Source organism: Pseudomonas sivasensis, assembly GCF_013778505.1.
Taxonomy (GTDB): Bacteria; Pseudomonadota; Gammaproteobacteria; order Pseudomonadales; family Pseudomonadaceae; genus Aquipseudomonas; species Aquipseudomonas sivasensis.
On sequence record NZ_JAAOWU010000020.1, the window covers coordinates 1 to 105,450 of the forward strand.

73 protein-coding genes are annotated in these 105,450 nt (G+C 61.2%); 40 read left to right on the plus strand and 33 right to left on the minus strand.

Annotated elements, in window-relative coordinates:
• Window positions 1-155 precede the first annotated feature (155 nt).
• From G9Q84_RS24785 to G9Q84_RS24800, 4 genes are all read left to right on the plus strand, one after another.
• Window positions 156-13,061 carry a non-ribosomal peptide synthetase gene (locus G9Q84_RS24785; protein WP_181644238.1) on the plus strand — a complete coding sequence of 4,302 codons (12,906 nt, stop codon included), beginning with the start codon at window positions 156-158 and terminating at the stop codon, window positions 13,059-13,061.
• On the plus strand, window positions 13,058-24,385 hold the full coding sequence (locus tag G9Q84_RS24790) for a non-ribosomal peptide synthetase (protein WP_181644239.1): 11,328 nt from the start codon (window positions 13,058-13,060) through the stop codon (window positions 24,383-24,385). The genes G9Q84_RS24785 and G9Q84_RS24790 overlap by 4 nt, the downstream gene beginning before the upstream one ends.
• Window positions 24,386-24,859: 474 nt before the next feature.
• Window positions 24,860-26,011, plus strand: a complete 1,152-nt coding sequence (gene macA / locus G9Q84_RS24795; protein WP_122681425.1) for a macrolide transporter subunit MacA — start codon at window positions 24,860-24,862, stop codon at window positions 26,009-26,011.
• Between the two features lie 3 nt (window positions 26,012-26,014).
• Window positions 26,015-27,973 carry a MacB family efflux pump subunit gene (locus tag G9Q84_RS24800; protein ID WP_032885760.1) on the plus strand — a complete coding sequence of 653 codons (1,959 nt, stop codon included), beginning with the start codon at window positions 26,015-26,017 and terminating at the stop codon, window positions 27,971-27,973.
• A 117-nt stretch (window positions 27,974-28,090) separates the two neighbouring features.
• On the opposite strand, the gene G9Q84_RS24805 is transcribed toward G9Q84_RS24800, so the two are convergent.
• Both G9Q84_RS24805 and G9Q84_RS24810 read right to left on the minus strand, forming a co-directional pair.
• Window positions 28,091-28,759 carry a response regulator transcription factor gene (locus G9Q84_RS24805; RefSeq protein ID WP_181644240.1) on the minus strand — a complete coding sequence of 223 codons (669 nt, stop codon included), beginning with the start codon at window positions 28,757-28,759 and terminating at the stop codon, window positions 28,091-28,093.
• A 141-nt stretch (window positions 28,760-28,900) separates the two neighbouring features.
• The gene (locus G9Q84_RS24810; RefSeq protein ID WP_032885763.1) at window positions 28,901-30,145 is read right to left on the minus strand and encodes a methionine gamma-lyase; all 1,245 of its coding nucleotides are present in this window, start codon (window positions 30,143-30,145) and stop codon (window positions 28,901-28,903) included.
• A 123-nt stretch (window positions 30,146-30,268) separates the two neighbouring features.
• Between G9Q84_RS24810 and G9Q84_RS24815 the strand changes: the two genes are divergently transcribed.
• Entirely contained in the window at window positions 30,269-30,739 is a 471-nt protein-coding gene (locus G9Q84_RS24815) for an Lrp/AsnC family transcriptional regulator (RefSeq protein ID WP_032885766.1), read from the plus strand.
• Between the two features lie 96 nt (window positions 30,740-30,835).
• The gene (locus tag G9Q84_RS24820; RefSeq protein ID WP_032885767.1) at window positions 30,836-31,273 is read left to right on the plus strand and encodes a carboxymuconolactone decarboxylase family protein; all 438 of its coding nucleotides are present in this window, start codon (window positions 30,836-30,838) and stop codon (window positions 31,271-31,273) included.
• Between the two features lie 3 nt (window positions 31,274-31,276).
• Here the strand turns inward: G9Q84_RS24820 and G9Q84_RS24825 are convergent, their stop codons facing one another.
• Complete coding sequence (locus G9Q84_RS24825) at window positions 31,277-33,439, minus strand: TonB-dependent siderophore receptor (protein WP_181644241.1); 2,163 nt, start codon at window positions 33,437-33,439, stop codon at window positions 31,277-31,279.
• Window positions 33,440-33,678: 239 nt separating this feature from the next.
• Here G9Q84_RS24825 and G9Q84_RS24830 point away from each other — a divergent pair, with 239 nt between their 5' ends.
• On the plus strand, window positions 33,679-34,089 hold the full coding sequence (locus G9Q84_RS24830; RefSeq protein ID WP_032885770.1) for an SRPBCC family protein: 411 nt from the start codon (window positions 33,679-33,681) through the stop codon (window positions 34,087-34,089).
• Between the two features lie 628 nt (window positions 34,090-34,717).
• Here G9Q84_RS24830 and G9Q84_RS24835 read toward each other — a convergent pair.
• Entirely contained in the window at window positions 34,718-36,109 is a 1,392-nt protein-coding gene (locus G9Q84_RS24835) for a sensor histidine kinase (RefSeq protein ID WP_032885772.1), read from the minus strand.
• Entirely contained in the window at window positions 36,087-36,770 is a 684-nt protein-coding gene (locus tag G9Q84_RS24840) for a response regulator transcription factor (protein ID WP_010564812.1), read from the minus strand. Before G9Q84_RS24840 ends, G9Q84_RS24835 begins: the two co-directional genes overlap by 23 nt.
• Window positions 36,771-37,083: 313 nt before the next feature.
• Here G9Q84_RS24840 and G9Q84_RS24845 point away from each other — a divergent pair, with 313 nt between their 5' ends.
• A complete protein-coding gene (locus G9Q84_RS24845) occupies window positions 37,084-37,989 on the plus strand; it encodes a hypothetical protein (RefSeq protein ID WP_032885773.1) in 906 nt (301 codons plus the stop codon).
• A 223-nt stretch (window positions 37,990-38,212) separates the two neighbouring features.
• Here the strand turns inward: G9Q84_RS24845 and G9Q84_RS24850 are convergent, their stop codons facing one another.
• Window positions 38,213-39,121, minus strand: coding sequence for a MurR/RpiR family transcriptional regulator (locus tag G9Q84_RS24850; RefSeq protein ID WP_032885775.1), 909 nt, complete (start codon window positions 39,119-39,121; stop codon window positions 38,213-38,215).
• Between the two features lie 82 nt (window positions 39,122-39,203).
• Complete coding sequence (locus G9Q84_RS24855; RefSeq protein WP_143499427.1) at window positions 39,204-39,407, minus strand: hypothetical protein; 204 nt, start codon at window positions 39,405-39,407, stop codon at window positions 39,204-39,206.
• Here G9Q84_RS24855 and G9Q84_RS24860 point away from each other — a divergent pair.
• The 13 genes from G9Q84_RS24860 (at window position 39,406) to G9Q84_RS24920 (ending at window position 54,729) form a co-directional block, all read left to right on the plus strand.
• Complete coding sequence (locus tag G9Q84_RS24860) at window positions 39,406-41,343, plus strand: bifunctional 5-dehydro-2-deoxygluconokinase/5-dehydro-2-deoxyphosphogluconate aldolase (protein WP_032885777.1); 1,938 nt, start codon at window positions 39,406-39,408, stop codon at window positions 41,341-41,343. The genes G9Q84_RS24855 and G9Q84_RS24860 overlap by 2 nt on opposite strands.
• A gap of 177 nt (window positions 41,344-41,520) precedes the next feature.
• Window positions 41,521-42,414, plus strand: a complete 894-nt coding sequence (iolE, locus tag G9Q84_RS24865) for a myo-inosose-2 dehydratase (protein ID WP_181644242.1) — start codon at window positions 41,521-41,523, stop codon at window positions 42,412-42,414.
• Entirely contained in the window at window positions 42,411-43,199 is a 789-nt protein-coding gene (gene iolB, locus G9Q84_RS24870; RefSeq protein ID WP_122681417.1) for a 5-deoxy-glucuronate isomerase, read from the plus strand. The genes iolE and iolB overlap by 4 nt, the downstream gene beginning before the upstream one ends.
• Before the next feature lie 24 nt (window positions 43,200-43,223).
• Window positions 43,224-44,039: a TIM barrel protein gene (locus tag G9Q84_RS24875; RefSeq protein WP_122764324.1), complete on the plus strand. Its 816-nt coding sequence runs from the start codon at window positions 43,224-43,226 to the stop codon at window positions 44,037-44,039.
• Window positions 44,040-44,049: 10 nt separating this feature from the next.
• Entirely contained in the window at window positions 44,050-45,981 is a 1,932-nt protein-coding gene (gene iolD, locus G9Q84_RS24880; protein ID WP_181644243.1) for a 3D-(3,5/4)-trihydroxycyclohexane-1,2-dione acylhydrolase (decyclizing), read from the plus strand.
• Between the two features lie 19 nt (window positions 45,982-46,000).
• Window positions 46,001-47,011, plus strand: a complete 1,011-nt coding sequence (gene iolG / locus G9Q84_RS24885) for a bifunctional inositol 2-dehydrogenase/D-chiro-inositol 1-dehydrogenase (protein ID WP_032885784.1) — start codon at window positions 46,001-46,003, stop codon at window positions 47,009-47,011.
• Window positions 47,012-47,146: 135 nt separating this feature from the next.
• Window positions 47,147-48,175 (plus strand): Gfo/Idh/MocA family protein, encoded by a 1,029-nt coding sequence (locus tag G9Q84_RS24890; RefSeq protein WP_095185947.1) that lies wholly within the window; start codon window positions 47,147-47,149, stop codon window positions 48,173-48,175.
• 128 nt (window positions 48,176-48,303) lie between these two features.
• Window positions 48,304-48,480 (plus strand): hypothetical protein, encoded by a 177-nt coding sequence (locus tag G9Q84_RS24895; RefSeq protein ID WP_163033238.1) that lies wholly within the window; start codon window positions 48,304-48,306, stop codon window positions 48,478-48,480.
• 48 nt (window positions 48,481-48,528) lie between these two features.
• The gene (locus G9Q84_RS24900; RefSeq protein ID WP_122754346.1) at window positions 48,529-49,464 is read left to right on the plus strand and encodes a sugar ABC transporter substrate-binding protein; all 936 of its coding nucleotides are present in this window, start codon (window positions 48,529-48,531) and stop codon (window positions 49,462-49,464) included.
• 65 nt (window positions 49,465-49,529) lie between these two features.
• A complete protein-coding gene (locus G9Q84_RS24905; protein ID WP_032885787.1) occupies window positions 49,530-51,083 on the plus strand; it encodes a sugar ABC transporter ATP-binding protein in 1,554 nt (517 codons plus the stop codon).
• A 58-nt stretch (window positions 51,084-51,141) separates the two neighbouring features.
• Complete coding sequence (locus G9Q84_RS24910; RefSeq protein ID WP_032885788.1) at window positions 51,142-52,164, plus strand: ABC transporter permease; 1,023 nt, start codon at window positions 51,142-51,144, stop codon at window positions 52,162-52,164.
• 381 nt (window positions 52,165-52,545) lie between these two features.
• Window positions 52,546-52,950 carry a TraR/DksA family transcriptional regulator gene (locus G9Q84_RS24915; RefSeq protein ID WP_010564800.1) on the plus strand — a complete coding sequence of 135 codons (405 nt, stop codon included), beginning with the start codon at window positions 52,546-52,548 and terminating at the stop codon, window positions 52,948-52,950.
• A 546-nt stretch (window positions 52,951-53,496) separates the two neighbouring features.
• Window positions 53,497-54,729, plus strand: coding sequence for a methyl-accepting chemotaxis protein (locus G9Q84_RS24920; protein ID WP_371260699.1), 1,233 nt, complete (start codon window positions 53,497-53,499; stop codon window positions 54,727-54,729).
• Between the two features lie 57 nt (window positions 54,730-54,786).
• Here the strand turns inward: G9Q84_RS24920 and G9Q84_RS24925 are convergent, their stop codons facing one another.
• The 3 genes from G9Q84_RS24925 to G9Q84_RS24935 all read right to left on the minus strand — a co-directional run bounded on the left by G9Q84_RS24925 (window position 54,787) and on the right by G9Q84_RS24935 (window position 55,707).
• A complete protein-coding gene (locus G9Q84_RS24925; protein WP_032885790.1) occupies window positions 54,787-55,023 on the minus strand; it encodes a DUF2789 domain-containing protein in 237 nt (78 codons plus the stop codon).
• Between the two features lie 72 nt (window positions 55,024-55,095).
• On the minus strand, window positions 55,096-55,326 hold the full coding sequence (locus tag G9Q84_RS24930) for a hypothetical protein (RefSeq protein WP_032885791.1): 231 nt from the start codon (window positions 55,324-55,326) through the stop codon (window positions 55,096-55,098).
• A 114-nt stretch (window positions 55,327-55,440) separates the two neighbouring features.
• Window positions 55,441-55,707, minus strand: coding sequence for a hypothetical protein (locus G9Q84_RS24935; RefSeq protein ID WP_163033237.1), 267 nt, complete (start codon window positions 55,705-55,707; stop codon window positions 55,441-55,443).
• Between the two features lie 420 nt (window positions 55,708-56,127).
• Here G9Q84_RS24935 and G9Q84_RS24940 point away from each other — a divergent pair, with 420 nt between their 5' ends.
• Together G9Q84_RS24940 and G9Q84_RS24945 are read left to right on the plus strand one after the other, a co-directional pair.
• The gene (locus G9Q84_RS24940; protein WP_032885792.1) at window positions 56,128-56,577 is read left to right on the plus strand and encodes a hypothetical protein; all 450 of its coding nucleotides are present in this window, start codon (window positions 56,128-56,130) and stop codon (window positions 56,575-56,577) included.
• Window positions 56,578-56,709: 132 nt separating this feature from the next.
• Complete coding sequence (locus G9Q84_RS24945; protein WP_181644244.1) at window positions 56,710-57,711, plus strand: ABC transporter substrate-binding protein; 1,002 nt, start codon at window positions 56,710-56,712, stop codon at window positions 57,709-57,711.
• A 68-nt stretch (window positions 57,712-57,779) separates the two neighbouring features.
• Here the strand turns inward: G9Q84_RS24945 and G9Q84_RS24950 are convergent, their stop codons facing one another.
• Window positions 57,780-59,906 (minus strand): TonB-dependent receptor, encoded by a 2,127-nt coding sequence (locus tag G9Q84_RS24950; protein ID WP_181644245.1) that lies wholly within the window; start codon window positions 59,904-59,906, stop codon window positions 57,780-57,782.
• A gap of 95 nt (window positions 59,907-60,001) precedes the next feature.
• Window positions 60,002-60,391, minus strand: a complete 390-nt coding sequence (locus tag G9Q84_RS24955; protein WP_095185943.1) for a DUF2946 domain-containing protein — start codon at window positions 60,389-60,391, stop codon at window positions 60,002-60,004.
• 91 nt (window positions 60,392-60,482) lie between these two features.
• On the opposite strand from G9Q84_RS24955, the gene G9Q84_RS24960 reads away from it, so the two are divergent.
• The 4 genes from G9Q84_RS24960 (at window position 60,483) to G9Q84_RS24975 (ending at window position 64,675) form a co-directional block, all read left to right on the plus strand.
• A complete protein-coding gene (locus G9Q84_RS24960) occupies window positions 60,483-60,920 on the plus strand; it encodes a DUF3995 domain-containing protein (protein WP_032885797.1) in 438 nt (145 codons plus the stop codon).
• 237 nt (window positions 60,921-61,157) lie between these two features.
• Entirely contained in the window at window positions 61,158-63,659 is a 2,502-nt protein-coding gene (locus G9Q84_RS24965; RefSeq protein WP_181644246.1) for a TonB-dependent siderophore receptor, read from the plus strand.
• A gap of 147 nt (window positions 63,660-63,806) precedes the next feature.
• A complete protein-coding gene (locus G9Q84_RS24970; protein ID WP_032885840.1) occupies window positions 63,807-64,136 on the plus strand; it encodes a hypothetical protein in 330 nt (109 codons plus the stop codon).
• Between the two features lie 95 nt (window positions 64,137-64,231).
• On the plus strand, window positions 64,232-64,675 hold the full coding sequence (locus G9Q84_RS24975; protein WP_181644247.1) for a GNAT family N-acetyltransferase: 444 nt from the start codon (window positions 64,232-64,234) through the stop codon (window positions 64,673-64,675).
• A 304-nt stretch (window positions 64,676-64,979) separates the two neighbouring features.
• Here G9Q84_RS24975 and G9Q84_RS24980 read toward each other — a convergent pair whose 3' ends face one another.
• Window positions 64,980-65,924: a sensor domain-containing diguanylate cyclase gene (locus G9Q84_RS24980; protein ID WP_095185941.1), complete on the minus strand. Its 945-nt coding sequence runs from the start codon at window positions 65,922-65,924 to the stop codon at window positions 64,980-64,982.
• A gap of 276 nt (window positions 65,925-66,200) precedes the next feature.
• The gene (locus G9Q84_RS24985; RefSeq protein WP_032885802.1) at window positions 66,201-66,563 is read right to left on the minus strand and encodes an NUDIX hydrolase; all 363 of its coding nucleotides are present in this window, start codon (window positions 66,561-66,563) and stop codon (window positions 66,201-66,203) included.
• A 126-nt stretch (window positions 66,564-66,689) separates the two neighbouring features.
• Between G9Q84_RS24985 and G9Q84_RS24990 the strand changes: the two genes are divergently transcribed.
• The 3 genes from G9Q84_RS24990 to G9Q84_RS25000 all read left to right on the plus strand — a co-directional run bounded on the left by G9Q84_RS24990 (window position 66,690) and on the right by G9Q84_RS25000 (window position 69,034).
• Window positions 66,690-67,670, plus strand: a complete 981-nt coding sequence (locus G9Q84_RS24990) for a Gfo/Idh/MocA family protein (protein ID WP_095185940.1) — start codon at window positions 66,690-66,692, stop codon at window positions 67,668-67,670.
• A 36-nt stretch (window positions 67,671-67,706) separates the two neighbouring features.
• Window positions 67,707-68,336, plus strand: coding sequence for a ribonuclease T2 family protein (locus G9Q84_RS24995; protein WP_181644248.1), 630 nt, complete (start codon window positions 67,707-67,709; stop codon window positions 68,334-68,336).
• 110 nt (window positions 68,337-68,446) lie between these two features.
• Window positions 68,447-69,034: a LysE family translocator gene (locus tag G9Q84_RS25000; protein WP_032885806.1), complete on the plus strand. Its 588-nt coding sequence runs from the start codon at window positions 68,447-68,449 to the stop codon at window positions 69,032-69,034.
• On the opposite strand, the gene G9Q84_RS25005 is transcribed toward G9Q84_RS25000, so the two are convergent.
• The 11 genes from G9Q84_RS25005 to gloB form a co-directional block, all read right to left on the minus strand.
• Window positions 68,976-69,863, minus strand: coding sequence for an AraC family transcriptional regulator (locus G9Q84_RS25005; RefSeq protein ID WP_095185938.1), 888 nt, complete (start codon window positions 69,861-69,863; stop codon window positions 68,976-68,978). The two genes, G9Q84_RS25000 and G9Q84_RS25005, sit on opposite strands and share 59 nt — an antisense overlap.
• Before the next feature lie 65 nt (window positions 69,864-69,928).
• Window positions 69,929-72,391, minus strand: a complete 2,463-nt coding sequence (locus tag G9Q84_RS25010) for a TonB-dependent siderophore receptor (RefSeq protein WP_181644249.1) — start codon at window positions 72,389-72,391, stop codon at window positions 69,929-69,931.
• Window positions 72,392-72,489: 98 nt separating this feature from the next.
• Window positions 72,490-73,440 (minus strand): FecR domain-containing protein, encoded by a 951-nt coding sequence (locus tag G9Q84_RS25015; RefSeq protein WP_181644250.1) that lies wholly within the window; start codon window positions 73,438-73,440, stop codon window positions 72,490-72,492.
• On the minus strand, window positions 73,437-73,958 hold the full coding sequence (locus G9Q84_RS25020) for a sigma-70 family RNA polymerase sigma factor (RefSeq protein WP_122754354.1): 522 nt from the start codon (window positions 73,956-73,958) through the stop codon (window positions 73,437-73,439). Before G9Q84_RS25020 ends, G9Q84_RS25015 begins: the two co-directional genes overlap by 4 nt.
• 217 nt (window positions 73,959-74,175) lie before the next feature.
• Window positions 74,176-75,777 carry an ABC transporter ATP-binding protein gene (locus tag G9Q84_RS25025; RefSeq protein WP_032885813.1) on the minus strand — a complete coding sequence of 534 codons (1,602 nt, stop codon included), beginning with the start codon at window positions 75,775-75,777 and terminating at the stop codon, window positions 74,176-74,178.
• Between the two features lies 1 nt (window position 75,778).
• Window positions 75,779-76,798 (minus strand): ABC transporter permease, encoded by a 1,020-nt coding sequence (locus G9Q84_RS25030; protein WP_032885814.1) that lies wholly within the window; start codon window positions 76,796-76,798, stop codon window positions 75,779-75,781.
• A 1-nt stretch (window position 76,799) separates the two neighbouring features.
• The gene (locus G9Q84_RS25035; protein WP_032885816.1) at window positions 76,800-77,876 is read right to left on the minus strand and encodes a microcin C ABC transporter permease YejB; all 1,077 of its coding nucleotides are present in this window, start codon (window positions 77,874-77,876) and stop codon (window positions 76,800-76,802) included.
• A complete protein-coding gene (locus G9Q84_RS25040; RefSeq protein ID WP_095185934.1) occupies window positions 77,877-79,715 on the minus strand; it encodes an extracellular solute-binding protein in 1,839 nt (612 codons plus the stop codon). It lies immediately after the preceding gene.
• Window positions 79,712-81,541 (minus strand): extracellular solute-binding protein, encoded by a 1,830-nt coding sequence (locus G9Q84_RS25045; protein WP_181644251.1) that lies wholly within the window; start codon window positions 81,539-81,541, stop codon window positions 79,712-79,714. Before G9Q84_RS25045 ends, G9Q84_RS25040 begins: the two co-directional genes overlap by 4 nt.
• Before the next feature lie 211 nt (window positions 81,542-81,752).
• Window positions 81,753-83,162 carry a lytic transglycosylase domain-containing protein gene (locus G9Q84_RS25050; RefSeq protein WP_181644252.1) on the minus strand — a complete coding sequence of 470 codons (1,410 nt, stop codon included), beginning with the start codon at window positions 83,160-83,162 and terminating at the stop codon, window positions 81,753-81,755.
• A gap of 98 nt (window positions 83,163-83,260) precedes the next feature.
• Entirely contained in the window at window positions 83,261-84,028 is a 768-nt protein-coding gene (gene gloB, locus G9Q84_RS25055) for a hydroxyacylglutathione hydrolase (RefSeq protein ID WP_181644253.1), read from the minus strand.
• Between the two features lie 65 nt (window positions 84,029-84,093).
• Between gloB and G9Q84_RS25060 the strand changes: the two genes are divergently transcribed.
• The 5 genes from G9Q84_RS25060 (at window position 84,094) to G9Q84_RS25080 (ending at window position 89,210) form a co-directional block, all read left to right on the plus strand.
• Complete coding sequence (locus G9Q84_RS25060; protein ID WP_181644254.1) at window positions 84,094-84,852, plus strand: class I SAM-dependent methyltransferase; 759 nt, start codon at window positions 84,094-84,096, stop codon at window positions 84,850-84,852.
• A 45-nt stretch (window positions 84,853-84,897) separates the two neighbouring features.
• A complete protein-coding gene (gene rnhA, locus G9Q84_RS25065; RefSeq protein ID WP_017738572.1) occupies window positions 84,898-85,350 on the plus strand; it encodes a ribonuclease HI in 453 nt (150 codons plus the stop codon).
• A gap of 73 nt (window positions 85,351-85,423) precedes the next feature.
• Window positions 85,424-86,164, plus strand: coding sequence for a DNA polymerase III subunit epsilon (gene dnaQ / locus G9Q84_RS25070; RefSeq protein ID WP_181644262.1), 741 nt, complete (start codon window positions 85,424-85,426; stop codon window positions 86,162-86,164).
• A gap of 200 nt (window positions 86,165-86,364) precedes the next feature.
• Window positions 86,365-88,620 carry an Orn/Lys/Arg family decarboxylase gene (locus G9Q84_RS25075; RefSeq protein ID WP_181644255.1) on the plus strand — a complete coding sequence of 752 codons (2,256 nt, stop codon included), beginning with the start codon at window positions 86,365-86,367 and terminating at the stop codon, window positions 88,618-88,620.
• Between the two features lie 20 nt (window positions 88,621-88,640).
• Window positions 88,641-89,210 (plus strand): GNAT family N-acetyltransferase, encoded by a 570-nt coding sequence (locus G9Q84_RS25080; RefSeq protein ID WP_032885825.1) that lies wholly within the window; start codon window positions 88,641-88,643, stop codon window positions 89,208-89,210.
• Here the strand turns inward: G9Q84_RS25080 and G9Q84_RS25085 are convergent.
• On the minus strand, window positions 89,207-90,100 hold the full coding sequence (locus G9Q84_RS25085; RefSeq protein WP_181644256.1) for a LysR substrate-binding domain-containing protein: 894 nt from the start codon (window positions 90,098-90,100) through the stop codon (window positions 89,207-89,209). The genes G9Q84_RS25080 and G9Q84_RS25085 overlap by 4 nt on opposite strands.
• 180 nt (window positions 90,101-90,280) lie before the next feature.
• Here G9Q84_RS25085 and G9Q84_RS25090 point away from each other — a divergent pair, with 180 nt between their 5' ends.
• Complete coding sequence (locus G9Q84_RS25090; protein ID WP_181644257.1) at window positions 90,281-90,619, plus strand: hypothetical protein; 339 nt, start codon at window positions 90,281-90,283, stop codon at window positions 90,617-90,619.
• Between the two features lie 61 nt (window positions 90,620-90,680).
• On the opposite strand, the gene G9Q84_RS25095 is transcribed toward G9Q84_RS25090, so the two are convergent.
• A complete protein-coding gene (locus G9Q84_RS25095) occupies window positions 90,681-90,917 on the minus strand; it encodes a hypothetical protein (RefSeq protein WP_032885828.1) in 237 nt (78 codons plus the stop codon).
• Between the two features lie 228 nt (window positions 90,918-91,145).
• On the opposite strand from G9Q84_RS25095, the gene G9Q84_RS25100 reads away from it, so the two are divergent.
• Window positions 91,146-91,703 (plus strand): NADPH-dependent FMN reductase, encoded by a 558-nt coding sequence (locus G9Q84_RS25100; RefSeq protein WP_032885829.1) that lies wholly within the window; start codon window positions 91,146-91,148, stop codon window positions 91,701-91,703.
• Window positions 91,704-91,757: 54 nt separating this feature from the next.
• On the opposite strand, the gene poxB is transcribed toward G9Q84_RS25100, so the two are convergent.
• Window positions 91,758-93,482 (minus strand): ubiquinone-dependent pyruvate dehydrogenase, encoded by a 1,725-nt coding sequence (gene poxB / locus G9Q84_RS25105; protein ID WP_032885830.1) that lies wholly within the window; start codon window positions 93,480-93,482, stop codon window positions 91,758-91,760.
• 78 nt (window positions 93,483-93,560) lie between these two features.
• Window positions 93,561-94,793, minus strand: a complete 1,233-nt coding sequence (locus tag G9Q84_RS25110) for an NADH:flavin oxidoreductase/NADH oxidase family protein (RefSeq protein ID WP_181644258.1) — start codon at window positions 94,791-94,793, stop codon at window positions 93,561-93,563.
• 71 nt (window positions 94,794-94,864) lie between these two features.
• Between G9Q84_RS25110 and G9Q84_RS25115 the strand changes: the two genes are divergently transcribed.
• A complete protein-coding gene (locus G9Q84_RS25115; protein WP_032885832.1) occupies window positions 94,865-95,269 on the plus strand; it encodes a MerR family transcriptional regulator in 405 nt (134 codons plus the stop codon).
• Window positions 95,270-95,310: 41 nt separating this feature from the next.
• Here the strand turns inward: G9Q84_RS25115 and G9Q84_RS25120 are convergent, their stop codons facing one another.
• Together G9Q84_RS25120 and G9Q84_RS25125 are read right to left on the minus strand one after the other, a co-directional pair.
• Window positions 95,311-95,805, minus strand: a complete 495-nt coding sequence (locus G9Q84_RS25120) for a DUF934 domain-containing protein (RefSeq protein ID WP_032885833.1) — start codon at window positions 95,803-95,805, stop codon at window positions 95,311-95,313.
• Complete coding sequence (locus tag G9Q84_RS25125) at window positions 95,789-97,447, minus strand: nitrite/sulfite reductase (RefSeq protein ID WP_032885834.1); 1,659 nt, start codon at window positions 97,445-97,447, stop codon at window positions 95,789-95,791. Before G9Q84_RS25125 ends, G9Q84_RS25120 begins: the two co-directional genes overlap by 17 nt.
• Before the next feature lie 422 nt (window positions 97,448-97,869).
• Between G9Q84_RS25125 and G9Q84_RS25130 the strand changes: the two genes are divergently transcribed.
• Window positions 97,870-98,937: an ABC transporter substrate-binding protein gene (locus G9Q84_RS25130; protein WP_181644259.1), complete on the plus strand. Its 1,068-nt coding sequence runs from the start codon at window positions 97,870-97,872 to the stop codon at window positions 98,935-98,937.
• Here G9Q84_RS25130 and G9Q84_RS25135 read toward each other — a convergent pair.
• Window positions 98,934-99,152: a DUF2970 domain-containing protein gene (locus G9Q84_RS25135; protein ID WP_032885836.1), complete on the minus strand. Its 219-nt coding sequence runs from the start codon at window positions 99,150-99,152 to the stop codon at window positions 98,934-98,936. The genes G9Q84_RS25130 and G9Q84_RS25135 overlap by 4 nt on opposite strands.
• 127 nt (window positions 99,153-99,279) lie before the next feature.
• Complete coding sequence (gene metH, locus G9Q84_RS25140; RefSeq protein WP_181644260.1) at window positions 99,280-102,990, minus strand: methionine synthase; 3,711 nt, start codon at window positions 102,988-102,990, stop codon at window positions 99,280-99,282.
• A 166-nt stretch (window positions 102,991-103,156) separates the two neighbouring features.
• Between metH and G9Q84_RS25145 the strand changes: the two genes are divergently transcribed.
• A complete protein-coding gene (locus G9Q84_RS25145) occupies window positions 103,157-105,448 on the plus strand; it encodes a fatty acid cis/trans isomerase (RefSeq protein ID WP_181644261.1) in 2,292 nt (763 codons plus the stop codon).
• Window positions 105,449-105,450: the final 2 nt, after the last annotated feature.

The following is a 105,450-nucleotide window of genomic DNA, read 5'->3' on the forward strand; positions in this document are numbered from 1 at the left end:
CCCCAAATCCCTTAATTTCCTACCCCTACCGGAAGCCTCTCCAGGCCCCCGGCTGCGCCCGCTTTTTTAACGTTGGGCGCACAGCGCATCCGATTCAAACGGCAGCTGAAAACGGACTTTCTCCTCCACCGTGACTTACCAGGCAGGTTACCCCCATGCAGTTCAGCGAATTATTGGCAGCGATTTCCACCCATGCGATCCGTCTGCAACTGGAAGAGGGCGATCTGATCATCCTCGGTGACGATGAGGCGTTGGATGACCGGCTGTGGGATCAGTTGATCGCTCACAAGCCCCGACTGCTGGCGCTGGTGGCTGAGCATGGCGGTGATTGGCTGAGCCCGGCTTACCGCATCACGCCTGAGATGTTGCCGTTGGTGAGCCTTGAGCAGACGGCCATCGACCGTATTGTCGCGGCCATCCCCGGTGGTGTGGCGAATGTGCAGGATATCTACCCGTTGGCACCGTTGCAGGAGGGCATGCTGTATCACCACCTCTCGGCCGGGCAAGGCGATCCTTACGTGCTGCATGCGCAGTTTGTGTTCGACAGCCGCGCGCGCCTGCACGCTTTTGCCGAGGCGCTGCAATGGGTGATCGACCGTCACGATATTTTGCGCACGTCCATGGTCTGGGAGCGCTTGGACGAGCCGCTGCAAGTGGTGTGGCGCAAGGCGACGCTGGCGTGTGAGGAAGCGCATTTCAGCGGTGGCGATGCCCTGGCTCAACTGATCGCCCGCTACGACGCACGTACCTATCGCATGGACTTGGGTCAGGCGCCGCTGCTGCGCCTGGTGTTTGCCGACGACCCAGGCAATCAGCGGGTAGCGGCGATGTTGCTGTTCCACCACACCATTCTCGACCACACCGCACTGGATGTGGTGCGCCACGAGATCCAGTTGTACCTGGCCGGCCAGCAAGCCCAGGCCGCTGAGCCGGTGGCGTTTCGCAGCTATATCGCCCAGGTGCGCCATGGCGTCAGCGAGCAGGCCCATGAAGGGTTTTTCCGCGAGATGCTGGGGGACATTGATGAGCCGACCCTGCCGTTTGGCTTGCAGGATGTGCAGGGCGATGGTCAGGGGATCGACGAGGCGCGCATGCCTGTCGACGCTGATCTGAGCCGCCGCCTGCGCAGCCTCGCGCGGCCCTTGGGCGTCAGCGTGGCAAGCATGATGCACGTGGCGCTGGCCCGGGTATTGGGCGTGGTCTCGGGCCGTGAAGCCGTGGTGTTCGGTACCGTGATGCTCGGCCGCATGGGGGCGGGCGAGGGCGGTGAGCGGGCGTTGGGGATGTTTATCAATACCTTGCCGTTGCGGGTGGATGTGGGCGAGCAGAGCGTGCGCGCCGGGGTCAAGGCCACCCATGAGCGGCTCACCACATTGCTCAATCACGAGCATGCATCCCTCGCGCTGGCCCAGCGTTGCAGCGGGGTCGCCGCGCCGACGCCGCTGTTCAGTGCGATGCTCAACTATCGCCACAGTGCCGCGACGGATATGGCCGAGGTGATCGAGGTGGCCGAGGGCATCCAGGTGCTGGGTGCCGAGGAGCGCACTAACTATCCGCTGACGGTGAATGTGGATGACCTGGGCGAAGGCTTCGCGCTGACGGTGATGGTGGACGCCTCCATTGGCGCAACCCGTGTGGCGAGCTACCTGCACACAGCGCTCCACAGCCTGGCCGACGCCCTTGAGCAGCGACCGGAGATGCCGCTGAGCGGCCTGAACATCCTGCCTGAGACCGAGCGTCATCACCTGCTGCACCATCTCAATCACACCCCCCGCGCTTACGCCGACACCGCCCTGATCCACCAGCACGTCGAAGCCCACGCCGCGGCCCATCCCGACGCCATCGCGCTGCGTTTCGAGCAGCAACGCCTCAGCTATCGTCAACTCAACGAACGCGCTAACCAGGTTGCCCATCGCCTGCTGGCCCAGGGCGTGCGCCCCGATGACCGCGTGGCGATCTGCGTGGAGCGCGGCCCGGAAATGATCATCGGGCTGCTGGGCATCCTCAAGGCCGGCGCGGGGTATGTGCCGATCGACCCGGCATATCCGCTGGAACGCATCGCCTACACCCTGCACGACAGCCAACCGCTGGCGGTGCTGGTGCAGGCCAACACCCGTCACTTGGTGGGCGAACTGGCGCAGATCGACCTCAATGGCCTGCGCGGTGAATCCCTGATCAACCCGCACGTTGCGGTCAGCCCGCAGCACCTGGCCTATGTGATCTACACCTCCGGCTCCACCGGCCAGCCCAAGGGCGTGATGATCGAACACCGCCAGGTGGCGCGACTGTTCAGCGCCTCTGAGCAGTGGTTCGGCTTCGACCACACCGATGTGTGGGCACTGTTTCATTCCTTCGCGTTCGACTTCTCCGTGTGGGAAATCTGGGGCGCGTTGATGCACGGCGGCCAGTTGCTGATCGTGCCGCAATTGGTCAGCCGCTCGCCGGACGAGTGCTACACGCTGTTGTGCGAAGCGGGCGTGAGCATCCTCAACCAAACGCCAAGCGCCTTCCGCCAGTTGATTGCGGCCCAGGGCAACAGCCCCCAGGCCCACTCGCTGCGCCAGGTGATTTTCGGCGGCGAAGCCCTGGAGCCGGGCATGCTCAAGCCGTGGTACGCCCGGGCGATCAATGCCGGCACCCAACTGGTGAACATGTACGGCATCACCGAAACCACCGTGCACGTGACTTATCGAGCGCTGCACGCGGCGGATGCGCAGTTGGTGGGCGTGAGTCCGATTGGCGTGCGCATTCCCGACCTGCAACTGTATGTGCTGGACGCACAGCGCGAGCCGCTGCCATTGGGCGTGGTCGGCGAGTTGTACGTCGGTGGTGCCGGTGTGGCGCGGGGGTATCTGAACCGCGCCGAATTAACCGCCGAGCGCTTCCTGACGAACCCAACCACCGGCCAGCGCCTCTACAAAACCGGCGACCTCGGCCGCCTGTTGGCCGATGGCAGCGTGGAATACCTGGGACGTAACGACGACCAGGTAAAAATCCGTGGTTTCCGTATCGAGTTGGGCGAAATCCAGGCGCGCCTCGCCACCGCTCAAGGTGTGCGCGACGCCGTAGTCATCGCCCGTGAAGACACGCCCGGTGACCAGCGCCTGGTGGCCTATGTGATCGCCGAAGGCGACATCAACGTCGCGATGCTGCGTGATCATTTGCGGCTGAGCCTGGCTGACCATATGGTGCCCAGCGCCTTCGTGTTGCTGGACACCTTCCCGCTGACCCCCAACGGCAAACTCGACCGCAAGGCCTTGCCCGCGCCGGATGCCGACGCGTTGGCCCGACGTGATTACGAGGCGCCACGCGGCCCCGTTGAAGTAGCCATCGCGACCCTCTGGCAAGACCTGCTCAAACTTGAACGCATTGGGCGCGACGACAACTTCTTCGAACTGGGCGGTCATTCCCTGCTGGCAGTCAAGCTGATTGAGCGTATGCGCCAGGTCGACCTCAGCGCCGATGTGCGCGTGTTGTTCGGCCAACCCACTCTGGCCGCACTCGCCGCGGCGGTGGGCGGGCAACGGGAAGTGCGGGTGCCTGTCAACCAGATCCGCGCAGACAGCCCCGTCATCACCCCGGACATGCTGCCGCTGATCGAACTCGAACAGGCCGCCATCGACCACATCCTGCAACAGGTGCCCGGCGGCATCGGCAATGTGCAGGACATCTACGGCCTCGCGCCGTTGCAGGCCGGCATCCTGTATCACCACCTGGCAACCACCGACGGTGATCCCTACGTGTTGCAGGTGCAGTTGGGCTTCAACGATCAAGCGGCGTTGGACGCGTTTATCCAGGCGCTGCACAGCGTGATCGAACGCAATGACATCCTGCGCACCGCGATCCTCTGGGAAGGCCTGGACGAACCGGTGCAAGTGGTCTGCCGCCAGGCGCCGTTGGCTGTTGAGCGGGTCGAAACCCCAGGCGTGGATGCCCTGGCCCACCTGCAACAGCGTTTCGACCCACGCCACTACCGCCTCGATCTGTCCCGCGCCTCGTTGATGCGCCTGGCTTACGCCGAAGCGCCGGGCGGCTTCGTCGGCATCCTGCTGCTGCACCATATCCTGCTCGACCACACCGCCCTGCACGTGCTGGTGCAGGAGATGAGCGCCAGCCTGTCCGGGCGCAGCGCGCAACTGCCTGACGCGGTGCAGTACCGCACCTACGTGGCCCAGGCGCGGCTGGGGGTGAGCCAGGCCCAGCATGAAGCGTTCTTCAGCGAGATGCTGGGTGATATCGACGAGCCGACCCTGGCCTTCGGTTTGCAGGATGTGCACGGCGACGGCAGCGGCATTGTCGAGGCGCACCTGCCGTTGGAACCGGCCCTGAGCCTGGGCCTGCGCGAACAGGCGCGGCAATTGGGCGTGAGCACCGCGAGCCTGGTGCACCTGGCCTGGGCGCATGTGCTGGGGCAAGTCTCCGGTCAGCAGGACGTGGTGTTCGGCACCGTGCTGTTGGGCCGTATGCAGGGCGGGGAGGGTGCCGACCGCGCCCTGGGGATGTTTATCAACACCTTGCCGCTGCGGGTCAGCGTCGGCGCCGTCGGCGTACAAGCCGCCGTGCGCGCCACCCACGCGCGCCTGGCGCAGTTGCTCGGGCATGAGCACGCGTCGCTGTCCCTGGCCCAGCGTTGCAGCGGGGTGCCGGGTTCATTGCCGTTGTTCAGCACGCTGCTCAACTACCGCCACAGCGCGCCGGATGAAGCGCCGGGAGACAGCCCGTTTGCGGCGTCCGGCATCCAGATCCTGAGCTCCGAGGAGCGCAGCAACTACCCGCTGGTGCTCAACGTCGATGACCTGGGCACAGGCTTCGCGCTGACCGTGCAAGGCGTAGCCACGCTGGACGTGCAGCGCGTCGGCGACTACATGCTCACGGCCTTGCGCCATCTGGTGACCGCGTTGCAACAGGCGCCGACCACGTCAGTGCAAGGCGTATCGATTGTGCCGCCTGCCGAGCGCAACCAACTGCTGGTGGAATTCAACGCCACTGCCCGCGATTACCCATCGCAACTGACCGTGCACCAACTGTTCGAAGCCCAGGCCCTGGCGCGTCCCGAAGCCGTGGCGGCGGTGCAAGGCCAGTTATCCTTGAGCTATCGCGATCTCAATCGCCGCGCCAACCGTCTGGCCCATCACCTGATCAACCAGGGCGTGCAACCGGGGGAAAGCGTGGCGATTGCGTTGCCGCGCTCCCTCGATCTGCTGATCTGCCAACTGGCGATCCTCAAGTGTGGCGCCGTGTACGTGCCCCTGGACGTGAATGCGCCGCTGGAACGCCAGGCGTTTATCGTGCAGGACAGTGGCGCGAAGCGGGTGCTCAACTCCCTGGCCGAGCTGAATCTGGACGCGCTGTCCCCGCGCAACCTCGACTTGGTACTTTCCTCCCACAGCGTGGCGTACATCCTCTACACCTCCGGTTCCACGGGTGCGCCCAAGGGCGTGCAGGTACCACACCGCGCGATCTCGCGCCTGGTGCTCAATAACGGCTACGCCGAGTTCAACCCGCAGGACCGCGTGGCCTTCGCTTCCAACCCGGCGTTCGACGCCAGCACCCTCGACGTGTGGGCGCCGTTGCTCAATGGCGGCTGCGTGGTGGTGGTCGAACAGGCAGTGCTGTTGTCCCAGGCCGCGTTTGCCGCGCTGTTGCAGGAGCAATCCGTCAGCGTGTTGTGGATGACCGCCGGGTTGTTCCACCAGTACGCCGATGCGCTGCTGCCGGTGTTCCCGCAGTTGCGTTATCTGATCGTCGGCGGCGATGTGCTCGACCCGCAGGTGATCGGCCGCGTGCTCAAGCACGGCAAGCCCCGGCACTTGCTCAATGGCTATGGGCCGACGGAGGCCACTACGTTCTCCACCACCCATGAAATCACCCACCTGGGCGAGGGCAGTATTCCGATTGGCCGGCCGATGGCGAATGCCCAGGCCTATGTGCTGGATGTGCGCCAGCAACTGTTGCCATTGGGCGCGGTCGGCGAGCTGTATATCGGTGGCGCGGGCGTGGCCAAGGGGTACTTGAACCAGCCGCAACTGACCGCCGAAAAATTTATCCCGAACCCGTTTGGCGAGGGCGTGCTGTACCGCACGGGCGATTTGGCGTGCTGGCAGGCCGACGGCACCTTGCTGTACCAGGGACGCAACGACCTGCAAGTGAAGATTCGCGGGTTCCGCATCGAGCCGGGTGAAATCGAAGCCTGCCTGGGAGCCTTCGCTGGCGTGAACGACGCAGTGGTGCTGGTGCGCGAAGACGAACCCGGCGACAAGCGTCTGGTGGCGTACTACACCGCCGCCGCGCCGCTGCCAATCGAAGCGCTGCGCGCCCATCTGCAAGGCCAGTTGCCGGATTACATGGTGCCGTCGGCCTATGTCTGGCTGGCGCTGATGCCGCTTACCGCCAACGGCAAGCTGGACCGCAAAGGCCTGCCGGTGCCGGATGCAGGCGCGCTGCTCAGCCGTGGTTATGAAGCGCCGGAAGGCGAGGTGGAAAGCCTGCTGGCGCAGATCTGGCAGGACCTGCTCAAGCTCGACCGTGTGGGCCGGCATGACCATTTCTTTGAGCTGGGCGGGCACTCGCTGCTGGCGGTCAGCCTGATCGAACGCATGCGTCAGGCCGGCCTGAGCGCGGATGTGCGGGTGCTGTTCAACCAGCCGAGCCTGGCGGCGCTGGCGGCGGCGGTGGGCAGTGGTCGGGAGGTTGTGGTGCCGGCCAATGGCATTCCCTCGGGCTGCACCCACATCACGCCAGCGATGCTGACCCTGGTGCAACTCGACCAAAGCGCCATCGACCGCATCATCGCCAACGTCCCCGGCGGCGCGGCAAACGTGCAGGACATCTACCCGCTGGCGCCCTTGCAGGAAGGCATCCTGTACCACCACATCAGCGCCGAGCAGGGCGACCCGTATCTGCTGCAATCACGCATGGCCTTCGACAGCCTTGAGCGGTTGCACGGTTTTATGGGCGCGCTGCAACAGGTCGCCGCCCGTCACGACATCCTGCGTACCGGCGTGGTCTGGGAAGGCCTGGACAGCCCGGTGCAGGTGGTCTGGCGCGAGGCGCAGCTGGTGGTGCAGGAGGTGAACCTTGATCCCGCCGAGGGCGACATCCTCGAACAGCTGCACGCCCGTTTCGATGCGCGGCATTACCGCCTGGATATCACCCAGGCGCCGCTGTTGCGCATGGTTTACGCCCAGGATCCAGTGAACGGGCATGTGGCAGCTATCCTGCTGTTCCACCACTTGGCGCTGGACCACACCGCCATGGACGTGGTCGGTCAGGAGATGGGTGCGTTCCTGTTCAACCACGGCCAGGACTTGCCGGCGGCCGCGCCATTTCGCAACTACGTGGCCCAGGCGCGCCTGGGTGTGAGCGTCGACGAGCATGAGCGGTTTTTCCGCGAAATGCTTGCCGACATCAATGAGCCCACCTTGCCCTTCGGCGTGCAGGACGTGCAGGGCGACGGCCGTGATATCGAAGAGGCCGAACAGGCCCTGACCATGGCGCTGGCCCAACGCGTACGTGAACAGGCGCGGCGCCTGGGCGTGAGCGCGGCAAGCCTGATGCACTTGGCTTGGGCCAAGGTGCTGGGACTGGTCTGTGGGCGTGACGACGTGGTGTTCGGCACCGTATTGATGGGCCGCATGCAGGCCGGCGACGGTGCGGATCGGGCCTTGGGGATGTTCATCAACACCTTGCCGCTGCGGGTGGACACCGCAGTCAGCGCGGTCGCCGCCGTCAAGGCCACCCATGCACGGTTGAGCGCGTTGCTCGGCCATGAACACGCGTCCCTTGCCCTGGCTCAGCGTTGCAGTGGGGTGGCGGCCTCCATGCCGCTGTTCAGCGCGTTGCTCAACTACCGTCACAGCCATCCCGGCGCCATGGCCCGCGACGGCCAAGGTATTTGGGAAGGCGTGCAGTTGCTGGGCGGTGAAGAGCGCAGCAACTACCCGCTGACCCTGAGCGTCGACGATCTGGGCGAAGGCTTCGGCCTGACCGTGCTGGCCTTGCCCCGCATCGGCGCCCAGCGCCTGTGCGAGTACATGGCCAATGCCGTTGAACACTTGGTCGATAGCCTGGAAAACACCGCGCAAACCCCGCTCAATCAGTTGCCTATTCTCCCCGCCAGCGAACGCGAAACCCTGCTGCGCGAGTTCAACGCCACGGCTGAGGATTTCCCGAGCGGCCACACCGTGCAGGGTGCCTTTGAAATCCAGGCCGACCGTCAACCTCATGCCATAGCCGTGGTGCAGGACGGCGAGTCGCTGACGTATCAGCAGCTCAACCACCGTGCCAACCAGTTGGCCCATCACCTGATCGCACAGGGTGTGCAGCCGGACGACCGCGTCGCCCTGTGCTGCCGTCGTGGGCCGCAGATGCTGGTGGGGTTGCTGGGGATTCTCAAGGCCGGCGCCGGTTATGTGCCGATTGACCCGGCGTATCCCGCCGAGCGCATTGCTTACTTATTGCAGGACAGCGCACCGGTAGCGGTGCTGGCCGAAGCGAGCACCCGCGACTTGCTGGGCGCGGTCACCAGCATCGACGTGCACGCAACCTGGCACCACCCCGTCAGCAATCCGCAACTCGCCGCCCTGACACCGGCCCACCTGGCCTATGTGATCTACACCTCGGGCTCCACCGGCCAGCCCAAGGGCGTGATGGTGGAACACCGCACCGTGGAAAACCTGGTGCATTGGCACTGTGAAGCCTTTGGCCTGCACGCCGTCAGCCACACCAGCAGCGTGGCCGGCTTTGGCTTTGATGCGATGGCCTGGGAGGTATGGCCAGCGCTGTGCGTGGGCGCCACCCTGCACCTGCCGCCGGAGGATGTGGGCAACGAAAACATCGACGAACTGCTCGCCTGGTGGCTGGCGCAGCCCTTGGACGTGAGCTTCCTGCCCACGCCGGTGGCCGAATACGCGTTCAGCCAGGACTTGCAGCACCCCACCTTGCGCATCCTGCTGATCGGCGGCGACCGCCTGCGCCAGTTCAGCCAGGAGCGACGCTTTGCGGTGATCAACAACTACGGCCCCACCGAAGCCACCGTGGTCGCCACCTCGGGCCGCGTACGTGCCGGGCAGGCGCTGCATATCGGCCGACCTATCGCCAATGCCAGCGTCTACGTGCTGGACGCGCAGTTGCGTCCGGTGCCGGTGGGGGTGGCCGGAGAACTCTATGTGGGCGGCAGCGGCGTGGCGCGGGGTTACCTCAATCGCCCGGACTTGAGCGCTGAACGCTTTCTGCAAGACCCGTTCAATGACGGGCGCATGTACCGCACCGGCGACCTGGTGCGCTGGTTGCCCGATGGCAATATCGAGTACCTGGGACGCAACGATGACCAGGTAAAAATCCGTGGCGTGCGCGTTGAACTGGGCGAAATCGAAAGCCGCCTGGCGGCACTGCAAGGCGTCGGCGACGCGGTGGTGCTGGTGCGCGAAGGCCGCTTGATCGCCTGGTTCACCGAGCAACAGCCGCTGCTGATTGAAAGCCTGCGCGAGCAACTGCAGGCGCAGTTACCGGAGGCTTTGGTGCCAGTAGCCTACGTCAAACTCGACGCGCTGCCCCTGACCGCTAACGGAAAACTCGACCGCGGTGCCTTGCCGGCACCGGATCAGGCCGCGTTGCTGACCCGTGACTACGAAGCGCCTCAGGGTGAAGTGGAAACCACCCTGGCCGCGATCTGGGCTGAGGTGTTGCAGGTTGAGCAGGTGGGTCGCCACGATCATTTCTTTGAGCTGGGCGGCCATTCGTTGCTGGCGGTCAGCCTGATCGAACGCATGCGCCAGGTCGGCCTCAGCGCCGATGTGCGCGTGCTGTTCAGCCAGCCGACCCTGGCCGCGCTGGCGGCAGCGGTGGGCAGTGGGCGCGAAGTGCAGGTGCCCGCCAACCGCATCCCGGTCGACTGCCAGCGCCTGACCCCGGACCTGTTGTCGCTGGTGGAACTCGACCAATCCACCCTTGATCAAGTGGTTGCCCAGGTGCCCGGTGGCGCTGCCAATGTGCAGGACATCTACCCGTTGGCGCCGTTGCAGGAAGGCATTCTCTACCACTACCTCACCGCCGAGCAGGGCGACCCGTATCTGCTGCAATCGCACCTGGCGTTCGACAGTGTCGAGCGCCTGCACGCCTTTGCCCAGGCGCTGCAACAGGTGATCGACCGCCACGACATCCTGCGTACCGGCGTGGTGTGGGAAGGGCTGGTGCAACCGCTGCAAGTGGTGTGGCGCAAGGCCCGGTTGCCTCTTGAACAGCTGCAGCTTGAAGGCGATGTACTGGCCGGCCTGCATCAACGTTTTGATGCACGCCGCTACCGCCTGGACATCAGCCAAGCGCCGTTGATTCGCCTGGCCTACGCCGACGATCCGGCCAACCAGCGTGTGGTTGTGGTGCTGCTCTATCACCATATCGCCCTCGACCACACCGCCTTTGACGTGGTGCTGCGGGAAATGCAGGGTTATCTGCTGGGCCATCCGGCGCCGACCGCTGCACCGATGCCGTACCGCAACTACGTGGCCCAGGCGCGCTTGGGGGTGAGTGAGCAGGAGCATGAAACGTTCTTCCGCACCCTGCTCGGCGATGTCGACGAGCCAACCCTGCCATTCGGCCTGCAAAACGTGCGCGGCGACGGTAACGCCATCGAAGAGCACCGCCTGCACCTGGACAGCGACCTCAACCGCCGCCTGCGTGCCCAGGCCCGTTTGCTGGGTGTGAGCACTGCGAGCCTGTTCCACCTGGCCTGGGGCCAAGTGCTGGCGGCCACGTCCGGGCGCCAGAGTGTGGTGTTCGGCACTGTGTTGGTGGGGCGTCTGCAAGGCGGTGAAGGGGCCGACCGTGCGCTGGGCGTGTTCATCAATACGTTGCCGCTGCGCCTGGATATCGACGGTCAGGGCGCACGCTCCGCCGTACGCGCCACGCATGCGCGGCTCACCGCTTTGCTCGGTCATGAGCACGCTTCCCTGGCCCTGGCCCAGCGTTGCAGCGGCGTGGCTGCACCTGCGCCGTTGTTCAGCTCAATGCTCAACTATCGCCATCGCGGCGGCGCCACCCGTTCCCAGGAGGCGCAACACGCCTGGGAAGGTATGCAGACCCTGGTCAACGACGGGCGCACCAACTACCCGCTGACCTTGAACGTGGATGACCTGGGTGATGGCTACGACGTGACTGCGTTGGCCCAGGTCGATGCGCAACGCGTCTGCGGGTACCTGCAAGTGGCCCTGTCCGGGCTGGTCGAGGCCCTGGAGCAGGCACCGAACCAGGCGCTCAATCGCCTGCCGATCCTGAGTTTCGAGGAGCGACACACACTGCTGGTGACGTTCAACGCCACGGAGGTGAACTACAACCTCGACCAGACCCTGCACGGGATGTTCGAAGCCCAAGTTCAGCGCACGCCGCACGCCATCGCGGTGAAGGCGGGCGAGCAGCAGCTTACCTACCAACAACTCAACGAGCGTGCCAATCGCCTGGCCCATCATCTGCGCGCGCTGGGTGTACAGCCGGATGCCCGGGTGGGGATTTGCCTGGAGCGGGGCCTGGACATGGTCGTCGGCCTGTTCGCCATCCTCAAGGCCGGTGGCGGTTATGTGCCGCTGGACCCGGCGTACCCGCTGGAGCGTATCGCCTACATGCTGCACGACAGCGCGCCGGTCGTGGTGCTGGCCCAGAACGCCACCGTAGGCTTGCTGGGCGACGTGCCGCTGCTCAATCTGGACCTGGACACCTGGCAGCATCAGCCGCTGAGCAACCCCGAGGTCCCGGGCCTGACCGCCCGGCATCAGGCCTACGTGATCTACACCTCCGGCTCCACTGGCCAGCCCAAAGGCGTGATCAACGAACACGCCGGGGTGGTCAACCGGCTGCTGTGGATGCAGGACGCTTATGGCCTCAACGCCGATGACGCGGTGTTGCAGAAAACCCCGTTCAGTTTCGACGTGTCGGTATGGGAATTCTTCTGGCCGCTGTTCACCGGCGCACGCTTGGTGATGGCGCGCCCCGGCGGGCATAAAGACCCGGCGTACCTGTGTGAGGTGATCCAGGCGGAGCACATCACCACGCTGCACTTTGTGCCGTCGATGCTTGATGTGTTCCTGGCCCATGGCGATGTGAGCCAGGCGGCTGGGCTGGTGCGGGTGATGTGCAGCGGCGAAGCGCTGCCGGGCAGCCTGGTGCGTCGTTTCAAGGCGCAGTTGCCGGGGATCGGCCTGTACAACCTGTACGGCCCGACTGAAGCGGCGGTGGACGTGACCGCCTGGAACTGCGCACGCCCCGACGTGCCGGACAACACCCCCATCGGCAAGCCCATCGCCAATACGCGCATGTACGTGCTGGATGCGCAGTTGCAGCCGGTGCCGCTGGGTGTGGTCGGCGAGCTGTTTATCGGCGGCGTGCAAGTGGCGCGGGGTTACCTGAACCGCCCTGAGCTGACTGCCGAGCGCTTCCTCGACGACCCGTTCCACGAGGGTCGGATGTACCGCACCGGCGACGTCGGCCGCTACTTGCCCGACGGCACTATCGAATACCTGGGCCGCAATGACGACCAGGTCAAGATCCGTGGCCTGCGTATCGAACTGGGGGAAATCCAGGCGCGTCTGCTTGAGCACTCCCAGGTCAGCGAAGCGGCGGTGGTCGCCCGTGAGGATCGCCTCGTCGCCTACTACACCGGTACGCCAACCGAGATCGAGGCACTGCGCGCTCACCTGCTGCAACACCTGCCGGACTTTATGGTGCCCGCGCTGTTCGTGCACCTCGACGCGCTGCCCTTGAGCCCCAACGGCAAACTCGACCGCAAGGCTTTGCCAGCGCCCGGCCTGCACGCCTTGAACGTGCGTGAGTACGAAGCGCCGGAAGGCGACACCGAAATCCTGCTGGCGCAGCTGTGGGCCGAGTTGCTCAACGTGGAGCGGGTCGGGCGCCAGGATAATTTCTTTGAACTGGGCGGGCACTCGCTGCTTGCCGTGAGCTTGATCGGGCGCTTGCGCCAGGAAGGCATGGAAGCTGACGTCCGGGCGCTGTTCGAACAGCCTACCCTGGCCGGCTACGCCGCAATGACCGAACGAATGGAGATCGTCCTGTGAGCCTCTTAGAGCTGCTGGCAACCCTGAAAACCAAGGACATCCAACTGGCGCTCAAGGGCGAGCAGTTGTCGGTGCAAGGCAACAAGCAAGCGTTGAGTGACCCGGCGATCCTTGCCGCCTTGCGCGAGCACAAACCGGCGCTGATCGAGCTGATTAAGGCCGGCGAGTATTCCGCCACCAAGGCCGGTGAAGTCGACGTGCCGGCCAATGGCATCCCGGCCGGCGCCCAGCACATCACACCGGACATGCTGACGTTGTCCAGCCTCAGCCAGGACGAGATCGACCGCATCGTCGCCACCGTCGACGGCGGCGTGGCGAATATCCAGGACATCTACCCGCTGGCACCGTTGCAGGAAGGCATCCTGTTCCACCATGTCAGCGCTGAGCAGGGCGACCCGTACGTCATGCAATCTCAGTTCGCGTTCGACAGCCTGGCGCGCTTCGAGGCGTTCGCCCAGGCGCTGCAAGCGGTGATGGACCGCCATGACATCCTGCGCACCGGCGTGGTCTGGGATGGCCTGCAACAGCCGTCGCAAGTGGTGTGGCGCACGGCGCGCCTGCCGGTGCAGGCCTTGCAACTCGACCCGGCGGATGGCGAGATCGCCGCCCAACTGCACGCCCTGTTCGATGCGCGCCACTATCGTCTCGACGTGACCCAGGCGCCGTTGCTGCGCTTGGTGCGTGCCGATGACCCGGCCAATGGGCGTATCGTCGCCACCTTGCTGTTCCACCACATGGCCCTGGACCATAGCGCCCTGGAAGTGGTGTGCCATGAAATGCAGGCGTGCCTGCTGGGGCAAGGCGCGGCGTTGGGCCAGGCGGTGCCGTTTCGCAACTATGTAGCCCAGGCACGGCTGGGCATCAGCGAGCAGGAACACGAAGGCTTCTTCCGCCAGATGCTTGGCGATATCAGCGAGCCGACCTTGCCGTTTGGCTTGCAGGATGTGCAGGGCGATGCGCGGGGCATCAGCGAGCTCAGCCTGCCCTTGGCGGCGCTATTGAGCCAGCGCTTGCGCACCCAGGCGCGGCAGTTGGGGGTAAGCGCGGCAAGCCTGTTTCACCTGGGCTGGGCGCAGGTGTTGGGAGCATTGGCCGGCAAGCAACAGGTGGTGTTCGGCACGGTGTTGATGGGCCGTATGCAAGGCAGTCATGACACGGACCGCGCCTTGGGCATCTTCATCAACACCTTGCCGTTTCGCGTGGACGTGGACGGTCAGGATGTGCGCGCCGGGGTCAAGGCCACCCATGGTCGGCTCACCACACTGCTGCGCCACGAGCATGCGGCACTGGCCCTGGCCCAGCGCTGCAGTGGGGTGACCGCGCCGACGCCGTTGTTCAGCGCGCTGCTCAACTATCGCCACAGCGCGCCCGCCGCCAGCGCCGAAGCCGTCTCGGCGTGGCAAGGCATCGCCGCCCTCAGTGCTGAAGAACGCACCAACTATCCACTGACCCTGAGCGTCGATGACCTGGGCGAAGGCTTTGGCCTGAGCCTGCTGGCCAGCACCCAGGTGGACCCGCAGCGGGTCTGCGCCTACCTGCAAACTGCCCTGGAAAACCTGGTGACGGCCCTGGAGCAGGCGCCGGACACCGCGCTCAATCAAGTGCCGGTGGTGCCCGCCGTCGAGCAGCGGTTGCTGTTGGAACAGTTCAACGCCACCCAGGCCGAGTTCCCCCAAGGCACCACCTTGCATGGGCGTATCGAAGCCCAGGCCGTTCTCACGCCACATGCCATCGCGGCGGTGCAGCTTGAACGCTCGCTGACCTACGCTGAGCTCAACGGGCAAGCCAACCTGCTGGCCCATCACTTGCTGGCGCTGGGCGTCAAACCCGATGACCGCGTGGCCATCGTCGCCCGTCGTGGACTGGACACCCTGGCCGGGTTGCTGGCGATTCTTAAAGCCGGCGCCTGCTACGTACCGGTGGACCCGTCCCACCCGGCCGAGCGTCTCGCCTACCTGCTCAGCGACAGCGCCCCGGTGGCGGTGCTGACTCAGCACGCGTTGCTCGAACGCCTGCCCGAGCTGGACGTGCCGGTGATCAACCTGGACCGCTACACCTGGCACCACCACGCGGCGAGCAATCCCAGCGTCGCCGTGACTCCCGCGAACCTCGCCTATGTGATCTACACCTCCGGCTCCACCGGCCTGCCCAAAGGCGTGATGGTGGAACACCACACCGTGACCAACCTGGTGGATTGGCATTGCCGCGCCTTCGACCTCTGCGCGGGGCGCCACACCGCCAGCGTCGCCGGGTTCGGCTTTGATGCCATGGCCTGGGAAGTGTGGCCGGCGCTGTGTGTCGGCGCGACCCTGCACCTGCCACCGGCCCACGACGGCCCCGAAGACATCGACGCGCTGCTGGCCTGGTGGTGCGCGCAGCCGCTGGATGTGTGCTTCCTGCCGACGCCGGTGGCCGAGTACGCCTTCAGCCAGCACATCGAGCACCCGACCCTGCGCACCTTGCTGGTCGGCGGCGATCGTCTGCGGCAGTTCGGGCGGGCGCAGCGGTTTGAGCTGATCAACAACTACGGCCCTACCGAAGCCACGGTGGTCGCCACCTCTGGCAAGGTCGAGGCCGGGCAGGCGTTGCATATCGGCAAACCCATCGCCAATGCCACGGTGTACGTGCTGGACGAGCAACAACGCCCGGTGCCGCTGGGCGTGGCGGGCGAGTTGTATGTGGGCGGCAAGGGCGTGGCGCGCGGCTACCTGAACCGTCCGCAACTGACCGCCGAACGCTTCCTGGACGACCCGTTCAACGTCGGACGCATGTACCGCACCGGTGACCTGGTGCGCTGGTTGCCCGACGGCAACCTCGATTACCTGGGCCGCAATGACGATCAGGTGAAAATCCGTGGTGTGCGCATCGAACTGGGGGAAATCGAAACCCAACTCAACCAACTGCCGAGCTTGCAGGAAGTGGTGGTGCTGGTGCGTGACGAGCGGCTGGTGGCGTACTACACCGAAAACCCGCAACTTGACTCATTGGCGGTGGGCGATATCCGCGCCCATCTGGTGGCGCACCTGCCGGACTACATGGTCCCGGTCGCCTTCATGAAGCTTGACGCGCTGCCCTTGACCGCCAACGGCAAGCTCGACCGCAAGGCCCTGCCGGCGCCGGATAGGGCCGCGGTGTTTACCCGCCAATACGCGACGCCCGAGGGCGAGATCGAAAGCAGCCTGGCGCAGATCTGGGCCGATGTCTTGCAGGTAGAGCGCGTCGGCCGTTACGACCACTTCTTTGAACTGGGCGGGCACTCGCTGCTCGCCATGCGCATGGTGTCCCAAGTGCGCCAACGACTGGGCGTGGAGCTGTTGCTCAGCGACCTGTTTGCCAATGCCGAACTGGCCGCCGTTGCCGACGTGCTGGCCCAGGCCGGTCGCAGCACTTTGCCGGCGATCCTGCCGGCCAACCGCGATGAGCCGGTGCCGCTGTCGTTCGCCCAGCAGCGCTTGTGGTTCCTGGCGTTGATGGAAGGCGCCAACACGGCCTACAACATTCCCATCGGCTTGCGCCTGCGCGGGCAACTGCATGTGCAGGCTTTGCAACGGGCGCTGGCGCGGATCGTTGCGCGGCACGAAACCCTGCGCAGCCGCTTCGCCCAGCACGGTGACGACGCCCAGGTGCTGATCGTCGCGGCCGACGACGTGCTGCCGCTGCAAGTGCAGGACTTGCGCCGCCACCCGCAACCGCAACAGGCGCTGGATGCGTTGATTCACGGCGAAGCGTCGGCGCCGTTCGACCTCGAACGCGGCCCGCTGCTGCGCGGGCGCCTGGTGGTGATGGCCGACGAGCACCATGTGCTGTTGCTGACCCTGCACCATATCGTCTCCGATGGCTGGTCCATGGGCGTGCTCACCCGCGAACTGATGGCGCTGTACCAGGCCTTCAGCCATGGGCAGCCCGACCCGTTGCCGCCACTGCCGATCCAATACGGCGACTTTGCCGTGTGGCAACGCTTGTGGCTCAGCGGCGAAGTACTTCACCGCCAGAGCCGCTATTGGCAACAGGCCCTGGCTGGTGCGCCGGCGTTGCTCAGCCTGCCCACCGACCGCCCGCGCCCGGCGCAGCAGGACTACGCCGGCAGCAGCGTGGAGATCCGTCTGGACGAGCGCCTCACCGCCGGGCTCAAGGCCTTGAGCCAACGCCATGGCAGCACGCTGTACATGACGGTAATGACCGCCTGGGCGTCCTTGCTCGCGCGGCTCTCGGGGCAGGCAGATGTGGTGATCGGCTCGCCGGTGGCCAACCGTACGCGCACTGAAGTCGAAGGCCTCATCGGCCTGTTCGTCAACACCCTGGCGGTGCGCATCGACACCTCGGGCGCGCCCACTACCGAAGCGCTGCTGGCGCGGGTCAAGGCGCTGACCTTGGCGGCCCAGGCCCATCAAGACCTGCCCTTCGAGCAAGTGGTCGAAATCACCCGGCCGGTACGCAGCCTGGCCCACAGCCCATTGTTCCAAACCCTGTTGGCCTGGCAGGACAGCAGCGCGCCGATCCTGGCCCTGGGCGACCTGGCCCTGGAAGGCATCGTGGAGAACAGCCACTTTGCCAAGTTCGACCTGTCGCTGAACCTCGGCGAAGTGCAGGGCACGATTATCGGCGCGCTGGAATACGCCGTGGCGCTGTTCGATGAAGCGACGATGCAGCGTTACGTCGGCTACTTCACCCGCGTGTTGCAGGCCATGGTCGATAACGATCAGGCGGTGTTGGAGCATGCGCCGCTGCTGGACGAGGGCGAGCGCCGGCACGTGCTGTTCGATTTCAACGCCACCCAGGTGGATTACAACCTCGACCAGACCTTGCACGGCATGTTTGAAGCCCAGGTGGCCCGCACGCCCCATGCGATTGCGCTCAAGGCTGGCGAACAGCAACTGACGTACGCCGAGCTCAACGCGCGGGCCAACCAACTCGCCCATCACTTGCTGGCGCTGGGTGTCCAGCCGGATTCGCGGGTGGCGATCTGCGTGGAGCGCGGCCTGGAGATGGTCATCGGCCTGTACGCGATCCTCAAGGCCGGCGCCGCTTATGTGCCGCTGGACCCGGCTTACCCGCTGGAGCGCATCGCCTACATGCTCAGCGACAGCGCACCCGCTGTTGTACTGATCCAGGGCGCTACTCGTGAGCTGGTGGGCGCGGTGCCGGTGGTCGATCTGGACCAACCGAGCTGGCACGCGCAATCCGTGGATAACCCCGCGGTGCAGGGCCTGAGCGCCTATGTGATCTACACCTCCGGCTCCACTGGCCAGCCCAAGGGCGTGATCAACGACCATGGCGGCGTGGTCAATCGCCTGCTGTGGATGCAGGACGAGTATGGGCTCACCGCCCAGGACCGGGTCTTGCAGAAAACCCCGTTCAGCTTTGATGTGTCGGTCTGGGAATTCTTCTGGCCGCTGTTCACCGGCGCCTGCCTGGTGATGGCGCGTCCTGGCGGGCATAAAGACCCGGCGTACCTGTGCGAGGTGATCGAGGCCGAACACATCACCACGTTGCACTTTGTGCCGTCGATGCTCGACGTGTTCCTGGCCCATGGCGACGTCAGCCAGGCGGCCGGGCTGGTGCGGGTGATGTGCAGCGGCGAAGCCTTGCCGGGCAGCCTGGTGCGCCGGTTCAAGGCGCAGTTGCCGGGGATCGGCTTGTACAACCTGTATGGCCCGACCGAAGCGGCCGTCGACGTGACGGCATGGAACTGCGCGGGCCCGGTGACGCCGGACAACACGCCCATCGGTAAGCCCATTGCCAACACCCGCATGTACCTGCTGGACGCGCAGTTGCAGCCGGTGCCGCTGGGCGTGGTCGGCGAGCTGTTTATCGGCGGCGTGCAAGTGGCGCGGGGGTACCTGAACCGTGCGGAACTCACCGCCGAACGCTTTCTTCAAGATCCATTTACCGGCGGCCGCATGTACCGCACCGGCGACGTTGGCCGCTACTTGCCCGATGGGAATATTGAGTATCTGGGCCGCAACGACGACCAGGTGAAAATCCGTGGCCTGCGTATCGAACTGGGCGAGATCCAGGCGCGCCTGACCGAGTGCCCAGCAGTCAACGAGGCTGCCGTGATCGCCCGCGAAGACCGTCTGGTGGCGTACTACACCGGAGCCTTCACCGACATCGACGTGCTGCGCAGTCAGTTGCTGCATCACCTGCCTGAATTCATGGTGCCGGCGATCTTCGTTCATCTCGACGCACTGCCCCTGAGTCCCAACGGCAAACTCGACCGCAAGGCGCTGCCCGCGCCGGGCCTGGATTCGGTGGTGGTGCGCGAATACGAAGCGCCCCAGGGCGACACGGAAATCGCCCTGGCCAGCCTGTGGGCCGAGTTGCTCAAGGTGGAACGTGTGGGCCGTCACGATAACTTCTTCGAACTGGGCGGGCATTCGTTGCTGGCGGTGAGCCTGATGGGGCGCATGCGCGGCCTTGGCTTGTCGGCGGACGTAAAAGTGCTGTTCGGTCAGCCAACCTTGTCGGCACTGGCGGCGGCGTTGGGCACTGGTCGTGCAGTGGCGGTGCCGGTCAATGGCATCGTTGACGGTTGCACGTCGATCACGCCGGGCATGTTGCCGCTGATCGCGCTGGAGCAAGTCGCCATCGACCGCCTCGTCGCCTGCATCCCCGGCGGTGCGGCGAATGTGCAGGATATCTACCCCCTGACGCCGTTGCAGGCCGGCATGCTCTATCACCACCGCGCCGTGCAGGAAGGCGATGCCTATGTGTTGCAGGCGCAGTTTGCCTTTGACAGCCGCCAACGTCTGGACGCGTTTGCCCTGGCGTTGCAGGCGGTGATCGAGCGCCACGACATCCTGCGTTCGTCGTTCCACTGGGACGGCCTGGAAGAACCGGTGCAGGTGGTCTGGCGCAAGGCGTCGCTGCGGGTTGAAACCGCGCCGCTGCCGCAACGCCTCGACCTGTCCCAAGCGCCGTTGATGCGCCTGGTGTGCAGCGAAGAAACCCCGCGTGTGGTCGCCACCTTGCTGTTCCATCACTTGGTCATGGACCACATCGCCCTGGAGATCCTGCAACACGATATGCAGGCGTTTTTGTTGGGCACTCAACACCGCCTGGGAACGCCTGTGCCGTATCGCAACTATGTGGCGCAGATGCGCTTGGGCGCAGACGATCACGAAGGGTTTTTCCGCGAAATGCTCGGCCAGATCGACGAGCCCACGGACGTGGCCAAGCTGGGCATTGATGAGCAGGCCCGTCTGACGATTGCTCCCGAATTAAGCCAGCGCCTGCGCACTCAGGCGCGCCAATCCGGCGTCAGCGCCGCCAGCCTGATGCACCTGGGTTGGGCCCAGGTGCTGGGCAAGGTGTCCGGCCGTGAGCAGGTGGTGTTCGGCACGGTGATGCTTGGCCGCCTGCAAGGCGGTGAGGGCGCCGAACGGGCCATGGGCGTGTTCATCAATACGTTGCCGTTGCGGGTCGACCTGGGCGAGCACTCGGTACGCCACGCCGCGCGCGCCACCCATGCGCGGCTGAGCCAACTGCTCAGCCACGAACACGCGCCGCTGGCATTGGCCCAGCGTTGCAGCGGCGTGCCGGTGACCACGCCGCTGTTCAGTGTGCTATTCAACTATCGGCACAGCGCGCCGCAGGGCGGTGCAGTCGCCGAGGCATGGCAAGGTATTGAGCTGCTCAAGGCCGAGGAACACAGCAACTACGGCCTGTCGATGAGCGTGGATGACCTGGGCGATGGCTTCACCTTGAAAGCCTCGGGGCAGGGCGCCCGGCGCCTGTGTGAGTACCTGAATGTGGCCCTGGAGCAACTGGTGCAGGCGCTGGAACAGGGCAGCGATGTCGCCATCAGCCGCTTGCCGATCCTGCCCGCCGCCGAACAGCACCAACTGCGGCTAGCGTTCAATGCCAGCACCCGCGACTTCCCCCGTGAACACACGGTGCAGCGTCTGTTCGAAGCCCAGGCCCAAGCGCGTCCGGACGCATTGGCCGTGGTGCATGGCGAGCAGCGCCTAAGCTACGGCGAGCTCAATACCCGCGCCAATTGCCTGGCCCATTACCTGTTAGGACTGGGCGTAAAACCTGGCGACAACGTGGCGATCCTGCTGCCGCGTTCTGTCGCGCTGCTGGTCGGCCAACTGGCCGTGTTGAAGTGCGCGGCCGCCTATGTGCCGCTGGACATCAACGCGCCCGCCGAACGTCAGGCGTTCATGGTGCAGGACAGCGGTGCGCGCTGGTTGTTGACCTACAGCGACGCGGTGATCGAATACGCGGCGCAACGCCTGGACGTGGACACCCTGGCCCTCGATCCACAACCTAGCCATAACCCGGATTTGTCGCAGTCTTCGGACAGCGAGGCGTACATCATGTACACCTCCGGCTCCACCGGCGTTCCCAAGGGTGTGCTGGTGCCCCATCGGGGCATCACGCGGTTGGTGCTCAACAACGGCTATGCCGATTTCAATGCCAGCGACCGCGTGGCCTTCGCCTCCAACCCGGCGTTCGACGCCAGCACCATGGATGTATGGGGGCCACTGCTTAATGGCGGGCAAGTGCAGGTGATCGATCACGCCACCTTGCTCGACCCTGTGGCATTCGGCATGGCGTTAAAGGGCGCGACCGTGTTGTTCGTCACCACGGCGCTGTTCAACCAGTACGTGCAACTGATTCCCGACGCGTTGGCGGGTTTGCGCATCCTGCTGTGCGGCGGCGAGCGTGCCGATCCGGCGGCGTTCCGCAGCCTGTTGGCCCAGGCGCCGACGTTGCGCCTGGTGCATTGCTACGGCCCAACGGAAACCACCACCTACGCCACCACCTATGAAGTGCGCGCACTTGCCGACGACGCCGACAGCGTGCCGGTGGGGCGACCGATCTCCAACACCCAGATTTATGTGCTGGATGCGCACTTGCAGCCAGTGCCCCAGGGCGTGACCGGTGAAATCTGCATCGGTGGTGACGGCGTGGCCAAGGGGTACTTGAACCGTCCTGAACTGACCGCTGAAAAGTTTGTGCAGGATCCGTTCAACCCAGGCGCCTTGATGTACCGCACTGGCGACCTTGGCCGCTGGACGGCGCAGGGCCTGCTCGAATGCATCGGGCGCAATGACGATCAGGTGAAAATCCGTGGTTTCCGTATTGAGCTGGGAGAGATCGAAGCGCGCCTGATGACCTGCGCGGGTATTCAGGACGCGGTCGTGTTGGCCCGTGAAGACGCGCCGGGGGATAAGCGCTTGGTGGCGTATTTCACCTGGGCTGCCGAACCGGTCGGCATCGACAACGTACGTGCCCATCTTCAAGGGCAATTGCCGGACTACATGCTGCCATCGGCCTATGTGCCGCTGGACCGCTTGCCGTTGACTGCCAATGGCAAGGTCGACCGCAAAGCCTTGCCGGTGCCGGCTCTGGACGCGCTGGTCAGTCGTGATTTCGAAGCGCCGACCGACGCCCTGGAACAGACCTTGGCGCAATTATGGGGCGAGGTGCTGAAGCTGGAGCAGGTGGGCCGGCATGACAGCTTCTTTGAACTGGGCGGGCATTCGCTGTTGGCGATTCGCCTGGTCAACCTGATGGACGAAGCGGGGCTGGCAGTGAGCCTGGCTGAGTTGTTCCAGCACGCCAGCGTGGCTTCGGTGGCGACCATGCTGCGCCAGCGCACTGCTGAGCCGGTGCGCGACAGCTCGGTGATTACGGTGCGCAGCAGCGGCTCGCAAGCGCCGTTGTTCCTGGTGCATGAGTTCAGCGGCATGGACGTGTATTTCCCGGCGCTGGGCCAGCATTTACCGGGTGATTACCCGATCTATGGCCTACCGGGTGTGGCGCTCGGCGAGGCGCACCTCAACACCCTGGAAGGCTTGGCGGCGCGCATGGTGGGCCTGATTCGCGGCTTGCAGCCCCATGGGCCGTATCGCATCGCCGGCTGGTCATTTGGCGGTGTGCTGGCCTATGAAGTGGCGATGCAACTACTGGGGCTGGATGAACCGGTGGCGTTCCTTGGCTTGATCGACAGCTACGTGCCGCGCCTGACCGACCAGGGCAAGGCGCGTTGGAGCGGGCCAGACGCGCTCAAGCGGCATTTGCTGTTGCAGTGCCGCGCCTATTGGAACGCACAGGGAGGTGTGGATGAGCTGGCAAGGATTGAACAGTTGGACGCGCAGATTGGACAGTTGGACTTTGCAGGTGTGCTGCAACGCTGTCGCGATCAAGGTTTGCTATACGCGCAAATGGCGGCGGCTGCGGATGCGGACCTCTTGAGCTTTATCGAGCGCGAAGTCGGGCATGGGCATGCGCTGGCGCACTACAGCTTGTTTCCGCTGCCGGTGCCTGTGTACCTGTTCAGCGCTGTAGAGCGGCCGACCGAGTTGTCGCGGCGCAGTGTGTCGCTGGGTTGGGATGACGCCCTGGCGCCTGGGCAGTTGCGTCAGGTTGAAGTGCCGGGTGATCACCAGAGCATGATGCAGGCGCCGCATATCCGTGCGCTGGGTGCGGCGATGACAGAAGCATTGGCAGGGTGTTCACCGGTGAGGGAAACGGCGCATCAACCGTTGCTGCGGATCCAGAGCGGACGGGCCGGGTATGCGCCGGTGTTCTGCGTGCCGGGGGCAGGGGACAGCGTCACCGGGTTTGTGGGCCTGAGCGAAGCGCTTGGACGGGACTGGCCGTTGTTTGGCTTGCAGCCACGTGGGTTGGATGGCGAGGCGGTGCCCCACAGCCAGGTGGAAGCGGCAGCGCGCTGTTATCTGCACGCGCTGGAACATGAGTGCCCGCATGGGCCGGTGCATCTGGTCGGGCATTCGTTTGGCGGCTGGGTGGCACTGGAGATGGCGCTGCGGTTGCAGGCGGCTGGACGGGAAGTGGCGTCGTTGACGGTGATCGACAGCGAAGCGCCGGGTAGTGCGGGTCGGGCTTATACGACGACGGCGGCGTTGTTGAGGTTGATCGAGGCGATGCAGCTGGCGGCGGGGAAACCCTTGGGGATTGACCTTGAAACCTTCGCGGTTGGCGACGAAGTGGCGCAGCGCCAGAGCCTGCATGGGGGAATGGTTGGGGTGGGGTTGTTGCCGGCCCGTGCCAGTGTTGATGCGATGGCGGGACCGGCCCGGACTTATGCGGCGGCGTTGCGTACGGAGTATCGGCCGACTCAGCGATATCGCGGGGTGGTGCGGTTGGTGTTGGCGCAGGATCCGGCGTTGGATGCGGTGGGCAATCAGCGGGAGCAGGGGGGGATGATTGAGGGGTGGCGTAAGCAGGGCAGCTCTTTGGAGGTTTGGTATGGGGTGGGGAATCACTTCACATTGCTCAAGGCGCCGAATGTTCACGGGCTGGCGCGGTGGTGGTTGGACACGGCGGTGATTGGGGAGGTGGTTTCGTGAGGAGGGTATACCGCTTTAAATGTGGGAGGGGGCTTGCCCCCGATAGCGATCTTTCGGTGCACATATCCATTCCTGCGGTAACGGCGGCTTGTGGTTCCGCTCTTACAGCGGGTCACTTTTGGAAAGGCCGGAATGCCGGCCCAGCCAAAAGTAACCAAAAGGCCTTCGCCCCACCACTCGGCACCTCGCCTAGGCTCGGTGTGCCCTCACTCCGGCTTTGGAACGTGGGCCGCCGCTCCAAAACCTGCGTTCGGCCAGCGTGGTTTTACGGGGCGACCGCAGATCAAAATCAAGAGCGCGGCGGCCTTAGAGCCGACCGGTTTATTGAGTCGAACTGCTTTCACAGGTGGGAGGGGGCTTGCCCCCGATAGCGATCTTTCGGTGTGCATATCCATTCCTGCAGAAACGGATATGTACCCAATCAAAAAAAGCCCAACCCAATAGGCCGGGCCAAACCACTTTCTATGGTCATCTATGCAAAACTCTAAATTCCGCAAAATCGGCATATTCACCGTACTGGCCGTAGCCATCAGCCTAATCATCTACACCGTCCAGGCCCCGGCCGACGCACCGCTGTACCTCACCGCCACTGCCGAACGTGGCGACATCGAAAACGCCGTCCTGGCCACCGGTCTACTCGAAGGCATCAAGCAAGTCGACGTCGGCGCCCAAGTCTCCGGCCAGTTAAAGTCACTCAAGGTCAAAGTGGGCGACAAGGTAAAAAAGGGCCAATGGCTCGCCGAAATCGACCCGTTGATCCTGCAAAACACCCTGCGCAAAGCCCAAGTGGATGAGGAAAATCTCCAGGCCCAGCGCCGGGCCACGGCGGCTCAGCTCAAGCAGGCCAAGTCGGTGTATGAACGCTACAAAGGCTTGCAGGATGACGAGTCGGTATCGCGCCAGGACTTTGAAGATGCCGAATCGACCTTCCAAGTGCAGCAGGCCAATCTGTTGGCCCTGGATGCGCAGATCAAAAGCGCACATATCCAGATCGACACCGCCAAGATCAACCTGGATTACACCCGCATCAATGCGCCCATCGACGGCGATGTCGTGGGCATCGTCACCCAGGAAGGCCAGACGGTGATCGCCAGCCAACTGGCGCCGGTGCTGCTCAAGTTGGCGGACCTGGACACCATGACGGTCAAGGCCCAGGTGTCGGAGGCGGATGTGATTCATATCAGCCCCGGCCAGCAGGTGTATTTCACCATCCTCGGTGAAGCCGACAAACGCTACTACGCCAAGCTGCGCGGCACCGAGCCGGCGCCGCAGAACTTCCTTGAAACCCAGACTGCCGGCACGCCCAAGCAGAACACAGCGGTGTTCTACAACGCGTTGTTCGATGTGCCCAACCCCGACCATCGCCTGCGCATCGCCATGACCGCCCAGGTGCGTATCGTCCTCGACACCGCCCAGGCCGCGTTGATGGTGCCGGTGGCGGCGCTCGGGGCGCGCAATAAGGACGGCAGTTACGCGCTGCGGGTGCTGGATGCCAAGGGCAAGGCGGTGTCCCGTGATGTAAAAACCGGCATCAACAACAACGTCAAGGTGCAGATCCTGGAGGGCTTGGCCGAGGGCGATAAAGTGGTGATCGGTGATGCGTCGCCTGCTGTGGCGGGGAACTGACGGATGAGCCAGCCACTGTTGGAACTCAAGGGCATCACCCGCAGTTTCATGGCCGGCGAGCGTGAATTCATTGCGCTCAAGGGTATCGACCTGACGATTCAGGCCGGGGAAATGATCGCGATTATCGGCGCGTCCGGTTCCGGTAAATCCACCTTAATGAATATCCTTGGCGGCCTGGATTACGCCACTGCCGGCAGTTACAAGATCAATGGCATCGAAACCCGCTCGTTGGGTGATGAACAACTGGCGGAACTGCGCCGCGATTATTTCGGGTTCATCTTCCAGCGCTACCACTTGCTGGCGCACCTCAGTGCTTTGCACAACGTGGAAATGCCGGCGATTTACGCGGGCACCCCACAGACTCAACGCCACAGTCGCGCACGGGAGTTGCTCGAACGCCTGGGGCTGGCCAGCCACACCACCCACCGTCCCAGCCAGTTGTCGGGCGGGCAGCAGCAACGGGTGAGTATTGCCCGGGCCTTGATGAATGGCGGTGAAGTGATCCTCGCCGACGAACCCACCGGCGCCCTCGACACCCACAGCGGCAAGGAGGTGATGCGTATCCTCGCCGAGCTGCACGCGGCCGGGCACACGGTGATTATCGTCACGCACGATCCCAAGGTGGCGGCGAATGCCCAGCGTATTGTCGAGGTCTGTGACGGCGAGATCATCAGTGACAAGGCCAACACCCGCAGTGGACTGGACGCGCCTGCCGAGGCGCCGATAGAGCCCCGGCGCAGCGGCGCACGGCGGTTGGTGGCGAGCCTTGGGTTGTTCAAGGAAGCGTTCAACATGGCCTGGGTCGCGCTGGTGTCCCATCGCATGCGCACCTTGCTGACCATGCTCGGCATTGTCATCGGCATCACCTCGGTGGTGTCGATCTCGGCCATCGGCGAAGGCGCCAAGCGCTATGTGCTCAAGGACATCCAGGCGATTGGCAGCAACACCATCGATATCTTTTCCGGCACCAGTTTCGGCGACAGCCGCGCCTCGGCCATCGAAACCCTGATGCCGTCGGATGTGGACGCGTTGAACCAGTTGTACTACGTGGACAGTGCCACGCCGGTGGTGGGCCGCAGCCTGTTGCTGCGCTACGGCAATATTGATCTGGATGCCCAAGTCAATGGCGTCAGCGACCGCTACTTCAAGGTCAAGGGGCTGAAGCTTGAAGCCGGTATTGCCTTCAGCGAAAGCGATGCACGGCGCCAGGCCCAGGTGGTGGTAATCGACCACAACACCCGGCACCGTCTGTTCGGGCCGAACGTGGACCCGTTGGGCCAGGTGATCCTGGTGGGCAACCTGCCGTGCACAGTGATTGGCGTGACGGCCGACAACAAAAACATGTTCGCCGCCAGCAAGGCGCTCAACGTGTGGGTGCCTTACGAAACCGCGGCGGGGCGTCTTTTAGGCCAGCGCCATTTGGACAGCATCACCGTGCGCATCAAGGACGGTCAGCCGAGCAAGGTGGTGGAAGACAACGTCAACAAGCTCATGCTGCAACGCCACGGCACCAAGGATTTTTTCACCAATAACCTCGACAGCATCATGCAGACGGTGCAGAAAACCAGCCGCTCCCTGGCGCTGCTGTTGTCGTTGATCGCAGTGATTTCATTGCTGGTGGGGGGGATTGGCGTGATGAATATCATGCTGGTGTCGGTCACCGAGCGTACTCGTGAGATCGGTATTCGCATGGCAGTGGGCGCGCGGCAGTCGGACATTCGTCAGCAGTTTTTAGTGGAAGCGGTGATGGTGTGCCTGATCGGCGGCTTGATTGGTATCTCGCTTTCCTATGCGCTGGGGTTTCTGTTTTCGCTGTTTGTGAAGGAATGGGAAATGGTGTTTTCGGTCGGCTCAATCGTCACAGCCTTCGCCTGTTCGACGCTGATCGGCATTGTGTTCGGCTTTGTGCCAGCGCGGAACGCGGCGCGGCTGGACCCGATTGAGGCATTGGCCAGGGACTGATTTCTGTTGGCCGGTGAAGATCAAGTGTGGGAGGGGGCTTGCCCCCGATGAGGGACTGTCAGTTGATGCATCTATGGCTGACACACCGCTATCGGGGGCAAGCCCCCTCCCACCGGTTTAACTGGTGACGTCGTCCGTGGAATACATCCAGCGCAACAACGAATGCCGTCCGCTGATCCCCAGTTTGATCGCCGCCCGCTTGAGGTAGCTTTCAATCGTGTTGACCTTCAATGCCAGTTGCTCCGCCAACTCCGGCGCCGTCCGCCCGGCCAGCAGGCCCACACACACTTCCAGCTCGCGGTTGGACAGGGTCAGGCCCGATTGCACCAGGCGTTCTTCAATGCGTCGGCGCAGGGTGTCGATGCCCTGGTTTTGCGGCTCCCTCGGATCGCTGTCCTGGCGGCAGGGCTGGATCGCGGCGATGTGTTTTTCCACCATCGGCAGCAGCAGGGTGGAGAAGTCCTGCAGCATGCTGCGCTCCTGAGGCGAAAAGCTTTCGGACTGGTGCGAGCGGTACACCGACAGCACGTAGCGCACGTCGTCTTTGCGGCGTGTGAGGTGCAGTTGTGCGGCGGGTTGTGCTTCGCCCAGGGCCGCCACCGAATCGGTGTAGACCGGGCTGATCTTGCGGCGGGTGTGCCCTTCGGGGCTCACCCGCATTTGGGTGATATGGGTGGCGTCCACTGCCAGTTGGGTGAGAATCAGGTCATGCAGCATGCGTGGGAAATGGCGACTGCCGGTGCTGGCGATGACCTTGCCTATATGTGGGAACAGGTTTGAGTTCATCAGTTCGTCCATGAATGTCGAGTGCAGGACGTATGCTAGTACAGCCTGGCGGCGGGATGGGGATCCAATTGGGAAAAAAACCAGATTAAGCACGGCCAACGGCGGCCGGACCTGTCCGACCGCCGTCAGGGCAAAACAAACTCATCTCACCGCATGCGCCGCCATCAGCGTTCGGCGCGGCAAGGCGCGCGTGCATGTGGCCAGTGCTTGCTGCACATCCGCCAGCAGGTCGGCAACGTCCTCAAGCCCGACCGATAAACGCACCAGGCCTTCGCTGATGCCGTGGTGCGCGCGCTGTTCCGGGGTGTAGGTGGAATGGGTCATGCTCGCCGGATGCTGGGCCAGGGATTCAGCGTCGCCGAGGCTGACCGCGCGGGTGAACAGCTTGAGGGCATTCATGAAGCGCCGACCGCTATCGATCCCGCCTTTGAGCTCGAAAGCAATCATGCCGCCCGACTGGCTCATTTGCCGCGCCGCCAGTTCGTATTGCGGGAAAGAGGGCAGCCCCGGATACGTGACCCACTCCACCGCCGGGTGCGCCTGCAACGCTTCGGCCACGGCCTGGGCGTTGCTGCAGTGGCGGTCCATGCGCAGGGCCAGGGTCTTGAGCCCGCGCATCAGCAGCGACGCATCCTGGGGCGACATCACCGCGCCGGTCAGGTCCTTGAGGCCTTGCAGGCGAATGCGCTGGGCCGTGGCCAGGTTGCTGACGGCGATGCCGGCGGTGATGTCGCCGTGGCCGCTGAGGTACTTGGTGGCCGAGTGCACCACCACATCGGCACCCAGTTCCAGCGGGCGTTGCAGGTACGGCGTGCAGTAGGTGTTGTCGATCACCACCGTCACATTTGGCTGTTGATGGGCGAGGGCGGCCACGGCTGTGATGTCCACCAATTGCAGGGTGGGGTTGGCCGGGGTTTCACAGTAGATCATACGAGTGGCAGGGCTGAGCGCCGCTCGCAGGGCGGCCAGGTCGGTGAGGTCCACATGGCGCACCTTGATGCCGAACTCGCCGATACCGTGATGCAGCAGGGCGAAGGTGCAGCCGTAGAGGGTCTGGCTGACAATCACCTCATCGCCTGGCCGCAGCAGGGTCCAGAACGTCGCGGCAATTGCGCCCATGCCGGAGCTGAACGCCACTGCCGCCTCGCCGTTTTCCAGGGTGGCCATGCGCGATTCCAGCAGCGCCAGAGTCGGGTTGGAAATGCGGGTATAGAAGTGGCCGTCGGCTTCGCCGGCAAAACAGGCGGCGCCGTATTCGGCAGTGGGAAACGCAAACGTGGCCGACAGGTAGGTCGGCGGCACGAGCGCGCCGTGGTGGTCCTTGGGGTCGTAGCCGTGGTGGATGGCGCGGGTAGAAAAGCCGAATGCATTATGTTTATTGTTCATGTCGGGCGCTCCTTATTTCCTACAATGCTATGCTCATAACCAAGGCTGAATTTTCCAAACTTTGCCGACAAATCCCGCGTTAAGGGATGAAAAAACCCTAAAAATAATGAACAGAGGCAAATCATGCCCGTCACCTTGGACCGCACCGACAAAGCGTTATTAAACGCCCTGCAAGGCAATGCCCGTTTAACCGTGGCCGAACTCGCCGAACGCGTGTCCCTGACCACGTCACCGTGCTGGCGTCGGGTCCGTCACCTGGAGGAGAGCGGGGTGATCAGCGGTTACCAGGCGATTCTTTCGCCCAAGGCGCTGGGGTATGGGGTGACGGCGTTTGTCAGCATCATGATGGAAAGCCACACCCAGGATATCGCCCGGGCGTTTGAGCAGCGGTTGTTGGAAATTCCGGAAATCGTGGCCTGTCATAACGTATCGGGGCGCTATGACTTTTTGCTCGAAGTGGTCGCCAAGGACTTGGAGTCGTTTGGCGAGTTTGCGCGGGAGGTGTTGCAGACGCTGCCGTGCGTCAAAGAGATCTATTCGAGTTTTTCTTATAAGTCGGTGCGGCCGTTGCGGGTGATTCCGTTGCCGGGCTGATGCATTGGCTACCTGATCTTCCCCGGAATTGGATATTCCTGACGGCCGCGACGGTGACTAACCTAGCCACCAATCCCACCGTTCTGGAGTTCCACCATGCAATCCCGTACCGACTTCTACACCGCTTCCCCGGACGCCATGAAAGCCATGCTTGCCCTTGAAGCGGCGGTCGGCAAACTCTCCATCGAGTTGCCGTTGCTGGAATTGATCCGCCTGCGTGTGTCGCAGATCAACGGCTGCGCCTTCTGCCTGGACATGCACACCGCCGATGCCCGCAAGGGCGGCGAAACCGAGCGTCGCCTGTACACCCTGTCAGCCTGGCGTGAAACGCCGTTCTTCACCCCCCGTGAACGTGCGGCGCTGGCCTGGGCTGAAAGCCTGACGCTGATCAGCCAGACCCACGCTCCGGACGAAGACTTCAACGTGCTGGCCGCTGAATTCAGCGCCCAAGAGCAGATCGACCTGAGCGTGGCGATCGCGACCATCAACAGCTGGAACCGTCTGGCGGTGGGTTTTCGCAAGATGCCCAAGTAAGCGTCAGAAGTTGACTGAGGCACTCAGGCGCGCCGTCAGTGGCGCGCCTTGGAAGAGATAGTCATCGCCCATGTACTCACCCGCGTCGCGCCAGTAGCGCTTGTCGAACAGGTTGTCGACGCTCAGGCGGAACACCGTCTCGTAGCCGTCGACCTTGGTGGTGTAGCGGCTGCCGACGTTGACCACCGCATAATCTCCCACCTCCACATTGCCGCTGCGGTTGGCGTACTTCTTGGCGCTGTATTGCACGCCGCCGAGCACCGCCAAGCCATTCACCCACGGCAACGCATAGTCGGCGTAGACACTGGCGCGCAGCTTCGGCACGTTGATCGCCTGATGCGCTTCGTATTGCGGCGTGCCGCTGCCGGTCACCCGTGCGCGAATCGCCGCCACGCTGGTGGAGATTTGCAGGCGTTCAGTGGCCCAGCCGTTGGCCGAGAGTTCTAATCCGCTGTTTTTCTGCTCGCCCTGCTGCACATAGGTGAAGTCGCCGGCAGCACCGGGCTTTGCGTACTGGTAGGCCTGGCGGGTCTGGAACACGGCAGCGGCGAAGCTGATGCGGCGCCAGTCGTATTTCACCCCGGCTTCGATCTGGCGTGAGGTGGTGGGTGCCAGGGTTTCAGCAGCGTTGGTGGCGAACCACGGCGCGGTGCCGCCCAGGGACAGGCCCTTGCTGTAGCTGGTGTATAGCGAGAGGTTTTCAATGGGTGTGTAGATCAGCGAAGCCTGGGGCAGGAACACGTATTGCTGGGTATGGCGTGTCTGGTCGCCGCTGACAGCGTCGAAGGATTTTTCATCCAGGCGCACTTCGCGGCCACCGAGGATGGTTTGCCATTGCTCATTGAAACGGATGCGGTCGGTGACGAACACGCCGTATTGGCGGCTGTCGAGGTTGCGGTGGCTTGGATTCAGCGGTTTGTCGGTGGGGGTGAACGTTGGCGTGTCTTCGTCGATGTTGCTGGTGCCGATGTACTCGTTGACCGGGTTGCGCTTGTCGATCACCCGACGGAATGCGCTGGTGCCGAAGGTCAGCTCATGGCCGATGCCTGCGGTGTCGAACAACCCGGTCATGGCCGCCTGCACTTCGTCGTCGCGGCGGGTGTCGTCGGGGCTGCGGTAGTCGTAGACGTCGTAGTTTCCTTCGGGGCTGAAGGTGTTCGGCACGCTTGAGGTGCAACTGGTCGAGCCATAGCAGCCCCAGGCGAACGAGCTGTAATCATCGATCACCACCTTGCTGCGCGCGGCGCTGACGCTGCCTTTCCACTGGTCGCTGAAGCGGTATTCAAACCTGCCGTTGAGGTTCAACGAGTCGATGCCGACTTGCTTGGAGCCGCTCTGGTGACCCAGCAGTTTTTTCGGCGAGGCGTCGTGGGGCACTTGAGTGCCGCCCAGTAACTGGTAGCCCGGTACCGAGCGTTGTTGCTTGTTCTGGTATTCCGCGTCCAGTTGCAGCACCGCGTCGGGGCTGATGTTCCAGTCGAAGGCCAGGGACACAAAGTCGCGCTGGCCGTTGGCATGCTCCACGTAGGAATTGAGGTCTTCATGGGCGACGTTGGCGCGCAGCCCGAATTGCTGCTCGCTGCCAAACCAGCCGCCGACGTCGGTGGCGATATAGCCACTGCCGCGGTCATCGGTGGACACCGTGACCGAGCGCACATCCTCAGGGCGCTTGGTCACGTAGTTGATCACGCCACTGGGCTCGGAAATCCCGCTTTGCAGGCCGGCCAGGCCCTTGAGCACTTCGACCTGTTGCTTGTTTTCCAGGGCCACGTTCTGTTCGCCGGTGATGGTGCGCCCGTTGATCTTGTAACTGCTTGCCGCATTCAGCGAGAAGCCGCGCACCACAAAATTTTCGTAGTAGCCGATGGGCGCATAGCTGTCGCCTACCGAGGCGTCGTTGCGCAGCACCTCACTGAGCAGTCGCGCTTGCTGGTCCTTGATCAGGTCGGCGTTGAACACGCTGATCGACGCCGGGGTTTCCAGCAGCGGTGCTTCAGTGAAGCCGCCGACCGAGGCGGTATCGGCGCGATAACCGGACTCATCCTGGCCCTGAACCTTCACGGCCGGCAGTTCGATCTCTGCCGCGAGGCTGTTGCCAACACCGCCGCTGAGCAACAGGCCGAGGGCGAAACGTGAACTAACGACGGGACGAAAACGCAAAACCATGGGGGCAGGGCCTTAAAGCGCAGGGCGGGGGGCGCATAAGCTAGGCATTACGGCGCGGTTTTACAAGTTATCGAGAATGGTTCTTTCACCTCACCCGCAACGGTGGAAGCCGGCTTAGGGATTAGATTTCAGCAAGAACGCCTAAGGTGTTGTGTTCGCCGCTGCTTGAGGGAGTTGATGCATTGAGGCGTGTGGCGTGGCAGTCTGGACGACGTTTTCCTACGACTTGGAGATTTACCGTGGCAACAGCATCTGCAGTGATTGAAATCCCGGTATCGGCCGACACGGTCTGGCAATTGGTTGGCGGCTTCAACAGCCTGCCGGACTGGTTGCCGCTGATCGCCAAGAGCGAGCCAGGCGAAGGCGGCCGCTTGCGTCACCTGACCACTGGCGACGGTGGTGTGATCGTAGAACGTTTGCAGACCTTTGATAACGTGGCGCGCACCTACAGCTACACCATCGAGGAATCGTCATTTCCTGTGACTGCGTACCTGGCGACGTTGCAGGTCGAAGCGCTGAGCGAATCGTCGGCGAAGGTAACCTGGTCGGGCGTATTCACACCGGCGGCGGGCACCACGGATGCTGCGGTCGAAGAGTTATTTGCCGGGGTTTACAAGGGCGGGGTTGAGGCGCTGCGGGCGAATTTCTGACCTCATGAGCGGGCTTCTGTAGTGAGCGGGCTTGCCCCGCGCCGGGCTGCGAAGCGGCCCCAATCAACGCACCGCGTAGTATCAGGCAGCGCCCGGGTCGCCTGGTTTGGGGCGGCTTCGCCACCCAGCGCGGGGCAAGCCCGCTCACCACAGATAACTGGCACTACAGACAACTGTCACCACAGATAACTGTCGCCATAGATAACTGTCGCCATAGATAACTGTCGCCATAGATAACTGTCATCACAGACAACTGGCACTACAATTTGCCGGGGTTTACAAGGGTGGTGTTGAGGCGCTGCGGGCGAATTTCTGACCTCATGAGCGGGCTTCTGTAGTGAGCGGGCTTGCCCCGCGCCGGGCTGCGAAGCGGCCCCAATAAGCGCACCGCGTAGTGTCAGGCAGCGTCCGGGTCGCCTGGTTTGGGGCGGCTTCGCCACCCAGCGCGGGGCAGGCCCGCTCACCACAGATAACTGTCACTGCAGGCAACTGGTACTACAGACAACTGTCACCACAGATAGCTGTCACCGCAGACAACTGGCACCACGGAATAGCTGGTACAGCAAGATAACGGGTACAGCAGAATAATGAATGGCGCACCACAACACGCACATTCACTCGGTTAAGGCTATTCGGGCATAAGCTGTTGGCGGCACTCCAATACCAAACGCGCGCCCCCGCTTGCACTGCTGCCTACTTCCAACTTGAACCCATGCAAGTTGATGATCGCCGCCACAATCGACAAGCCCAACCCGAACCCACCTTGTTGGTCGCTCTCATCCACGCGATAAAACCGTTGGAACACTGCTTTGCGTTCCGCCGCCGGTATGCCCGGCCCGGAGTCGTGCACTTCGATTCGCGTGCTGCCGCCATCGTTGACCGCGCGCAAAATCACTTCGCCTCCCGCAGGGGAGAATTTGATTGAGTTGCTCAGCAGGTTGGCCAGGGCTTCGAACAGCAGTGCGCGATCGCCGGTGATCCACGGCAAGGATTCCGGGGTGTCGAGCACTAGATGCAGTTCGCCTTCTTCGGCCAGGGGCAGGTAGAAGTCGTGCAACTCGCGCAGCAGCGGCAGTGGGTCCATCACCAGAAAGCCTGAGCGGCGCTGGTGGTCTTCAAGCTCCGAGATACGCAATAGCCCGCGAAAGCGCGCCATCAGGGTGTCGGTTTCGGCGATGGCGTCGTCCAGTTGCAATGCATGCGCCGACTCGGCTTCGGCCTGCTGCTTGATGCGGTACAACTGCGCGCGCAGGCGAGTGAGCGGGGTGCGCAGGTCGTGGGCAATGTTGTCGCACACACCCTTGACCTCGTTCATCAGCTTCTCGATGCGGTCGAGCATGGCGTTGACGATGGCCGCGAGCATGTCCAGTTCGTCACGGCGGTTGGACAATGGCAAACGGTGGGTGAGGTCGCCGGCGACGATGGCTTCGGCGCTGGCCTGGATCCCGCGAATCCGCCGTAACGGACGGCGGCGCAGCAAATGCCAGCCGGCAGCGCCGGGGATGATCGTCAGGGACAATGCCCACAGCAATGCATGCCAGATGATCCGCGTCACACCAAACAGCGAACCGTTGGCGCGCACCAGCACCAGCCAGCGGCCTTCGTCGGTGTGGGTGGCGACGGCGTCGCAGCTGTCCTTGGGCAGTTTGGGATCGTCGGAGTCGACGCAATTGGTCAGGGTGTGGATCTTGCCGTCCAGGGGCAAGTCGGGTGGTATCGCGCGGATCGGCCCGCTCAAGGGTCGAAATTGTTCGTCGAACAGGCCGTAGGCGTCCACGCCCTTCATGTCGAAGGTCATGCTGGTGGTCAGCGCCTCCACCAGTTCTTCACCGTCGAAACGCTGGAACAGGTGCTGGCGCTGCATCAGCGAGTGGCGCGAGAGGTCGCTCAGGTAACCGGAGACTTCGTAATACAGCACCCCCATGAGGATGCAACTCCAGGCCACGAACAGCGAACTGTACAGCGCCAGCAGACGGCTACTGGAAGAACGCCAGCCCTTAGAGGGGTTCAGCAATGACATAACCGGAACCTCGTACCGTGCGGATCAGCGGCGTGAGGCCCGGTGGATCGATTTTCTTGCGCAGGCGGCCGATGTGCACGTCGATCAGGTTGGTGCCTGGGTCAAAGTGATAGCCCCAGACTTCCTCGAAGATCATCATCCGCGACAGGATCTGCCCGGTGTTGCGCATCAAAAATTCCAGCAGTTTGTATTCGGTGGGCAACAGGCTCAGGGGCTGATCGGCGCGACTGGCTTCGCGGCTGATCAGGTTGAGTTCCAGGTCGGCCACGCGCAGGGCGGTCTCGAACTCCTTGACCGTGCTTTTGCGGCGCAGCAGCACTTCGACGCGGGCGGCCATTTCATCGGAGGCGAACGGCTTGGTCAGGTAGTCATCACCCCCGGCGCGCAGGCCGCGTACGCGTTCGTCGACATCGGAGAGGGCGCTGATCATCAGGATCGGCGTCGACACCCCAATGGTGCGCAGGGTGGTGACGATGGCCAGGCCATCGAGTTCGGGCAGCATGCGGTCGAGGGTGATCAGATCGTAATCACCACTCACGGCGCGGACCAGGCCTTCGCGGCCGTTGTCCACCCAATCTACGTCCAGTCCATGGCTACTCAGCTCGGCGACGATCTCGCGGGCCGTTACGGCGTCATCCTCGATGGTCAAAATGCGGGTCATAGGATTACCTGGTGAGCGATTCACACTAGAAGTGGGGGCATTTTGCCAAGAAATGGCTGAACGCTTCCTAAATAAAACTTCATGTTTCTGAACCTCACCCTGTTTCCACGATTGGCGCTCATAAAGGGGGGCAGGGCTTGCATAACGCCCGCTGGTGAAAGCCCTATCTTGCAACTTGCATGGTTCGGTTAAGTTCAATCGAGTTAACGTGTTGAATTTTAACGATTTTAATTTTATTACTCGCTGGCATGGTGCCTGCACTGTCCCTTTTGAGACTTGTAACACTATTTTTCCTGCCGGGAGCAAAACAACAATGATCACATCCTCATCCACGCTGCAAGAGTCGAGCACGCTCTCCGGGGTTTCCTGGGGGGCTATTTTTGCAGGGGCCGCGGCGGCAGCTGCGCTGTCGCTGATTTTGGTACTGCTGGGTTTCGGCCTGGGCTTTTCGGCGGTGTCGCCGTGGGCCGATAGCGGTATCAGTGCCAAGGGGCTTGGCATTTCCACCATTGTCTGGCTGGCGTTTACCCAGATCGTTGCGTCCGGCTTGGGTGGCTATATCGCCGGCCGGTTACGTGTGAAGTGGGCCGGGATGCATGGCGACGAGGTGTACTTTCGCGACACAGCACATGGCTTCCTGGCCTGGGCGGTAGCCACGTTGGTTACCGCAGTGCTGGTGGTCGGTTCGGTCAGCAGTGTTGTCAGCGGTGGCGTCAAAGCCGGTGCCAGCGTGGCGGCGGGTGCTGCCAGCGGAATCACTCAAGCGGCGGGCAGTGCGGCTAAAGGCGTGAACGGCGGCGACTTCGACTATTACGTCGACAGCCTATTTCGCGATGACCGCCCGGTTGCCGTCAGCGATGACGCGGCCCACGGCGTAGTCGCCCGCATCTTCACCCGCACCCTGAGCAACGACGGCCAACTGGCCGCTGAAGACCGCGCCTACCTGGCCCAGTTGATCAGCCAGCGCACCAACCTCAGCCAGGCCGACGCCGAAGCGCGTATCGACAAGGTTTACGGCGATGCCCGTAAAGCCGTCGAAGACGCCAAGCTCAAAGCCAAACAGGCTGCTGATACCGCCGCCAAGGTCGCCGCTTACACCTCGCTTTGGACCTTTGTTGCCCTGTTGATCGGTGCGTTCTTTGCCAGCTTCGCTGCGACCTTTGGTGGTCGTCGTCGCGATGCCGTGGTGTACGTCGAAACCGAAAACTACGTTCGTTAATTCAAGGAGAACAACATGCGCTCATTACTGCTTTGGTTCCTCGGCGTGCCGATCCCGGTGATCATCCTGATCGCGATTTTCATGCACTGATCCGGACCCAGCTCGGTCCATTGTGGGAGGGGGCTTGCTCCCGATAGCGAAGTGTCAGTCGACAGCAACATCGACTGTTCCAACGCCATCGGGGGCAAGCCCCCTCCCACATTTGCTTTGCGGTGTTTGATAGTCAGTCGTCGAACCCGACTTGCTCGTGAATTTCGTCCACCTTCAACTCCAACCGATACGCCACCGCAATAAACAGCGCCTGGCACAGGCAGAGGGTCGCGCTCAATGAGCGGAAGGCAAACGACGAACCTTCATTCACCAACAACACTGCGTTCGCCCGCTTGGCCAGGGGCGACAGGTTGCTGTCGGTGATGATCAGGGTCTTTGCCTGGTGGTGTTGCGCAATGCGCAGGCAGTGCTGGGTCTCTTTGCCGTAGGGCGTGAAGCTGATGGCGATCACCAGATCATTGGCGCGCACGCTGCGCATCTGCTCGCGGTAGCTGCCGCCCAGACCCGAGATCAGATGGATGCGCTTGTTGGTGTGCTGCAGGTTGTAGACCAAGTAATCGGCCACCGCGAACGAACGGCGAACACCCACCACGTAGATATTGTCGGCATTGACCACCAGGTCCACGGCCTTGTCGAACGCGACGTCATCCAACTCCAGCCCCAGACGCTCAATACCCGACAGCGTGGCGTTGACGCATTCGCGCGCCAGGTCGCCGCCGCTGGCCTTCTGGGATTTGTTGGCAATCATGCTGCGAATGCGCTGCTGGTAGTTCTGTACCGGCGTGGTCTTGTGGGTGTAGGCCTCGCGAAACAGTGCCTGCATTTCGCTGAACCCACTGAAGCCGAAACGCTGGGAAAACCGCACGATCGCCGAGGGATGCACTTCGCATTCGCGGGCGATGTCGCTGATGCGGTCAACCATGATGCGGTCGCTCTGTTGGCTCATGTAGCTGGCAATGCGCTTGAGTTGCCGAGGCAGGCTTTCATATTCGTCGGTGATCAGCTGCAACAGGCGTTCGGCATTGACCGGAGGGCTGGCGAGAGGGGCTTCCAGGGTGGTCTCGGGATCGGTGCGGGACATGGGCAATCCTTCTGGCGTGTTCGTCTGATGCGCTGGTGGGTGGCGCAAGTCTACAGGGTAGGCGCAAAAAAATACCCCGGCATCACGGCCCCGGTGGGCTGCTGAAACGATGCACGCGGGCTAGGGTGCCATTATGCTGGCTTATTGGAAAAAATATTCCACTAAAAATAATTCTGGAATAAATATTGATTGAGCCCGCTGAACGTTCTAGTCTGCTCTCACCAAGAGCGTGAGCCGTCACCACGGCGGCACCACGCAGGCTGATAAAAATAACAGGAGCCAGCATGGGCCAGACTCGTTTTGCCAGTGGGCGTCAATTGGATCTGATTTGCCTCGGGCGCCTGGGCGTCGACCTCTACGCACAGCAAGTAGGTGCGCGGCTTGAGGACGTGTCCAGCTTCGCCAAATACCTCGGCGGTTCCTCCGCCAACATCGCCTTCGGCACTGCGCGGTTGGGCCTTAAGTCGGCGATGCTGAGCCGCGTGGGTGACGATCATATGGGTCGCTTCCTGGTGGAATCCCTGGCCCGCGAAGGCTGTGATGTCAGCGGTATCAAGGTCGACCCGGAACGGCTCACTGCCCTGGTGCTGCTGGGCCTCAAGGACCGCGAAACCTTCCCGTTGGTGTTCTACCGCGAAAACTGCGCCGACATGGCCCTGCGCGCCGAAGACATCAGCGAAGCCTTTATTGCCTCCAGCAAAGCGCTGCTGATTACCGGCACGCATTTCTCCACCGACGGTGTGTACAAGGCCAGCATCCAAGCGCTGGACTATGCGGCCAAGCACAACGTCAAGCGCGTGTTGGATATCGACTACCGCCCTGTGCTGTGGGGCCTGGCAGGCAAGGCAGATGGCGAGACGCGTTTTGTCGCGGACCAGAATGTCAGCCAGCATGTGCAGAAAATCCTGCCGCGTTTCGACCTGATCGTCGGCACCGAAGAAGAATTCCTGATCGCTGGCGGCAGCGAAGACCTGCTCACCGCGCTGCGCACCGTGCGCGAACTTACGCCCGCCACGCTGGTGGTCAAACTAGGGCCGCAGGGGTGCACGGTCATCCACGGTGCGATTCCTGCGCGCTTGGAAGACGGCGCGATCTACCCTGGTGTGCGTGTGGAAGTGCTCAATGTGCTGGGCGCTGGCGATGCATTTATGTCGGGCTTTCTCAGCGGCTGGATCAATGACGCCAGCGACGAACGTTGCAGCCAACTGGCCAATGCCTGTGGCGGCCTGGTGGTCTCGCGCCACGCTTGCGCTCCGGCCATGCCGACGCCAGCCGAGCTTGATTACCTGTTCAACAGCCCGGTGCCGATCACTCGGCCGGACCAGGACGTGACCCTGCAACGTCTGCACCGTGTCAGCGTGCCGCGCAAGCAATGGAAGCAACTGTTTATTTTCGCCTTCGACCACCGCTGGCAATTGGTCGACCTGGCGCAAAGAGGCGGCCAGGATCCGGCACGCATCAGCGATATCAAGCAGCTGTTTATCCAGGCCATCGAACGCGTGGAAAAAAAGCTCGCCGAGCAGGGCGTTGCCGCCGATGTGGGGTTGTTGGCCGACCAGCGTTTTGGTCAGGACGCGCTCAACGCCGCCAGCGGTCGTGGCTGGTGGATCGCCCGCCCGGTGGAAGTGCAGAACTCGCGGCCCTTGGCTTTCGAGCATGGCCGTTCGATTGGCAGCAACCTGATCGCCTGGCCTCAGGAACAGATCATCAAGTGCCTGGTGCAATTCCACCCGGATGACGAACCCTTGCTGCGCCTGGAACAGGAAGCCCAGCTCAAGGCGGTGTACGAGGCGTCCCTGGTCAGCGGCCATGAATTGCTGCTGGAAGTCATCCCGCCCAAGGATCACCCGTCCACCTACCCGGACGCGCTCTACCGCAGCCTCAAGCGCCTTTACAACCTGGGCATCTACCCGGCGTGGTGGAAAATCGAGGCGCAGTCGGCCGAGGACTGGAAAAAGCTCGATGAACTGATCCAGGAGCGTGACCCGTACTGCCGTGGCGTGGTGTTGCTGGGCTTGAATGCCTCGGCTGAGTTTCTCGCTGACGGCTTCCAGCAAGCCAGCCAAAGCACCACCTGCCGTGGGTTTGCCGTGGGCCGCACGATCTTCCAGGAACCGAGCCGTTTGTGGATGGCGGGGGAGATTGATGATGAGACGTTGATTCAGCAGGTACAGGCGACCTTTGAGCAATTGATCAACGCCTGGCGCAGTGCCCGAGGCTAAACCCAGTTCCTAATTTGAAATGCAATCCAATGTGGGAGGGGCGGTGCGACGATTCGACTTGCCCCCGATGGTTGAGTGTCAGACAACACTTCTGTAACTGAACTACCGCTATTGGGGGCAAGCCCCTCCCGCATAAAGCAGATCTCAGTGATACCTGAAAATAATAAAGGTGCAGCCATGCCCGCAATCCGAATTGGCATCAACCCGATCTCTTGGAGCAACGACGACCTTCCGGCCCTCGGCGGTGAAACTCCGCTGAGCACTGCCCTGAGCGAAGGTAAGGAAATCGGCTACGAAGGTTTCGAACTTAACGGCAAATTCCCCAAGGATGCCAAGGGCGTCGGCGACGTATTGCGCCCCTATGACTTGGCGCTGGTCTCCGGCTGGTATTCCAGCCGTCTGGCGCGCCGCTCGGTGGCTGAAGAAATCGAAGCCATTGCCGGCCACGTCGAACTGCTGAAACAAAACGGCGCCAAGGTGCTGGTGTACGGCGAGGTGGCCGATTCGATCCAGGGCTCGCGCATTCGCCTGATCGAACGCCCGCGCTTTCATAGCGAACTGGCCTGGCGGGAATACGCCGACAAGCTCACTGAGTTAGCGCGTTTTACCTTGTCCCAAGGCGTGCGACTGGCGTACCACCACCACATGGGCGCGTACGTCGAATCCCCGCAAGACATCGACGAGTTGATGCGCCGCACCGGGCCGGAAGTCGGCCTGCTGTTCGATTCGGGCCACTGCTACATGGGCGGCGGCGAACCCCTCGACGTGCTGCGCAAACACATTGACCGCGTGTGCCACGTGCATTTCAAGGACGTGCGCAAACCGGTGGTGCAGCTGGCGCGCAACCAGATGTGGAGCTTCCCCGACTGCATCGTCAACGGCACTTTCACCGTGCCCGGCGATGGCGATATCGATTTTGCCGAGTTGCTCGATGTGCTGCTGGCCGCCAAATACGAAGGTTGGCTGGTGGTGGAGGCCGAGCAGGATCCGGCGGTGGCGCCCAGTTATATCTACGCGAAAAAGGGCTATGACACCTTGCGTGCTCTTCTCACTGAGAGGGTTGGACAATGAGTCTGTTGGTCAAAAGCAACAAACGCGGGCAAACCATGGTTGCCTTGGAAGAGGGGCGTCTGGAATACGTAGGGTTCAAAGCCTACCGTCTGAGTCTCGGTGAAACCCTGCCGGTCAGCGCCGGCGATAAAGAGCTGTGCCTGGTGCTGCTCAGCGGTCGGGTGAATATCGACGGCGAGGGCTTCAACTGGCAGAACCTTGGTGATCGCCAGTCAGTGTTCGAGGAAAAGTCCCCGTTCGCCGCCTACTTGCCGCCGGGCACCGATGCCCAGGTCACCGCCTTGAGCGACGTACAAATTGCCGTCTGCGCTGCTCCCGGTGCCGGCGGTTACGAACCGCGCCTGATCCGCCCGCAAGACTGCAAGCGCAGCGTACGTGGCAAAGGCGCCAACACCCGTTACGTGTGCGACATCCTGCCCGACACCTCGCCGGCCCATTCGCTGCTGGTGGTAGAAGTACGCACGCCGTCGGGTCATTCGTCGAGCTACCCGCCGCACAAGCACGACACCGACGATCTGCCGCACCAAAGCTTTCTGGAAGAGACCTACTACCACCAGATCAACCCGCCCCAGGGTTTTGTGTTCCAGCGGGTCTACACCGACGACCGCAGCATCGACCAAGCCATGGCCGTGGAAAACAGTGACTTGGTGGTGGTACCCAAGGGCTATCACCCGGTCAGTGTGCCGTACGGCTACGAGTCTTATTACCTGAACGTCATGGCCGGCCCCAAGCGCGCCTGGCATTTCCACAACGACCCGCAGCACAGTTGGCTGCTTGACCTTTAAAACGGTTCTAGACGGAGAACAACAATGAAGTCGCCTCTACGCTTTGCCCTGAACCGCATGGTCGCGCCCAACCTGTCCCTGCCGGATTTCATCCAATTGGCGGCCGCGCTTCAGTGCGATGCCATCGAAATTCGCAATGACCTCAAAGACCGTGAAATCGAATACGGCACCCCGGCCAGTCGCGTGCGTGAGTTATGCGCGGTGCAGGGCATTACGGTGCTGTCGATCAACGCGCTGTACCCCTTTGATGTGTGGAACGACGAGCGCCGCGCCCAGGCGATCAAACTCGCTACCTACGCCCGTGAATGTGGTGCCCAAGGCCTGGTGATGTGCCCGCTCAATGAACCCGGCGACACGCGCAACGATGCCCAGCGCGCCGCCGGTTTGCGCACTGCATTGAGCGAGCTGGCGCCGATCTTGCGCGAGTACGGGATTCTCGGTTTCGTCGAACCCCTGGGCTTCGAAGAGTCTGCCCTGCGCCGCAAGCGTGTGGCGGTGGACGCAATCAAGTCCATTGGCGGCCTGGATGTGTTCCGCGTGGTGCACGACACCTTCCACCACCACTTGGCCAATGAACATGAGTTCTTCCCGGAGTTGACCGGCCTGGTGCATATCTCCGGCGTGGAAGATGCCGAGGCGCCGCTCAACTCGATCCGCGACGGCCACCGCGTGCTGGTGGGCGAGGGCGACATCCTCGGCAATGCCGCACAGATCGACACGTTGCTCAGCACCGGTTACAGCGGCTACCTGTCGTTCGAGCCATTTGCCACAAGCGTGCATGAGTTGGCGGATATACAGCAGGCGTTGGGGGCAAGCATCGCCCACCTGCAAAATCGTTAAGGGGCGCGACATGACCACAACACGACTGACCATGGCCCAGGCCCTGGTGAAGTTCCTGGATAACCAATACATCGAAGTCGATGGCGTGCAGAGCAAGTTTGTCGCCGGCGTGTTTACCATTTTCGGCCACGGCAATGTGTTGGGCCTGGGCCAGGCGCTGGAGCAGGACAGCGGCGATCTGGTGGTGCACCAGGGCCGTAACGAGCAGGGCATGGCCCACGCCGCCATCGGTTTTGCCAAGCAGCACCTGCGCCGCAAGATCTACGCGTGCACCGCCTCTGTCGGCCCTGGCGCGGCGAATATGCTGACCGCTGCGGCGACCGCCACCGCCAACCGTATCCCGTTGCTGCTGTTGCCCGGTGACGTGTACGCCAGCCGTCAACCGGACCCGGTGCTGCAACAGATCGAGCAGTTCCACGACCTGAGCATCAGCACCAACGACGCGTTCCGCTCGGTGAGCAAATACTGGGACCGTATCAACCGTCCTGAGCAACTGATGACCGCCGCGATTCATGCGATGCGCGTGCTCACCGACCCTGCCGAAACCGGCGCGGTAACCCTGGCGCTGCCTCAGGATGTGCAGGCCGAAGCCTGGGACTACCCTGATTATTTCTTGCAAAAACGCGTGCACCGTATCGACCGCCGTCCGGCCACCGCCGCGATGATTGGCGATGCGTTGGCGGCTTTCCGAGGCAAGCGCAAGCCGCTGATTATCTGTGGCGGCGGCGTGAAGTACTCCGGCGCGAATGCTGCGTTGCAGGCGTTTGCCGAGCGTTTTGATATTCCGTTCGCTGAAACCCAAGCGGGCAAAAGTGCGGTGGTCTCAAGCCATCCGCTGAACGTGGGCGGTATCGGTGAAACCGGCTGCCTGGCCGCCAACCTGCTGGCGCCAGAGGCCGACTTGATCATCGGTATCGGTACCCGCTATACCGACTTCACCACCTCATCCAAGTCACTGTTCAAACATGGCGAGGTGACGTTTCTCAACTTGAATATCAGCCCCGCCGACGCCTTGAAGCTGGACGGCGTGCAGGTGTTGGCCGATGCCAAATTGGCCCTGCAAGCGCTGGCCGATGCCCTCGGCGATTATCGCTCCGGATGGGGCTCGCAGATCAGTGAGGCCAAGGCGCAGTTGGACGCCGAAGTGGACCGTGTGCACCAGGTGGAATACCAGGGTGATGACTTTGTGCCTGAGGTCGACGACCACCTGGACCGCGCTGTACTGCGCGAATTTATCGAGCTGACCGGCTCGTGCCTGACCCAAAGTCGCGTACTCGGCGTGCTCAATCAATCCCTGGCCGATGACGCGATCATCGTGGCCGCCGCCGGCAGCTTGCCTGGCGACTTGCAGCGCGCCTGGCGCAGCAAGGGCGTCAACACCTACCACGTCGAATACGGCTACTCGTGCATGGGCTACGAGATCAATGCTGCCCTGGGCGTGAAGCTGGCCGAGCCGACCAAAGAGGTCTACGCGCTGGTCGGCGATGGCTCCTACATGATGCTGCACTCGGAGCTGGCCACCTCCATCCAGGAGCGACGCAAGATCAACGTAGTGCTGCTGGACAACATGGCCTTCGGCTGCATCAACAACCTGCAGATCGGCAATGGCATGGACAGCTTCGGTACTGAATTCCGCTACCGCGACCCCGAGAGCGGCAAGCTCGACGGCGCGCTGGTGCCGGTGGATTTCGCCATGAGTGCGGCGGCCTACGGCTGCAAGACCTACAAGGTCAGCACCGTGGAGCAGCTTGAAGCGGCCCTGGCCGATGCGCGCACGCAAACCGTCTCGACCCTGATCGACATCAAAGTGCTGCCCAAGACCATGATCCACGGCTACCTGTCGTGGTGGCGGGTAGGCGTGGCGCAGGTTTCCACCAGTGAGCGCACCAACGCAGCGGCGAAAAAACTCAATGAACACCTGGCGAAGGCCCGGCAGTACTAATAACAAGAGGAGTGTTTGTATGTCTTTGAAGCTTGGAGTGATCGGTACCGGCGCCATTGGCCGCGACCATATTCGTCGTTGCAGCCAGACCTTGCTCAACAGCCAGGTGGTGGCGGTGACCGATATCAACCTTGAGCAGGCCGCCAAGGTGGTTGCGGAGTTGAAGCTGGACGCCGAGGTGTATCCGGACGGTCACGCGCTGATCAACTCGCCGCAGGTGGAAGCGGTGCTGGTGACCTCGTGGGGCCCGAGCCATGAAGAATTCGTGCTCGCGGCCATCGCCGCCGGCAAGCCGGTGTTCTGTGAAAAGCCCCTGGCGGTGACTGCCGAAGGCTGCCGCAAGATCGTCGAGGCCGAAGTGGCCCACGGCAAGCGCCTGGTGCAGGTGGGCTTCATGCGCCCGTATGACGAAGGCTATCGCGCCCTCAAGGCCGTGATCGACAGCGGCCAGATCGGCGAGCCGTTGATGCTGCATTGCGCGCACCGCAACCCGACGGTGGGCGAGAACTACAAGACCGATATGGCGATCACCGACACCCTGATCCACGAGTTGGACGTGCTGCGCTGGTTGCTCAACGACGACTACGTATCAGTGCAAGTGGTGTTCCCGCGCAAGACCAGCAAGGCCTTGGCCCACCTGCGTGACCCGCAGATCGTGCTGCTGGAAACCGCCAAGGGCACCCGTATCGATGTGGAAGTGTTTGTGAACTGCCAGTACGGCTACGACATTCAGTGCGAAGTGGTAGGGGAGACCGGCATCGCCAAATTGCCGGAGCCTTCACAAGTGCAATTGCGCAGCGGTGCCAAACTGTCGAACGCAATTTTGATGGACTGGAAGGACCGTTTTATCGGTGCCTATGACGTGGAGTTGCAGGCCTTCATTGATAGCGTGCGCGCCGGGCAGGTCGGTGGGCCGTCGGCGTGGGATGGGTTTGCGGCGGCGGTGGCAGCGGATGCGTGTATTGAGGCGCAGGGCAGTGAGCAGATTGTGAAGGTGAGCTTGCCGGATCGTCCGCACTTCTACGGCTAACACTCGGTCAATGTGGGAGGGGGCTTGCCCCCGATAGCGGTGGGTCAGCAATAAATTTGTTTCTGATCCACCGCTATCGGGGGCAAGCCCCCTCCCACAGTTGATTGGGTTTCCAATTCAACTCAGGAGTTGATCATGCGAATCGGACTAGTCGGCTACGGCCACGGAGGGCGCTTTTTTCATGCGCCGCTGATTGCGACTTTGCCGGGTGCGACGTTTGTCGGCGTGGTGACGCGCTCACCAGAGCGGCGCCAGCAATTAAGTACTGATCTTCCAGGTGTGAAGGCCTTTGACAGCATTGGCCAGATCGTCGAAGCCGGTGTCGATGCGCTGGTCATTTCCACCACCCTCAAGGGCCGCCCGGCGCTGGTGCTGGAAGCCATCGAACACGGTGTGGCGGTGGTCAGCGACAAACCCTTTGCTGCCAACGCTGAACAGGCCCAGGCGTTGATCACCGCTGCCGAACGCCATGAGGTGTTGCTCAGCGTCTATCAGAACCGGCGCTGGGACTCGGATTACCTGACCTTGCGCAAGCTCATCGACGCCGGTGCACTGGGCACCATCACTCGTTTCGAATCCCGCGTGGAACGCTTCAGCCCTCAAGCGGTGGGCAATGCCAGTGGCGGGGGGTGGCTGCGTGATCTGGGCAGTCATCTGGTGGACCAGGCGCTGCAACTGTTTGGCCCAGTGGACCGGGTGTTCGCACAATTGCACTACACCGCCGAACACCCCAGCGTCGACCACGGTTTCTTCATCTCCCTGACCCATGCCAACGGAGTTATTTCCCATCTGTGGGGCAACGCCCTGCAAAACAGCCAGGCCCCGCGCTTTCGGGTGAGTGGCACCTTGGGTTGTTACACGGTGGACGGGCTGGATGGCCAGGAAGAAGCGCTGATGGCGGGCAAATCGCCGAAAACCGAAGGCGAGCACTGGGGCGCCGAGGAGCACCGCCGCTGGGGCTGGTTTGAGCAAGGTGATGAGCGTGAACGGGTGCCTTCAGAAAAGGGCTGCTGGACGCAGTTTTACCGGCAACTGCAAGCGGCCGTGCAAGGGCAGGGACCCTTGCCGGTAGATGCCTATGACGCGCTGGAAACCACCCGTATATTGGACGCCGCACGCCTGAGCGCCGAGCGTCAGCAGGTGGTTTCAACAAAAATAGAATAAAATTCTAAAACAGGTTGATATGGAAATTATTTTCCAATAAAGTCTTTTCCAGGTTGCATAAAGTACGTCTTGGGCTCGACCCCGGCGACTCAACAAAAACAAGATCAAAAACAACCAGGTACCGTCAGATGAAAATCTTCAACGCTGTACTGCGAGTTTTACGCCCTGCCCACACGCCCCGCGGTCTGCCCCGCGCCCGGCCGTTCTACTTCTCCTTCCTTAATGTGCTGTGCGTCGAAAACCAAGGCGCGCTGGTCTGCTGCATTCCTGGCGCCCCGGTCGTTCGACTGCCCGCCGAGCTCTGATAAACGCAACGTCCAAAAAACCAACAAGAAAGTGGAGACAGACCGTTCATGAAGACCCCGATCCGTTTTACCGCGCTGGCTTTATCCATGATGCTGGCCAGCGGTTTTGCCAGCGCCGCCGACATCAAGGTCGGCGTGAGCATGTCCGCGTTCGATGACACCTTCCTCACTTACCTGCGCGAAGACATGGATAAGCAAGCCAAGTCCTATCCCAAGGGCGACGGCGTGCAGTTGCAGTTCGAAGACGCCCGCGCCGATGTGGTCAAGCAACTGAGCCAGGTCGAGAACTTTATCAGTCAGAAAGTCGACGCCATCATCGTCAACCCGGTCGACACGGCTTCCACCAAAAACATCATCAACGCCGCGACCAAGGCGGGCATCCCGCTGGTGTTCGTCAACCGCCGTCCGGACCAGAAAGACCTGCCCAAGGACGTAGTGGCCGTGACCTCCGATGACGTCGAGGCCGGCAAGCTGCAAATGCAGTACATCGCTGAAAAACTCGGCGGCAAGGGCAAGATCGTGATCCTGCTGGGCGACCTGGCGAACAACTCCACCACCAATCGCACCAAGGGCGTGAAGGAAGTGTTGGCCAAGTACCCGGACATCAAGATCGAACAGGAGCAGACCGGTATCTGGCTGCGGGACAAAGGCATGACCCTGGTCAACGACTGGCTGACCCAAGGCCGCGAGTTCAATGCTGTGTTGGCCAACAACGATGAGATGGCGATCGGCGCATCCATGGCCTTGAAATCGGCCGGCAAGGAAAAAGGCAGTGTGCTGATCGCGGGGGTCGACGGTACGCCGGACGGCTTGAATGCGATCACCAAGGGTGACATGGCCGCCTCCGCGTTCCAGGACGCCAAGGGCCAGGCGGTGGGCTCGGTGGAAGCGGCGCGCAAGATGGCCAAGAAAGAGCCGGTCGAGCAGAACGTGATCATCCCGTTCCAACTGATCACTCCGGAAAACGTCGCCAAGTTCAAGTAGCCCAGACATAACAACAATGAACCGGCAGGGCGGTCGTGCCCGCCCTGCTGATGGAGTACCTCCCTATGCTCGCTCAAGCCGTTGTCTCGCAGCCTCCCGGTATCCAGCCGCTGGCGCAGGAAGAACCCTACCTGCTGGAAATCGTCAACATCAGCAAAGGCTTTCCCGGCGTCGTCGCCTTGGCCGACGTACAACTGCGTGTGCGCCCCGGCACAGTGCTGGCGCTGATGGGCGAGAACGGTGCGGGTAAATCGACCTTGATGAAAATCATCGCCGGTATCTATCAGCCGGATGCTGGCGAAATCCGTCTGCGCGGCAAGCCCATCGTCTTTGAAACACCCCTGGCGGCCCAGAAAGCCGGGATCGCGATGATCCACCAGGAACTCAACCTGATGCCCCATATGAGCATCGCCGAAAACATCTGGATCGGCCGCGAGCAGCTCAACAGCCTGCACATGGTCAACCACCGCGAAATGCACCGCTGCACCGCCGAGTTGCTGGCGCGCCTGCGCATCAACCTGGACCCCGAGGAACACGTGGGTAACCTGAGCATCGCCGAACGGCAGATGGTCGAGATTGCCAAGGCCGTGTCCTACGACTCCGACATCCTGATCATGGATGAGCCGACTTCGGCCATTACCGAAAAGGAAGTGGCCCACCTGTTTTCGATCATTGCCGACCTCAAGTCGCAGGGCAAAGGCATCGTCTACATCACGCACAAAATGAACGAAGTGTTTGCCATCGCCGATGAAGTGGCGGTGTTCCGCGACGGCCATTACATCGGCCTGCAACGTGCTGACAGCATGAACAGCGACAGCTTGATCTCGATGATGGTGGGTCGCGAGCTGAGCCAGCTGTTCCCGGTGCGCGAGACGCCTATCGGCGAGTTGCTGATGTCGGTGCGCGACTTGACCCTGGATGGCGTGTTCAAGGACGTCTCCTTCGACCTGCATGCTGGCGAGATCCTCGGTATTGCCGGGTTGATGGGCTCGGGCCGTACCAACGTGGCGGAAACCATCTTTGGCATCACCCCAAGCAGCAGCGGGCAGATCACCCTGGATGGCGCGCCGGTACGCATTACCGACCCGCACATGGCCATCGAGAAAGGCTTTGCGCTGCTGACTGAGGACCGCAAGCTCAGCGGCCTGTTCCCGTGCCTGTCGGTGCTGGAAAACATGGAAATGGCGGTACTGCCGCACTATTCGGGTAACGGTTTTATCCAGCAGAAAGCCCTGCGTGCGCTGTGCGAAGACATGTGCAAGAAGCTGCGGGTGAAAACCCCGTCTCTTGAGCAGTGCATCGACACCTTATCCGGTGGCAATCAGCAGAAAGCCTTGCTCGCCCGGTGGTTGATGACCAATCCGCGGTTGCTGATCCTGGATGAGCCGACCCGAGGCATCGACGTCGGTGCCAAGGCCGAGATTTATCGCCTGATCTCCTTCCTCGCCAGCGAAGGCATGGCGGTGATCATGATTTCCTCGGAGCTGCCTGAAGTGCTGGGCATGAGCGACCGGGTGATGGTGATGCACGAGGGTGAACTGATGGGCACCCTGGACCGTGCGGATGCGACCCAGGAAAAAGTCATGCAGTTGGCCTCCGGTATGACCGTAGTCCACTGACGAACAGCCGTGCGGGCCTGCGGTTGGTCCGCACCATAGAATAAGAAGGTGATTGGCTATGAACGCGATAACAGACAACAAGCCTGCCACGGCACCGGTCAAGAACCGGCGGCGACTGCCCACCGAGCTGAGTATCTTCCTGGTGCTGATCGGCATCGGGCTGGTGTTTGAGTTGTTCGGCTGGATCGTGCGTGACCAGAGCTTTTTGATGAATTCCCAGCGGCTGGTGCTGATGATCCTGCAAGTATCGATCATCGGCCTGCTGGCCATCGGGGTGACGCAGGTAATCATCACCACGGGGATCGACCTGTCTTCGGGCTCGGTGCTGGCGCTGTCGGCGATGATTGCCGCCAGTTTGGCTCAGACTTCTGACTTTTCCCGGGCGGTGTTCCCGTCGCTGACCGATCTGCCCGTGTGGATTCCGGTGGCGATGGGGCTGGGTGTGGGGCTGCTGGCAGGGGCGATCAACGGCAGCATCATTGCTGTCACCGGTATCCCGCCGTTTATCGCGACACTGGGCATGATGGTTTCGGCCCGTGGTCTGGCGCGTTATTACACGGAAGGCCAGCCGGTGAGCATGCTCTCGGACTCGTACACGGCTATTGGTCATGGCGCGATGCCGGTGATCATTTTCCTGGTGGTGGCGGTAATCTTCCATATCGCCCTGCGCTACACCAAGTACGGCAAGTACACCTACGCCATCGGCGGCAACATGCAGGCGGCGCGGACCTCGGGGATCAACGTCAAGCGTCACCTGATCATCGTCTACAGCATCGCCGGCCTCCTGGCAGGCCTGGCAGGTGTGGTGGCTTCGGCACGCGCCGCCACGGGTCAGGCGGGCATGGGCATGTCTTATGAGCTGGACGCGATTGCGGCAGCGGTCATCGGCGGCACCAGCCTGGCGGGCGGGGTAGGGCGTATTACCGGTACGGTGATCGGCGCGCTTATCCTTGGGGTGATGGCCAGCGGGTTTACCTTTGTGGGGGTGGATGCGTATATCCAGGACATCATCAAAGGCTTGATCATCGTGGTGGCGGTGGTGATCGACCAGTACCGCAATAAACGCAAACTCAAACGCTGACGCGGTACAAACTGTGGGAGGTGCGGTGCGACGATTCGACTGAGGGCAAGTCGAATCGTCGCACCGCACCTCCCACATTTAATCATCAACAGTCTGTTTCAACCGTTTGTCTTCTCTATAGCTCCACAACACTGAATTTCTTGCTATAAACGCACTCCGATAACCATTCGCCAAGCCCGTCCTGGTGCCTTTTGGGGTTGTATCGGTAAAAATGCCTGTCTTTTCAGTTGCTGCGCCCTCAAGTCGGCCTTAGACTGCCGCCCCTCGTAAATTGAGTGCCGGGTGGCGCTTGGAATGGATGGCGCCCTTCCGAGACCTGCAGAGGTCGGCCGGAACGCTCCCTTATTCGCCTTAATGCACGTATTTTTTATAGAGAAATCAATGACAAAGGAAAAGTTGCTGGCCATGCCGGCGGATGACTACATGAATGCCGAACAGCACGCTTTTTTTGAGCAATTGCTGCAAGACATGAAAGTGGAGCACCACGAGCGCATTGAACAGAACCGTATCGCCATTGAAAGCCTGGACACTCCGGCTGACCCGGCCGACGCCGCTTCCGTTGAAGAAGAGCGCACCTGGCTGGTAAACGCCATCGACCGCGACCAGCGCATGCTGCCGCAGCTTGAGCGTGCACTGGAACGCATCAAGGAAGATTCCTTTGGCTGGTGCGATGACAGCGGTGAGCCTATCGGCCTCAAGCGCCTGTTGATCAGCCCGACCACCAAGTACTGCATCGAAGCGCAAGAGCGCCACGAGCAGATCGACAAGCATCAGCGCCAAGCCTGATGCGGTGAAGCTGGGGGCCGCCCGCGCGGTTCCCCAGAGAAAGACCCCCGTTACGCCCGTCTATTGATCTGCTGCAGCCCACCCCACTAAAGGCCCATGGATAATGGCCCGATAGTGGCGTTAAATGCAGACACAATAACGACAAGCAGTGGGGTAATGAAGATGGCTGGAGACGGAACTCTGATGGGCGCAGCAGTGCCACCCCAAGCGGTGGTGCGCGGGTTGCCCGGCTGGTTGATGCCGCTCTTGCAGAGCACTGCCCTGGTGCTGGTACTGCTGGGCCTTGCTTATGCCAGCCTGCCGTTGTACCTCTGCCTGCCACTGGCCTTGCTGGTCATCTGGTTGCCCCGCCTGAAAAGTCCCAAGCCTGTGATCGAGCAGTCTGCCGCCATCGATGCGATAGGCGAGCTGACCCGCGACCTGTCCTATACCACCAGCCATAACGCACTGTCCGCCGCCGGAGTGGCCTATTCGGTCAAGCAGCTGGCTGCGCGCGTGCAATCGCAATTGAGCGCCGCCAAGCAGATTGTCAGCAGTGCCGAAGTGATGATCGGCACCGAAAAAGTCACTTCCCAACTGAGCCGCGAGGCTTTGGATGCTGCCAGCCAAGCCCATCAGCGCAGCACTGAAGGTCGTGAAGTTCTGGCCCAGTCGATCATCCGCATGCACCAGCTCAGCCAACGTGCCAATGCTAGCCGCGAGTTGATCGAGGCCTTGAGCCAGCGCAGCGAAGAAATCCAGCGCGTCACCCTGGTGATCCAGTCCATCGCCAGCCAGACCAACCTGCTGGCGCTTAACGCCGCCATTGAAGCGGCGCGGGCGGGCGAGCATGGGCGCGGGTTTGCCGTGGTGGCGGACGAAGTGCGTGGCCTGGCCGGTCGTACGGCCACCGCCACCGATGAAGTTGGGTTGATGGTGGCGGATATCCAGCAGCGCACGGCTCAGGTGGTGGAGCAGATTCGCCAGTTGTCCGCGGACTTGCACACCGGTGTCGAGCAGGTGGAGCAGGCTGGCGAACAACTGCACAGCATCGCCAGCCTGGCGGCGGATGTGGAAGGGCAGGTCAATGAGATCGCCCAGGGCGCCGACACCAACCGCGCCCAACTCGACAGCCTATTCCACGCCGTTGAACAGATGCGCAGCGACCTGGATATAAGCGACCAGCAAACCCGCCAATTGGCCGACGCCGCCGTGCAAATGGAAGGGCAGGCGGAAACCATCAGCGAACGCCTCGCCGAGGTCGGGCTCGATGACTATCACCAGCGTGTCTACGACCTGGCGCGGGAGGGGGCTGGCCGCATTGCCGAGCAGTTCGAGGCGGATGTGCAGCAAAACCGCATCAGCCTGGACGACCTGTTCGACCGCAGCTACACGCTGATCCCCAAAACCAGCCCGAGCAAGTACCACACGCGGTTCGACGGTTATACCGACCAAGTGTTGCCGGCGATTCAGGAAGCGCTGCTGCCACGTCACGAAGGGTTAGTGTTTGCGATTGCCTGCACGCCCCAAGGCTATGTGCCGACCCACAACAACGCGTTTTCCCAGGCGCTGACCGGTGATACCCAAGTCGACGCGGTGCAGAATCGGACCAAGCGCAAGTTCGACGACCGCACCGGGATTCGTTGCGGCAGCCATCAACAAGCGGTGTTGTTGCAGACCTACACCCGCGATACCGGCGAGTTGATGCACGATTTGTCGGTACCTATCATGGTCCGTGGGCGGCATTGGGGTGGCTTGCGTCTGGGCTATAAGCCGGAGGCGGCGAAGGCTGTGCGTTAGGCACGGTTACAGGTAGGGCAAGCGGCTGCGAGCCGCAGGCCGCCTGCGTCGAGTGGGTTACTGCGGTTGATGCAGGCGCTGGTTGAGCTCATCTACGGGGATGGCCCAGTCAGCGTCTTCACGCAGTTCTTCCTTCAGAAACTGAGCCTGTTGCGGCGTCCAGAACGGTGCGTCGATCAACTTCACGTCGTCACTCAGCGGGTGCGCGACAATGAAGGCGTCGATGGCTTGCGGCGACGAGTCCAGGCCCAGTTGTTCGAATAACGTTTCGAGTGTAGGTATTGGCGCGTCCATATCGGTCTCCCTGCAGGTTTCTGGATGGTTATGCATGGGAGGCTTGTGGCGCGGTAGAGTTCGATCGGATTGTCAGGAGGTCAGCGCGCCTGAATCCACCGCAGTCTTGAGCGCCTGGGCGGATTCTTTTCCAGCGATGGCGGCGGAATCCAGCGTCTTGAACCAACGGTCCTTTTCCACCTGATGCGTGGTGACAGTGGTCAACGGTGGCTTGGCGCGCATCACGATCACTGCTTGAAACTCACCGTCTACTTCCCTTGCGTCGCCGTGGATGAAAAATTCGCCAATATCAAATTCCGTCACGTATAGCCTTCCCTTCGAGGTAACCAACTGCACTGATGAAACCTGACCCGAACGGGGCCAATTTCAATGGACAGGCCAGTATGGCAGTTGTTGAGGGGTGGCGGCGCAGTAAAGTCATCCGGGTGACGAAACGATCCCCCCGAGCAGGGAGGCCTCCAGCCGCTTGGCCAGTTCACAGGCCTCGATGTGGTCGCTGCGAAAGCCTTTGATCCTGCCGCTGGTCACTTCGCGGATATGAAAGAAGTTTCTTCCGGCGGGTACTACTTGGTAAAGAACTGATTGAGGGTACCCGTTGGGACTGTGCAAGCAGTAGTATGGATGTTCGTCCTGCCATGATGAACGAGTGCTGGAAGGCATAGCGTTGTATTGGCGTCGTTGCATGGTCAGCTCCTGTCGATCGATCTTTGTTGACCCAGCAGCAGCGTTACAGGTGGTTTTAACCTGTGTTGCTGTTTTAGTATTGTCGTCGGCAGTTGGCGTCTGGTTCCACGCCGAGGCGTTTTTTGTTTGTATACGCTGTCGGAAACTGCGTTTTTAATAGTGTTATTTTCTGAAGCGGGTCGACCAGTATTCTCTGGTTATTGAACCTGTGATCTCCTGCGATTCGCGATGACCTTGCATGAGGCCCATCGTGTGCGTCTGCACTAGTCTCCTGGAGCGCAGCCGCGAGATCTTCTTCAGTTTTTTCTATGATTGTGTTGTGTGATCGAGCCGAGATGGCCGTTTTTTTGTGCTGCCCGCTCTGGCGGACAGCGCTCTTTTCGATGTGGGGGCGTTTCCTTGGCAGTCAGTAATCTGGATATGCACGCGTTGTTCGTGCTGGGTGATTTGCGCGCAAAGTTGGTCAAACAGTTTCAATCCCGTTTCGTTTACATCACTGAGCAGACGCCGGAAGGCATCTACATCGCCGAAATAGACACGGAAGCGGCGATGGTCGTAGATGACAAGCCGCGCTTGGAACTCAAGGTGGGTGACCATTTTCGTGCCGCGGTATTGCCCAGTCGCGAAGGTGGCAAGTTCGAACTCAAGTTCCGCGATATCAAGTTGACGGTGTATGGCCTGGGCGACTATGCCTTTGTGTCGACGGCCGAAGGTCACGGCATCGTCTTCAAGGAAGGCCATAGCGTGATGCTGGTGTTTGCGGCCAATGAACAACTGCAGGAAGGCCTGACCAAAACCCTCAAAGCCGTGACCGGGAAGGCCGCCAAATGGCGCAAGGGTGAGCTGGTAACGTTCAAGGCCAGCGAATAGCCAACAAATACTGCGAACATCTCCTATCTCCCGGAACCTCTACTACAGTTGAGTTGACTTAACTATTCAGAGGCTTCGCGCATAGCAGCAAAGCCGTCCGCTGTTTGCTGCGATATCGCGAGGTGCAAGGGCATGAAAGGATTGAGAACGCTGTTGGCTGCGTCGTTTACGGCCCTGAGTCTGTCTGTCTCAGCCGCGCAGGCGCCGGTACACTTTGCCGACCTGAACTGGGAAAGCGGCAGCCTGATCACCGAAATACTGCGGGTGATTGTCGAGAAGGGTTACGACCTGCCCACCGACACCTTGCCCGGTACCACTATTACGCTGGAAAGCGCCCTGGCCAAGAACGACATTCAGGTCATCGGCGAAGAGTGGGCAGGGCGCAGCCCGGTGTGGGTCAAGGCCGAGGCCGAAGGCAAGGTTGTCGGCCTGGGCGATACGGTCAAAGGTGCCACCGAGGGTTGGTGGGTGCCGGAATACGTGGTCAAGGGCGATCCCGCCAAAGGCATCAAGCCTCTGGCACCGGACCTTAAAAGCGTAAAAGACCTGGCTCGTTACAAGGACGTGTTCAAAGACCCGGAATCCCCAGGCAAAGGACGCTTCCTTAACAGCCCCATCGGCTGGACCTCGGAAGTGGTCAACAAGCAGAAGCTCAAGGCCTATGGCCTTGACGACAGTTATGTGAACTTTCGCAGTGGTTCGGGGGCGGCACTGGATGCCGAAATTGCCTCGTCGATCCGCCGTGGCAAGCCGGTGCTGTTCTACTACTGGTCGCCGACGCCCTTGATGGGCCGCTATAAGTTGATCCAGCTGGAAGAACCACCGTTCGATGCCGAGGCCTGGAAAACGCTGACGGATGCGGATAATCCTGATCCGAAGCCTACGCGGTCTTTGGCGTCCAAGTTGAGCATCGGTGTGTCTACCCCGTTTCAGAAGGAACACCCGCAGATTGCGGCTTTTTTCGAGAAGGTCGAGTTTCCGATTCAGCCGCTGAACAAAGCCTTGGCGACCATGAGCGAGAACCACACACCGCCACGTGACGTGGCTCAGGCGTTTATGAAAGAACACCCTGAAGTGTGGAAGGCTTGGTTGACGGAGGATGTGGCGGGGAAAGTTGAAGCCAGCCTGAAATGATCCGTAATGTGGGAGGGAGCAAGCCGAATCGTCGCACCGCACCTCCCACATTGTGAACACGTTGCTGTTTAGAACTTGGTTTGCACCGCCACTTCAAAGGTCCTCGGCGAACCGAGGTAGTAAGCCGGCGATACATGCGCAAACTCGGCATACACCTCATTGGTCAAGTTGCGCACCCGCCCAGTCACCGACGTGTGCGCATCCACGTTGTAGCGCAGGAACGTCCCGAACAGGGTGTAGGCAGGGACGGTCATCGTGTTGGCATTATCTGCGTACACCTCGGCGACATACCGCGCATCCACGCCGCCTTGCCAGTCCTCGGCGAAATCATAAGTCATCCACACATTCCCCACGCGCTTGGGCACGTTGGTCGGCGTATTGCCTTTACGCGAAACCACTGCGCCGCTGGCGATTTTCTCGTTGAACTCGTCGTACTCCGCATCCACCCAGGCGAAGTTGCCCTCTGCCAGAAGCTTTGGTGTGATGCGCAGCGAACTCGCCAACTCGATGCCCTTGGACGACTGCGCGCCGACCGGGATGCTGGTGGTCGGGTCCTGTGGGTCGGTGACGGCAAAATCCTTGCGCTCAATCCTGTAGGCGGCCACGGTCGCCGAGCCACGCCCGTCCAAGTAGTCAAACTTGCTGCCCACTTCCCACTGCTTGCCGGTCGAGACGTCGAACACCTGAGTGGTGGTAGTGGGCTGCTCGGCGGCGGTGCTGTATTGCACGTAGAAATTGGCTGAGGGGATGAACTGGTACGTCAGGCCCACGCGGCCTGTCACCGGCTCCCAACGGCGCTTGAAGTGCCGTGGGTTAGTAGCCGTGACAACGCGGTGGTTGGTCACATCCAGGTCGATGGCGTCGTAACGCAGGCCGCTGAGCAGCGAGAGTTTATCGGTTAGGCCCAGTCGGTTTTCCACGAACAGTGCTTTGGTGGTGACTTCATTAGTCTTGTCCTTACCGAACTTTTCCTGGGTTCGCGGGATGTCGTAGAAGTGCCCGGGATTGAAGTCGTTTGGATCCACCGTGCTGTTACCCGGCATATTCCAGGGCGTGCTGGTGGTGCTGTTGACCTTGTACTCAAAGCCGCCGGACCAAGTGGTCGACAGGCCGAACAGGCTGTCGTCATGGCGCAGCTCGAACTGGTTGCCGTTCTGTTCGCCTTGATGGCGCACTTGGTAGGCTGTGGACCGGTTCACCGCGCTGTTATTGGTGGTGTACTGGTAGGTCTCCAGGTTGCGGTAGTCGCGCTGGCTGTCGAGGTGGTAGAGGGTGTTTTTCAGCGTGGTGCTGTCGTTGATCCGGTAGTCGATAATCGAGCGTGCCCACAGCGTGCGCTGTTCATAACGACCGTCTGCCACGTTGTAGTTGTTGAAGCGGTTGTGTGTGTCGATCTTCAGCTCGCCGGCCTTGGGGTTGAGCACCGGTGTACCCCAATACGGGCTGTCTTCGTGTTCATCCTGATACTCCAGGGCCAGGGTGTGTGACAGGTCGGGAGTGAGGTCACTGAGCAGGGAAAACGCCAGGCTCCAGGCATCGCGCTGAGCGCGGTCGATGTAGCTGTGATTGGTATTGCGGCTGACATCCAGGCGCGCATAGTGCTGCACCTCGGCATCCGTTTCGGTCAACGCTTGGTTCACGCCAAAAGCCATGCCGGCCGTGTCGTAGCTGCCATAGGTCAGTTGGCCTTCGGCGGCTTGGTCCTCACGGGTCGCCAACTTGGTGACGTAGTTCAGTGAGCCGCCCACGGAGCCAGCGCCGTTGATCAAGGAGGAGGGGCCGCCGACCAGTTCCACCCGGTCATAGATCCACGCATCCACGGGACGCGCCAGGCCGGTGGCGACGTTGATCCCATTGAACATTTGGGTGATCTGGCTGCTGGTAAATCCACGATAAGACACAAATCCACCGAAACCCGGCGGTGCGCTGGCGTTGACGCCGGGCAGGGTGTTGGCTGCATCGCGGAAGGTCTTGGCGCCATGACGCTCGATATCGTTGCGATTGGCTATGGCCACCGACGCCGGGGTTTCCCGCACGCTCAATCCCAAGCGCGAAGCCACGCCGCTGGACTGATCCAGGGACAGGCCAGGCTCGGCAGTTGATTCTCCATCAATGGTGGTCGGGGCCAGCTCAATGGCCCAGGCGCAGACAGGCAGGCAGCCGAACAGGCCCGCCAACAGGGGTAAATGTTTCATAGTTGAATCCTGAAAAACTTGGCTTGAAAGCAATGCACAGCCGTCCGTATCTCCTTGGAAAAACGGTGGCCGGTGCAGATCGGAAAGCGAAGGGATCAGGCGAAGGCAGGAGGCGCGCGCGGGTTAGCCGCGGGCCAGGTGAAGCGAGCAGGGATGTCGGCGGCCAGCACAATGGCCGGCGGTGGCGCATGGGGTTGCGGCAACACCGCCACATTCAGGCTGGAACTGAGCGCCGGTCCCATCCCGCCGGAGGAGCACAGCGGACAACCAAACGCCTTGGACAGCGTGGGCAGGTTCTCATCGGTGGAGTTGGACGGCTGGGGCGCCTGGGTACGCGGGTCCACGGTACAGAACTGACCGCCGATGCCATTGAGCTGCATCCCCACCATCTGCCCATGACCAATACTGCAGACGAACACATTGAACAGGACGCAGCAATACAGCATCCAGGCAATGAGCGAGCGGTCGGCACGGGCGAATTTCATGGGGCGGCACTTTAGCATCAGCTGCCGACGAAATGCCTGCAAAAAATCTCTGGGCGACTATCCTGTTTCGCACCTTTAAGGAGAGCCAGCCATGAGCTTTGTCATCGCGCGGTGGATTGTCGGCATTTTTACCTGCATCAGCATGGTCCACCTGTACTGGGCGGCGGGAGGCAAACTCGGCAGCCTCGCCGCCATCCCCCAACTCCCCGGCGAATTCGCCAGCGGGCCACGCCCGGCGTTTAAACCGTCGGCATTGGGCACTTTTCTGGTGGCGATGGGGCTGGTGGCGATTGCGCTGCTCGTGTGTCTTCGGGCTGGGCTTTATTTCTCGCCAGTGTCCCATGGGGCATTGCAGTGGGGGATCAGCGCGATTGCCTTGGTGATGTTTGCCAGGGCGATTGGGGACTCGGAGTTGGTCGGGTTTTTCAAGAAAGTCAGTGGGTCGCGGTTTGCGAGTATGGACACCTGGTTTTATTCGCCTTTGTGCCTGGCGTTGGGGGTAGGGTTGTTGGTGGTGGCGTGGGGGTGATGGACGGATCGCTTTTTTCAGATCCCTGGATCATGACTGGATGAAGTACCAGTTTTGAACCAGAGGAATTCGTGGGAGCCCACCCATGTCCTGGCAGAGGGCTACACAAAAAAGCGGTCCAACTGATTGCATCAGTACACGGGGAAAACTTTCTCAGATAAAAACCGATCTCATTCTTGCCCGATTTGCGGACATGGCCGTCATGGTTAATAGAACTTCTATTACGCAGGATTTCCCATGTCGCGCCTCGCTCGTCCCTTGCATCCACTGGCTCTGTCAGTGGCGATGGCTTTTGCCGCAGTGCCGTTGCTGAATGTCCAATCCGCCTTTGCCGAAGAAAGCAGCCGCGCTGTGCGTAGCTTCCAGATCCCGGCCGGTGACTTGAGCCAGGCCCTCAATAGCCTGGCCGAGCAGGCGGGGCTGGTGTTGGCCTTTGATGCAAGCTTGACTCGGGGCAAGCGTAGCAATGGCTTGAGCGGGCAATACGACACCGATGTGGCCCTGAACCAACTGCTTGCCGGCAACGGCCTGCAAGCCTTGAAGATTTCCGCCGACCGCTACCGCCTGGAAGCTATCCCGGATAACGGCGGCGCCATGGAGTTGCAGCCCACCACCATCAGCGCTGCCTACCAGGCTGAAAGCCCCACTGGACCAGTGTCCGGCTATGTGGCCACGCGCAGCCTGTCGGGAACCAAGACCGACACCGCGCTGATTGAAACCCCGCAGTCGATCTCCATCGTGACCAGAGACCAGATGCGTGCGCAGAACGCCGAGAGCCTCAACCAGATCCTGCGCTACAGCGCCGCCGTGGTCCCGGAAACCCGTGGCGCTACCGCCTCGCGTCTGGACCAATTGACCATCCGCGGATTTGCTCCGGCCACCTACCTTGATGGCCTGCGGATGCCATCGAGTCGTGATGCCTTGCCGCAAAAAGACGCCTTCGACCTGGAGCGTGTTGAAGTGCTGCGCGGTCCGGCGTCGGTGCTCTACGGTCAGGGCACACCGAGCGGGGTAATCAACATGGTCACCAAGCGCCCGCTGGACACGCCGTTTCATGAAGTGGGCGTCGAATACGGCACCTTCGACAAGAAACGCACCACCTTCGATTTGAGCGGGCCGATAGACGATCAGGGCGTGTACTCCTACCGTGTTGCCGGACTTTTCGACGATGCCGATGGTCAGGTTGAACACACCGAGACCCGCCGCCAGTCGCTGTCGACCGCGTTCACCTGGCGCCCGGACGATGCCACGTCGCTGACGCTGCTCGGGCATTTTCAAAAGGACCCCAAGGGCGCGTCCTACGGATCAGTCCCCGCCTGGGGCTCGGTATTGCACAGTCCAACCGGGCGCAGCATTGATGTGGATTTCTACGACGGTGAAAAGAACTTTGAGAAGAGCGACCGCGAGTATTACTCCATCGGCTACGCCTTCGAACATCACTTCGATGACGTGTGGACCGTACGCCAAAACGCGCGTTACCTGCGCAGTGAAGGCCAATACCGTAGCCTCTACAGCAACTACCTGCTGACGGATTATCGGACTATCCGCCGTTCGACTATCGCCACTGATGTGGACATGGACGCTTATACCCTCGACAACCAGGTCCAGGCCAAATTCGACACGGGCCCGTTGCAGCACACCTTGCTGATGGGGCTCGATTATCAGAACACCAGCACCGACACCCTGTCCGGCTCAGGCACCTACACTGCCGGGCCAACCCTGGATATTTTCAACCCGGTCTACGGCGCAGCCGTTGCGGTACCGGCGTACACCACCGACGGCACGTCGCGTAGCGAACAGACCGGCGTCTACCTGCAAGAGCAGATGAAGTGGGATAAGTGGGTGTTGCTGCTGGGTGGTCGTTATGACTGGGCCAGCACCGAGAGCAGCACCAAAACTCTTCGCACGGGCGTCAAGAGTCAATCCTCGCTGGACAGCAAGGCCTTCACCGGTCGTGTCGGCCTGGTCTATCTCTTCGATAATGGCTTGGCGCCGTATGCCAGCTATTCGGAATCCTTCAACCCGCAGTCGGGCACCGGGTATGGCGGCTCGGTGTTCAAGCCGACCGAAGGTAAACAGTATGAAATCGGCATCAAATACCAGCCGCCGGGCAGTAACAGCTTTATCACGGCGGCGATATTTGACCTGCGCCAGAGCAACGTACTGACGACCGATCCGGACCCGACGCACCTGTGCGGTACCGGTCGTTGCCAGAGCCAGGACGGCGAAGTGCAATCCCGTGGTTTTGAGTTGGAAGGCAAGGCCAGCCTCAATGACAACTTGGACATCACTGCGGCGTACGCGTACCTGGATAACCGCATCAGCAAGTCCAACAATACCGTGCGCTATGCACCCATCAGCGACATCGGCGTAGGCCCGGCAATCAACGCAGAGGGCACCACCACTTACGCGGTTCCGCGTCACACCGCCTCGGCGTGGGCGGACTACACCTTCCATGACGGCAACCTCAAGGGTTTTGGTGCCGGCGCCGGTGCGCGTTATGTCGGCTCTTCGTGGGGCGATACGGCTAACACCCTGAAAGTACCGGGCTACACCTTGTTCGATGCGGCGGTGCACTACGACATCAAGAACATCGTCAACCTCAAGGACAACCTGCGCCTGGCGCTGAACGCTACCAACCTGGCGAATAAAGAGTATGTCGCGTCGTGCTATTCCTACTCGTGGTGCTGGTATGGCTCGCAGCGCACGGTGCAGGCGAGTGCGACTTATCAGTGGTGACTGCCTGCGACGTTGTATGGGTGAACGCTGTGTGGCGAGCGTACTCGCCAACAACCCGTTCACTCGATAAGGCAATTTAATGGCCCCTTTGTAACAAAATTCTCGCCAGAATCGCTTTTATTTTCAGGTGGTTAGGCGGGGATGAAGATGCGCAATGTTGGAATCATGCTGATCGCCTGCTCCCTGGCAGGGGGCGCGGCTGTCGTGCAGGCACGGGAGCTGCGCGAGGGTGACAAGTACATGTGCAGTTGGGGCGCTGGCACCGCTGCCAGGGCCCAGGAACTCAAGCTGTCGGGGGTGTCGTTGTACGCCGCTCGGCAGAAGATCCAGACCCTCAAGTTCAACAAATCCTGGATGCGCATGATGGCCATGGGCATCACCGAACAGACCTACGACAGCCGTTCACGCCTCAAGCCGGAGGCGATCCGCCAAAGCTTCTACCAGGATTGCGTACGCTACAAAGTGGCGCGTAAATAGGCCTCGGCCACCAGCACTCGGCTTACAAAACCATCCCAACCCCTGGCTTCTCATTTGTCTACAATTGCGCCTTTATCCAAGGACGGGGCGCCAGTATGCAAACCACTATCCGGGTAGCGACGCAGGACGATGTCGCCACGCTCTTCGCCATCCGTACGTCTGTGGTGCAAAACCATTTGAGCGTTGCGCAGATGGCCGACCTGGGCATTACGCCCCAAGTTCTGGCCGAGAGCATTCGTGACGCGTCCTGTGCATGGATCGCTGAGGTAGACGGTCAACCTGCAGCCTTTGCGATGGTCGACCTGGCCGAATGCGAAGTGTTTGCGATGTTCGTACTGCCGACTCACGAGCGTCTCGGCCTCGGTCGGAAACTGATGGCTGTTGCCGAAGCCGTGTTGTTTGAACACCACACCACACTGTTTCTGATCACCGACGGGCGTGACCACATTCGTGCAAACGGTTTTTACCAACGCCTGGGCTGGTCGAAAGTAGGGCAGGTTGAGTGTGACGACGTGCGCTACGAAAAAAACAGGGTGTAATCACGCGTGGACCCATCGAAGGATGCGTCGTTATTTTTATTAATAACCCTTTTTTATAAGTGGAAATATACCCGGTAGTTGCACCAAAAAGTGGCACTTGTATCCGTCACTACCCTAAAAAACATGTGGTTATTGAAGGACTTACAACACTTCCAATCCGACGAAAGGATTGAAATAGTCTTGTTACACGTTTTTACAGTCGTTACTATAGCCGGGCGTTCACCTCCCACGGTTTATGCATTTTTAAATCCCAAGTTTCCATCAGCTACTTGGGATTTTTTTTGCCCGCGATTTGACCTCCGCGTCAAACTTCACCCTCGGCAAACTCCGCGCGCATCCGTCCATTGCGTTTGGCCTGGTAGAGCAATTTATCGACACCCTCGACAAATTCCAGCATCGGACTATCTGGTGTGACGATACGTGTACCGACGCCCAGGCTCATGGTCAGCAGGTTCGACACCGCCGAAAAACCATGCTCGATCTGCTGCTGGCAGATCAGGTGCAGGCAACGTCGTGCTACCTGTTTGGCCGACGCCGCGTCGGTTTCCGGTAGTAGCCATACAAACTCTTCACCGCCGATCCGCGCGATGAAATCCCGTGGCCGGTTGGCTGCCAGCGACAGGGTACGTGCGACCTGGCGCAAGCATTCGTCGCCCTTGATATGGCCGTAGTGATCGTTGTACTGCTTGAAAAAATCGATATCCAGGATGATCAACGACAGCGGCAACTGGCTGCGCTGGGCGCTGGCCCATTCGCGCTCAAGCACGGTGTCGAACATGCGTCGGTTGGCGATGCCGGTCAGGCCGTCCTGGTAGGAATATTCCTCAAGTTGCTTTTGCAGGCGTACCAAGTGCTCTTCGGTTTTCTTGCGTTCGCTGATATCGAACATAAAGCCGATCAGGGCTTCGACCTCGCCGTCCTTGCGCACCACGTGCACCACGTCACGAATCCACACGTAGTCGCCGTTGACCGTCAGTGCCCGGTAATCCGCCTCGTGGTCCACGCCGGCGCGGGACTGCGACACACAGAAATTCACCACGTATTCACGGTCATCCGGGTGCATGCGCTCGACCCAGTCGTCCACGCTGACCCAGCTCTGCGGGGTCCAGCCCAGCAATGTTTCGATCTGCGGGCCGATGTAGCTGAACGTCATGGTTTGCCAATCGATACGCCAGGGGATGGCTTTGGTCGACTCCAACAGCGTTCGGTACACGTCACTGTCGGGCTGGCTTGGGTGATCGATGCTCATGGGAGTGCTCGGGGATGATGGCGAATAGCCAAGAGCCTCTTTTGATCGTCGCTTGGAGTCAAGCGTAAGCCGAGGCAGCAGACGAGAGGTCGTGAAGGAGGCTTTTTGGCGCGGGTGTTTCGGCGTTTTCGCTACAAATAGACGCTGGATTTTTGAACACTGACAGTACCGTTGGTGCAGGCAGCCGCTGCCGCGTTCGTCAAATCCTTTGTCGAACGGCAGAGAGCAAATGGCTTGGTGATACGAGGGGTGTTGGCCAGCGACCAGAGCGCCGATTTACAGGCGGCGTAGAAAGGATTTGACGATGTGTTTGGTGGCGTCGGTGGTGTCCAACTGGTCGAGCGCGCCATAAGCGTGCCACTGGCAGTCGACAATCTCGTTACAGGGTCGCGCGTCCGCGATGTTCACCACTGACGCTTCGAACACATGATGCAGCGTGTCGCGGGCTTTGAGTTCCTGCAGATAGAGTAGGCCGTCCACGTTCAATCCGGTTTCTTCTTCCAGCTCGCGTTCGGCGGCGCCCACCGGGCGTTCGTCGCGCTCGACCTTGCCACCCGGCAACGCCCATTTTGATCTGGCCTTGCGCACGAAGAGGATATGCCCCTCGTGTTCGCAAATGACCGTTGCCCTGATTTTCATCGTCTGTGTCCCGCAGCGGCATGAATGTCATAAAAGTGTAATGCAATTGTCATGCTAAGTGGTTATGGCGCGCAGGGATGGGTATGTGGATACTGCCCGACTGAACAAAACGCACGAGGAAAACAGATGAGCACCGTACGTTGGGGCATGATCGGCTGTGGCAGTGTCGCTGAATTGAAGAGTGGGCCCGCTTTCTACAAAGCGCCAGGTTCGGCCCTGGTAGCCGTGATGGGGCGTCGCGAGGCCGCCGTGCGCGATTATGCAACACGCCATGGCATTGCCCGTTCCTATACCGACGCCCAAGCGCTGATCAACGACCCTGAGGTGGACGCGGTCTACATCGCCACACCGCCCGACAGCCACTTGGAATACAGCCTGATGGTGGCCGCGGCCGGCAAGCATTGCTGCGTCGAGAAACCCATGGCGCTGAATGCCGAGCAAAGCGCATTGATGCAACGTACCTTCGAGCGTGCCGGGCTGCATTTGTTTGTCTCCTACTACCGCCGTTCGCTGCCGCGCTTTCAGCAAGTTCGCGATTGGCTGCGGGATGGGCGCATCGGCGAGCTGCGTCAGCTTACCTGGACCCTGTGCAAACCACCGGCTGCCGAGGACGCCAGCGCCGCCAACTGGCGCACCGACCCGCTGATCGCGGGTGGCGGCTATTTTGCCGACCTGGCCAGCCACGGCTTTGACCTGTTCCAGTACCTGGCCGGGGATATCGTCGAGGTGTCCGGTTTTACAGCACGCCAGGCAGGTCGCTATGTGGCCGAGGACGCGGTTACAGCTTGCTGGACCTTCAGCTCGGGCGCGCTGGGCATGGGTTGCTGGAACTTTGTTGCCGACCGACGGGAAGACAACGTCGAGCTGATCGGCAGTAAGGGTCGCATTACGTTTGCCGTTTTCGAAGACCAACCGCTGCGCCTTGAAGGCGAGACCAACGAAGTGCTGGACGTGCCATGCCACGCGCATATCCAGTGGCACCACGTGTTGGCCATGAACGCGCATATCCGTGGTGAAGCCGAGCATCCTTCGCTGGCCATCGAGGCATTGAAAACCGACCGGATTCTGGACAAGGTGCTACAGCGCAACCCCCATCATCCCGGCTAGATGCGATATACGTGTTTTTTCTCAAGGAATAGACGGATGAGATACTGGATGGTGTTGTGCCTTGTGCTCGCTACAGGCGCAATGGCGGCCCCAAGAAGTCAGGGCACGCCTGGAGAGTTTGATTTCTACGTGTTGTCGCTGTCATGGTCGCCGACGTTTTGCCTGACGCACCCGGATAACGAACAGTGTTCAGGTAAAGGCTACGGTTTTGTGCTTCACGGTCTGTGGCCGCAATACGCGAAGGGCGGGTGGCCGGCGTCCTGTGATTCCCAGTCACGCTTGTCTCGCGAAGAGATGGACAAGGGCGCGGCGCTGTTTCCCACGCGTTCCCTGCTCAAGCACGAATGGGCCAAGCACGGTACTTGCAGTGGGCTGGATCCAATGGCATATCTGGAAAAGACCGATGTGGCACTGGGCGTTGTCGCCATTCCGCCGCAACTGCAACCGTTCAATACACCGCCTTCGTTGCCTGCCCGTGAGATCGAGGCGTTGTTTCGCGAGAGCAACCCGCGCATGGGCAATCATGGGTTGGCCGTGATCTGCAAAGGCAAGGTGCTGTCGGAAGTGCGCGTCTGCCTGACCAAGGAGCTGGCGTTCGCCGGCTGCCCGCGCAGTGTGAAAACCCAATGCCGGGAGGGCGATATCCGCATTCCTGCGCAGCGCTGAGGCAGCCTCGCCGCGGGACTGGGGGCCAGGGTGATTTTGTTCAATACCGTTTCGGCTCGGCCTTATACCGTGGATCCCTCTTCATGCATCACCATAAAAAGGGATCCGCAATGAGCTTGATTATTTCCATGGCCGCCTTCGCCCTGGCCACCTCTATCACACCGGGACCGGTCAATGTCGTGGCCCTGAGTTCCGGCGCGCGCTTCGGTTTTGCCGCCAGCCAGAAACACGTGTTCGGCGCTGCCGTCGGTTTCACCCTGCTGTTGGTGCTGATCGGCCTGGGCCTGCATGAAGTGTTGGTGCGCTGGCCAATCCTGACCCAATTGATTCAATGGGGCGGCGTGGCCTTTTTGCTGTACATGGCCTGGAAACTGGCCGTCGATGATGGCCGCCTGGACGCCGAGGGCACCGCCACTGCGCCATCAATGCTTTACGGCGCGATTATGCAATGGCTCAACCCCAAGGCCTGGCTGGCTTGTGTGGCGGGAATGGGCCTGTTCGTGGCCGATGGCGACGCCGGTCAGGTGTGGCTGTTTGCAAGCCTCTACCTGGTGATCTGTTACCTGTCGGTGGCGTGCTGGGCCTATGCGGGCACCTTCCTGCGCCGCTACTTGAGTAACCCCCAGGGCGTGCGCGTGTTCAACCGCTCAATGGCCGCGTTGCTGGTGGCCAGTGTGGGTTATTTGCTGATGGCTTGAGCCGGTCGCGGTACTGGCCGGGCGTGGCGGCGAAGTGCTGTTTGAAGGCACGCTGGAAATGCGCTTGGTCGGCAAAGCCTGCGGCCAGGGCCACATCGGCGATCAGTTCGCCCTGGCGTAATTGGCTGCGGGCAAACTGGATACGCTCATTGACCACAAACGCATGGGGCGTCAGCCCGTAATACTGCTTGAACGCGCGGATCAGGTACGACGGCGACAGCTCGGCCGCCTGGCAAATATCTTCCAGTTTCAACGCAAGGGTGCAGTGCGCGCGGATGAATTCGGCGGCGCGTTCCAGCTTGTGGTTCACCTCCCGCACTGGCGTAAGCGATGGGTTTAGGCGCTGCTGAACTTCACTGAAATAACTGATCAGTGCACTTTGCTTTTGCAGCAGTTCGGCCTGTTCGTCCACCAATGTGCTGTACAGCGCCAACAGGCCGCTGAACAACACCGGGTCGCGGGTATGGGGCGTATTGAATGGCCGGTAACCCTGTTCGGTACTGAAGCCCAGTTGGTATTGCAGGTTCGTGAGCCACGGGGTATCGAGGTAGAGCATATGGTAGGACCAATGCTCGTTCTCAATAGGGTTGCAGGCATGCACGTCGCCAGGGTTCATCAATACCACCGTGCCGACGCTGATCTGGAAGGTCTCGGCGCCGTAGTGGTAATAGCTGCGTCCGGTGGTGATCGCGCCGATAGAAAAATGCTCATGGGCGTGACGGGTGTAAGTGACCTTGCGCCCGTCGGCGATGGTCCGCGCTTCTATGAACGGCAAGCGCTCGTCACGCCAGAAGCGGGGCGAGTGTGTCGCGCAAGTGTCCGGTGACATAGCGGTGGCTCCATCCCTTGGAAGAACGAGGGATGATCATTACACACGCCGCCAATGGCGTCAGCTTAGAAGTCCCACTTGGTCGCCAGCTGCAGGCTGCGCGGTTCGCCGTAGAAACCAGTGCCGAAGTTGCCGAGGCCCGTGTAGTACTTTTTGTCGAACAGGTTCTTCACGTTCAACGTGGTGCTCAGGTGCTCGTTGAAGCGGTAGCGCGCCATCAGGTCTACCAGGTAGTAGCTGTCCTGGGTGATGCGCGAGTCGTGGCCGAAGTTGACGGTATCGCTCGGATCGGGCTGGAACACGTTGCCGAAGAACGCGCTCTGCCAGTTCACGCCACCGCCCACGGTGACATTTTCCAGTGCGCCGGGCAGGCGATAGGAACTGAACAGGCGCACCACTTGCTGTGGCGTGGTGGTCTGCAGCACCGAGCTGTACACGTAGCCGTCATCGGCATCGCGGGTGTGCTGGTAGGTGTAGCCGGCGGCGATATTCCAGCCGTCCAGCACCTCGCCCGACAGTTCGGCTTCAACGCCCTTGGTGGTCGCGCCGGCGATGGGGCGGTAAATCGAGTCGGTATCGAAGCCTGAGACATATTCGGCCACGTTGTCCTGTTCGATGCGGAACGCGGCGAAGCTGGCGTTCAAGCGACCGTCGTAGAACGCGGCCTTGAGCCCGGCTTCGTAGGTTTGGCCTTCCACGGGGTCGAGTAATTTGCGGTCAGCGTCTTTGCTGGTTTGTGGTCGGTAGATTTGGGTGTAGCTGGTGTACACCGACCAGGTGTCGTTGAGGTCATAGACGATCCCGGCGTACGGCGTGACCACGCCACTCTGGTGGTAGGTGGTGCGGTTGTCGGTCTGGGTCGGGTCGTAGAAGTCGGTGCTGTCGGTGCCGCTGAAATTGCTCACGCGGGTGCCGAGAATCACCGACAGGTCATCGGTAGGCTTCAGACGAGTGGCCAGGTAGGCACCCGTCTGGCGTTGCACGATATCGTTCTGGCCACTGCGTGGGATGCTCGGTTTGGCGTATTCACCTTGCCAGTCGAAGATGCTGCCGCCCACGCCGGGGTAGATCGAGCCGTACACCGGCACGTCCTGTTTCGAGCGTGTGGCCATGAAGCCCATGATCAACTCATGCTCGCGGCCGAACAGGCTGAACGGTCCACTGAAATTGACGTCCAGGGTGTTCTGCACCTGGTCGCCCTTGTACTTGCCCATGAACATGTACATGCCGTCGCCGGTGACCGGGTCCGGGTTGCCGCCGCTGGCGGAGGCCAAAAGAGTGTCGTGCTGGCTGCGTTTGCGGTCGAGACTGACTTTGAGCGACCAGTCATTGGCCAGTTTGTGCTGTACCGAGGCGAAGAGCGTCTGGTTTTGGAAGTCACGGCGGCTCCAGTCGGCGGCTGGGTTGAACGAGCGCGAGAAATTCGTGCGCGAGCCGTCGCTGAAGTACATCGGGAAACCGGTCCAACTGGCGCCGCGCGAGCGAGTGTTCTGCTGGTCGATGCCAAAGGTCAGCAGGGTGTCGGGCGTCAGGTCCGCTTCCAGGATGCCGTAGGCGATGTCCTTGGTGTTCTGGTAATGGTCCAGGTAGGACTGGCGGTCCTGATACACGCCGACAAAGCGCCCGCGTACATTGCCAGACTCGGTCAAAGAGCCGGAGATATCGCCTTCGGTGCGGTAGTTGTCCCAAGAGCCGAACGTCTGGGTGACCGAGGCCTTGAAGTCCTTGGTGGGCTTTTTGCGGATCAGGTTGACGGTGGCGGACGGGTCGCCGGAGCCGCTTAACAGGCCAGCCGAACCTTTGATGATTTCCAGGTGGTCGTACACCGCCATGTCGGTGCTGGTGGTGCCGTAGTCGTACACGCCGTCGTAGGTGGAGTTGACGCCGTCGTACTGGAAATTGGTGATCGGCAGGCCACGGCTGGAGAACTCCCAGCGCTCGCTGTCGTAGTTCTGCACGCTCACGCCAGGGGCGCGGCGCAGGGTATCGGCAATGCTATTGGAACCCTGATCGTCCATCTGCTGGCGGGTGATCACGGTGACCGATTGCGGGGTTTCACGCATTGATAACGGTAGACCGGTGGCCGAGGCCATCGAGCCTGTGGTGTAGGAGTGGGTGTCTTCGGTGGTAGCGCCCAAGTCCTGGCCAGAAATGGTGGTAGCGCCCAGCTCCAGGGCCCCGGTGCTGGCCGCGATCAGTTCCAGCACGTAGCCATTGTTGCCCTGGGGCAGGGCCTGCAAGCCGCTGCCTTGCAGCACGTGTTGCAAGCCACTGGCGGCGGTGTAGTTGCCCGACAGGCCAGGGCTGGTCTTGCCGGCGGCCAGGCTGTTGTGGCCGGCAATGAAAATGCCCGACTGCTCGGCAAAGCGGTTCAGCACACTGATCAGCGAACCAGCAGCGATGCGGTAGCTGCGCGTGGTCTCCTGGGTCGAAGGCGATTCGGCGGCATGCACCACCGGCACACCGAGGCAAAACAGCGAAGTGGCCAGCGCCAATGGGCGCAGCGCGAAGCGAGCAGGTTGCGACATGAATGTTTCCCTTTGGATCAAGTCGATCGGCGAATTGAAAGCGTCTACAGGGTTAACCGAACGAGTGTTGAAAAAGGGAACTGGCGGCGGGGAAAAACTTACCGTGGGCCGACGGTGACCCACCATGGCATCAGCCGATCGACCCGAACCGGCAGCGCGGCTTGCAGCAGATGCAGAGCGTGGTCACTGTCCATCAGCGGGAATGAACCCATCACCGGCAAGTGCGCCACCGCCGGGTCACAGCCCAGGTGGCCGGTGCGATAGCGGTTGAGCTCGGCCACCAACTGGCCCAGGGGCAAATTGTCGGCCAGCAGCACGCCACGGCTCCAGGCTTCACGCGCGGGGGATACCGCGGTGGTTGTGTTGAAGCCATCGCGGTTGAACGCGATTTGCTGGCCGGCGTCGATGATGCGCACCTGCTGGCTGGCGGTGCGCACGTGCACCCGGCCCTCAAAGACGTTGAGCTCAGTGTGGTCTTCGCCTTGCAACACACTGAAGTGAGTGCCCAGGGCCTGCAGGCGGCCGTGTTCGGTGTCTACCAGGAAGGGCCGGCCGGCGTCCTTGGCCGTATCAATCAGCACTTCGCCAAAGCGCAGGTGCAACAGGCGTTGCAGGGGATCGAAGCGTACATCCAGCGCGCTCAGGGCGTTGAGCCATACATGACTGCCATCGGCCAGCACGGCATCGCGGGTCTCGCCGCTGCCGGTGGCGTAGTCGGCGCTCCAGCCGCCCACCAGCCGGGGCAGGGCGGTGTTGCGCCAAGTGCCCCACGCCAGGGTTGAACCGGCACACAACACCAGCAATGTTTTGAGTGTCTGGCGCCGCGAACTGCGCAAGGCGCGGCTGGCGCTCGGGGCTTGGTCCATCAGCGGCGCGAAACGCTGGCTGACGCGCTCCACATACTGCCAGGCCGCCAGATGCTCCGGGTTCTGCGCCATCCAGGCCTGCCAGCGTTGCTGCTCCTGGGCGCTGCCTTGGTCCTGCAGGCGCACGTACCAGTGCGCGGCCTGTTCCAGGCTGGCATGGCTGAGCTTGCCGGGGGTATTCATTGCACCAGCATCCCATCCAGCTCGGCTTCGAGGATCGCGCAATGCAGCAAGGCCTGGGCCATGTATTTCTTGACCATGCGTTCGCCCACGCCCAGTTGCTCGCCAATGGCTTTGTAGGGCAGGCCATGCAGTTGGGCCAGCAGGAATGCTTCGCGAACCTTGCTCGGCAGGCGGGCGAGCATGGCGTCCACTTCGTAGAGGGTTTCGACGATGATTGCCCGCTGTTCCGGCGACGGCTGGGTACTTTCGGGACGCAGGGCGAGGCTGTCGAGCCAGGCTTTTTCCAGTTGGCGACGTCGCCAATGGTCGATGCACAAACCACGGGCGATGGTGGCCAGGTAGGAGCGCTGGCGCGCGTGATCGGTCTCGGTCGGTGGGCGGCTGAGTAAGCGGATAAAGGTGTCGTGGGCCAGGTCGGCGGCATCCCAGCGGTCGTTCAGGCGTCTGCGCAACAGACCGAGCAGCCAGCCGTGGTGGGTGCCGTAGAGGTGGGTGAAGGAGGTCGACACACTAGCCATCCAGCGCGAGAGAAACGGTGTAAATAAGAATTGGTCGCGATTAAAGCAAAAGGATGGGGTGAGCGCAAATGATATTGGTTCGCTACTAGGCAGGCTTAAAGGAGTAGGGCTGAAGGTGGGAGGGGGGGCTCTCGATTGTTGTGGGTCAGCCACAGCTGCATCAGCTGACAATCCCTCATCGGGGGCAAGCCCCCTCCCACATTAGGTCTGCGTGCATTCAGGCAGGAACGAGGAACGCCGCTTCCAGCAACTGCCGGGTATACGCGTGCTGCGGATCAGCAAAAATCGCCCGCGCATCGCCTTGTTCCACCACCTGGCCATGCTTGACCACCATCAATTGGTGACTCAATGCCTTCACGACCGCCAGGTCATGGCTGATGAACAGGTAGGTCAGGTTGTACTTGGCCTGCAGGCTGCGCAGCAATTCCACGACCTGGCGTTGCACCGTGCGGTCCAGCGCCGAGGTAGGTTCGTCCAGCAGGATCAGGCGCGGCTTGAGCACCAACGCGCGGGCGATGGCGATGCGTTGGCGTTGCCCGCCGGAAAATTCGTGGGGGTAGCGATGGCGGGACTCCGGGTCCAGGCCCACTTCCTTGAGCGCCGCGATAATCGCCGCTTCCTGCTCGGCCGGCGTGCCCATTTTGTGAATGCGCAGACCTTCACCAACGATCTCACTGACGCTCATGCGCGGGCTCAGGCTGCCGAACGGGTCCTGGAACACCACCTGCATTTCCCGGCGCAGCGGGCGCACCTGCTGTTGCGTCAGGCGGTCAAGCTGCTGGCCTTCGAAGCGAATCCCACCTTTGCTTCCGATCAAGCGCAAAATCGCCAGGCCGAGGGTTGATTTGCCCGAACCACTTTCGCCGACGATGCCCAGGGTTTGCCCTTGGGGCAGGCTAAAGTTGATGCCATCGACCGCCTTGACGTAATCGACGGTGTTGCGCAAAAAGCCCTTCTTGATCGGGAACCACACCTTCAGGTCATCGACCTCCAGCAGCGGCGGCCCGACCACATTATTGGCCGGTCCACCGCTGGGTTCGGCCGCCAGCAATTCCTGGGTGTAAGGGTGTTGCGGCGACTGGAACAGCGTCTCGCATTCGGCCTGTTCTACGATGCAACCTTTCTGCATCACACAGACGCGATGGGCAATGCGCCGCACCAGGTTCAGGTCGTGGCTGATCAGCAGCAAGGCCATGCCCAGACGTGCCTGCAACTCCTTGAGCAGCTCCAGAATTTTTAACTGCACGGTCACGTCGAGGGCCGTGGTCGGCTCGTCGGCGATCAACAGTTCCGGCTCGTTGGCCAATGCCATGGCAATCATTACCCGCTGGCGCTGACCGCCGGACAACTCGTGGGGCAGGGCCTTTAGGCGCTTGTGCGGTTCGGGAATGCCCACCAGTTCGAGCAATTCCAGGGTGCGCTGCGTGGCAACCTTGCCGGTCAGCCCCTTGTGCAGGCCGAGCACTTCGTTGATCTGCTTCTCGATGGAGTGCAGTGGGTTCAACGAGGTCATCGGCTCCTGGAAGATCATTGCGATGCGGTTACCGCGAATGTGCCGCAGGGTCTTTTCCTTGAGGGTCAGCAAGTCTTGTCCGGCGTACTGGATGATGCCGCTCGGGTGCCGTGCCAAGGGGTAGGGCAGCAGGCGCAGGATCGAGTGGGCGGTCACCGACTTGCCAGAGCCGCTTTCGCCGACCAGCGCGATGGTTTCGCCGCGTTTGATGTCGAAGCTGACGTTGTTGACCACCCTGTGGTGATGCTCGCCGGTGACAAACTCGACGCTGAGGTCGCGGATTTCGATCAGATTGTCCTGATTCATCTCATTTCCTCGGGTCGAAGGCATCGCGAGCGGACTCGCCGATAAACACCAGCAAGCTCAACATGATCGCCAGCACGGCAAACGCGCTCATGCCCAGCCACGGTGCTTGCAGGTTGGATTTGCCCTGGGCTACCAGTTCACCCAGAGATGGCGAGCCGGCTGGCAGACCAAAGCCGAGGAAGTCCAGTGCGGTCAGGGTGCCGATAGCGCCGGTGAGGATGAACGGCATAAAGGTCATGGTTGAGACCATGGCGTTGGGCAGGATGTGGCGGAACATGATCGCGCCGTTCTGCATCCCCAGTGCCCGGGCTGCACGCACGTATTCAAGGTTGCGCCCACGCAGGAACTCGGCGCGCACCACATCCACCAGGCTCATCCAGGAAAACAGCAGCATGATGCCCAGCAGCCACCAGAAATTGGGCTGCACGAAGCTGGCGAGGATGATCAGCAAATACAGCACCGGCAGCCCGGACCAGATTTCCAGGAAACGCTGCCCGGCCAGGTCGACCCAGCCGCCATAGAAACCCTGCAAGGCTCCGGCGATCACGCCAATGATCGAGCTTAGGATGGTCAGGGTCAGGGCAAACAGCACCGAAACCCGGAACCCGTAGATCACCCGCGCCAGTACATCGCGGCCTTGGTCATCGGTGCCCAGCAGGTTCACGGAAGAGGGCGGCGCGGGGGCCGGCACTTTCAGGTCGTAGTTGATGCTCTGATAGCTGAACGGGATCGGTGCCCACAGAGTCCAGGCGTCCTTGGCCTTGAGCAGCTCCTGGATATACGGGCTCTTGTAGTTGGCTTCCAGTGGGAATTCGCCGCCGAAGGTGGTTTCCGGGTAGCGCTTGAGCGCCGGGAAATACCAGTCGCCGTCGTAGTGCACGGCCAGCGGCTTGTCGTTGGCGATCAGCTCCGCGCCCAGGCTCAGCCCGAACAGGATCAGGAACAGCCACAGCGACCACCAGCCACGTTTGTTGGCCTTGAAACGCTCGAACCGGCGGCGATTGAGGGGGGATAGATTCATCTCAATGCTCCCGGCTGGCGAAGTCGATACGCGGATCGACCAGGGTGTAGGTGAGGTCGCCGATCAGTTTCACGATCAGCCCCAGCAGGGTGAAGATAAACAGCGTGCCAAACACCACCGGGTAGTCGCGGTTGATCGCCGCTTCAAAGCTCATCAGGCCCAGGCCGTCGAGGGAGAAGATCACTTCCACCAGCAACGAGCCGGTGAAGAAAATCCCGATGAACGCGGACGGAAACCCGGCGATCACCAGCAGCATCGCGTTACGGAACACATGGCCGTAGAGCACGCGGTGGTTGGTCAGGCCCTTGGCCTTGGCGGTGACCACGTACTGCTTGTTGATCTCGTCGAGAAAGCTGTTTTTGGTGAGCAGCGTCATGGTTGCGAAGTTGCCGATGACCAGCGCAGTGATGGGCAATGCCAGGTGCCAGAAGTAGTCAAGGATCTTGCCGCCCCAGCTCAACTCGTCGAAGTTGTTGGAGGTGAGCCCGCGCAACGGGAACCAGTCGAAGTAACTGCCGCCGGCAAATACCACGATCAGCAGGATGGCGAACAAAAACGCCGGGATCGCGTAGCCGACGATGATCGCCGAACTGGTCCACACGTCGAAATGGCTGCCATGCCGCGTGGCCTTGGCGATCCCCAGGGGGATCGACACCAGGTACATGATCAGCGTGCTCCATAGCCCGAGGGAGATGGACACCGGCATCTTTTCCTTGATCAGGTCGATGACCTTGGCGTCACGGAAGAAGCTGTCGCCAAAATCCAGCTGGGCGTAGTTCTTGACCATGATCCACAAGCGTTCCGGCGCCGACTTGTCGAAGCCGTACATCTTTTCGATTTCCTTGATCAGCGCCGGGTCCAAACCTTGGGCGCCGCGATAGCTGCTGGAACCGGCCACCGAGACTTCGGCGCCGCCGCCGGCAATGCGACTGGTGGCGCCTTCAAAGCCCTCAAGCTTGGCGATCATCTGTTCCACCGGACCACCGGGGGCGGCCTGGATAATGATGAAGTTGATCAGCAGGATCCCGAACAGCGTGGGGATGATCAGTAACAGGCGGCGAACAATATAGGCCAGCATTTAATCGCCTCCGCTCGCCGAATCGGCGTTCGTGTCTGTGTCCAAGGTGACGGCAGGTTTGACATTGGGTTTGCTCCACCAGGTGGCTGTGCCCACGTCGTAGCGCGGCGGGACTTTGGGGTGCCCCAGGTGGTCCCAATACGCCACGCGGAACGTCTTGATGTGCCAGTTGGGGATCACGTAGTAGCCAAACTGCAGCACGCGATCCAGTGCTTTGGCATGGGCTACCAGGCTTTTGCGCGAATCGGCGTCGATCAGTTCTTCCACCAACTGGTCCACTGCTGGGTCCTTGAGGCCCATGTAGTTGCGGCTGCCAGGCTTGTCGGCGCTGGAAGACTTCCAGAACTCCCGTTGTTCGTTACCCGGCGAAGTGGACTGCGGGAAGCTGCCCACCATCATGTCGAAGTCCCGAGAGCGGACACGGTTGACGAACTGCGAGACGTCCACCCGACGGATTACCAGGTCGATGCCCAGGTCCGCCAGGTTGCGCTTGAAGGGCAGCAGGATGCGTTCGAACTCGGTCTGTGCCAGCAGGAACTCGATGGTCACAGGTTTACCCGTGGTGTCGACCATCTTGTCATCAACGATGCGCCAGCCGGCCTCCTGCAGCAGTTGGTAGGCCTCGCGTTGCTGGGCGCGGATCATGCCGCTGCCGTCGGTTCTGGCCGGCTCGAAGGCCTGGGTGAAGACTTCGGCCGGGATTTTGTCGCGCAGGGGCTCGAGGATTTTCAGCTCATCCGGGCCGGGGAGGCCGGTGGCGGCCATTTCAGAATTTTCGAAGTAACTGCGGGTGCGGGTGTAGGCGCCGTTGAACAGCTGTTTGTTGCTCCACTCGAAGTCCAGCAACAGGCTGATGGCCTTGCGCACGCGCACGTCCTGGAACATCGCCTTGCGCGTATTGAACACAAAACCTTGCATGCCCGTGGGGTTGCCGTTGGGGATCTCTTCCTTGATCAACCGCCCCTGGGTCACTGCCGGAATGTTGTAGGCGTTGGCCCAGTTCTTGGCGCTGAATTCCAGCCAGTAGTCGAACTGCCCGGCCTTCAACGCTTCCAGGGACACGGTGCTGTCGCGGTAGTAGTCCGTGATGCGGTTATCGAAATTGTAGAAACCCTTGGTGATCGGCAGGTCCTTGGCCCAGTAGTCTTTGACCCGCTCGTAGCGGATCATGCGCCCGGCCTTGACCTCGGCCACCTTGTACGGCCCGCTGCCCAGCGGCACCTCCAGGTTGCCCTTGGCGAAGTCCCGCGTGGCCCACCAATGCTTGGGCAGTACCGGCAGTTGGCCGAGGATCAGTGGCAACTCGCGGTTGTTGGTGCGCTTGAATTTGAACAACACCCGCAGCGGGTCTTCGGCGACCACTTCATCGACATCGGCGTAGTAGGTGCGGTAGATCGGCGAGCCTTCCTTCATCAGTTCCTGGAACGTGAACACCACGTCTTCGGCGCGGATCGGGTGGCCGTCGTGGAACCGCGCTTCGGGGCGCAGGTAGAAACGCACCCAGCTGTTGTCCGGGGCTTTTTCGATCTTGCCGGCGACCAGGCCGTATTCGGTGATGGGTTCGTCCAGGCTCTGCATGGCCAGGGTGTCGTAGATCAGACTGATGTTGTCGGCCGGCACGCCCTTGCTGATAAACGGGTTGAGGCTGTCGAAGCCGCCCATGCTCGATTCGCGGAAGGTGCCGCCCTTGGGGGCATCCGGGTTCACATAGTCGAAGTGCTTGAAGTCGGCGGGGTATTTCGGCGGCTCGTTGTAGAGCGTCAGCGCATGTTGCGGCGCCGCGTGGGCTGCGGAGCACAGCAACAGGCCGGCAAACAGTGAAGTACGCAAAGACATCATTGGGCTTTCTCCGACGCTTTCAGCCACCACGCGCTCAGGCCCAGGCTGTAGGGCGGCGTGGTGACAAAGGCGAACCGGTTACGGTACGCCAGGCGATGATAGTTGAGGTACCAGTTGGGAATGCTGTAGTGCTGCCACAGGAGCACTCGGTCCAGGGCGCGGCCGGCGGCCAGTTGTTCTTCGCGAGTCTGGGCGGCCAGCAGTTGTTCCAGCAGGTGATCGACGATGGGGTTGGCGATGCCCGCGTAGTTCTTGCTGCCCTTGATTGCGGCCTGGCTGGAGTGGAAGTACTGCCACTGCTCAAGGCCGGGGCTCAGGGTTTGATTGAGGGTGATCAGGATCATGTCGAAGTCGAACTGATCCAGGCGATGCTTGTACTGCGCGCGGTCAACGGTGCGCAGCCGCGCGTCGATGCCGATGCTGATCAGGTTCTCGACATAGGGTTGCAGGATGCGCTCCAGGTTCGGATTGACCAGCAGAATCTCGAAGCGCAGCGGTTGCCCGTCCTTGTTGAGCAGGCGTTGGCCCGACAGCTTCCACCCGGCTTCGCCCAGCAGCGACAGGGCGCGGCGCATGTTTTCACGGGGGATGCCGCGCCCGTCGGTCTGCGGCAGGCTGAAGGCTTGGGTAAACAGGTTCGCCGGCAATTGCTCGCGGTACGGCGAGAGCATCAGCCATTCGTGGCCCACGGGTACGCCGGTCGCCGCGAACTCGCTGTTGGGGTAGTAGCTCAAAGTGCGTTTGTAGGCGTTGCTGAACAGCGTGCGGTTGGTCCATTCGAAGTCGAACATCAGCCCCAGGGCTTCGCGCACCTTGGTCTGGCTGAAGGTCGGCCGGCGGGTGTTCATGAACAGGCCCTGGCTCTGGGTGGGGATCTGGTGAGCGATCTGCGCCTTGATCACGTCACCCCGGTTCACCGCCGGGAAGTTGTAACCATTCGCCCAATTCTTGGCCTGGTGCTCGATATAGATGTCGAACTCGCCGGCCTTGAAGGCTTCGAAGGCCACGTCGCTGTCGCGGTAGAACTCCACCTCGACCTTGTCGTAGTTATAGAAACCCTGGTTGACCGGCAGGTCCTTGCCCCAGTAATCCTTGACCCGTTCGAACACCAATTGGCGCCCAGGCGTGACCTTGCTGATACGGTAAGGCCCACTGCCCAGCGGCGGTTCGAAGGTGGTCGCCTTGAAATCGCGGTTTTTCCAATAGTGTTGGGGCAGCACCGGTAACTCGCCCAGGCGCAGGATCAGCAGCGGGTTGCCGGCGCGCTTGAATACAAAGCGGATGCGGTGACGGTTGAGGATGTCCACCCGCGCCACTTCCTGCAGGTTGGTGCGGTACTGCGGGTGGCCTTCGGTCAGCAGGGTGCGATAGGAAAACGCCACGTCATACGCGGTGATCGGCTTTCCATCGTGAAAGCGTGCTTCCGGGCGCAGGTTGAACACTACCCAACTGCGGTCCTCGCTGTACTCCACCGATTGGGCAATCAATCCGTAACTTGAGGTGGGCTCATCGCCGGATGGCGCGTACTGGCCGGTGCCGACCATCAATGGTTCGTTGAGCTCATTGACGCCGTATTGCAGGAAGTTGGGGGTTGAAACCGGGCTTGAGCCTTTGAACGTGTAGGGGTTGAGCGTATCGAAGGTGCCAAATGCCATGACCCGCAAGGTCCCGCCTTTCGGCGCTGCAGGATTTACCCAATCGAAGTGGGTGAATTTGGCTGGGTATTTGAGCCTGCCGAACTGCGTATACCCGTGGCTCTCGGTAATCGTCGCGTTCGCACCAAAGCTCAAGGCCAGACTTATTAGTAGAAGGAGGGGACGCTTCAAGTCAGAGATCCGATCCAGGCGGCTTGGGCTTTATGGTCGGTACAGTAACAGCTTGTTCCGGTTGGAAAAAGCCGGTTGGGAACACTGGAGATTGAGTGTGGGAGGGGGCTAGCCCCCGATAGCAGTTTGTCAGCCACCAGATTCATTGGCTGATCCACCGATATCGGGGGCAAGCCCCCTCCCACATTGGTTCTACAGTGTTCTGAAAGCCTTAACGCGGCCCGGAAACTACCAGCATCTGCCCCGGCTTCAACGCCTGGCCAGTACGCGGGTTCCAACGCTTGAGATGTTGCATCTCGACGTTGAAACGCTTGGCGACGATGTACAGCGAGTCGCCTTTCTTGACCTTGTACTGCACCGGCTTCTTGCTGCTGGCTACTGCGCGGCGGGTGTCCTGCATCACCAGGGTCTGACCAACCTTGAGGGCCTGGCCGTTAAGCTTGTTCCAGCGTTGCAGGTCATGCACATCGACCTTGTTGGCCTTGGCGATCAGCGTGAGGTTGTCGCCGCTGCGCACCTTGTAGCTTCGGCTGCGGCCGGCAACCCGTGCGGTCTCAACTTCGTCGAAGACCTGTTTCTTCGGGCGCATCGCCAGTAGTTCTTCAGGCTTCATCGTCGAAAGGGTGCTGGTCAGCAACTGCGCCTTGGAACTCGGTACCAACAGATGCTGCGGGCCATCCAGGGTGGTGCGTTGTTTGAGGGCCGGGTTGAGCTGGAACAGCTCGTCTTCATCGATTTCAGCCAGCGCAGCGACCCGTGACAGGTCCATGCTCTGTTTGACTTCTACCACTTCGAAGTAAGGCGTGTTGGCAATCGGGTTCAGGTTGACGCCGTAGGCCTCAGGGGCCAGCACCACCTGGGACAGCGCCAGGAACTTGGGCACGTAATCCTTGGTTTCCTGGGGCAGGGGCAGGTTCCAGTAGTCGGTGGGCAGACCGAGCTTCTCGTTGCGCTCGATCGCCCGGCTCACCGTGCCTTCGCCGGCGTTATAGGCTGCCAGCGCCAGCAGCCAGTCGCCGTTGAACATGTCGTGCAGACGGGTCAGGTAGTCCAGGGCGGCGGTGGTGGAGGCGGTAATGTCGCGGCGGCCATCATAGGCGCGGGTCTGGCGCAGGTTGAAGTAGCGCCCGGTGGAGGGGATGAACTGCCACAAGCCGACGGCATCGCTGCGCGAATAGGCCATTGGGTTGTAGGCACTTTCGATCACTGGCAGCAGCGCCAGCTCCAGGGGCATGTTGCGTTCTTCAAGGCGTTCGACGATGTAATGAATGTAGAGACTGCCGCGTTCGCCGGCGTTCTCCAGGAAGGACGGGTTGCTGGCGAACCACAGGCGCTGTTGCTCGATGCGCGGGTTGACGCCAACGTTGTCCTGCAATTGAAAGCCCCGTCGCATGCGTTCCCAGACATCCTGCGGTACTTCGGGAGCAGGCCTTTCTGAAAGCCAGATGACGGGTTTCTGTTTGATTTTGGCGGTAAGGTTGGGCTTGGGTTGCACGGTGGATTGTGCAGTGAAATTGGTCGATTGGCAGCCCGCCAGCGTTGCGGACACAGCCACCGCCACAGCTTGAGCCAGGCGGGTCAATGCGTCTGAATGGTTGGATTTACGAATAGATGACGACATTGGCTGGAAGTAAGTTCCGGGCAAAAATGTCGGGCGATTCTAGAAAGCACTTTGGTTCCGGTCAACCATTCAGAAATTACGTATCAGATTGCATCGTCTTAGAACTTATCTTTCCAAGCCCTCAAGCTAGCAAACACCTCGGCCCCAGAGCGGTTGTCGCGGCCATTCCGTTCGTCCGCTTTTTGTTTAACGGATGTTTCAGAAGTACGCAGAAAAGGGTTGGTGCGTTTTTCCAATGCCAGGTTGGAGGGCAGTGTTATCTCACCACGGGCCCGGAGTTGGCGGACGATTTCCACCCGTTCGGCGATGTCGGCGTTGTCCGGTTCCACTGCCTGGGCGAACTTGAGGTTACTTTGTGTGTATTCGTGGGTGCAGTACACCAGCGTGTCGGCGGGCAGTGCGGCCAGGCGCTCAAGGGAAGTGTGCATCTGCTCCGGCGTGCCTTCGAACAGGCGGCCGCAGCCGGCGGCGAACAGGGTGTCGCCACAGAACAGTACGCCCTGGTGATAGAAGGCGATGTGGCCGAGGGTGTGGCCTGGCACGGTATAGATGTCAAAGTCCCAGCCGAGCACGTTGATGCAATCGTTATCCTGCAGGGCGACGTCCCGCGCCGGGATCTGCTCGTTGGCCGGTCCGTAGACCTTGGCATCGGTCACGCGCTTGAGTTGCTCGACGCCACCCACGTGATCATGGTGATGGTGGGTGATCAGGATGTCGCTCAGGGTCCACTCCGGATGTTGCGTAAGCCAGGCCAGTACCGGAGCGGCATCGCCGGGATCGACCACCGCGCAACGTTGGGTATGCGGGTCCTGTAGCAACCATATGTAGTTATCGGTGAAGGCGGGCAGAGCACTGATCTGTATCATTCTTCGATTCGCCAAGCTGAACACATTGGTGCATCTTAGAACGTCTAGGCGAGTTGGAGAATGCAATGACTGATAAAGCGTTCGCCCAGGCCGATCCTGAGTGGCTGGCCCTGATCGGCGCGGCCCGCGAATGGCTGTCCGGGCCCATCGGGCAATTTTTGCTGGATGAAGAACGGCGCATGCTCGAAGACGAGTTGGGTCGTTTCTTTGGTGGTTACCTCGTGCATTACGGTCCCTCGGCACAGACGCCGCCCTCTGCGCCGCATGTGCAGCGCAATGTGCGCCTGGGTGCGCCGTTGCCGGGAGTAGAGATCGTTTGTGAGGAACAGGCCTGGCCGTTGAGCGAGCACGCTGCCGATGTGGTGGTGTTGCAGCATGGTCTGGATTTCTGCCTGTCGCCTCACGGGTTGCTGCGCGAGGCGGCGAGCAGCGTGCGCCCTGGTGGCCATTTGCTGATTGTTGGTATCAACCCCTGGAGCAGTTGGGGGCTGCGCCATGTGTTCGCTCATGATGGCCTTCGCCAGGCGCGCTGCATCTCGCCGTCGCGGGTGGCGGACTGGTTGAACCTGCTGGGCTTCGCGCTGGAGAAACGCCGCTTCGGGTGCTATCGTCCGCCGCTTGCCTCGACCAAGTGGCAGGCCCGCCTGGCCGGCTGGGAACGCCGCGCGGGTGCCTGGCAACTGTCGGGCGGCGGCTTCTATTTATTAGTAGCGCGCAAGATTGTGGTCGGGCTGCGGCCAGTGCGCCAGGTGCCCCGCCAGCCCATGGGCAAGCTGGTGCCGATGCCGATGGCCAAGGTCAATCGCAAGCAAAGCGAACCGTAAAACCTTTTTGATTTCAGATCCCGCCTGTTTTGATGGATGTAACCGATGACCGATACCGTAGAACTCTTCACCGATGGCGCCTGCAAGGGCAACCCAGGCCCCGGCGGCTGGGGCGCGTTGCTGGTGTGCAAGGGCGTCGAGAAGGAACTGTGGGGCGGCGAAGCCAACACCACCAACAACCGCATGGAATTGATGGGCGCGATTCGCGGCCTTGAAGAACTCAAGCGCCGTTGCAACGTACTGCTGGTGACCGACTCGCAGTACGTGATGAAGGGCATCAACGAGTGGATGGTCAACTGGAAAAAGCGCGGTTGGAAGACCGCCGCCAAAGAACCGGTCAAGAATGCCGACCTATGGCAACTGCTCGATGAGCAATGCAATCGCCATGACATCACTTGGAAGTGGGTACGTGGTCACATCGGCCACCCCGGCAACGAGCGTGCCGACCAGTTGGCCAACCGTGGCGTGGATGAAGTGCGGGGCTACAAGCAAAGCTGATGCCGTCTGACGTGTTAACATCCCGCCCTTTGACGCACACCACCACCCCGTTGAGAGCTGAACCCTGATGGCCATCCGATCTGTTGTACTCGATACCGAAACCACCGGCATGCCGGTGACTGACGGCCACCGGATCATTGAAATCGGCTGTGTCGAACTCATGGGTCGGCGCCTCACCGGGCGTCACTTCCACGTCTACCTGCAACCGGATCGCGACAGTGACGAAGGCGCCATCGGCGTCCACGGCATCACCGACGAGTTCCTCAAGGGCAAGCCGCGTTTTGCCGAGGTGGCCGATGAGTTCTTCGAATTCATCAACGGCGCCCAGTTGATCATCCATAACGCGGCGTTCGACGTCGGCTTCATCAACAACGAATTTGCCCTCATGGGGCAGACGGATCGCGCGGATATTTCCCAGCACTGCTCGATCCTCGACACCTTGATGATGGCCAGGGAGCGTCACCCTGGCCAGCGCAACAGCCTGGATGCGTTGTGCAAGCGGTATGGCGTCGACAACTCCGGCCGAGAACTCCACGGCGCCTTGCTCGACTCCGAGATTCTCGCCGACGTCTACCTGACCATGACCGGCGGGCAGACCAGCCTGTCCTTGGCCGGCAATGCTTCCGATGGCAGCGGCTCTGCGGAAGGCTCGGGCAATCGTCCTTCGGAAATCCGGCGCCTGCCGGCAGATCGCAAGCCGACCACCATTCTCCGCGCCAGCGAGCAGGACATGGTCGAGCATGCGCAACGCCTGGAAACGATTGCCAAGTCGGCGGGCGCGCCGGCGCTGTGGACCCAGTTGACACAACAATAGCCCTGCGTGGGTCCGATCAACCTGTGCGAGGGGCTCGCCCCGATAGCGGTGGATCAGCCAATCAACTATTAGCTGACACACCGTGATCGGGAGAAAGCCACCTCCCACAGTTGATCTGCATAGCTTTCAAAATCTTCATTCGCGTCATCGCTTCCCAGCTTCTACCCTGAGTGCATAGCCCTCAGGACTCCCACGCCCTCATGTACAAAGACCTGAAGTTCCCTATCCTTATCGTGCATCGCGACATCAAGGCCGACACCGTTGCCGGCGACCGGGTACGCGGCATCGCCAGGGAGTTGGAACAAGAGGGCTTCAGTGTTTTTTCCGCCGTGGACTACGCCGAAGGTCGGCTAGTGGCGTCTACCCATCACGGCTTGGCCTGCATGTTGATCGCCGCCGAAGGCGCTGGCGAAAATACCCATCTGCTGCAAAACATGGTTGAGCTGATTCGCTTGGCGCGGGTACGGGCACCGAATCTGCCGATCTTTGCCTTGGGCGAGCAAGTCACCCTGGAAAACGCCCCGGCCGATGCCATGAGCGAGCTCAATCAACTGCGTGGCATCCTTTATCTGTTCGAAGACACCGTGCCATTCCTGGCCCGGCAAGTGGCCCGCGCTGCGCGCACCTACCTAGATGGCCTGTTGCCGCCGTTCTTCAAGGCCTTGGTGCAGCACACCGCTGATTCAAATTATTCCTGGCACACCCCCGGCCATGGCGGTGGCGTGGCCTACCGCAAAAGCCCGGTGGGGCAGGCATTTCATCAGTTCTTTGGGGAAAACACCCTGCGTTCGGATTTGTCGGTCTCTGTGCCCGAATTGGGCTCGCTGCTGGACCACACTGGCCCCCTGGCCGAAGCAGAGGCTCGTGCTGCCCGTAATTTTGGTGCTGACCACACCTTCTTTGTGATCAACGGCACTTCCACCGCCAACAAGATTGTCTGGCACTCGATGGTCGCCCGCGATGATTTGGTGCTGGTGGACCGCAACTGCCACAAGTCGGTATTGCACTCGATCATCATGACCGGCGCTATCCCGCTGTACCTGTGCCCGGAGCGCAACGAGCTGGGCATTATCGGCCCGATCCCCCTGAGTGAATTCAGCCCCGAGTCGATCCGCGCCAAGATCGACGCCAGCCCGTTGACCCGTGGCCGGCCAGCGAAAGTGAAGTTGGCCGTGGTCACCAACTCCACCTATGACGGCCTGTGCTACAACGCCGAGCTGATCAAGCAGCAATTGGGCAACAGCGTCGAGGTGCTGCACTTTGACGAAGCCTGGTACGCCTACGCGGCGTTCCACGAATTCTTTGCCGGGCGCTATGGCATGGGCACTTCGCGCACTCCGGACGGCCCACTGGTGTTCACCACTCACTCCACTCACAAGTTGTTGGCCGCGTTCAGCCAGGCCTCGATGATCCATGTACAGGACGGCGGCGCCCGTCAGTTGGACCGTGACCGTTTCAACGAAGCGTTCATGATGCACATCTCCACCTCGCCTCAGTACAGCATCATCGCGTCGCTGGACGTGGCTTCGGCGATGATGGAAGGCCCTGCCGGGCGTTCGTTGCTCCAGGAAATGTTCGACGAAGCCCTGAGTTTTCGCCGCGCGCTGGCTAACCTCCGCCAGCATATCGCCGCTGAAGATTGGTGGTTCTCGATCTGGCAGCCGCCGTCGGTGGCGGGCATCGACCGCGTCGCGACGGAGGACTGGCTGTTGCAGCCGCAGGATGACTGGCATGGCTTTGGGGATGTGGCCGAAGATTATGTGTTGTTGGACCCGATCAAAGTGACGCTGGTCATGCCCGGTCTCAATGCCGGCGGCGCCTTGAGCGATTGTGGGATCCCTGCCGCTGTGGTCAGTAAGTTCCTCTGGGAGCGCGGGTTGGTGGTGGAGAAGACCGGGTTGTATTCCTTCCTCGTGTTGTTTTCCATGGGCATCACCAAAGGCAAATGGAGTACGTTGCTCACCGAGTTGTTGGAATTCAAACGCAGCTACGACGCGAATGTCAGCCTGGCCAGTTGTTTGCCCTCGGTGTTTGCCCAAGGGCCGGCGCGTTATCAGGGCCTGGGTTTGCGCGACCTGTGCGACCAATTGCACAGCTGTTACCGCAGCAACGCCACCGCCAAACACCTCAAGCGCATGTACACCGTACTACCGGAGATTGCGATGAAACCGGCGCACGCCTACGACCAATTGGTAAGGGGTGAAGTGGAAGCAGTGTCGATTGATGCCTTGCCAGGACGCGTCGCAGCCGTGATGCTGGTGCCGTATCCGCCTGGCATTCCGTTGATCATGCCCGGCGAGCGCTTTACCGAGAGCACCCGCTCGATCATCGACTACCTGGCATTTGCCCGTACGTTCGATAGCAGTTTTCCCGGTTTTTTTGCCGATGTTCACGGGTTACAACACGAAGATGACGGCAGTGGTCGTTGTTACACCGTCGACTGCATCAAGGGTTAAGGATGTTTATGCAAGCTGTAATGAACCCGAAGTATCCAGGGCTCAGTGTGCGAGTCGCCGACGAAGGTTTTGATGCCTACGTGTGGGGCAATGACTTCAGTTTCGAGGTCAGCGCCTACAGCGTGCCGGAGATGGGCAAGCGCGTCGATCAATGGCCGCTGGAGCGTATCCTGCCGTACCGCAAATGTTATGGGATTGATCCTGAGGAGTTCGCCAGTTTCCGCGATGCCCCAGACAGTGCGATCTTCATGGCCTATCTGGACGATCGACCGGTGGGGCATGTCGTGGTCAGCACCAACTGGAATGGCTTCGCCCATGTGGATGAACTGGCGGTGGTCTTGCCGGCGCGGCGGCACGGTGTAGCGAAGGCATTACTGGATGTAGCGCAGTTCTGGAGCCGCAAGAAAAACCTGCCGGGCATGATGCTCGAAACCCAGAACAACAACCTCGGCGCCTGCCGCCTCTATGAGCGATGCGGCTATGTGATGGGCGGGATCGACCACCTGCGCTATCGCGGCATTGACCCGCAAACTCGCGAAGTGGCGATTTTCTGGTATCGGCTGTTCAAGGCCGAAGTCGACAAGGCTTAACTCAGCAGCAGGCTTTCAGCCTTCTGCGTGACAATTTCCAGCAATGCATTCATCGCTGGAGAGGCCACGCCATCCTTGAGGGTCAGCGCGTACAGGCTGACCATCATCGGCGGCGACACCGGGCACGCATCCAGTCCGGCCTCTTGCGCGCCAAACGCAGTGAAGGGGTCGACAATCGCCAAGCCTTCTCCCGCTTCTACCATGCTGCGCATCATCTGGTAGGTCTGCACCCGTGTCTGCACCACCGGAAGCGGCCGTAGGGCTTGCAGCTTGGCGTCCAGCAGGCGGCTGAGCGGGTCTTGCCCCTCCAACCCGATCATCGACTGGCCGGCCAGGTCCTGTAGTGCAATGTACTTCTGCTTGGGCTTGAGCCAGCCGTAGGGCGCCAGCAACTGCAGTTTGCCTTGAGCCAGCACGGTGCTGACGATTTGCGGGTGTTCCGGGTCATGCAGGCTCAAGCCGACATCGGCCTCATGCAGCAACAGGCTCCTGACGATCTCCCTTGTGGGCTGGCTCGATAGGTTGCACGGGGTGTCCTGAAAGCGTCGACGCAGCACCGCGATACTTTGCGGTAGCAGTTGATTGGCCAGGGGCGGGGTACAGAGCGCACGCAAGGGCGGGGCGTGATGGTGTTTCAAACGGCTGGCCAGGCGTTGCACCGGTTCCAGCGCTTCGTATATATGGGCGATTTCTGCCTGCAGTTCGAGGGTTTCCCGTGTTGCCTGCAAGCGCCCGCGCACGCTGGCAAACAGCATAAACCCCAGTTGCTGCTCGGCTTCCTTCAGCGCCGCGTCCACATCGCCCACGGGGAGTTGCAACCATTCGGCGGCCGTGCCGAGGTGTCCGGTCTGCAAGATGGCCTGAATCACTTCGATATGACGTAAACGCATGGCCGGAGTCTATGTGCAGTGTGGTGGGGTTTCAATGGTGCAAGCGGTCGTGCGCAAAAAAGACGGTGCAAGTCGCCTATGCCACTGGCGTTCAGCCACGACCTTACTAAAATGGCTCGTCTGATCATCAACGACCAAAGCCGGGTACCGGCACTACAAAAAAAACAGGTCTGGTCTCGAATGCCTATTCCCTCGACGTTCTTCGGGGTAACGGCCAAGCAACTCATGGTTCTGGTGACCGTGGGGTGCGCGGCGGCTTATCTCCTCAATAATCACGACAACAACACACCGGAAAGCCTGGCGCTCGAAGCGTTTATCCGTGCCCAGGAACAGGTCGGCGAACAGGTGGGGGTGGTGTTGGGGGTGACCTTGATCAGGCAGGTGGAGGCGTATCCCGCGTACAACACGTCGGGCTACACGCGCTCGATGTACGCCGTGGAAGGGGAGCGGGGGCACTTGCTGGTCACGCTCAAGCAAGGCGAGCAGGGCATCGAAGTGACGGAAATCCGCAGCCCCTGATCACCCCAGCCCAGTCAACGCCAGCAATGGCCAGGACTGAGCAGGTCATCAAGGCGAGATCTTATGAAGCGAGGGTGGTTTGCGATTCGCGGACAATAATGATGCCCGACTGGATCAGTTTGAACTCATCGCCTTCCAGTTTTTCTACACGGTCGCCAATGGCCAGCTTGTAGGTTGTGGTGGGCGCCGAGCCAGCCAGGTCGCCTTGCGCCGGGTTGGATTCCTGGAACTCATGCACGGAATAAACGCGGCCTTCCGCGTCTCTGGCATGGAACTGTCCGACAAGTACTGCTGCCATCTGTTTAGAACCTCTGGAGATAAACACTCGATTTGCGGTTCTGTAGACCGTAATAAAGAGGGGTAGTTTGCCTGCGGAAAAAAAATACTATTCGCTGGGATTTTACGACGCTTCCTACGCAGAGAGGTGCGAGGCAAACGTCTGGAGGATTCTCAAAACCTTCTGGTGAACCTGTCGTGAAGCCTCTATAACTACAAGCTCCTTTAGTCAGACATCGGGAAAACCTCAATGAGCAAGGTCTACACGATTGCCGTCCTGGTTGGCAGCTTGAGAAAACAGTCGATCAACCGCAAGGTCGCGTTGGCATTGGCCGAACTGGCCCCAGCCAATCTGAAGTTGAACATCGTCGAAATTGGCGATTTGCCGCTCTACAACGAAGACATCGACGCTGATTCACCGCCGGCAGCCTACAGTACTTTCCGCAAACAGGTGAGTTCATCCGACGCGGTGCTGTTCGTGACCCCGGAATACAACCGCTCGGTGCCGGCCCCGTTGAAGAACGCGATTGATGTGGGTTCCCGTCCTTATGGGCAAAGCGCCTGGAGCGGCAAGCCGGGTGCGATCATCAGTGTGTCGCCTGGTGCTATCGGAGGCTTTGGCGCCAACCACCATCTGCGTCAGTCCCTGGTGTTCCTGGATGTATGGTGCATGCAGCAGCCCGAAGCCTACCTGGGTGGGGCGGGCAGTGTGTTTGATGAGTCGGGCAAAGTGTCGGAAAAGACCAAGCCGTTTTTGCAGGCGTTTATCGATGCCTACGGCCAGTGGGTAGAAAAACAAACGGCTTGAGTTGGCAATAGCTTAAAGCGTGGGAAGGGGGTTGCCCCCTCCCACATGCTTAGATCAGCGCAGCCAGTTGGTCCGCGCCAGCTCGATTACCTCATCGCCACGCCCACTCATCACCGCCTTGAGCATGTACAAGCTAAACCCCTTGGCCTGTTCCAGCTTGATGCTCGGTGGCATCACCAGTTCCTGGGTGGCAGTCACCACGTCCACCAGCACCGGGCCATCGTGGGCCAGGGCGCGGCGCAGGGCCGGCTCCAGGTCTTCGGACTGCTCCACACGAATGCCCAGGATACCCATGGCATTGGACATCGCCGCGAAGTCCGGGTTTTTCAGTTCGGTGCCCGCGTCCAGATAACCCGCCGCCTTCATCTCCATGGCGACGAACCCCAGTGACGAGTTATCAAACACGATGACTTTCACCGGCAACTTCAGCTGCGCCAGCGAGATGAAATCCCCCATCAACATGGCGAACCCGCCATCGCCGGACATCGAAATCACTTGCCGCCCCGGGAATGCTGCCTGCGCGCCAATGGCCTGGGGCATGGCGTTGGCCATGGAGCCGTGGTTGAACGAGCCGATCAGGCGGCGTTTACCGTTCATCTTCAGGTAGCGCGCCGCCCAGACCGTGGGCGAACCGACATCGGCGGTAAAGATCGCATCATCGTCGGCCAGCTCACTGAGCAATCGCGCGACGTATTGCGGATGGATCGGCCGGTTGGCTTTTGAAGGTTGCGCAAGGTCATCGAGCCCCTGGCGGGCTTTCACGTAATGCTTCAATGAAGTCTCAAGGAAGCTGCGATCCGTCTTGCGGGTCAAGCGCGGAAGGAGGGCGTCGATGGTTTCGCCCACATCTGCGGCGATGCCCAAGTCCAAGGTAGCGCGACGACCCAATGCCTGTGGGTTGCGGTCGACCTGGATGATTTTTGCGTCCGTAGGGTAGAACTGGCGATATGGAAAGTCCGTGCCGAGCATGATCAGCGTGTCGCAGTCGAGCATGGCGTGGTAACCGGAGCTGAAGCCGATCAGGCCAGTCATGCCCACATCAAACGGGTTATCCCATTCCACATGTTCTTTGCCGCGCAGGGCGTGCACCACCGGCGCACCCAGCGTATCGGCCAGGGCCACCACTTGCGCATGGGCGCCCGCACAGCCGCTGCCACACAGCAGCGTGACTTTTTCACTGTCCTTGAGGATCTCGCTCAAGTGCAGCAGATCGGCTTCCGCAGGCAGTGTGCGTGGCGCGTGCAGGGCCGGCCACGGCTTGAGGGTGTCTTCGACTTCCAGCAGCGACACATCCCCCGGAATCACCACCACTGCTACGCCGCGATTGAGGATCGCCGAGCGCATGGCGCGGTGCAGCACTTGGGGCATCTGCGCGGGGTTGGTGACTAGCTCGATGAAGTGGCTGCATTCCTTGAACAGTTCCTGCGGATGGGTCTCCTGGAAGTAGTTCAAGCCAATTTCCGAAGACGGAATCTGCGCGGCAATCGCCAGCACTGGCACATGGTTGCGATGGCAGTCGAACAGACCATTGATCAAGTGCAGATTGCCCGGCCCGCAGCTGCCTGCGCACACCGTCAACTCGCCGGTGGCTGCTGCTTCGGCACCGGCGGCAAACGCGGCGACTTCTTCGTGGCGCACATGCATCCACTCAATGCTGTCCATGGTGCGTAAGGCGTCGGTGAGGCCGTTGAGGCTGTCGCCGGTCAGGCCCCAAATGCGCTTGATGCCCGCCTGTTCAAGGGTGGTCGCCAGTTGCTGGGCCAGGTTGATTTTCGCCATGAAGCACTCCAATCGTCAGTGAGGTTAAAAAACTGCTGATCAATAGGGGACAGCTCGATCACGGCGAATGCTCCGTCTTTAATGTGAAGATTGCGTCATGGCCGCACGGTACTGCCGAGTGCGCCGAGCGATAAACCATTGGTCACACGCCAGGGCCAGCCAGGGGATAACCTTGGGGTTGGGCAAACGACCACGGCTGAGGCGGCGCATCTGGTCGCGCACCACGGCGAGCGTAGCGAGTGAGGCCAGAGGCTTGCGCTTCCAATCGATCGGTTTGAGTTGCGGGTTGAGGTCGCGTCCTTCGCGCCAATGCTTGATCAATTGTGGTTCCAGGGTCAGGGCGGTGGCGATACCGGCCATGGCGATGCCGCTGTCCAGTACCTGCTTCACGATAGGCAGTCGGCGAATGCCACCGGTGACCATCACGGGCATGGTGGCGACGCTGGCCATTTCTGCGGCAAATTCTAGGAAATACGCCTCACGGGCCAGGGTGCGACCATCCCGCGCTTCGCCTTGCATGGCGGGCGCCTCGTAGCTGCCACCGGACAATTCCAACAAGTCGATGGGCAACGGGTTGAGCATTTCGACCACCGCGCGCGCATCGGTTTCATCGAAGCCGCCACGCTGGAAATCCGCCGAGTTGAGTTTGACCGCCACGCAAAACGACGGGCTGACAGCCGCACGCACGGCGTGAATCACTTCCAGCAGCAGGCGCGCGCGATTTTCCAGCGAGCCGCCCCAACGGTCGCTGCGGTGGTTGCTCAAGGGCGAGAGAAATTGACTCAACAAATAGCCGTGGGCGCCGTGGATCTGCACCCCGGTAAAGCCAGCTTTCTCGGCCAGGCGTGCGCTGGTTGCGAAGCGCCGGATCACGTCCTGAATATCGTCTTCGGTCATCGCTTTTGGTGTGGCGAACATCTTGGAAAAGCTGCCCAGGTCCAGCGCAATGGCAGACGGTGCCAAGGCTTGTTGGCCGAGATTGGCCATGGTCTGGCGCCCTGGATGGCTGAGCTGCATCCAGAAGTGCACGCCCTTGTTACGGGCTACATCGGCCCATTCGCGAAAGCTGTCCAGGTGCTCCTCGTTTTCCAGGGCCACGCCGCCGGGGCCGGTCATGGCGTGGCGGTCGATCATCACATTGCCGGTCAGCAGCAGGCCGGGTTCGCCGTCTGCCCAGGCCTTGTACAACTGCTTCAATTCGCGGGACGGCGCTTGGTTGATATCGGCCATGTTCTCTTCCATCGCAGCCTTGGCGATGCGATTGGCGATGATTTGGCCGTTGGGCAGTTGCAGGGCTTCAAAAGGTGACATGAGTTGACTCCTGAGCGGGGGAGGGCTCAGGCTAAGCTTAAAGTTAACTTTAATGTCAAGCAGGCGTTGTGATGAATATTGGTGAGCTGGCAAAACAGAGCGGTCTGGCCGCTTCACGCATTCGTTTTTACGAGAGCGAAGGGTTGATCAGTCAGGTCGGACGCCAGTCCAACGGATACCGGCGTTATGCGCCAGAGGCCTTGCAGACTCTGCAATTGATTCAGAGTGCGCAGCAGGCTGGGTTTACCTTGCAGGAACTCAAGGCGCTGATGCCCGCGCCTGGAGAGCACAAGCGCGACGAGTTGATCGAGGCCCTGGAGCGCAAAGTGGCACAGATCGAAGTGATGCAAGCGCAATTGGCCCACAGCAAAGCGCAGTTGCTGGGCGTGATCGAGGCCGTGCGGGCGCAGCCGGAAGGCGTGCCATGCTCCATGGGGCAGAAGCAGGTGCTGGCGTCGATAAAACTTCAACCATAAAAAAAGCCCTGGCATGCCAGGGCTTTTTCATGTCCGCAGACTTAGCGCCGGCGAAACAGCGGCAACGGCTCATCGGTTGCAGCCTGGTACGTCACCGAGAAGTCCTTGAGGCTTTCCAATGCTTCGTACGGGTCTTTGTCTGCGCGCAGCGCGAAGGCATCGAACCCGCAACGGCGCAGGTAGAACAACTGGTCGCGCAGCACATCGCCGATCGCCCGCAGCTCACCTTTGTAACCATAACGGTCACGCAGCAAGCGTGCGTTGGAGTAGTTGCGACCGTCGGTGAAGGCCGGGAAATTCAGGGCGATGACCTGGAAGTGTTCCACGTCAGGACCGATCTCCTCGGCTTCTTCATCGGCGTCCAGCCACACACCCAGGCCGCCGTCGCGGGCCTTGAGCGCGTGGCCATGCTCGCGCCACAGGGCCAGCGGCACGATCAGGTCGTCGCAGTTGGAAATGCCGTCGAAGCTCGCGTCCTTGGGCAGCAGGTGCCAGGTTTCGTCGAGGACTTCGTTGTTCTTAATGATTCGCTGCATAGACGCGCTCCTTGAACAGGTCAATGCCGATGCGCTGGTAGGTGTCGATGAAACGCTCATCTTCGGTGCGCTGTTCGATGTACACATCGATCAGTTTGCCGATCACCTCGGGCATGGCTTCCTGGGCGAAGGACGGGCCGAGGATCTTGCCCAGGCTCGCATCGCGGCTGGCGCTGCCACCCAGGGACACTTGGTAGAATTCTTCGCCTTTCTTGTCCACGCCCAGGATGCCGATGTGGCCGACGTGGTGGTGACCACAGGCGTTCATGCAACCGGAAATGTTCAGGTCCAGCTCGCCGATGTCGAACAGGTAGTCCAGGTCGTCGAAACGGCGCTGGATCGATTCGGCAATCGGGATCGACTTGGCGTTGGCCAGGGAGCAGAAATCGCCGCCTGGGCAGCAGATGATGTCGGTCAGCAGGCCAATGTTCGGCGTGGCGAAACCGCCTTCGCGCAGTTCGCCCCACAGGGTGAAGAGTTGGCTTTGCTCCACATCCGCGAGAATGATGTTCTGCTCGTGGGAGGTGCGCAGTTGACCGAAGCTGTAACGGTCGGCCAGGTCGGCAACGGCGTCCAGCTGCTTGTCGGTGATATCACCTGGGGCAACACCGGTAGGCTTGAGCGACAGGGTTACGGCCACATAGCCCGGCTTTTTGTGCGCCAGGGTGTTGCGCGTACGCCAGCGGGCGAAGCCCGGGTGCTGCTGGTCGAGTGCGGCGAGTTCGGCGTCCTGATTGCTCAGGGCCTTGTACTCGGGGTCGACGAAGTGCTTGGCGACGCGGTGCACTTCGGCTTCGGTCAGGGTGGTCTGGCCGCCGCGCAGGTGTTCCATCTCGGCATCGACTTTCTGGGCGAATACCTCAGGGGTCAGCGCCTTGACCAGGATCTTGATCCGGGCCTTGTACTTGTTGTCACGACGGCCATAGCGGTTGTAGACACGCAGGATGGCGTCGAGGTAGCTCAACAAGTCTTGCCACGGCAGGAACTCGTTGATAAACGCGCCAACTACCGGGGTACGGCCCAGGCCGCCACCCACCAGCACACGGAAGCCCAGCTCGCCAGCGGCGTTGTAGACCGGCTCCAGGCCGATGTCGTGGACTTCGATGGCCGCGCGGTCCGAGGTCGAGCCGTTGACGGCGATCTTGAACTTGCGCGGCAGGTAGGCGAACTCGGGGTGGAAGGTAGTCCATTGACGGACGATTTCGCACCATGGGCGTGGGTCAATCAACTCATCGGCGGCAACACCGGCGAATTGGTCGGTGGTCACGTTGCGCAGGCAGTTACCGCTGGTCTGAATGGCATGCATCTGCACGGTGGCCAGCTCGGCGAGGATGTCCGGCACATCTTCCAGCGCCGGCCAGTTGAACTGTACGTTCTGGCGGGTACTGATGTGGGCATAGCCTTTGTCGAAGTCGCGTGCAATCTTGGCCATCATGCGCATCTGGCGCGAAGTCAGTTGGCCATAGGGCACGGCCACCCGCAGCATCGGCGCAAAGCGCTGAACATAAAGGCCATTTTGCAGGCGCAGAGGGCGGAACTCTTCTTCGCTCAGTTCACCTGCTAAGTAGCGTCGGGTCTGATCACGGAACTGCTTGACGCGGTCCTCGATGATGCGCTGATCGTATTCGTCGTATACGTACATATAGGTCCTGTTCTCGGCAAATCTGCGCGCACGGCCGCGCACTCCCAACGGAGCCGGCGCACGATACCAGTTTGCGTTTATGCGCAAAAGTGATGTTTGAGTATATGCAAATAACCAAAATGACTAATGAGAACAGTTATCGCGATATCCACATTTGTCATGCGGGCAATCATCAACTTTACTGTGAGCGAGTCTTAGTGCAATCACCTATAAAACCGACAAGAGGCGATGCGATGAGCAATCCGACAAAAGCCCGTAAACCCGACAGTACCGTGGATGCGTGGGCCATTCTGTTCTTGATCATTCTGGTGGTGGGAACTGCCGTGTTTTGGGTAAGCCACCAATAAAGGTGGTTGATCGAACCTCGATTGGGTTGGGCATTGCTACTATCATGGCGGCCTATTTTCGAGGCTCAGGCATCTATGTTGAAGGTGTTGATTACGTGTGTCTGGTTGCTGGGATCGACGTATGGAGTGATGGCTCATGCAACGTCGGTGGTCTTTCTCAATCCGGGCGTATCGACGGAAACCTTCTGGGTCAGCTACACGCAATTCATGCAGGCCGCCGCCAAGGACCTCGGCCTGGAGTTGCGTGTGCGTTATGGCGAGCGTAATCCCGACAATACGCTGCTTCAGGCGCGTGAGGTGCTGCAAGGTAACCAGCGACCTGATTACCTGGTGCTGGTGAATGAGCAATACGTTGCACCGCAGATCCTGCGCATGGCCGAGGGCAGTGGCGTCAAGCTGCTGTTGGTGAACAGCGCGCTGACCCCCGACCAGATGCATTTGCTGGGAACCCGCAGTGGCATCCGTTTGATCGGCAGCCTGGTCGCTGACGATGAAGAGGCTGGCTACCTGATGCTCCGCGACTTGCTGCGCCAGCACGGACCGGTTGCGCCCGGTCAATCCCTCGACCTGTTGGCCTTTTCCGGCGTCAAGACCACGCCGGGCGCGCAATTGCGTGAGCGGGGCATGCGTCGGGCGCTGGCCGAACATCCCGAGGTGCGCCTGCGTCAGTTGGTCTACGGTGAATGGAGCCGCGAGCGCGCCTTCGAGCAAGCGACTCAACTGTTCAAGCGCTACCCGCAGACGGCGCTGGTGTGGTCGGCCAACGATCAGATGGCGCTGGGCGCCATGCAGGCGCTGCAGGCCAGCGGGCGATTACCGGGTAAGGACGTGCTGTTCAGCGCGGTCAACAGCTCGCCGGAGATTTTGCAGGCTCGACTGGACGGACGCTTGTCGTCCCTGGTCGCCGGGCATTTCACTGTCGGCGGCTGGGCCATGGTGTTGGTTCATGATGATGCCAAGGGCCTGGACATTGGCGCATACGGCGGGCGCGACCGGCAGTTGACGTTGTTCCAATTGATCGATGCCGGCCAGGCGCGGCGTTTGTTGGGGCCGACACCGGCGGTGAATTTTCGCGTGCTGTCGGCCCAGGGCAAGCCCGAGTCCTATCGCTACCCATTCAGCCTGCGTCTGTTGCTGCGCTAGACGCCGGCCAGGTGCAGCACCAGCTTGACGATTCCAAACAAGGTCAAGGCAAACACCGCCGTAAACAGGATGCCCAGGATCACAAAGTGGCTGGGCTTGCCATGGGTGAAGTCGCGGGCCCGATTCTTGCCGCTCTGCACGCCAAACGCAGCGGCCACCACACTGTGGAGCATCTGCCAGAAGGTAGGGGGCTTGTAGTTGGCTGGATCGTCCATACGTCCCTCGACACAAGGTGTGTGAGGGATAGCATAGACGATTGCCCGAGGCGGGTTCGAGGAGGCGACGCGCAGTGTCACGGGCTGCATGCCCGCGTTGAGCGTGGGCACGTTTCTCCGTCAGGGCTTAGTTGTCATAACCCAGGTTCGGCGCCAGCCAGCGCTCGGTCACGGCCAGGTCCTGGCCCTTGCGGGCGGTGTAACTCGCGACCTGATCCTTGTCGACCTTGCCCACGGCAAAGTACTGCGCTTGCGGGTGGGCGAAGTACCAGCCGCTGACCGCCGCCGCCGGGAACATCGCGTAGTGTTCGGTAAGGAACACACCGCTGCGCCCGGCGTGCATTTCGCGGGCCTCGGGGTCGAGCAGTTGGAACAACTGGGCTTTCTCGGTGTGATCCGGGCACGCCGGGTAGCCGGGAGCAGGGCGGATACCGCTGTATTGCTCTTTGATCAGCGCCTCGTTGTCCAGTTGCTCGTCCTTGGCGTAGCCCCAGTGCTCTTTACGCACTTGCTGGTGCAGCCACTCGGCGCAGGCTTCGGCCAGACGGTCGGCCAGGGCCTTGACCATGATCGAGTTGTAATCGTCGCCGGCATCCTGGTAGGCCTTGGCCACTTCTTCGGCGCCGATGCCGGCGGTGGTGATAAAGCCACCGATGTAGTCGGTCACGCCGCTGTCTTTAGGCGCGACGAAGTCGGCCAGGGAGAAGTTCGGCTTGCCGTCGGTCTTGATGATCTGTTGGCGCAGGTGGTGCAGTTTGGCAATTGGCTGGCCGTCGTCGCCGTACACTTCAAGGTCATCGTCCTGCACCTGGTTGGTCGGCCAGAAACCAAACACCGCACGGGCGCTGATCAGCTTTTCATCAATCAGCTTCTTGAGCATTTCCTGGGCATCCGCGTACAGCGCGGTGGCGGCTTCGCCCACCACTTCATCGGTGAGGATGCGTGGGAATTTGCCGGCCAGGTCCCAGGAGATAAAGAACGGAGTCCAGTCGATGTACTCGGACAGGACGTTGAGGTCGATATTGTCCAGCACCTTGGCACCGGTAAACGTCGGCACCACCGGTGTGTAGTTGCTCCAGTCGAACTGCGGCTTCTTGGCGATGGCCGCCGGGTAGCTCAGGCGTTCGGTGCGCGCACTGCGGTTGGAGGTGCGCTCACGCACATCGATGTATTCCAGGCGGGTCTTCTCGACGAAGCCGGCTTTCAACTCCTTGGACAGCAACTGCGTGGCCACGCCCACCGCGCGTGAGGCGTCGGTGACGTAGATCACCGCGTCGTTGCTGTACTTAGGCTCGATCTTCACCGCCGTGTGCGCCTTAGAGGTGGTCGCGCCGCCGATCATCAGGGGCAGGTGGAAGTCCTGACGCTGCATCTCGCGGGCCACATGCACCATCTCGTCCAGGGACGGCGTGATCAGGCCGGACAGCCCGATAATGTCGCACTTCTGCTCCTTGGCCACCTGCAGGATCTTCTCCGCCGGCACCATCACACCCAGGTCGACGATGTCATAACCGTTGCAACCGAGCACTACGCCGACGATGTTCTTGCCGATGTCATGCACGTCGCCCTTCACCGTGGCCATCAGGATCTTGCCCTTGGCTTCCGGCTTGTCACCTTTTTCCAGCTCGATGAACGGGATCAAGTGAGCCACGGCCTGCTTCATCACACGGGCGGATTTCACCACCTGGGGCAGGAACATTTTGCCCGCGCCGAACAGGTCGCCGACGATGTTCATGCCGGACATCAGCGGGCCTTCGATCACTTCGATCGGGCGCGCGAACGACTGCCGGGATTCCTCGGTGTCTTCAACAATGTGGGTGGTGATGCCCTTGACCAGCGCGTGTTCCAGGCGCTTGTTCACCGGCCAACCGCGCCATTCCTCGGTCTCGGCCTCTTTTACGCTGCCGTCGCCCTTGTATTTGTCGGCGATGGCGAGGAGGGCGTCGGTGCCTTCCGGGGTGCGGTTGAGGACTACATCTTCAACGGCTTCGCGCAGCTCGGCCGGGATCTGGTCGTAGATCTCCAACTGGCCGGCGTTGACGATACCCATGGTCAGGCCGTTGCGGATCGCATACAGCAGGAACACCGAGTGGATCGCTTCGCGCACCGGGTTGTTGCCACGGAACGAGAACGACACGTTGGAGACGCCGCCGGAGGTCAGCGCATACGGCAGCTCGTCGCGGATGTAGGCACAGGCGTTGATGAAATCGACGGCATAGTTGTTGTGCTCTTCGATACCGGTGGCGACCGCAAAAATGTTCGGGTCGAAGATGATGTCTTCCGGCGGGAAGCCGACCTCATTCACCAGGATGTCGTAGGAGCGTTTGCAGATTTCTTTCTTGCGCGCTTCGGTGTCGGCCTGGCCGGCTTCGTCGAACGCCATCACCACCACGGCGGCGCCGTAGCGCTTGCACAGCTTGGCGTGGTGAATGAACTGCTCGACGCCTTCCTTCATGCTGATGGAGTTGACGATGCCCTTGCCCTGGATGCACTTGAGGCCGGCTTCGATCACTTCCCACTTGGAGGAGTCGATCATGATCGGTACGCGGGAGATGTCCGGCTCGCCGGCGATCAGGTTGAGGAAGGTCACCATGGCCTTCTTCGAATCCAGCATGCCTTCGTCCATGTTGATGTCGATCACCTGGGCGCCGGCTTCCACCTGCTGCAGGGCGACTTCCAGGGCTTCGGTGTAGTTGTCTTCGCGGATCAAGCGGGCAAAGCGTGCGGAGCCGGTGATGTTGGTGCGTTCGCCGACGTTGACGAACAGCGAACTGCGATCAATGGTGAACGGCTCCAGGCCCGACAAGCGGCAGGCCTTGGGAATATCCGGGATCGGGCGCGGCGCATAACCGGCCACGGCCTTGGCGATGGCTTCAATATGACCAGGCGTAGTGCCGCAGCAGCCGCCGACGATATTGAGGAAGCCGCTCTGGGCAAACTCTTCGATGACTTTGGCGGTTTCCGAAGGCAGCTCGTCGTACTCGCCGAATTCGTTGGGCAGGCCGGCGTTCGGGTGTGCCGACACATGGGTGTTGGCCTTGTTGGACAACTCTTCCAGGTACGGGCGCAGCTCGCTGGCACCCAGGGCGCAGTTCAGGCCCACGGAAATCGGCTTGGCGTGGGCGACCGAGTTCCAGAATGCTTCGGTGGTCTGGCCCGAGAGGGTACGGCCGGAGGCGTCGGTGATGGTGCCGGAGATCATGATCGGCAATTCGATGCCGAGCTCTTCGAACACACCCTGCACGGCGAAGATCGCGGCCTTGGCGTTGAGGGTGTCAAAGATGGTTTCGATCAGGATCAGGTCCGCACCGCCTTCGATCAGGCCTTTGGTGGCCTCGGTGTAGTTTTCCACCAGTTCATCGAAGGTCACGTTGCGGTAGCCGGGGTTGTTCACGTCGGGCGACAGCGAGCAGGTACGGCTGGTCGGGCCCAGGACGCCGGCAACGAAGCGTGGCTTGTCCGGGTTCTCGGCGGTCTTGGCGTCCGCGATCTTGCGCGCCAGGCGTGCGCCTTCGACGTTCAGTTCATAGGCCAGCTCTTCCATGTCGTAATCGGCCATGGAAATGCGCGTGGCGTTGAAGGTGTTGGTTTCGAGGATGTCGGCGCCGGCATCCAGGTAGGCCTTCTCGATGCCGCCGATCACGTCCGGGCGGGTAATCACCAACAGGTCGTTGTTACCCTTGACGTCGCTCGGCCAGTCGGCAAAGCGTTTGCCACGGTAGTCGTGCTCTTCCAGTTTATAGCTCTGGATCATCGTGCCCATGCCGCCGTCGAGGATCAGGATGCGTTCCTTGAGGGCGTGGTGGAGGGCTTGCAGACGAGCGCTACGATCGGACATGGGACTACTCTGGTCAGGCATTACGGAGGGCGTGGATCATAGCAAACCTGTGCGGATTTGCGGCATGTCCGGCTTTTGCATGAATATCGCTCACGTTGTGAGGTGCGATGGCCCGGTAGAATCACCGGCAATTTTTCAGCGCACGCATTGAATCGGGACCGGATACATGTCACTTCGTCTTATCGTCAGCGCCGTCCTGGCATTGATTGCCAGTACTGCCCAGGCAGAAGGTCCCGCCCCGGCGATCTCCTACACCCGCGACATCCAACCGATTTTCACCGAGAAGTGCGTGGCCTGCCATGCCTGCTATGACTCCGCCTGCCAGCTCAACCTGGGCAGTGCCGAGGGCGCCGCCCGAGGCGCGAGCAAAGTGCCTGTGTACGACGGCGAGCGCAGCCAGGCTGCGCCGACTACGCGCTTGTTCTATGACGCATTCGGCAAGCAAGCCTGGCAGCAGAAGGGCTTCTATTCGGTGCTGGACGCCCAGGGCAGCCAGGCCGCGTTGATGGCACGCATGCTGGAACTAGGGCATAACGCGCCGCTGCAGCCCAACGCCAAGCTGCCGGACGACATTGTGCTGGGCCTGAACCGCGAAAACATGTGCGCCACCCCCGGCGAATTCAATGCCTACGCAGGCAGTCATCCTAAGGAAGGCATGCCACTGGCGGTCACCGGCCTGACCGACCAGCAATACCAGACGCTGCAGCGCTGGCTGGCGTCCGGCGCGCCGATCGATGAGCAGGGCCTGGCACCGAGTGCCAAGGAAGCCTTGCAGGTGCAGCAGTGGGAAAACCTGCTCAACCAGCCCGGCGCCCGAGAAAGCCTGGTGGCCCGCTGGTTGTTCGAGCACTTGTTCCTGGCCCATATCTATTTCGAGAACGGCGAGCCGGGGCATTTCTTCCAGTGGGTGCGCTCGCGCACGCCGAGTGGGCAGCCCATCGACCTGATCAGCACCCGTCGCCCCAATGACGATCCGGGCACGCGGGTGTACTACCGTCTGTGGCCGGTGCAGGGCGTGATCGTGCACAAGACTCACATTACCTATCCGTTCAGCGCTGCCAAAATGGCGCGGATCAAAGCGCTGTTTTACACCGGCGATTGGCAGGTCACCGCCTTGCCGGGTTACGGTCCTGGACGTCGCGCCAATCCGTTCGACACCTTCGAGGCAATCCCCGCCAAGGCGCGTTACCAGTTCATGCTGGATAACGCCGAGTACTTTGTACGCACCTTTATTCGTGGGCCGGTGTGCCGTGGGCAGATCGCCACGGATGTGATCCGCGACAACTTCTGGGCCCTGTTCCAGGACCCGGACCACGACCTGTACATCACCGATGCACGTTATCGCGGACAGGCCACGCCGTTGCTCGCCATGCCGGGGCAGAACGATGATGTAGGCAGCGTGTTGAGCCTGTGGCTGGCCTATCGCGACAAGCGCAACCAGTACGAAGCGCTGCGCCGGGACAGTTATGCCGATTTGCCGCCACCCAGTTGGTCGAGCCTGTGGGCGGGCAATGACAACGCCTTGCTGAGTATCTTCCGCCACTTTGACAGTGCGTCGGTCAACAAAGGCCTGATCGGCGAAGTGCCTCAGACGATGTGGCTGTTCGACTATCCGTTGCTGGAACGGACCTATTACCAGTTGGCGGTGAATTTCGATGTGTTTGGCAACGTCTCGCACCAGGCCCAGACTCGCCTTTACTTCGACTTGATCCGTAACGGTGCCGAGCAGAACTTCCTGCGCCTGATGCCGGCGGACTCTCGTGAAGACTTTATGGACGACTGGTACCAGAACAGCGGCAAGATCAAGCTGTGGCTGGATTACGAAGCCATTGATGACGATAAGCCTACAGGCTTGCACCTCAATGAACAGGATCCCAAGCGGGACTTTGCCAACCAGTTGATTGCCCGTTACGGCGATCTGAATGCGAGCCCGGACCCGATCAATCGCTGTTCTGGTGCTTATTGTTCGCGTGACGGTATTGAGCCTGCCTTGCAGGATGCTGAACAGGCGCTTAGCCGGCTGACCTTGCGTCCGGCGGCTGGTCTCAAGGTGATAGATCAGTTGCCTGAGGCGACGATGTTGCGTGTTGAGACTGCCAGTGGGACGCGTGTGGTTTACAGCCTTCTGCGTAATAGGGCTCACAGTAATGTGGCGTTTTTGCTGGGTGAGGCGTACCGCTATCAGCCGGGGCTGGATACGGTGACTGTTTACCCTGGGGTGCTCAGTAGTTATCCGAACTTCATGTTCAATATTCCGGCGCAGGAAGTGCCTGTTTTTGTGGCGCAGATGGAGCAGGTCAAGGATGCCGCGCAGTTTGAGAAGATTGTGGATCGTTGGGGGGTGAGGCGTAGTCATCCGCTGTTTTGGCAGTATTTCCACGACTTGTCTGAGTATGTTCGGGAGACTACGCCGGTTGAGGCGGGGGTCCTGGATATGAATCGGTATGAGAATTTGTGAGT

Bases quoted from the DNA above. Each gene is read 5' to 3' on its own strand.
- iolE (WP_181644242.1), top strand. From the start codon at position 41,521: ATGCCCGCAATCCGAATTGGCATCAACCCGATCTCTTGGAGCAACGAC.
- G9Q84_RS25075 (WP_181644255.1), top strand. From the start codon at position 86,365: ATGTACAAAGACCTGAAGTTCCCTATCCTTATCGTGCATCGCGACATC.
- G9Q84_RS24980 (WP_095185941.1), bottom strand. From the start codon at position 65,924: ATGAGCATCGATCACCCAAGCCAGCCCGACAGTGACGTGTACCGAACG.
- G9Q84_RS25050 (WP_181644252.1), bottom strand. From the start codon at position 83,162: ATGTCGTCATCTATTCGTAAATCCAACCATTCAGACGCATTGACCCGC.
- G9Q84_RS24845 (WP_032885773.1), top strand. From the start codon at position 37,084: ATGATCACATCCTCATCCACGCTGCAAGAGTCGAGCACGCTCTCCGGG.
- G9Q84_RS24925 (WP_032885790.1), bottom strand. From the start codon at position 55,023: ATGGACGCGCCAATACCTACACTCGAAACGTTATTCGAACAACTGGGC.
- G9Q84_RS25000 (WP_032885806.1), top strand. From the start codon at position 68,447: ATGAGCTTGATTATTTCCATGGCCGCCTTCGCCCTGGCCACCTCTATC.
- G9Q84_RS25035 (WP_032885816.1), bottom strand. From the start codon at position 77,876: ATGCTGGCCTATATTGTTCGCCGCCTGTTACTGATCATCCCCACGCTG.
- G9Q84_RS24965 (WP_181644246.1), top strand. From the start codon at position 61,158: ATGTCGCGCCTCGCTCGTCCCTTGCATCCACTGGCTCTGTCAGTGGCG.
- G9Q84_RS24975 (WP_181644247.1), top strand. From the start codon at position 64,232: ATGCAAACCACTATCCGGGTAGCGACGCAGGACGATGTCGCCACGCTC.
- G9Q84_RS24970 (WP_032885840.1), top strand. From the start codon at position 63,807: ATGCGCAATGTTGGAATCATGCTGATCGCCTGCTCCCTGGCAGGGGGC.
- G9Q84_RS24935 (WP_163033237.1), bottom strand. From the start codon at position 55,707: ATGCAACGACGCCAATACAACGCTATGCCTTCCAGCACTCGTTCATCA.
- G9Q84_RS24810 (WP_032885763.1), bottom strand. From the start codon at position 30,145: ATGAACAATAAACATAATGCATTCGGCTTTTCTACCCGCGCCATCCAC.
- G9Q84_RS25125 (WP_032885834.1), bottom strand. From the start codon at position 97,447: ATGTACGTATACGACGAATACGATCAGCGCATCATCGAGGACCGCGTC.
- G9Q84_RS25130 (WP_181644259.1), top strand. From the start codon at position 97,870: ATGTTGAAGGTGTTGATTACGTGTGTCTGGTTGCTGGGATCGACGTAT.
- G9Q84_RS25010 (WP_181644249.1), bottom strand. From the start codon at position 72,391: ATGTCGCAACCTGCTCGCTTCGCGCTGCGCCCATTGGCGCTGGCCACT.
- G9Q84_RS24920 (WP_371260699.1), top strand. From the start codon at position 53,497: ATGATCGGCACCGAAAAAGTCACTTCCCAACTGAGCCGCGAGGCTTTG.
- G9Q84_RS25090 (WP_181644257.1), top strand. From the start codon at position 90,281: ATGCCTATTCCCTCGACGTTCTTCGGGGTAACGGCCAAGCAACTCATG.
- G9Q84_RS25030 (WP_032885814.1), bottom strand. From the start codon at position 76,798: ATGAATCTATCCCCCCTCAATCGCCGCCGGTTCGAGCGTTTCAAGGCC.
- G9Q84_RS24820 (WP_032885767.1), top strand. From the start codon at position 30,836: ATGCAATCCCGTACCGACTTCTACACCGCTTCCCCGGACGCCATGAAA.
- G9Q84_RS24990 (WP_095185940.1), top strand. From the start codon at position 66,690: ATGAGCACCGTACGTTGGGGCATGATCGGCTGTGGCAGTGTCGCTGAA.
- rnhA (WP_017738572.1), top strand. From the start codon at position 84,898: ATGACCGATACCGTAGAACTCTTCACCGATGGCGCCTGCAAGGGCAAC.
- G9Q84_RS24955 (WP_095185943.1), bottom strand. From the start codon at position 60,391: ATGAAATTCGCCCGTGCCGACCGCTCGCTCATTGCCTGGATGCTGTAT.
- G9Q84_RS25115 (WP_032885832.1), top strand. From the start codon at position 94,865: ATGAATATTGGTGAGCTGGCAAAACAGAGCGGTCTGGCCGCTTCACGC.
- G9Q84_RS24850 (WP_032885775.1), bottom strand. From the start codon at position 39,121: ATGTCCCGCACCGATCCCGAGACCACCCTGGAAGCCCCTCTCGCCAGC.
- G9Q84_RS25025 (WP_032885813.1), bottom strand. From the start codon at position 75,777: ATGAATCAGGACAATCTGATCGAAATCCGCGACCTCAGCGTCGAGTTT.
- iolD (WP_181644243.1), top strand. From the start codon at position 44,050: ATGACCACAACACGACTGACCATGGCCCAGGCCCTGGTGAAGTTCCTG.
- G9Q84_RS25085 (WP_181644256.1), bottom strand. From the start codon at position 90,100: ATGCGTTTACGTCATATCGAAGTGATTCAGGCCATCTTGCAGACCGGA.
- G9Q84_RS25080 (WP_032885825.1), top strand. From the start codon at position 88,641: ATGAACCCGAAGTATCCAGGGCTCAGTGTGCGAGTCGCCGACGAAGGT.
- G9Q84_RS25110 (WP_181644258.1), bottom strand. From the start codon at position 94,793: ATGTCACCTTTTGAAGCCCTGCAACTGCCCAACGGCCAAATCATCGCC.
- G9Q84_RS24855 (WP_143499427.1), bottom strand. From the start codon at position 39,407: ATGCTGGCTCCTGTTATTTTTATCAGCCTGCGTGGTGCCGCCGTGGTG.
- G9Q84_RS24995 (WP_181644248.1), top strand. From the start codon at position 67,707: ATGAGATACTGGATGGTGTTGTGCCTTGTGCTCGCTACAGGCGCAATG.
- G9Q84_RS24860 (WP_032885777.1), top strand. From the start codon at position 39,406: ATGGGCCAGACTCGTTTTGCCAGTGGGCGTCAATTGGATCTGATTTGC.
- G9Q84_RS24985 (WP_032885802.1), bottom strand. From the start codon at position 66,563: ATGAAAATCAGGGCAACGGTCATTTGCGAACACGAGGGGCATATCCTC.
- G9Q84_RS25040 (WP_095185934.1), bottom strand. From the start codon at position 79,715: ATGATGTCTTTGCGTACTTCACTGTTTGCCGGCCTGTTGCTGTGCTCC.
- iolB (WP_122681417.1), top strand. From the start codon at position 42,411: ATGAGTCTGTTGGTCAAAAGCAACAAACGCGGGCAAACCATGGTTGCC.
- macA (WP_122681425.1), top strand. From the start codon at position 24,860: ATGCAAAACTCTAAATTCCGCAAAATCGGCATATTCACCGTACTGGCC.
- G9Q84_RS24800 (WP_032885760.1), top strand. From the start codon at position 26,015: ATGAGCCAGCCACTGTTGGAACTCAAGGGCATCACCCGCAGTTTCATG.
- G9Q84_RS24945 (WP_181644244.1), top strand. From the start codon at position 56,710: ATGAAAGGATTGAGAACGCTGTTGGCTGCGTCGTTTACGGCCCTGAGT.
- G9Q84_RS24940 (WP_032885792.1), top strand. From the start codon at position 56,128: ATGCACGCGTTGTTCGTGCTGGGTGATTTGCGCGCAAAGTTGGTCAAA.
- G9Q84_RS25020 (WP_122754354.1), bottom strand. From the start codon at position 73,958: ATGGCTAGTGTGTCGACCTCCTTCACCCACCTCTACGGCACCCACCAC.
- G9Q84_RS24840 (WP_010564812.1), bottom strand. From the start codon at position 36,770: ATGACCCGCATTTTGACCATCGAGGATGACGCCGTAACGGCCCGCGAG.
- G9Q84_RS25145 (WP_181644261.1), top strand. From the start codon at position 103,157: ATGTCACTTCGTCTTATCGTCAGCGCCGTCCTGGCATTGATTGCCAGT.
- G9Q84_RS24905 (WP_032885787.1), top strand. From the start codon at position 49,530: ATGCTCGCTCAAGCCGTTGTCTCGCAGCCTCCCGGTATCCAGCCGCTG.
- iolG (WP_032885784.1), top strand. From the start codon at position 46,001: ATGTCTTTGAAGCTTGGAGTGATCGGTACCGGCGCCATTGGCCGCGAC.
- G9Q84_RS25100 (WP_032885829.1), top strand. From the start codon at position 91,146: ATGAGCAAGGTCTACACGATTGCCGTCCTGGTTGGCAGCTTGAGAAAA.
- G9Q84_RS24895 (WP_163033238.1), top strand. From the start codon at position 48,304: ATGAAAATCTTCAACGCTGTACTGCGAGTTTTACGCCCTGCCCACACG.
- G9Q84_RS24960 (WP_032885797.1), top strand. From the start codon at position 60,483: ATGAGCTTTGTCATCGCGCGGTGGATTGTCGGCATTTTTACCTGCATC.
- G9Q84_RS25135 (WP_032885836.1), bottom strand. From the start codon at position 99,152: ATGGACGATCCAGCCAACTACAAGCCCCCTACCTTCTGGCAGATGCTC.
- G9Q84_RS25060 (WP_181644254.1), top strand. From the start codon at position 84,094: ATGACTGATAAAGCGTTCGCCCAGGCCGATCCTGAGTGGCTGGCCCTG.
- G9Q84_RS25095 (WP_032885828.1), bottom strand. From the start codon at position 90,917: ATGGCAGCAGTACTTGTCGGACAGTTCCATGCCAGAGACGCGGAAGGC.
- G9Q84_RS24835 (WP_032885772.1), bottom strand. From the start codon at position 36,109: ATGTCATTGCTGAACCCCTCTAAGGGCTGGCGTTCTTCCAGTAGCCGT.
- G9Q84_RS24900 (WP_122754346.1), top strand. From the start codon at position 48,529: ATGAAGACCCCGATCCGTTTTACCGCGCTGGCTTTATCCATGATGCTG.
- metH (WP_181644260.1), bottom strand. From the start codon at position 102,990: ATGTCCGATCGTAGCGCTCGTCTGCAAGCCCTCCACCACGCCCTCAAG.
- G9Q84_RS24910 (WP_032885788.1), top strand. From the start codon at position 51,142: ATGAACGCGATAACAGACAACAAGCCTGCCACGGCACCGGTCAAGAAC.
- G9Q84_RS24890 (WP_095185947.1), top strand. From the start codon at position 47,147: ATGCGAATCGGACTAGTCGGCTACGGCCACGGAGGGCGCTTTTTTCAT.
- G9Q84_RS25005 (WP_095185938.1), bottom strand. From the start codon at position 69,863: ATGTCACCGGACACTTGCGCGACACACTCGCCCCGCTTCTGGCGTGAC.
- G9Q84_RS24785 (WP_181644238.1), top strand. From the start codon at position 156: ATGCAGTTCAGCGAATTATTGGCAGCGATTTCCACCCATGCGATCCGT.
- G9Q84_RS24815 (WP_032885766.1), top strand. From the start codon at position 30,269: ATGCCCGTCACCTTGGACCGCACCGACAAAGCGTTATTAAACGCCCTG.
- G9Q84_RS24825 (WP_181644241.1), bottom strand. From the start codon at position 33,439: ATGGTTTTGCGTTTTCGTCCCGTCGTTAGTTCACGTTTCGCCCTCGGC.
- G9Q84_RS24805 (WP_181644240.1), bottom strand. From the start codon at position 28,759: ATGAACTCAAACCTGTTCCCACATATAGGCAAGGTCATCGCCAGCACC.
- G9Q84_RS25120 (WP_032885833.1), bottom strand. From the start codon at position 95,805: ATGCAGCGAATCATTAAGAACAACGAAGTCCTCGACGAAACCTGGCAC.
- G9Q84_RS24875 (WP_122764324.1), top strand. From the start codon at position 43,224: ATGAAGTCGCCTCTACGCTTTGCCCTGAACCGCATGGTCGCGCCCAAC.
- G9Q84_RS25015 (WP_181644250.1), bottom strand. From the start codon at position 73,440: ATGAATACCCCCGGCAAGCTCAGCCATGCCAGCCTGGAACAGGCCGCG.
- gloB (WP_181644253.1), bottom strand. From the start codon at position 84,028: ATGATACAGATCAGTGCTCTGCCCGCCTTCACCGATAACTACATATGG.
- G9Q84_RS24950 (WP_181644245.1), bottom strand. From the start codon at position 59,906: ATGAAACATTTACCCCTGTTGGCGGGCCTGTTCGGCTGCCTGCCTGTC.
- poxB (WP_032885830.1), bottom strand. From the start codon at position 93,482: ATGGCGAAAATCAACCTGGCCCAGCAACTGGCGACCACCCTTGAACAG.
- G9Q84_RS24915 (WP_010564800.1), top strand. From the start codon at position 52,546: ATGACAAAGGAAAAGTTGCTGGCCATGCCGGCGGATGACTACATGAAT.